Origin of the sequence: Achromobacter ruhlandii (genome assembly GCF_002082135.1) — a bacterium.
GTDB lineage: Bacteria > Pseudomonadota > Gammaproteobacteria > Burkholderiales > Burkholderiaceae_B > Achromobacter > Achromobacter ruhlandii.
This window is the reverse complement of the sequence record NZ_CP017433.1, coordinates 57,672-152,069: the sequence shown is the minus strand read 5'-3', so window position 1 is coordinate 152,069 and position 94,398 is coordinate 57,672. Positions and strand designations below refer to the sequence as shown.

Genomic DNA, 94,398 nt, shown 5'->3' with positions numbered 1-94,398 from the left:
CCGCGGCCGCCCCCGCGCCGGCCGCCAGCGCGCCGCCCACGCCCATCGCCAAGGTGGCGCCGACCCCGGCCCCCGCGGCCAAGGCGCCGGTCGCCAGCGCCGCCCCGACCGCGTCGGCCAATGGCTCGTACTACCTGCAGGCTGGCGCCTTCCGCGGCCAGGACGACGCCGAATCGCTCAAGGCCCGCATCATCCTGCTGGGCCTGCCGGTGGCGGTGCAGAAGGCCGAGGTCAACGGCAAGCCGATCAACCGCGTGCGCGTCGGTCCGTTCGCCCGCCTGGACGACATGAACCGCGCCCGAGGCCGCCTGGGCGAAAACAAGATCGAAACGGCGGTGGTGCGCCAGTAACACGGCGCCCGCATCATGGTTTTTGATTGAACTAATCCGGGCCTGGCCCTGTCTGTAACCTCTTTGTTCAGGAACCTCACCCCATCATGCTGTCCCCCAAGCTCATCCGCATCCTGGCAGCCGCCGCGCTGACCGCCACCGCGTTCTTCAGCCCGGTCAGCCACGCCCAGGGCACCCAGGCCTATGTGCCGATCAATCCGCCGCTGCCGTCGGATACCCCGGGCAAGATCGAGGTCCTGGAATTCTTCGCCTACACCTGCCCGCACTGCGCCGCCATGGAACCCATGGTCGAGGACTGGGCCAAGACCAAGCCCGACGACGTCGTGCTCAAGCAGGTGCCGATCGCCTTCAACGCCGGCATGAAGCCGCTGCAACAGCTGTACTACACCCTGGTGGCCCTGGATCGCCCCGACCTGCACGCCAAGGTCTTCACCGCCATCCACGGCGAGCACAAGCGCCTGATCGACAAGAAGGCCATGGGCGAGTGGGCCGCCGCGCAGGGCGTGGACCGCGCCAAGTTCGACTCGGTGTTCGATTCGTTCAGCGTGCAGACCCAGGTCCAGCGCGCCAACCAGCTGGCCGAAGCCTATCGCATCGAAGGCACGCCGTCGTTCGCCGTCGGCGGCAAGTTCATGACCTCGCCGGTCATGGCGGGCAACAGCTACGAAGGCGCCCTGCAGGAAGTGAACAAGCTGATCCCGATGGCCCGCGGCAAGTGACCCGCGCCTGAATCGCGTTCATGACGACGCCCCGCGCCGACCGGCCGGGGCGTTTTTCATGGGGTCATCCCCAAGGCGAGCGGACGCGGCAGAGCGCCCGCCGCGATATACACTTCCTCCCATAATTATTCGCCGCCACGCGCGGCCTACAAGGGGTGGAAGATGAGACAGCAATTCCTGCGCCGCGCGGCGCTGGGCGTGAGCCTGGCGCTGGCCGGCCTTTCAGCGCAAGCCAATGACGCCGACGGCGTGAAGATCGGCGTCCTGACCGACATGGCCGGCGTCACCGCCGATGCCACCGGGCGCGGCTCGGTCGAGGCCGCGCGCCTGGCGATCGAGGAACTGGGCGGCAGCGTGCTCGGCAAACCCGTGGCGCTAGTATCGGGCGACCACCAGCACCGGCCCGACATCGGCAGCGGCATGGTGCGCAAGTGGTACGACACCGACGGCGTCGACGTGGTGGTGGACGTGCCCAATGCCTCGGTGGCGCTGGCGGTGCAGGGCATCGCGCGCGAAAAGAAGAAGCTGGTGCTGTTCTCCAGCCCCGGCACCACCGCGCTGACGCAGGCGCAATGCTCGCCCTATGGCGTGCAATGGACCTACACCACCTACGCGCTGTCGCGCGGCACCGCCACCGCCGTGGTCAAGGAAGGCAACAAGCGCTGGTTCATCCTGGCGTCCGATTACGCCTTCGGCAAGCAGCTGGCCGCCGACACCGAGACCGTGGTCAAGGCCAACGGCGGCGAAGTGGTGGGCACGGTGTTCCACCCGCTCAACGCCTCGGACTTCGCCTCGTTCCTGCTGCAGGCGCAGGCCTCCAAGGCGCAGATCATCGCCGTCGCCAACGCTGGCGGCGACACCATCTCGGCGATCAAGCAGGCGGCCGAATTCGGCATCGCCAGCGGCGGCCAGAAGCTGGCGGCAATGCTGTTGCTGCTGACCGACGTGCACAGCCTGGGATTGCAGGCCGCGCAGCACACCTACCTGACGGTGCCGTCCTATTGGGACATGAACGACGGCACCCGCGCCTTCAGCAAGAAGTTCGAAGCCCGCCTGGGCCGCCCGCCCACCTTCCTGCAGGCCGGCGTGTACAGCTCGGTGCGCCACTACCTGCGCGCGGTGCAGGCGGCCGGCACCACCGATTCGGACGCGGTGATGGCGAAGATGAAGTCGATGCCGATCGACGACCCCTTCAGCCTGAACGCGCGCATTCGCGAAGACGGCCTGGTGGTGCGCGACATGATGCTGGCGCAGGTGAAATCGCCCGACCAGTCCAAGGCGCCCTGGGACTACTACAACATCGTGCGCACCATTCCCGGCGACTCGCTCGCCTGGCCCCTGTCGGAAAGCCAATGTCCGCTGGTCAAGAAGTAGGCCCCCTGGCGCTGGCCGATTTCGGCAGCTTCTACGCGGGCGGGCGGCAGGCGCATATCAGCGGCCGCCCGGTGCGCGAGATCGCCTTCACCAAGACCGCCTCGCTGACGTACGACCCCAACGGGCTGTACCACGTCGAACAGGCCTACGTGCAGTACTTCATCCCGGCCGAACGCCGCCATCCGCTGCCGCTGGTGCTGCTGCACGGCGGCGGCATGACCGGCGCGATGTGGGAACAGACGCCGGACGGCCGGCATGGCTGGTTGCAGCATTTCGTGCGTCAGGGCCACGCGGTCTACGTGGTCGACAACGTCGAGCGCGGCCGCGCCGGCTGGACGCCGTTCGAGGAGGTCTGGCCCGATGCGCCGATCGTGCGCAACGCCGAGGAAAGCTGGTCGCTGTTCCGCTTCGGCCGCGCCGAGGACTACGCGCAGCGCCGCGCCTTCGACGGCCAGCGCTTTCCGCTGGCGGCCTTCGACGATTTCATCCGCCACGCCGTGCCGCGCTGGCTGGGCAACAACGATGCGGCGCTGGCGGGCTTGTGCGCCGCGCTGGAACGCATCGGCCCGTGCCTGGTGCTGGCGCACAGCCATGGCGGCGAAGTGGCCTACCGCGCGCTGCAGGCGCGGCCGGAACTGGTGCGCGGGGTCATCGGCATCGAGCCCTCGGGGTTCTCGGCGGAAGTGGACGCGGCGGCGGTGGCGGGCAAGCCCTTTCTGTTCGTCTATGGCGACTATCTCGACGCCACGCCGCTATGGGCCAGGCTGGATGCGGCGGGGCAGGTCTACGCCGACCAGTTGGCGGCACGGGGCGGCCGCGTTACCCGCTGGCGCCTGGCCGACATGGGTATTCGCGGCAATTCGCACATGCCGATGATGGACGACAACAGCGACGACATCGCCGCGCGCATCGGCGCGTGGGTCCGCGCCAACGCCTGACATACAGCGGCGCCTTGCCGCACGGGCCTTGCGCCGGCCTTCATCCCGGGCGGGGCGGGCGGGGCTGGCGCGCCGGCCGGGCCCGGCCGGCGGTCACGCCCGGGTCAGCCCTTGACCGCCGCGGCCTTTTCCAGCGCCTGGGTCAGGTCGGCGATGATGTCCTGCGGCGACTCCAGGCCGATGTGCAGGCGCACCAGTGCGTTGTCGCCCTCGCCCCAATAGCGATGGTGCGACAGGTCCTTGGGCGACACCAGTTGCACCAGGCTTTCGTAGCCGCCCCACGAGAAACCGATACCGAACAGTTCCAGTTCGTCGACGAACACGCGCGCGGCCGCCGGCGGCAGGCGCAGCTCGACCGACAGCATGCCGTTCGAACCGGTGCAGTCGCGCTGCCACAGCGCATGGCCCGGATCCTGCGGCCAGGCCGGGTGGAACAGGCGCACGGTCTCGGGGCGCTGCTTGAAGAACTCGCAGACCTGCAGCGCGTGGCGCGCGTGCTGCGCCATGCGGATCGGCATGGTGCGCACGCCGCGCAGCGCCAGCCAGGCGTCGTCGGCGCTGATGGAATAACCCATGGCGTACTGGGTGCGGTTCAGCTTCCTGGCAATCGCCTCGTCATTGGTGACCACCGCGCCCAGCATCAGGTCGGAATGGCCGCCCACGTACTTGGTGCCGGCGATGACCGACACCTGCGCGCCCAGCGTCAGCGGCCGGTAGATGTAGCCCGAGCCCCAGGTGTTGTCGGTGGCCAGCACCAGGCCGTGGCGCTGCGCGATGGCGGCCATGGCGCCCATGTCGAGCATCTCGAACAGCAGCGAGCCGGGCGATTCCACGTACAGCAGCTTGGTATTGGGCTGCACCAGCGCGTCCAGGTCCTCGCCGGCGGCGAAGTAGGTGACGGCGATGTTCATGCGCTTGAGCACGGCATCGTCCAGCTCGCGCATCGGGCCGTAGACGCAATCGGAGATCAGCGCGTGGTCGCCGGCCGAGCACAGCGCCAGCATCACCATCGTCATGGCCGACAGGCCCGACGGCGCCAGATACGCGTGGGTGCCGCCTTCGAGCTGCGCGAAGACCTGCTCCAGCGCCGCGTGCGTGTCCATGCCCATGCGGCCGTAGGTGGTGGCGCGGCCGCCGGCGGCCTTGCTGCGCTGGGCCTTTTCCAGTGCGGCCAGGTTCTCGAAGCGCACCGTGCTGGCCCGCATCGGCGGCAGCGGCACCGGGGCCGTGCCGGTCTCGGGGTTGAACGGGGCGGTGCCCGCGTGCTGCAAAACCGTATCGATGTGTTTGGTGATAGCCATCTTCTGGAGCCAATGCTTGCGTATTGTCGGGAATCCGAACCCTAGCAGGAACGCACGGGAATGTCGCGCCCCCGCGGCCGGCGGTCAGTCGATCCAGCGCACCGCCGCGTCAAGCTCGGCGCGGCTGGTGCGATAGCTGTTGGCCGGATGGGCCGTATCGGCGTAGCCGAACGAGATGGCGCAGACCACGCGGCGGTCGGAACCGATGCCGAGCTGTTCGCGCAGCACCTCGGGATACATCGCCAGCGAGGCCTGGGCCACCGTGGCCACGCCGTTGGCCTGCGCCGCCAGCAGGAAATTGGCGACATAGCCGCCGCAGTCGATGGCGCCGTACTCGCCCAGCGCCTCGTCGGTGGTGATGATGGCCACGTGCGGTGCGTCGAACAACTGGAAGTTGCGCAGCTCCTGGCGGCGATAGGCCTCGCGGTCGCCACGCGCCACGCCGACCGCGCCGTATAGCTGGAAGCCCGACTCGCGGCGCCGCGCCAGGTAGTCGCCCCGGTACTCGCGCGGGAACGGGAAGTCGGGCGTGAAGCCGGGCTGCCCGGCGCGTTCCACCAGGGCCCGGCTCAGGCGCCGCGCGGCGTCGCCCGAGGCCACCGTCACCTGCCAGGGCTGGCAGTTGCACCAGGACGCGGTGCGCTGCGCCAGCGTCAGGATGCGCTCGATGGTGGCGCGCGGCACCGGCTCGGGCAGGAAGGCGCGGCAACTGTGGCGCGCGCGCAGCCAGTCTTCGAGCGCGGCGTCGGGGCGCGCGGCAGCGGATTCGGGTACGGCGGACATGGTGTCTCCTTGGTTTCCTCGTATGATGGCCACTTGATTGCCGGCGCGCAAGGCGCCGCCCGACCCTGGCGAGACCCCATGCTGCCCCTCGATTCCCTGATCGCGTTCTTCGGCATTGCCGTATTGCTGGCCCTCACGCCCGGGCCCGACAACCTGTTCGTGCTGATGCAATCGGCCATCTGGGGCCGCAAGGCCGGGCTGTTCGTGGTGCTGGGGCTGTGCACCGGGTTGCTGGGCCACACCGCCGCCGTGGCGCTGGGGCTGGCCGCCGTGTTCGCGGCTTCCCCCGTGGCCTTTACGGCGCTGAAACTGGCGGGCGCGGCGTATCTGGCCTACCTGGCGTGGCAGATCCTGCGGGCGCCGGTGCATGCCGAGGACGGCCAGCGGCCCGAGCCGATGAAGACCTCCGCGCTGTACCGGCGCGGCATCGTCATGAACCTGACCAATCCCAAAGTGCTGCTGTTCTTCTTCGCCTTCCTGCCGCAGTTCACCTCGCCCAAACTGGGTTCGGTGGGCTGGCAGACGGTGCAACTGGGCGCGGTGTTCATGCTGGCCACGCTGCTGGTGTTCGGCGCCATCGCCTTCTTCTCGGGCGCGTTCGGCGAACTGCTGCAACGCTCGGTCACGGCCAAGCGCTGGCTCAACCGCGTCGCGGCACTGGTGTTCGTGGGACTGGCCGTGCGGCTGGCGACGGCCACGCGCTGAGGCCGCCGGCCGGCGCGAGCCTGGCGAGGGCCGACCCGGCGCAGCCGCGCGCGCCGGTTCGCCCGCGGGAGGCCGCCGCGCAACGTGGCTGGAGCGGCGTCAGGCCGCCTTGAAGCGCACGATGCCGTCCGCGCCTGTGCCGCGCGTCAGCTTGCCTTCGAAATACAGCGCATGCAGGTGCGCCAGCGCCTCGCCCATGGCGAAGGTCAGCTGGTGCAGGTCGAGCTTGCGCTTGAACAGCACCGGCACGATGTCGGAGGTCGATTGCGGTCCGGCCTTACAGGCCTCCAATACTTCGGCCAGACGGTCGCGGTGATGCTCGTGCTGCTGCGCGATGCGCTCGTGCAGGCCCTTGAAAGGCCGGCCATGCGACGGCAGCACCAGCGTGTCGCGCGGCACGTCGGCGTAGCCGTCGAGCGAGCGCAGGTACAGCGGCAGCGGATTGGCGTCGGGCTCGTAGTCGAACACACTGACGTTGGTTGAGATGCGCGGCAGCACCATGTCACCGGAGATCAGCACGCCCAGGTCGGGCGAATGCAGCGAGGCGTGCTCGGGCGCGTGGCCGTAGCCGACGATGACGCGCCAGTCGTGCGCGCCGATGCGCACCGCGTCGCCATGCATGATGCGGGTGTAGCGCGACGGCACGGCCGGCACCAGGTTGGGGAAGTAGTTGGCGCGCTGGCGGATCTGTTCCTGCGCGTCCGGATCGGTCAGGCCGTGGCGGGCGAAATGGTCTACCGCCGACTGGCCGCCAGGCCCGGCGCCGGCGTCATTGCGGCGCGACGACCACAGCGACGCGACCATGAAGTCGGTCATGGTCATCCACAGCCGCGCGTCCCAGCGTTCACAGAGCCAGTAGGCCAGGCCGATGTGGTCCGGATGCATGTGGGTGACGATGACGCGCAGCACCGGCAGGCCGTCCAGTTCGTTCTCGAACACCTGTTCCCACAGCGTCTTGACCTCGTCGCGCGAGATGCCGCAGTCGACGATGGTCCAGCCGTCGCGGCCGTCGATGCGATCGCGCAGCAGCCAGAGATTGATATGATCCAGCGCGAACGGCAGCGGCATGCGGATCCACTTGACGCCCTCGGCCACCGGGTGGGCGCGGCCGGCTTCGGGCTGGAAATCGGCCCAGGGATACTGCAGCTTCTGTTCGTTGGGGTTCATTGCCTCGCTCTCCACGCTTGACGATCGCGTCAAGTCATCATAATTTACGTTTACGTAAACTGCCACACGTCGCATGTCCCCGTCAACCTGGACCATCTCCGAGCTCGCCCGCGAGTTCGACGTCACGCCCCGCACGATCCGCTTCTATGAAGACCAGGGGATCGTCAGCCCGGCGCGCGAGGGCCGCAACCGCATCTTCGGGCCGCGCGACCGCACGCGCCTGAAGCTGGCCCTGCGCGGCAAGCGCCTGGGCCTGCAGTTGTCGGAGATCCTGACGCTGATCGACATGTACGACGGCCCCGGCGACACCGAGGTGCAGTTGCGCCAGTACCTGGCGGTGCTGGCCCAGCACCGCGCCACGCTGGAGCAGCAGCGCCGCGACATCGAGGATACGCTGCAGGAGATCGCGGTGCAGGAACGCCAGTGCCGCGAGCTGCTGGCGCAGCAACGAGCCTGAAGCGCCTGCCATGGCGATGCTGCAAACCTTCGCGCTGTTCGTCCTGACCGCGCTGGCCGAGATCATCGGCTGCTACCTGCCGTACCTGTGGTTGCGCCGCGGTCATTCCATCTGGCTGCTGGCGCCGGCCGCCGTCAGCCTGGCCCTGTTCGCCTGGCTGCTGACGCTGCACCCGACCGCGTCGGGGCGCGTGTATGCGGCCTATGGCGGGGTGTACATCGGCATGGCGCTGCTGTGGCTGTGGGCGGTCGATGGCGTGCGGCCCAGCGTCAGCGATTATGTCGGCGTGGGGCTGTGCCTGGCGGGGATGCTGGTGATCATGTTCGGGCCCAAGACGGCCTGACCGATTGCCGCGAAGGCGCGTGGGCGCACGACGGGCCAGCGCGCGTTGGCGGGTCCGACTCACGCGGCGCGACGCCGGCCCGCCTCTCCGAAAATGAAAAAGCGCGCTCCCCGTGGAGCGCGCTTTGCATTGCCTGCGCGGCATCCCGAGCGGGATGCGCGGCGCCGGCGTCATTCCGCCTTGATGTTGCCTTCCTTGATGATGCGCGCGTTGTTGGCGAACTCGGCCTGCACCTGCTTGGCGAAGGCGTCGCCGGACGCGGTGCCCGGCTGCAGGTAGGACTTGGTCAGCAGGTCCTTGAACTCGGCGCTGGCCACGGCCTTGGCCAGCGCGGCCTGCAGCGGACCCGACACCGCCGGCGGCAGGTTGGCCGGGGCGAAGATGCCGAAGTTCGAGTAGTACTGCGCCTGCGGCAGCTTCAGTTCGGCCATGGTGGGCACGTCGGGCCAGGCGGCCAGGCGCTCGGGCGCCATCACCGCCAGCGGCTTGAGCGCGCCGCTGGCCACGTGCGGCAGCACAACGTCGGTGTTGACCACCAGCAGTTCGACCACGCCGCCGAGGCCGTCGGTCAGCGCCTGGCTGTTGCCGCGGTAGGGCACGTGCAGCATCCTGGTGCCGGTCTGCGTGGTCAGCGCCGCCATGCCGATGTGGGCCACGGTGCCCTGGCCCGGCGTGCCGTAGCGCACGCCGTCCGGGTGCGACTTGGCGTAGTCGATCAGGCCGGCGAAGTCCTTCACCGGCAGGGCCTTGGTGGCGACGATGGCCACGGGCGCCACGGCCACGCTGGCCACCGGCGTCAGGTCCTTCATCGGGTCGTAGTTGGTCTTGGCCAGGTGCGGGAAGATGGTCAGCGGACTGGTGGAAGCCAGCAGCAGGGTGGCGCCGTCCGGCTGGGCGCGCGCCACGAAGTCGGTGCCGACCGAGGCGCCCGCGCCGGGCTTGTTTTCGACGATGACGGTGGCGTTGGTCTCCTTGCGCAGCACGTCGCCCAGGCGGCGCCCGATCGCGTCGGCGCTGCCGCCGGCGGTGTAGGGCACGACCAGGGTGATGGGCTTGGCGGGCCAGCCCTGCGCCAGCGCGGCGCCGCCCGTCATGATCGCCAGGGCCGCCCCCGCGGCCGTGAACAACATCTTCTTTTTCATAGCTTCCTTGTGGTGTTGCGTAGCACTGCGTGAGGTAATGCTTGAATCAGCCAGCCAGGTAGCGCTGCGTCAGCCGCACCCAGTAGTTAGTGCCCGGCGCGATCAGGGCGTCGTTGAAGTCGTAGCTGGTGTTGTGCAGCATGCACGGGCCCAGGCCGTGGCCGGCCATGCGGTGGTCGCCGTCGCCGTTGCCCAGGAACACGTAGCAGCCGGGCTTGGCCTGCAACAGAAAGGCGAAGTCCTCCGAGGCCATCACCGGCTCGATCACGCGGGCGTGGTCGGCGCCGGCCACCTCGCGCATGACCTCCATGCAGAACTCGGTCTCGGCGGGCGTGTTGATCAGCGCCGGATAGCGACGCTCAAAATAGACCTCGGCCTCGCAGCCATGGGCGGCGGCAATGCTGCCGGCGATCTCGTGCATGCGGCGCTCGATCAGGTCGACCACGTCGGTGCTGTAGGCGCGCACCGAGCCGCCCAGCCAGGCGCTGCCCGGGATCACGTTGATGACGCTGCCGCCGGCCTGCACCTGGGTGATGGACAGCACGGCGGCGTCCAGCGGGCGCTTGCTGCGGGTCAGGATGGTCTGCAGCGACTGGCCGATGGCGAACAGCGCCGGCACCGGGTCGGCGCAATCGTGCGGCGCGGCGGCGTGGCCGCCCTTGCCGCGCACGGTGATCTTGAAGCCGTTGGCGGACGCCATCATCGGCCCGGCGCAGACGCCGAACGAGCCGGCCTCCAGGCCGGGCCAGTTGTGCATGCCGAACACGGCTTCGCAGGGGAAGCGGTCGAACAGGCCGTCCTGGATCATGGCGCGGCCACCGGCGCCGCCTTCCTCGGCCGGCTGGAAGCAGAAATAGACCGTGCCGTCGAAATCGCCTTGCTGTTGCAAGTGGCGCGCGGCGGCCAGCAGCATGGCGGTGTGGCCGTCGTGGCCGCAGCCATGCATCTTGCCGTCGTGGCGCGAACGGTGTTCGAACTGGTTCTCTTCCTGCATCGGCAGGGCGTCCATGTCGGCGCGCAACATGATGGCGCGGCCGGAAGCGCCGCGCTTGATGACGCCGACCACGCCGGTCCTGGCGATGCCGGTGTGGGTCTCGATGCCCCAGCCGCGCAGGGCGTCGGCCACCACCTTGGCGGTGCGGTGCTCTTCGTAGCAGAGCTCGGGATGGGCGTGCAGGTCGCGCCGCAGCGCCACGATATCGTCAAGATTGGCCAGGTCGGACACCGCTGACTCCGTAACAAAATTTGAAGTTTCAAGGACCCGGGGAATAGTACCCAGGGCGCTTCCCGGGAACGCAAACATTTGCCTAGGGAAAACCCGACTCATATTTACGTTTACGTAAACGTAATATTTGCGCTGCATCATTGCGTAGCCAGCGTCGATCAGCGCATTATGGGGCCACGCGGCGAGATCCGGCGCGATCGCAGGCGCCCATAAGAATGTAAGTACCTACTATCACGGAGACAGCGATGAACCTTCCTGGCCTGAACTTCGACCTGGGCGAAGACCTGGACATGCTGCGCGACGCCGTGCGCACTTTCGCGCAGGCCGAGATCGCGCCGCGCGCCGCCGAAGTCGACCGCAGCGACCAGTTCCCCATGGACCTCTGGCGCAAGTTCGGCGACCTGGGCGTGCTGGGCATGACGGCCAGCGAGGAATACGGCGGCGCCAACATGGGCTACCTGGCCCACATGGTGGCGATGGAGGAAATCTCCCGCGCCAGCGCCTCGATCGGCCTGTCGTATGGCGCGCACTCCAACCTGTGCGTCAACCAGATCAACCGCAACGGCACCCCCGCCCAGAAGGCCAAGTACCTGCCCAAGCTGATTTCCGGCGAACACATCGGCGCGCTGGCCATGAGCGAACCGGGCGCCGGCTCGGACGTGGTCAGCATGAAGCTGCGCGCCGATAAGAAGGGCGACCGCTACGTGCTCAACGGCTCCAAGATGTGGATCACCAACGGCCCCGACGCCGACACCCTGGTGGTCTACGCCAAGACCGACCCCGAGGCGCACCAGCGCGGCATCACCGCGTTCCTGGTGGAAAAGGGCTTCAAGGGTTTCTCGGTGGCGCAGAAACTGGACAAGCTCGGCATGCGCGGCAGCCACACCGGCGAACTGGTGTTCCAGGACTGCGAGATCCCCGAGGAAAACGTGCTGGGCCAGGTCAACGGCGGCGTCAAGGTGCTGATGAGCGGCCTGGACTACGAGCGCGCCGTGCTGTCCGGCGGCCCGGTCGGCATCATGCAGGCCGTGATGGACGTGGTGGTGCCCTACATCCATGACCGCAAGCAGTTCGGCCAGGCCATCGGCGAATTCCAGCTGATCCAGGGCAAGGTGGCGGACCTGTACACCACGCTGCAGGCCAGCCGCGCCTTCTGCTACCAGGTCGGCAAGAACCTCGACCGCCTGGGCGCCGAGCACGTGCGCCAGGTGCGCAAGGACTGCGCCGCGCTGATCCTGTACACCGCCGAGAAGGCCACCTGGATGGCTGGCGAGGGCGTGCAGATCCTGGGCGGCAACGGCTACATCAACGAATACCCGGTGGGCCGCCTGTGGCGCGACGCCAAGCTGTACGAAATCGGCGCCGGCACCAGCGAAATCCGCCGCATGCTGATCGGCCGCGAGCTGTTCGCCGAGACGGCCTGAGTCCCCCCGGAAGTCGTTTGCCATGATCCGCACGTCCGACGTCCAGCACATCGAGCAGGCGCCCGCCCGGGGCCCTTCGCCGCTGGACGTCGCGCGCCGCATCCTGGCCGGCTTCGACCGCCACTACGCGCTGTTCCGCTACAGCGCGCAGCGCGCCAAGGCGCTGTTCGAATCGGGCGACTGGCACGGCATCCAGCACCTGTCGCGCGAGCGCATCGAGTATTACGACATGCGCGTGCGCGAATGCGCCAGCCAGCTCGAAGGCGTGCTGCGCGGCCGGCCCGAGGGCGCGGTCGGCGCCCATGCCCCCAACGGCGCGAACGGCGCCGCGGGCGCCGCGCTGACGGATGCGCAGACCGCCTACTGGCAGCAGATCAAGCAGGAATTCGTCGGCCTGCTGGGCGAGCACCGCCAGCCCGAATGCGCCGAGACGTTCTTCAATTCGGTGTCGTGCCGGCTGCTGCACCGCGACTATTTCCACAACGATTTCCTGTTCGTGCGCCCGGCCGTGGCCACCGACTATCTGGACAGCCGCATGCCGTCGTACCGGGTCTACTACCCGGTGACCGAGGGCCTGCACAAAAGCCTCATCCGCATGGTGGCCGACTTCGGCCTGGCGCTGCCGTTCGAGGACCTGCCGCGCGACACCCGCCTGCTGGCGCGCGCCGCCATCGGCCAGCTGCGCCGGCAGTTGCCGCGCCACGTCGGCCGTCGCATCGCCAGCGACTGCCAGGTGCATGCGCTGGGTTCGCTGTTCTTTCGCAACAAGGGCGCCTACATCGTCGGCCGCCTGATCAACCAGGGCACCGTCTATCCCTTCGCCGTGGCGTTGACGCGCAACCCGGCCGGACAGGTGAACCTGGACGCGCTGCTGCTGGGCGCGGACGACCTGAGCACGCTGTTCAGCTTCACGCGCGCGTATTTCCTGGTGGACATGGAGACGCCCGCCGCGGTGGTCAACTTCCTGGCCAGCCTCTTGCCGCGCAAGCCCAAGGCCGAGCTGTACACCATGATCGGCCTGCAGAAGCAGGGCAAGACGCTGTTCTATCGCGATTTCCTGCACCACCTGGCGCATTCGCGCGACGCCTTCGACATCGCGCCCGGCATCAAGGGCATGGTGATGTGCGTGTTCACGCTGCCGTCCTATCCCTACGTGTTCAAGCTGATCAAGGACCATATCGACAAAGACGGCATGGACCACGCCACCGTGCGGCGCAAGTACCAGATGGTCAAGCTGCACGATCGCGTCGGCCGCATGGCCGACACCTGGGAATACTCGCAGGTGGCGCTGCCGCGCGCCCGCTTCGCGCCGCGGCTGCTGGACGAACTGCGGCGCCTGGTGCCCAGCCTGATCGAAGAAACCGGGGACACGGTGGTCATCCGCCACGTCTACATCGAACGGCGCATGACGCCGCTGAACCTGTACCTGAGCCAGGCGCCCGATGCGCTGCTGGAGCCGGCCGTGCGCGAATACGGCGACGCCATCCGCCAGCTGGCCGCCGCCAACATCTTCCCCGGCGACATGCTCTACAAGAACTTCGGCGTGACGCGGCTGGGCCGGGTCGTGTTCTACGACTACGACGAAATCCAGCGCATGACCGAAATGAATTTCCGACGGATTCCTCCCGCCCCCAACGAGGAAGCGGAAATGGCCTCCGAACCCTGGTATGCCGTCGGACCGAACGACGTCTTTCCGGAGGAATTCGGCCGCTTCCTGCTGGGCGACGCGCGTGTGCGCGGCGCCTTCCTGCGCCACCATGCCAACCTGCTGGAACCGGAATGGTGGCAGGCCTGTCGCGCCCACGTGGCGCAAGGCCGGATCGAAGAATTTTTCCCTTACGATACGGACAGACGGCTGCGTCCGGCACCCGCTGGCGCCACCGCATAAAACACGCTGTCCCGACCCTCACAGGAGCTAGTCATGTCAGATCCCATCGTTATCGTTTCCGTCGCCCGCACGCCCATGGGCGGCATGCTCGGCAGCCTGTCCGGCCTGGCCGCGCACGAGCTGGGCTCGGTCGCCATCAAGGCGGCCGTCGAACGCGCCGGCCTCAAGCCGGAGCAGATCGAAGAAGTCATCATGGGCAACGTGCTGCAGGCCGGCCAGGGCCAGGCTCCGGCGCGCCAGGCCGCCCTGGGCGCGGGCCTGCCGCTGGGCGTGGCGTGCACCACCATCCACAAGGTGTGCGGCTCGGGCCTGAAGGCCGCCATGTTCGGCCACGACCTGCTGGCCGCGGGTTCGGCCAACATCGTCGTCGCCGGCGGCCAGGAAAGCATGAGCAACGCCCCCTACCTGATGCTCAAGGGCCGCCAGGGCTATCGCTACGGCCACAGCACCATCTATGACCACATGGCCCTGGACGGCCTGGAAGACGCCTACGACAAGGGCAAGGCCATGGGCGTGTTCGCCGAGGATTGCGCCGCCAAGTATTCGTTCACGCGCGAGCAGCAGGATGCGTTCTCGCTGGAATCGCTGCGCCGCGCCCGCGCCGCCACCGAAGACGGCAGCTTCAAGTGGGAAATCACCCCGGTCACGGTCGCCGGCCGCAAGGGCGATACCGTGATCGACACCGACGAGGCCCCCACCAAGGCCATGCCGGAAAAGATTCCGACGCTCAAGCCGGCGTTCAAGAAGGACGGCACCGTCACCGCCGCCAACTCGTCGTCGATCTCCGACGGCGCCGCCGCCATGGTGCTGATGCGCGCTTCCACCGCCGAGAAGCTCGGCGTCAAGCCGCTGGCCCGCATCGTGGCGCACAGCCAGCACTCGCAGGAACCGAACTGGTTCACCACCGCCCCGGTCGGCGCCTTGAAGAACCTGTTCGCCAAGACCGGCTGGAAGGCCGAGGACGTGGACCTGTACGAGATCAACGAAGCGTTCGCCGTGGTCACCATGGCCGCCATGACCGACTTCAAGCTGCCGCATGAAAAGGTCAACATCCACGGCGGCGCCACCGCCCTGGGCCACCCCATCGGCGCCTCCGGCGCGCGCCTGATGACCACGCTGATCGGCGCGCTGCGCAAGACCGGCGGCAAGCGCGGCGTGGCCACGCTGTGCATCGGTGGCGGCGAAGCCGTGGCGATGGCAATCGAGATGGTCTAAGGCGGTATTTCTCCCGAGGCGCGCTTTTTCCCTGGATGTCCCTGGGGAAAAGCGCCGCCTCGGGAGGCCGCAAGCCCGCGTGGCGGGTACACCGAGGGGCATCATTTCGCTGCGCCTTTTCCGCAAGGCGAAGTCCGCGACGGGTCGGTCGCGGGCCGTGCGGGAGAGGCGCAACGAAATGCAGCTGAGTTAATCCATGACAAGAATGCCCGGTTCAGCGGGCAGCGAGACAAACCGCTAGGAAGCGCCTGCCGGCCCTCCGAGCGCCTTCAACATCCCAATCAGCAGGACGGGTGGTACCCCATGCCCATCATCGAATCCCGCATCAATCCGCGGTCGCAGGACTACACCGACAACGCGCGCGCCATGCAGGCGCAGCTGGACGACCTGAGCCGGCAACTGGCGCGAACCGCGCTGGGCGGCAGCGAATCGTCGCGCGCCAAGCACGTGGCGCGCGGCAAGCTGCTGCCGCGCGACCGCGTCGAGCAACTGATTGATCCGGGGTCGCCGTTCCTGGAACTGTCGCCGATGGCGGCGCACGGCATGTACGACGGCGACGCGCCGGGCGCGGGCGTCATCACCGGCATCGGCCGCATCGCCGGCACCGAATGCGTGATCGTCTGCAACGACGCCACCGTCAAGGGCGGCACCTACTACCCGATGACGGTCAAGAAGCACCTGCGCGCGCAGGAGATCGCCGCGCAGAACCGGCTGCCGTGCGTCTACCTGGTCGATTCCGGCGGCGCCAACCTGCCGCAGCAGGACGAGGTCTTTCCCGACCGCGAACACTTCGGCCGCATCTTCTACAACCAGGCGCAGATGTCGGCGCAGGGCATCGCGCAGATCGCGGTGGTGATGGGCTCGTGCACCGCCGGCGGCGCCTACGTGCCCGCCATGAGCGACGAGTCCATCATCGTCAAGAACCAGGGCACCATCTTCCTGGGCGGCCCGCCGCTGGTGAAGGCCGCCACCGGCGAGGAAGTCAGCGCCGAGGACCTGGGCGGCGGCGACGTGCACACGCGCCTGTCGGGCGTGGCCGACCACCTGGCCGCCAACGACATGCACGCGCTGCAGCTGGCGCGCGGCGCCGTGGCGCGCCTGAACCGCAAGAAGCCGGCGCCGCTGGCCACCGTGCCGGTGCGCGAGCCGCGCTACGACCCGGCCGAGCTGAACGGCATCATCCCCGCCGACACGCGCAAGCCGTATGACGTGCGCGAGGTCATCGCGCGCATCGTCGACGGTTCCGAGTTCGACGAATTCAAGGCGCGCTTCGGCCCCACGCTGGTGACGGGCTTTGCCCACATCCACGGCATGCCGGTGGGCATCGTCGCCAACAACGGCATCCTGTTCTCGGAATCGGCGCAGAAGGGCGCGCACTTCATCGAGCTGTGCGCGCAGCGCAAGATCCCGCTGGTGTTCCTGCAGAACATCACCGGCTTCATGGTCGGCCGCAAGTACGAAAACGAAGGCATCGCGCGCCACGGCGCCAAGATGGTGACGGCGGTGGCCACCGCCAACGTGCCCAAGTTCACCGTGCTGATCGGCGGCTCGTTCGGCGCCGGCAACTACGGCATGTGCGGCCGCGCCTACTCGCCGCGCCTCTTGTTCATGTGGCCCAACGCGCGCATCTCGGTGATGGGCGGCGAGCAGGCCGCCAGCGTGCTGGCCACGGTCAAGCGCGACGGCATCGAGGCGCGCGGCGGCCAGTGGTCGGCGGCCGAGGAAGACGCCTTCAAGGCGCCGATCCGCGAGCAGTACGAACGCGAGGGCCATCCGTACTACGCCACCGCGCGGCTGTGGGACGACGGCATCATCGCGCCGGCCGACACGCGCCGCGTGCTGGGGCTGGCGCTGTCGGCGGCGCTGAACGCGCCGATCGAAGACACGCGCTTCGGCGTCTTCCGGATGTAGAAGAAAGCCCACCCCCTACGCGCTGCGCGCGCCCCCTCAAGGGGGCGACACCGGCGGACCGGCGAAGCCGGATCCGCGGTGTCCCCGATAAGGTCGGCGTGATGCGACGTGTGAGGGTTTTGGATGCAACGCGCTCGCCGCTGCACGTAGTCAACGAATGATTCCAGTCTGGATAACGCCATGTTCGATACCCTGCTGATTGCCAACCGCGGCGAAATCGCCTGCCGCGTCGCCGCCACCGCCCGCCGCCTGGGCATCCGCACCGTCGCCGTCTATTCCGACGCCGACGCCAACGCCCGCCACGTCGCCGCCTGCGACGTCGCGGTGCACATCGGCGGCCCCGAACCGCGCGCCAGCTACCTGCGCGCCGACGCCATCCTGCAAGCCGCGCGCGATACCGGCGCCCAAGCCATCCACCCCGGCTACGGCTTCCTGTCGGAAAACGAAGCCTTCGCCGAAGCCGCCGAACAGGCCGGCATCGCCTTCGTCGGCCCGCCGGCCTCGGCCATCGCCGCCATGGGTAGCAAGTCCGCCGCCAAGTCGCTGATGGAAAAAGCCGGCGTGCCGCTGGTGCCCGGCTACCACGGCGACAACCAGGACCCGCAATTCCTCAAGGAGCAGGCCGACGCCATCGGCTACCCGGTGCTGATCAAGGCCAGCGCCGGCGGCGGCGGCAAGGGCATGCGCGTGGTCGAATCGTCCGGCGCGTTCCTCGATGCGCTGGCCTCGTGCCAGCGCGAGGCCGCCTCCAGCTTCGGCGACGACCGCGTGCTGATCGAACGCTACCTGCAGAAGCCGCGCCACATCGAGATCCAGGTGTTCGCCGACACCCACGGCAACTGCGTCTACCTGTTCGAGCGCGACTGCTCGGTGCAGCGCCGCCACCAGAAGGTGATCGAGGAAGCGCCCGCGCCCGGCATGACCGAGGAACGCCGCCGCGCCATGGGCGAGGCCGCCGTGGCCGCCGCGCGCGCGGTGGGCTACGTGGGCGCCGGCACGGTGGAATTCATCGCCGAGCCCGACGGCCGCTTCTACTTCATGGAAATGAACACGCGCCTGCAGGTCGAGCACCCCGTCACCGAGATGATCACCGGCCACGACCTGGTCGAATGGCAGCTGCGCGTGGCCGCCGGCCAGCCGCTGCCGGCGCGCCAGGAAGACCTGCGCATCCACGGCCACGCCATCGAGGCCCGCATCTACGCCGAGAACCCCGAGAAAGGCTTCCTGCCGTCGATTGGCACGCTGGCCTACCTGGGCCTGCCGGCCCACGTCGCCTTCGCCAACGGCGACATCCGCGTCGATGGCGGGGTGCGCACCGGCGACACCATCACGCCGTTCTACGACCCCATGATCGCCAAGCTGATCGTGCACGGCGCGGACCGCGACCAGGCCCGCGCCCGCATGCTGCAGGCGCTGGCGCAGACCCAGGCGGTGGGGGTGCAGACCAATGTCGCCTTCCTGTCGCGCCTGATGCGCGACAGCGCCTTCGCCGCCGCCGACCTCGACACCGGCCTGATCGAGCGCCAGCGCGCCACGCTGCTGCCCGAGCCGACGCCGGCCGACGCCGCCACGCTGGCGCTGGCCACGGCCGCCGTGCTGGCCCGCCAGGGCCAGGCGCAATCGGCGCCGCATGCCGCCGCCCCGGCCGATCCGTGGGACACGCGCGACGGCTGGCGCCTGGGCGGGCGCTACCAGCGCACCCTGCAATGGATCGACAATGGGGAGACCCGTCACGTCACCGTCGCGCGCCAGGGCGCCGACTGGACGCTGGACAGCGGCGACGGCGCCCGGCCCTTCGCCTGGCGCGCCGAGGACCACAACGGCCCGGCCCGCGTGCTGCGCATCACCCTGGACGGCCGCGAACGCGCCGGCACGGTGGTGCTGCACGCCGACAAGGCCCACGTCTTCGGCGACGGCGGCGCGCGCGTGCTGGACCTGTACGACCCGCTGGCGCACGCCCAGGACACCCAGGGCGACCACGGCGGCGGCCTGACCGCCCCCATGCCGGGCAAGATCATCTCCATCGCCGTCAAGGCCGGCGACAGCGTCGCCAAGGGCCAGCCGCTGCTGGTGATGGAAGCCATGAAGATGGAGCACACCATCTCCGCGCCGGCCGACGGCAAGGTCGAGGAACTGTTCTACGCGGTGGGCGACCAGGTCACGGAAGGCGCGGAACTGGTGTCGATCGGCGCCTGAAGCGGCCCCGCCCCCGCGACGCGCAAGACCCCACGGCCGGCTGGCGCTTTAGTTTGGCGTCAGCCGGCTGTTTATAGAATGCGCATTCCGGCGCCGTCCGCGCGCCTGCCGCGCGTTCCGCCCCGATGCCCGCCCCCGACTCCCCCAGTCCGCTTTACCGACCCGCCTTCCTGCACTTCCTGTTCGCGCGCATCGGCGCGTCGCTGGCCTTCCAGATCGTCTCGGTGGCGGTGGGCTGGCAGATCTACGCGCTGTCGGGCAGCGCGCTCGACCTGGGCCTGATCGGGCTGGCGCAGTTCCTGCCGATGGCGGCGCTGACGCTGGTGGTGGGCCACGTGGCCGACCGCTACGACCGCCGCAAGATCGTCGCCATCTGCATGGCGGTCGAGACCCTGGCCACGCTGCTGCTGGCGATGGCGGCGCTGCACGGCGTCGGCGGCAAGACGCTGATCTACGCCACCCTCATCATCATGAGCTCGGCGCGCGCCTTCGAGGCGCCCACGCTGACCACGCTGATTCCGGCCATCGTGCCGCGCGAGTGGCTGCCGCGCGCCACCGCGCTGTCGTCCTCCGGCGGCCAGATCGCGCAGATCGCCGGCCCGGCGCTGGGCGGCATCGGCTATGGCCTGGGAGCAGGGTGGATCTACTGCGTGGCGGCCGCGCTGTACCTGTGCGGCTTCGCGTGCATCGCCAGCATGTCGATCGACCGCGCCCCGCCGCGCAGGGAGCCCACCACCTGGCGCACGCTGTTCGCGGGCATCACCTTCATCTTCCAGCGCCGCATCCTGCTGGGCACGCTGTCGCTGGACCTGTTCGCGGTGCTGCTGGGCGGCGCCACGGCGCTATTGCCGATCTTCGCCAAGGACATTCTCAACGCCGGTCCGTGGGCGCTGGGCGCACTGCGCGCCGCGCCGGCCTGTGGCGCCATGCTGATGTCGCTGACGCTGGCGCGGCTGAGCCTGGGCGAGCACGTCGGCCGCCTGCTGTTCGGCGCGCTGATCCTGTTCGGCCTGGCCACCACCGTGTTCGGCCTGTCGACCTCGATCCCGATCTCGGTGGGCGCGCTGGTGGTGCTGGGCGCGGCCGACGCCATCAGCGTGGTGGTGCGCTCGTCGCTGGTGCAGCTGAACACGCCCGACCACATGCTGGGCCGCGTCAGCGCGGTCAACACGCTGTTCATCGGCGCCTCGAACCAGTTGGGCGAATTCGAGTCCGGCGTGATGGCGGCGCTGTTGGGCGCGGTGCCGGCGGTGGTGGTCGGCGGCCTGGGCACCATCGCGGTGGCGGGGCTGTGGATGCACTGGTTCCCGGAACTGCGCAGGCTACGTTCGCTGCATCCGGAAACCGAACCGGCCTGACCCGGCAAGGGCCACGACGCGCGCGTCCGGGCGGCTAGTCGCATTGATACGTGACACGCGCCAGGTCGAACCGGCGCGCCGCGATATCCTGCTCGCGCATCAGCACGTAATAGGCGCCCGGCTGCGGAATGCCGGCGTGCGGGTCGGCGCCGATCTGCAACACCAGGCGCCAGTCCCGCGCCCCCGGCAACAGGGCCTGCGCGGCCTCGCTGCGCCAGACCGCGCTGCCGCCGCAATCCAGGCCGTGCGACACCAGCTGGCAAGTGGCCTGCATGCCATTCTGCAACGACTGTGGATAGCCGCCGAGCTGATGGTTGTCGCGGCCATCCATGTCCGGCGTGCCGAACCGCGACCGCCAATCCTGGTAGCTTTCGTAGGCCTCATCGTCCTCCAGGGCAAACGCATCCCAGCCCGCGTCATCGACACCGATCGGCGTCAGCACCGTGCGGGCCGAGACCGGCGCCGCGCGGAACACGCAGGTCCATTCGTCGTCCGACAGCGAGGCCAGCGCATGCGGCACCGGCGCCCGTTCCAGCGCCGCCGCGGGCGTGGTGTCCCACAGCACGCGCCAACCCACCGAAGCCGCCGGCGTGAAGCTCTCGGCCTGTTCCAGAAAATCGTAGAACACCAGCAGGCGGCCCTCGCGCGGCAGCGCGGCGTCGAATCCCGCTTCCCGCGACAACGCGGCCAGATCGAACTGCCCAAGGAACGTCAGCGGAAACGCCGTTTCCACCGCATCCGCCCGGGCGCGGGCATCCGCGCTGAAACGCTCGCCCTGCGCCGGCGTCATCCACGATCCTTTTTTCTTCGAGTCCGCCAGCAGGCGCTCGGCCTCCTTGCGATGGCCGGCGGCGCGCTCGTTCGCGTCCGGATAGGCCGGCCGCGTCGGCCAGGCCATGCCACGCGGCAGGTCCGGGCGCCCGCCGATCTTGCTGGCGCCCAGGGGGATCGCGTCCTCCTCGCGGGCGGTGGTCGCCAGCACCAGCGCGGGACGCGCCTGTTCCAGCAGTCGGGAGATCACGCTGGCTGGCAGATCGGTGGCGTCGAGCGAACGGCGCAGGGCGTCCTGGTCCGAAGGCAACGGGGTGAAGTCCATGACGGCAAATCCTCCTGGGGCGCGGCGCGCTGGCGAAAGTGCGGCGGGCGTCGCCGCATAAAGCGCCATTCTAGGACGGCGACATGAGATACCCCGCGATGCCGCGCAGCGCCAACGCATCGCCGCGCAGATCCTGGGGCCGCTGCATCCGGTCGCCCATCCCTCGTCATACTTCGTCTGGCTGCCGCTGGCGCCGGAAGTGCGCGCCGATGCCATCGCCATGGCGCTGATGCGCGAACGCATCGCTGTCTCCACGGCTCATCCCTTCGCCGTCGCGCACGTGCCGCACGCGATCCGGCTGGCGCTGGGCTCGGTGGACCTGGACGCCTTGCGGCGCGCATTGGAAGCGGTGGCGCGGGTGGTGGCGGACCAGACGGACAGGTAGGGCGGGCAGGCCTGCGCAACGCGCAAGGGCGATTCGCCATCCTCGGCGGGAATGCCGGACGGCCGTCTTGCCGGATGCGCCCACTGTTGCTTTTCCGCCCGCGCCATCGACGCGCCTGCGCGCAGGCCTTGCAGTCGGACACAATTGGCAAATTGCTGTCCGACGCCAGCCCCGGCCCGCCACTAAGATGGCGCCGCATCATGCGCCACGTGCGCTTACCGAAGACCGATGAGAACAAGTCCGACATGAAAACGCGTCTGAACGTCCGCCCGTCCCCCCGCCCGCTGCTGCGCGCCACGCTCGCCGGCCTGTTTGCCGCCACGCTGGCCGCGTTCGCCAGCCTGGGCGCCCAGGCGGCCAGCGCCGCCGAGCCGGCCGCCCCCAAGCCCGCCGCCGCCCAGGCCACCGCCGTCACCCCGCCCGATGCCCCCACGGTGATGTACGCCATCTACCAGATCGACGGCAAGGGCGCCGACTCGTACGAAGTGGCCAACGGCAGCGTCGCCACCTACTGGTTCGGCCACGCCTTCGAACTGAACGGCACGCAATACTTCACCGGCTTCACCTGGGACACCCGCGAAAAATACGGCAAGCCCGGCGAAGACGAAGCCGGCCCCGAAACCCAGGTCAACCTGGCCGAAGCCACCTTCACCCTGACCGGCTCCAGCGCCGAACGCCCCTGGAAGTTCCGCGGCATGGAGCACACCATCGGCATGTTCGGCGCCTACGAACGGGCCGAAGCCGTGGACCCCGGCCGCAAGCCGCTCGACTACCGCACCCCGGAAGGCAAGCTGCTGCTGGCCGTGCCGACCCAGGGCTTTGACAACGGCACCAGCTTCGAAGGCTACGCCCTGTTCGTCTTCAACCCCGGCCCGCGCGACGAGCTCAAGGACAAGGTCTGGACCTACCTGGGCAGCATTCTCACCGGCGACGACAACAGCGCCGCCTGCGCCGACGGCGACGTCATGCCCTGCGTCGCCAAGACCGGCAAGCTGACCTTCACCGCGCAGAACGGCAGCGACATGCCGCGCCTGACCGTCACCCCCAGCGGCACCGAAATCTCCGGCCCGGGCAAGACCCGCAAACTGGGCCCCGCCGACGCGGTCAGCTACGTCTACGACGAAGCCGGCAAGAAGTACACCGAGAAGTAAACGATGACGCGGCAGGCGCGCCGGCCCCCCGGCCCGCGCCGCCGCCAGCCCAACCCCTCCCGCGACTGCCGCTACACTGACAGGTCATGCAGACCCTCTTCGCGGAGCGAACCATGACCTCCCAGCCCCTGGCCATCATCCCGGCGCGCAGCGCCCTGCTGGTCATGCACTACCAGACCGACATCATGGACCTGTTCCCGTCGGTCGCCCCCACGCTGCTGGCCAACACGCGGCAGCTATGCGATGCCGCCCGCCGCGCCGGTGTGAGCGTCTACTTCGCCAAGATCCATTTCAGTCCCGGCTACCCGGAAGTCAGCCCGCTCAACAAGAACGGGCAGGGCATCCGCCAGTTGGGCCGCTTCGTGCATGACCGCGTCTCGCCCGAACTCGGCCGGCGCGACGACGAACCCATCATCCTGGCCCACCGCGCCAGCGTGTTCTTCGGCACCGACCTGCAACCCCGGCTGTCTGCCCAGGGCATCGACACCCTGATCATGGTGGGCGTCGCGTCCACCGGCGTCATGCTGTCGTCCATCGCCCACGCCAGCGACGCCGACTACCGCCTGCTGACCGTCAAGGACTGTTGCTACGACCCCGACCCGGTCGTGCACGACCACCTGTTCGCGACCGCCTTCGAATCGCGCACCACGGTGCTTTCCCTGGACGATGCCCTGTCCTTGCTGGCCACCGCCGCCGGGCCCGGGCTGCACCACAAAGAATGAGTTGACCCATGCGTACCCTGATCACTGCCTCCTTCCTCGTCGCCCTGAATTTCTCGCACGCCGCCCTGGCGCAAGCCGAACAAGGCTGCCCCGACGGCTACGCGCCCAGCGTCGGCACGCCCGGCCAGCAATGCGTGCCGATCCCCGTGGAGATCGCGCCCGCCGCGGGCGCCGCGTCCACCCCCGCCTCGCGCGACGCCCAGCGCTGGGGCGCCGTGGCCTATGACGCGCTCTCCGGCGCGATCGGCATCTCGGCCGACCGGGCCAGCAAGGCCAAGGCCGAAAAAGACGCGCTGGGTCAATGCGCCACCAAGGGCGGCGCCCGCTGCGTCATCAACACCAGCTATCACGACCAGTGCGTGGCCGTGGCCTACGGCCCGTCGCCCCAAGGCAGCGGCGTGCTGGTCAATTCCGCCACCGCCGCCAGCGAGGAACTGGCCCGCATGCGCGCCCTGGAAAGTTGCGAGAAAGGCGCTGGCGCCAGCTGCCAAACGTTCTACACCGGTTGCAGCCTGCCCCCGCCGGCTCAATAATCGGCGTCTCGCCGGCCCGCATCCCTCGAAGGACCTTCCATGCTCGACCCCGCCACCCTCGTCCTCTTTGGCGGCGCCTGCGTCGCGCTGGCCATGACGCCCGGCCCCGACATGCTGCTGATCGCCTCGCGCAGCGCCGCGCAGGGCAGGGCCGCCGGCTTCGCCTCGCTGGCCGGCATCCAGGCCGGCACCTACTGCCACGCGCTGCTGGCGGCCTTCGGCCTGTCGCAGCTATTCGTGGCGGTGCCCATGGCCTACGACGCGGTGCGCTTCGCCGGCGCGCTCTACCTGCTGTACCTGGCCGTGCGCGCGTTCCGCTCGCGCCCCGTGTCGCACATGCCCGATGCCGCCCGGGCCCGCTCGCCCGTGCGCGAAGTCTTCCTGCAAGGCCTGCTGACCAACCTGCTCAACCCCAAGATGGCCCTGTTCGTGCTGGCGCTGTTCCCGCAGTTCGTGCGCCCGCAGGACGGCTCGGTGGCCCTGCAGATCCTGGTGCTGGCCACCATCCTCAACGTCATCGGCCTGTTCATCAACGGCGCCGTCATCCTGGCCGCGCACCAGCTCAGCCGGCGCTGGGCCGGCCGCCAACGCCTGTCGCGCTGGCCGCAGTACGTGCTGGGATCGGTGTTCCTGGCGCTGGCGCTGCGCCTGGCCACCGCCAGCCGCAACTGACACGCACGCTCCATGCAAAAGATCGAAGGCCAGGAATTCCGCATGGCCCTGGACAAGGGCAACGCGCATTTCCACGACCTGCACCTGCACAACTGCGCCTTCGACAATTGCGGCCTGTCGATGGTCAAGTATCCGCAACGCATGTCGCGCGTGCGGAACGTAACGCTGTCGCAATGCCGCGTCGTGAATTCAGAGATCAAGCCGTGCGTGTTCGAGGACGTGGTGGTCGAAGACCTGTCCACCAACCCCATCCTGCTGGTGTGGGCCGCGTTCCTTCGCCGGGTCACGTTGAAGGGCAAGATCGGCAAGATCAACTTGAACCTGACGCCCGAAGCCTTCTGCACGGACGCGGATCGCCTGCGGCAGTTCGAGACCGCCCGCGCCGCGTTCTATGCCGAAACCGACTGGGCGCTGGACATCAGCGAAGCCAGGCTGCTAGGGCTGCGCTGCGAAGGCGTGCCGCTGCACCTGATCCGGCGCGATCCGCAAACGCAGGTGATCCTGGACAAGCGCGGGCGCTATCGTGGGCAGCAGGTGTTGGATGCGAGCTTCGCCAAGGCCTTTCCCGTTGCCGACAGCGTGCTGCGCGGCTTCGACGGATCCGACAGGCCGGCCATGCTGCTGGCCGCATCAATGGGTGCGCCGAAGAAGCGGCGTGACGAGGAACTGGGCGCGATCGCGGAGTTGCGCACGCTGGGATTTCTGGAAGATTGAAGCGCGTGCCGCGTCAGCGCCATAGCCAGTAGCCGACTGCCAGCACCACCGCCATCCACAGCACCACGATCACAACCGCGCCCACCCGGCTGCGCGGCTTTTCGCGCTTGGCCTGGATCCACGCGTCCGCCTGGTTGCGGCACTCCCGCAGCACATCTGGCGGCAACAGCTTGATGGCCAGCCAGATCAGGCCCGGCAGCAACAGCACGTCATCCAGATAACCCAGCACCGGGATGAAATCGGGAATCAGGTCGATCGGACTCAGCGCGTAGGCCACCACGAACACGCCCAGCGCCTTGGCGTGCCAGGGCGTGCGGGGGTGCTTGCCGGCGAACCAGAGGGTCAGGCCATCGCGCTTGATGCGCCGGGCCCAGGTTTTGAGGTGGTCGCGGGTTGACATGGGATGGGCCCTGCGGCTCGGGGGAAGGGCGATGAATTCCAGGTTGATAACCCGAAGGATAAAACCACAGTCGGGCGATCCATATAGGCTGGCGTTTGTGCAGGGGGGTCTGATCTACAGCCGCGGCAAATCAGACCGGTGGCTATGTGGGATGAGCAACCCTGGTGCTACCTTCAATCGACTGCAAAAGTCGGTTGCAGCGTTTGTGGCCGACGATAGACGACCACCATGCCAGACCAATCCCTCTTTATTGAACTGGTAATCGGGCCACGCGACATCGCGGAATTATCGGCCAAATGGCGACAGGACGAACCGCTTGGCGCGGAAGACCAATTTCCAGACGTCGCCGACGCGCCGCTCAAGTCGGAAGACGTCCTGTGAACAGTTATCGGCTGGACACCGACAATCAGTGCGCTGCTGCGTGATCCCAACGGCCCGGCGGCCCGCCACATCGAGTAGGCCCAAAGGTGATCTTCACCAGTGCCGTCGTCGCGGCGGAACTGCGCTACGGGTGCGCCAAGAAGGGGGCCGCGAAGCTGCAAGGGCAAGTCGAAAACCTGCTGGGGCGCGCTCCCTGTACTGCCCCTGGATGTGCCCGTCGACATTAAGTACGGCAACCTGCGCGCCGAACTGGAAGCCGCTGGCGAGCGGATTGGCGCAAACGATCTGTGGATAGTAGGGCACACCTGCACGCTCGGGCTGATGCTTGCGACGGGTAATACCCGGGAATTCGAACGTATCCCCGGACTCGCCGAGGAATACCAGCTCAGCACAACCTGATAATTATTATTTTTCCTAGCATCCAATCTTGACCGAACTTTATTTCACCCACTTAAGCCAAGCTCCAATTTCTCAATCACAGCATTAATTTTTTCCGAGCAATCCGGATGCAACTCTACGTATCTCATACATGCCAACTTCGCGATTTCCAGGCATGCACTTTCGCTAACAACCACCACCTCATCGCTTGGGTAAGCGCCAAAAGAAAACTCCACCCCATCAAAGTGGCTTTCTTTGAATAAACTATTTTTATCGGGAAAGCTGCAGCTCACTGTATCAGTGCTAAAACCCCATTTTTTGGAAATATTTTTCATTGCATCAAAAAAATACCCATCTTTATACATAAATTCAAAATAAGCTTTGACTACCCAAAGCTCATCCGATGTGCCGTAGGGCTGGCCAAATATCTCTTTCATACAGTTAGACCAAGGGACAATATTGAAATATAACAAGCCCCCAAATCAGTCAAATCCACGCCAAAAAAATCCATTACCACCACCCTCCTAAAGTTCTTTCTTTAGGACTTTCTATAAAAATATGCCCCCAACCACGCGCTCAAGACAGGATCAAAAATTGGATCGATGGAAGTTGCCAACCCAACTAGGTTCCGTATGGCGCAATCGCACTCCCTGGTTTCATTCATTCAGTAGGAATCTTCCCTCCATTGCAACTACCGTCGAGCGCGACGAATATGGGCCGATTACCGACAAGAGAGAAATCCATAACACCCGTATCCAAATATCTCTTCGATTGATATGGAAAATACCAACCATCTTTCGCAGAGACCATTGCGTCCTTTATAACAACATAGCGATCACCGTCACATGGCCCCATATTATTTTCTATATATTTTTCAGCAATAACCAGAGCATCACAGATTTGCATCTCACTTTCCTTTATCTGTTATCCCAAATCTTAGCGTAAGCACCCAAAGGCAGTTAAGTTCGTTTTCATTAAATGCATCAAAACCACTCTCCAGGAGGTCTTTTCTTAATATTATGTGCCCCCGCCGCAAAAGTGCTTCCTGCCCGCATCCCTACGCCTGCACCGGAAAAAGTTTCTTACCCCAAGGAATATTGTTTTCAGCAAAAGTTTTCTCGATTTCATCGATAAATGGTTTGCAAACAGAATATTCTTTCCCTGCCTCATAGCTTTCTAACGTAGCCAAATCATATTTTTTAACCAATTGCTCGCCCAAATCGGAGGAGTAAATTAGAGGTGATAGCCAATATATCGCCCCTTCGTTCGAAAGCTTATGTGGATTGAATTGGGCCAGTTTGCTGCAAAAATCTTCGTAATTCCGCAATTGGCGTGCTTTCATCCACCCCTCACTCCAAAGATTCCAATAACCAACTTTCAAGCATCTATATATAACGTCAACGGCGTACTGCCATGCACCAGGAGAAGTGCCAACGAGTCCGCTAGGCGAATAATCATCTAACGTCAATCGATAGAAATCAGATTGGATAATTGCTGCGTACTTGGGAGAAATATTACTCATGGTGCCACCTCACTTTTCCCGGGACGGCTTAGCATGGGTCATGGCCGCCTTCGCTGCGTACATTCCAACCGACTCGACAACCATTCCGATCAACGTAAAAACAAAAATATCAAATTCCAACCCAAGCCAGACCAATATCGCGCCAACGCACAATAACGACCCTCGTAGCCAGCGTTTGAGATCCCCCTTGCGAATGAAAGATCGAAAAATCATACCCCCATCCCCCACTTAAAATTGACAGCGACTGCGCCCGCTACCAAAAAAATAATAGAAGAATCGCATTCGATCTACATAAGGTAATAAATCCTGCAAGCCCAAGAGACAATAATGCCAACGGCCATTTGCTCACCCCTGGCCAACGTATGCACATCCACATGAACACGAGCAACCCACTTACCAGGGAAGACTTGAACCAATACATGAATCCCCCAAGCCATCCTTTTATTTCTTTTCGTCCAAATAAAAACCACGTGAGGCCCAGCGATAGCACAGAAATTACCAGCACCCCAAAGGCAGTGAAGTCCGTTTTTATTAAATGCATCAAAACTACTCTCCAGGAGGTCTTTCCTTAATATTATTTGCCCCCGCCGCAAAAGTGCTTCCAGCCCGCATCCCTACGCCTGCACCGGAAAAAGTTTCTTACCCCAAGGAATATTGTTTTCAGCAAAAGTTTTCTCGATTTCATCGATAAATGGTTTGCAGATAGAATATTCTTTCCCTGCCTCATAGCTTTCTAACGTAGCCAAATCATATTTTTTAACCAATTGCTCGCCCAAATCGGAGGAGTAAATTAGAGGTGCTAGCCAATACATCATCCCTTCGTTCGAAAGCTTATGTGGATTGAATTGGGCCAGTTTGCTGCAAAAATCTTCGTAATTCCGCAATTGGCGTGCTTTCATCCACCCCTCATTCCAGAGATTCCAATAACCAACTTTCAAGCATCTATATATAATGTCAACGGCGTACTGCCATGCACCAGGAGAAGTGCCAAAGAGTCCGCTGGGCGAATAGTCATCTAACGTCAATCGATAGAAATCAGACTGGATAGTTGCTGCATGCTTGGGAGAAATATTGCTCATGGTGCTACCTCACTTTTCACGGGAAATTTAAGTTTTAGAATATTACCTACGCCTTTTTTATCTGCATTCAGTGCCTTAATGGCATCGTTATTGACCTCTACCGTCGCAGTGGTTGAGGCTGTTCTTGCGCTAGCCTGACCCGCAGGACGATAAGTAACCGATGTGCCATCTGCGGTCTTGGCCACCCAGCAACCAGGGCAGTTGTCCAATAACAACTTGTCGATCCTGGCCCCGTCAAATATCTGCTCCGCAAAATTCTCTGCGGTAGCGTTGGGGTTGGCACTGGCTGGCATACTTCTTGGCGAACCGAGGTCCTTTCCGGGTGTACCAGGGAGCTTTCCTGCTTTCAAATCAATAAGCGCTTGTGCATTGACAACGCTATTGGGAGCCTTGTTTTCAAGATCAGGCCCTTTGGGGTTCCGTGCAATGCGATCGAGTGCGGCCGTTTCTGCATCGGCCAGCGGATTTCCCGTCGCTTTGAGGCCGATCGTTGACGCTATCGACGCCTTGCCCTTCGCCACGATGCCGCGCAGTTGGCCAATCGAGAGCGTCCCATCCAGGCCGGCACTCAATGCCAAGCCGACCCCTATGCGATCCTCTATCGGCAGTGACAGTAAGTCATATTCACCGCCACGCTGGATGAGATCGATCGTCGCCAGCGTGCTATCGAACACCCCGACCAACGGGTACTTTTCCGCGCGTTGCGCGATCTCACGCTCGTCCTGCAAAGTCCGGATCAGCTTGGCAACGTCATCGGGATGAGTCGAAAAGCTGTCGGCGTCTTGCGCCGCTTCAATCAACGCGAGGTTCGAGCCCGTCAGTACATTGCGCGGCGAGCGCTTCCCTGCTTGCCGCCAGGCCCCTGCGCGATCGTAGAGTTCGGCCAGATCAGCGTTTTCCTTGATACCTTCGGCAAATACCAGCGCATGCCCGTACGAGGCGTCCGCGTTGCCATCGAAATAGACAAAACCCGGTCCCTGGGTTCCCGATGCGATTTCCGCCAGGAACGCACGGGCCTTCTGGTTCTCGTCATAGTGTTCAGCGGCCCAGGAATCGGTCTGCCGCAACGCCTGCGCGGTGAGCTCTGCCTCGGCCTGGGAAACGGATATCCCGTTCTTTTCCGCGTAGCGCTTTGCGCTTTTTCGAATCAACGAACCTTCGTCAGGGTGCAGTTGCCGGTTGTACATATCGGCCAACGACGCACCCGAGGCGCCGCTCATACCGCCGGTCGCTCCCCCCGCCGCGCTCGCCACGACGTTCAGAATGACCTTGGACACCTGATCGCGCGCATCCGCCGGCAAACCAGCAACCGCCTGATTGACCTGATCGCGCAAAAGGTTAGAGGCCGCGTCACCGCCCAGCGTGCCCGAGATGGCGCCGGCCACATCGCCACCGCCCAGCGCCGCGCCAATCCCGGCGATGGCCGCATGCAGCGCCATGCGCCCAGGCTTGCCCTCGCCCCAGAGTTGTTGATCGTCCGCCGTGAGCCTATCGGCAACATCCCCCGCAATCTGCATCCCCAACTGCCCAAACGCCTGCTGGAACTCCAGTTGCTCGCGGACCTTGTCCTTGTCGAAGATCTTCCCGATACTGCCGTTCGCCCCGGCCGTATCCTTGCTCAACCCGGCCGTGCTATCGCGCCCCGTCCTCGCGTCCGAACGCACCGCCAGCTTGCCCGCCGACACCGCCGCGCGGGTCGTGCCCGTTTCGCTGCCGCTGGTGCTGGCGAAGCTCAACCCCGATGGCCCGGCGCCCAGCGCGGCGCCTTTGTTCGGCTTGTCGAACGCACCCGACATGCCCAGGTTGATGCCGACCGTGGTCGACTTGTATTGCGCCGTGTTGTGGATATCGCGGAATCCCAGCGTCTCGGTGGACAGCCGGTTTGTCGCCGCCTCGGCGTCGCTGGCGATGACCGCGCCATCCAATTGGGTGTGCTTGCCCACGTAGATGTCGTAACCGCCCGCGCCCGCATACAGCCCCGTCTGTTCGACGACGCTGTCGTAGTTGGACTTGGTCTTGCCGACACTCGCGCCCAGATAGGCACTGCCTGTCATCGAACCAAAGCTGAAGCTCCCTCCGGCATTGACCTGCTTCTGCCTGGCGTCGTAGCGGTCTGAATCCTGCTGGCTCGCCAGCGTCAGGTTGCGGCCGATATCGGCGCGGATGCGGTCGGCGCGCGCCTGGGCGCCCTCCAGCAGGGTGTCGCGCCCGGAAAGCAGCGCGAGGTTGTCTCGCGCGCTGACCTGCGTCTCGCGATGGGTCGTGCCGTTGCCGTGGGCCTTGCCACTGCCCGCGTAGCCGCTGGCAAAGATGTTGATGCCGCCGCCACTGCCGCTATCGGACACGCCGATGCCGACGCCGACCTTCCAGCCGCTGTTCTTGCTGGTGGAGACTTCGGTGGCGGTCTCGGCCTGGCTTTGCAGCATCAAGTCATTGGTGGCCGCCAGCAGGACGTTCCTGCCGGCCAGATCGCTGCCGATGAGGGACACGTTGCCCGTGCCGGCGGCGTCTTTTTCGCCCGCGGCCATGAGGGAAAGATCGCCCCCGGCCATGACGGACGAGGCGAAGGCGGTGTCCTGGGTGCGCCGGGTTTCGCTGACGGATTTGCTGGCGCCCAGGCTGATCTGGATCTGGGCGCTGGCGGCTTCCTTCCGCGCCGCCGTTGCGTTGTCGGCCTTTGCCGCCTCCATCATCCGATTGGCCTGCACGACCTGATAGGCCGCCTGCCCGACCTTGACGGCGGCTAGGCGGCCATCCTTGGCCTCGCCGGCTTGCTGCAAGGTTCCCTGGACCTGCTGGGCCGCGCCCAGCATGCCGCCAGCCACGCCGATGGTCAGCCCGGACTGCTTGAGCTCGTGGTATTCGTGTTGCCGCGCGCCGCCAACACCGGCGAGGATCGCGACGTTGCTGCCGGCCACGGAAATGTTGCCATCCTGGGCCAGCAGGTTGCTGGCCATGACATTGACATTGCGTGCCGCATCGATACCGAGGTTGCCGCCCGCGCTGCCCACCGTGCTGGCCGAATAGCCTCCGCTGGCGCCGTGCATCCAATCGGTGCGCTGTTGCGTGCTGTAGCCGATGCTGAATCCGCCCCCGCCACCGAAGCCCGACTTCTTGACCTTTTCGTACTGGTAATCCTTGTAGGTTTCGTCCTTGGCCAGAACCTGCAAGTCCCTGCCGACGGCGATCCCGACGTCGTGGTCGCCCAGGACGTTCGAGCCAAGGACAGTGATGTCACGCCCGGCCAGCATCGCGACCGTGTCGCCGCCGAAGGTCGAGCTCACGCCTTGCGTCCATTCCGTCTCGCTCTTGCGATGGGTTTTCTTGCTGGACAGGAATCCCTTTTCCTTGAAGTAGGTCTCGTTGTACGTGTAGCCGGCCGAGTCTCCCGACAGCACGTTGATATCGCGCTGCGCGTTCACGCCCAGGCCGCCCGACGCCGAGACATCGGCGGCGCGGGCGTTGACATCGTTGCCGGCGAGCAGCGTCAGGTCGCCGCGCGCGGCGATGCGCGTGCCGACATCGGTCGCGGCGCGCAGCTCGGCGCGGTTGCGCCTGTCGTAGCGGAAGGATTCGGCGTAGCGGGTCTCGGCGCTGGTCAGGTTGATGTCGTTGCCGGCCTGGATGCGTGCATCGCCCGCGGCGTCGATGACGGCAGCCTGGGCCGAGAGGTCGCGCCCGGCCTGGATGTCGAGCGTGCCGGCGTCGATGCGCGACACGCCATCGATGCGCGTGCTGGAGACGCCGCCGCTGGCGCTGGATCGGGTCGAGGCGGACAGGGTGATGTCGCGGCCCGCCTTGAGCGCGATGGCGCCGCCCTTGATTAGCCCCGCCAGGTCGTGGATGTCGTTGCGGGCGCTCAGGTCGATGCTGCCGGCCTGCATGGCGCCGACGGCATTGCGCACGTCGCCGGCGTTGACGACCAGGGCGCGGCGCGCGCCCAGCGTGCCGCTGTTGTTCAGGTCGCCGGCCACGTCGATGCGGGTATCGCGGCCGGCGATCAAGGTGCCGTCGCCGCGCAGGTCGCCTGGCTTGACGGCCAGGTAGACCTGGGGCGCAAGCACTGTCTGGCGCGAGCCGTCGGGCAGCGTGACGGTGGTCTCGACCAACCAGACGATGTCGCCGGTCAGGCGGCGCATCTGGTCTTCGGTAAGCGCGGTGCCCAGCGTCAGGTCGAATCGGCCGGCAAAGTCGGCGCCGGCCGCGAGCAGCGCCTTGTACTGCGATTCATTGTCGGCATAGTCGCCGACAAAGCGGCTGCCGGTGGCCAGCATGATCTGCTCGGCCACCTGGCGCTGTTCGTAGAAGCCATCGCCCAGGCGCTTGAGTGTCAGGCCTGGGTCCTGGTTGAGACGACGCAGCAGTTCGTCGCTGGAGACAACGCCGCGCGAGCCGGTGAACTGGCGATCGGTGACGATCAGGGCCGGCGCGTCCGGCGCGGTGATCACCTGATAGAGCTTGTTGGCCGGCAATACGGGCGGCAGGGTGACCACGCGTACCGTCTGGCTGCCCGGAGCGCCGATGTCGATGATGCGTGCGACGGGCCGCCGGGACGGCGGGGCAAAGCTTGGCGGGTTGAGGACGGGCCTCGTCGGCGGGGCGGTGAGCGCGGTGTCACCAGGAACGGCGTGCTCCGTGACGGCCCCTACCGGCGCGTCCAGGCGCTCGGAGCCGGCGGTGTCCTGGTACGGCGCCTGGGACTCGTTGCGATGGCGCCTGCGGGTGACGGTGTGGACCTCGACACCGACGCGCTCGACCCGCCGCTCGCCCTGCGCGCCCCGGTTGTCGATGGCCGGACCGTTCACGCCCAGCATGCCGCCGGCGATGATGCGGCTCTTGTCGTTGAAGACGGCGCCCGTGAAAATGGCATCGCCGCCCGCCACGATGCTGGCCGGGTCCGAGGAAGTGACGCGGGTCTCGCTGACGTCCTCGCGCACGATGTAGTAGAAGAAATTGCGGACCAGACGGTTGTTGAAGTCGGCGTTGAAGGCGCGGATCCTTGCGTCCAGTTCCTGATAGAGCGATTCGTTGGCCGCCAGCGCCGCGAGTCCTTCCGGGCCGTACTTCAACGGGCAGGGCGCGGTGCCGCAGGAACGTACTTCCTGCGGCGGCACCGGCACGGGCAGCGGCTCCGCCACGCCGAACACGCGCCAGACGGGGTCACCAGCCTGGTAGCGCGGCGCGGCGGGCTCGTAGTTGCACGGGCCATCATTGGGCAGGCAAACATAGGGCCGGGGAAAATACGCCGGCGGGATCGGCGCGTCGCGACCCTCCTTGCCCTTGACCCGAGGCACGTAGTCAAACGGCGGACCGTAGCGCGACTCCGGATACTTGGCCGACGGCAGCAACAGGCTGCGGTCGGGGTCGTCGTTCAGGAACGCCGGGTCCTTGCCGCACGAGGTGGTGACCGAATCGCACAGCCACGTGGTGGCGCCGTCCAGCAGTTCGGTGCCGTTCTCCAGCCGGTAGTAGATCTTGCGGTCGGCATGGCTGACCTGAACCTGTTCGCTGGTGAAGTGCGGATTGAGGTTTTCGATGCGGTCGGCGGCGATGCGGGCGTCACCGCCGGCCTCGATGGTGGCGGAGATGTTCGATACCGTGTCCGCCTGGCCCGTCGCCAGACCCGCGATATCCAGATTGCGCCCGATCCGCAGGTCGTCCGCCGCGTACAGCAGGGCATGCTCGCGGTTGGTCAGCGTGCCCGCGCCCAGGTCCATATCGCCACGCGAGGCGATGACGGCGTCGGCATCGTTCAACAAAGCCGGCGCCTGGATGGCGATGCGGTCGCCGAAGAGGCGCCCGCTGTTGCGCAGGCTGCCCGCCCGGATGTGGCTGTCGCCTCCGTCGATCAGGCCGGCATTGGCCAGCTCTCCGCTGATGGCGAGGTCGATGCCGCGCAGGCCGATGAGTTCCCCCGTCGCGCCATTGGTGAGCGCGTCGGCGGTGATCCGCAAGTCTTGCCCCGCGTGCAGCTTGCCGTCGTTACGCAGCGTGCCGGTGGCCAGGGCCAGCGACCCGGCCGTGGCCAGCTCGCCCTCGGCATTGCGCAGGTCGCCGACCTGAAGCCGCGCATCGCCTTGGGAGGCGAGTCTGCCGCCGCTGTTGTCGAGCGCGCCGGCAGTCAGGTCCAGTTCGCGGCCGGCGCCGATGCGGCCGGACTGGTTGTCGAGGGCATCCGTCACCAGCGCGATGCGCGCCCCCGCCAGCCCAAGGCGACCGGGGAGGGAATCGGTATCGGCCGCGTCAGTGTCCGTGGCGTCGGCAACAACGCGCGCGATACCGCCGGCCAGCGTGTCGCGATTGTCCACGCGGCCCGCGCGCAGGACCAGCGTGTCGTCTCCCTGGATCCGGCCGGCACGGTTGTCGAGCACGCCTTGCGTCCGCAGGGTGAGGTCGCTGGCTGCCATCAGGCCGTTTGCGTTCGCCACCTCCTGCGCACGCAGCAAGGCCACGCCCTCGGCGGCGAAGGTGCCGCCAGCGTTGTCGATCTTGCCACCGGCATTCAGCGTAAGTTCGCCAGCGCCAAGAATCCTGCCTCGCGCGTTGTCCACGCCCGAGGCGCGGATGTCGGCCATGCCGCCGTAGACGCTGCCGTCCTGGTTGCGCAGGTCGCCAGCGGTTGCCAACGCCAACCTGTCGGCCGCGACGTGACCACGTTCGTTGAAGATGTCCGCCGCGCCCAGCGTGGCGCGCCCCTGGGCGAGCAAGCTGCCGTCCGTGTTGTCGAGGCGGTCTGAGATGGCAAGGTCCAAGGCGCCAGCGCTGGCGAGCTTGCCTGCGGCATTGACCAGGCTGCCGGCATCGATGCCAACCACGCCGCCATAGACGCGGCCGCCCTGGTTGCGCAGCGCGCCCACGCTGGCGACCGCCAGCGTGCCTTGGGCTTGCAAGACGCCTTCGCGGTTATCGACATCGGCGGCTTGCAGCGCGATATCGCCGCCAAGCAGCTTGCCGCCCCGGTTGTGGAACGCGCCGCCGCCATCGATACGGGCGGTGTCGCGGGCCTGGATCACGCCGTCCTGGTTGTCGATTCGGCGGGTGCCGCTGATCGCCACGGCACGGCCCGACACCACGCCGCCAGTCCCGTTGACAAACACGTCGCCGTCCAGCGCCACCGTATCCCCGCCGGCGATCGTGCCGCCACCGTTATCGATGGCGCCTGCCACGTGGCCGTTGAGCGCGCCACCGCTGGTGAGCTTGCCAAGCGTGTTGTCCAGGCTGCCGGCATGCAGCGAGACCGATGCGCCATATAGCGCGCCGCCTCGGTTGAAGAGGGCGCCCGTGGCGTCCAACGCCAATACGCCGCCGGCCGCCAACTGGCCTTCCGACAGATCGAGGGCGTCTCCGCGCAACAGGACATCGCCGCCCGCCAGCAGGGTGCCCGTGTTGCCGATGCGCGCGGCTTGCACATCCAGCGTGGCCGGCCGCAGCGAGCCATCCGCTTGCAGGCCAGCGGTCACCGCCCCCCCGTTGTCGAAACGGCCAGCCACAAGGCGGCTGCCGGCGCCCGAGGACATGGCCCCGTCGTTGCCGATCCTGCCTGCGGCATCCAAGGCCAATGCGCCGACCGCGGCAACCGCGCCCGCATTGACGACATCGCCCGCGCTACGTACCGCCAAGTCAGTGGCGGCCTGCATATGCCCCGACGGCTGGATACGAACATCACCGTTCACGTCGACCGACAGCGCGCCCGTCAACGCGGCGAGATTGCCGCCGATGTTCACGCCAACGCCGGCCTCGGTGCCGATCAGGCGGATGCTGTTGGCGTACATGCCGCCCAGCGCGGCGGTATCGAGCGCCACGCTGGGCGCGGGGCCATCACCCGCCTGCGCCGACTCGGCACCCGAGCCATAGTCAACGCGCGATGCGCCAGCCGTCACGTTCAGCCGGTTCGCCCATATGCCGGCGTTGATCTCCAGCGTGCGCGCGATCAGGTCCACCTGGCTCAGGTTCATGCCGTTCAGGCCTTGTCCCTCGATGCCAAGCCGGCCTGTCGCCACGTCAAAGCCAATGCCGCCGTCCGGCCCGACGCGGGGCTTGCCGGTGGTCAACGTGGCGCGGTCCGCGTTCAGGAATCCGCAGCCATTGCACGTAATGCCCGCCGGGTTGGCGACGATGACGTTGGCCCGATTGCCAGCCACTTCCAACATGCCGAGCAGTTGCGACGGATTGGGCGCGGTGACCTGGTTGAGAATGGTGCCCGCATGCCGATTGCCGAGCATGGGGTTGCCGCCCACGTGCCCGGCCAGTTGCGACGGGCTGGCGCCGCCGCTGTTGTTGAGCACCACTCCGGATGGGCCGACGTTGAATTGCGTATAGCGGTTGTTCGACACGCCGCCGGCCGAAGGCGGCGCGATGTTGACCACCGGCACGCCATGGCTGACGCTCACGAAGGGCTTGGCGCCCGGCACGCTTCTGTCCACCGAGATCGGCAGCGTCTGCGCCAGCACGGGCGACCAGACCTGCGTGAAGACCACGGACCACGCCATCAGGGAACGGAGCTTGGACATCATTCGTACTCGATTGAAGGCGGCTTGGAGGGAGGGCGTCGCAATCGTCTTGATGACTGCGGGAACCCCCACATCCCGTCACCCGCCACGGATCGCCGGCGATATCTGGAATCGGCAATTGCGCGCTTCGCAAAGCGCCATGCAGGACTTCATTTTTAGTCGCGCTCCGTTCGTGCACGACGTAGGAACGATCCGAGATTCGGCGCGATGCGCACGAAAATCGGATGAATGGCATGTTGTGTGGGTAGTGCGCGCATCGGCGGCAATCGCGCTGCGCGGGATCGAAAGCCCCGCGCCGGTCTCGCGCAATGCCCTTCGTCCGTTCAGTCCAGGCCCACCTTCGCCGAATGCTTCGGCGCCCGATAATGCGACGAACGCTTGCGTGATCGCCGCGTCGCGGCCTCAAGGGGTAGTCCCGCCTTGCCCAGCGCCCGCGCCAGTTGCTTGCCTGACACGATTCGGCGGCCGACGGTGTCTTCGTCCACGTCCACCTTGACGTACAACCGGAACAGCCAGAATTGCCGTTCGGCATCGCACCAGTAATAGATCACCCGCAGGCCGCTGCGCTTGCCCCGGCTGCGGTGGGGATCGGCGTAGCGCAGCTTGCGCAGTCCGCCCGTGCCTTCGAGCACCACGCCCGCCTCCGGCATTTTCAGCATCATGCATTGCAGCGCGCGAAATGCGTCATCGTCCAGGAACTTCTCGCGGTCGCGCGAGAACTCGGGCCGTTCGACAAACAGGGCATTCATGGCAATGCACGCGTATCACTATCGTGGATAGACTGAAACCCATTTTGAAGGGCTTCAGCTCGTCCATGCGCGTGCAAGCCGTGGGTTTCGGACGAAGCGAATGACTGCGCTTCGATACGCCACCGCGTTCCCGCTCGTTACACCGCCGCCAATCGCTCCACGGTGTCGGGAAACTTCTCGACCAGCCGAATCAGCAAGGCGGCCTGCGCATTTGGCTTGGCGCGGCCCTGTTCCCAGTTTTCGAGAGTGCGGGGGTTGGTGCGCAGATAGTGCGCGAACACCTGCCGTGACAGATGCAAACGCTCGCGTATGGCCAGGAGTTCCTCGGCGGTCAGATCAGGCGCAGGATTCATTTCCACTTTGTGCGTACGCAGCGTTCGTTTGCCCTCACGCTCAGCCGCAAGCGCATCAAAGCCTTCGGCGATTTCCGCATACAGGTTTCGCTTTTTTTTCATCGCCGTGCCTCACGTTCCGCGTCCAACATGCCCTTGAGCATCCTCTTTTCCCGGGCGCTCAAATCGCTGACTTCATCCTTGTCATACAACGAGAACAACCAAAACTGTTCCCGACCGTCCCACCAGTAGTAGATGACACGCAAACCGCCGCGCTTACCCTTGCCGCGGCGGGGATCGCCAAAACGCATTTTTCGTAGCCCTCCTGTCCCTTCGATGACGGCGCCGGCGTCAGGACGCCACATCATGGCTTGCTGCAGGAGACGAAAGTCGTCGTCATCAAGATAGTCTCCTCGGTGACGAGCAAACGCGGGTAGTTCGACGAATACAGCTTTCATTAAAATGTACGCAAGTTGCGTATGAAAATCAAATCACGAAGCGAGGCGTTGCACGCTTGGCGCAATCCGATGTCAATTGGCCAAACTACGAAGAACGACCGACCGCCAGAAAGGCCATTCTGACGAGACCGCCTCCGCCACAACGTTTGCAACAGCTGATATCCGACCAACAGAACGGCGCGCCCGCGTCCTTGTGTAATGTCCCCCACACCGTCACAAAAGGAACGACATGGAACTGACCCTTCCCGACAAGCTGCAAAAGGCCCTGGAACGCGAAGCCGAAGACGCCAAACGGACACTGCACGCGCATCTGATCAGAAAGCTCGAGAACATCACGCCGCCGGCCGAGTCCATCGACCCCAAGCCTTTGCACGCCAACCTGCCGCGCCTGGTCGCCTACTTGGAACGCATGCCGGGTGTATCCGTGCTGTCGTCGGAAGTGACACGCGATGCGTACTGGTGGGTCAAGCTGACCATCGATCAGGCGCATCCGCTGGCGTGGCGCGTGGTGCAGGAACTGGGCTTCGTCCTGAACGACTTGTCGTTGCAGGAAAAGCTGCCCACCGTGTTCAAGCCGGTATCACCGCCGCCGTACCTGAACGGCGGCCCCGAAGAATGCCTGGCGTGGGTTATCGAATCGACGTGGAACTACATCGATCCGGGTTGGATCGCCGAGACCTTGGAAGGGTATCTGCCCAAGCCCGTGGACGACGCGGCGGCCTGGGATGGGCAATAGAAGCGGAGCAGGCATGAAGATGCAAGCCGCCATCGACGCCATCGAGCGACATGCCGCCCTCAGAACGGCTTCATCACCGCCAGCAGAATGATCAGCACCGGCGCGGCCAGCACCACCGGCATCAACCGCGCACGGCCCGCCTCGGTGACCTCACCCGCCACCTCCGCCAGCCGCCGCAGCCGTCCCGCCTGCATCCCGTGCACCGCCGCCAGCAACAGCACCAACGCCAGCTTCACCGACAGCCACCCGCTGCCAAACCAGCCCGCGCTCGTCGCCAGATACACCCCGCTGGCCAACGCGCCCACCATCGCCGGCGTGGTCAGCAGCCGTTCCCACTTGCGCAGCAGCCGCAGGCGCGCCAGCTCCTGCGGCAAGGCCGGCCCCGGCAGCTTGTCGGCCGCCGCCAGCACGAACGCCTGCACCACCATCCCCGCCACCCAGAACAGCACCAGCGCCAGGTGCAGCGACTTGATCAGCAGATACGCCATTGCTCACGCCTCCCGCGCGCGGCGCAGCGAACGCGCGATCACGAAGCCGCCAAACGGCACCAGCGTCGCCACCAACGTCCACACCAGCCGCTGGCGCGGCCAGCCCTGCGCCGACGCCACATTGCACGCCAGCGCGATATAGACCATGAACGCCACCCCATGCACCGGCCCCACCCACGACACCCCTTGCGGCATCCCGGCCAGATGCTTCAACGGCACCGCGACGCCCAGCAGCGCCAACAGCGTCACGCCTTCCAGCATGGCCGCCCACTTGAAGAGAGCAGGGGTCGAAGCATCGGCGTCTTTCAGGGGCATGGCAGCGTCTCGCAACAGGATGAGCGGCATTGTCCGGGCTGGCGCAATCGCCAACCATTGGCCAAAATGCCAATCTTCGAAAGAAATCCGCCAACCGTGCGCCGCCGTCCGCCCGACCCGTCCCGAGGCCCCAGCCCCATGCCCCCGCCCACCCCGCACCGCGTCGCCGTGCTCGCCTTCGACGGCCTCGTCGCGGGCGACCTGTCCATCCCCTGCGAGATCTTCCAGCTCGCCGAAACCCAAGACGGCCGCCACCCCTACGCCGTGCAGGTCCACGCCGGCAAACCCCGCGTCCGCACCCACGCCTACGACCTGCACATCCGCCACCGCCTGGACGCCGCGCGCGGCGCCGACACCCTCGTCATCCCCGGCCTGGCCGACCCGGCCGACAGCGTCCCGGACGACATCCTCGACCTGATCCGCCACGCCCACGCCCAGGGCGCCCGCATCGCCTCCATCTGCACCGGCGCCTTCGTCCTGGCCGCCAGCGGCATCCTCGACGGCCTCAAGGCCACCACCCACTGGAAAGCCGCCGGCCTGCTCGCGCGCCGCTACCCCGCCATCGACGTCAACCCCAACGTCCTGTTCGTCGACAACGGCCAGGTCCTGACCTCCGCCGGCGCCGCCGCCGGCATGGACCTGTGCCTGCACATGATCAAGCGCGACCACGGCGCCGCCGTCGCCGCCAACAGCGCCCGCCTGGCCGTCGTGCCGCTGGAACGCGCCGGCGGCCAGGCGCAATTCATCATCCGGCCCACGCCGGCCTCGCACACCGACCTGACGCCTCTGCTGCACTGGATCGAACACCGGCTGGCCGAGAACCTGACCGTCGCCGCGCTGGCCGCCCAGGCCGCGGTCAGCGTGCGCACCTTGAACCGGCGGTTTCAGGAACTGCTGGGGGTGAGTCCGCTGCAATGGGTGATCCAGGCCCGCGTGAATCGTGCTCGCGGGATGCTGGAGACGACGGACCTGCCGGTGGAGCGGGTGGCGATGGAGGTGGGGTTCGGGTCAGCGGTGTCGCTGCGGGAGCATTTCACGGGGATCGTGGGGACGAGCCCGATGGGGTATCGAAGGGCGTTCCGGCGGGCGGCATGAGGGTGGCCTGATGCTTGGGGATGGGGCGGCCTGACGCTTGGTGGCCTGGAACTGGCCTGACGCGTTGCGCGACAGGCCGTTGGTCTTTTTCGGGTTACTGGATCGAGCGGGGCGCGTTGTGCGTGGCGGCGTCGAACGCGGCGTCATCGGCGTAGGCGCGGGCCGATTCCAGCATGGCGTCGGTCAGGGTGCCGAGGTGATCGCACAGGCCCTCCACGCCGCCCATCAACGCGGCCACCGTCCATGCGTCCAGCGGCTGGCTGCCGGTGGCGGCGGGTTCCGAGGCGCTGTTGCCGACCAGGCGAGCGATGGTCTGGATGGCGTAGCGGGCGCGTTCGATGTTGTAGAGGTGGGAGAGGGCGACTGGGCCGTGCTCGGGGTCGGTGTCGACCAGCCAGGGGTTTCGGGTGAGGGGGTGGGATTGCATGACAGGCTCCAAAGACTGATGAAGCCCGCTCCCCACTTCCAAATGGGGTGGGCGGGCGCAAGGCAAGGTTGGAAGACCGGCGTCTTTGGAAACCGGCGTGCGCGAACGCACCCTCGCCAGGGCCCGCCCATAGGGACGTGCAGAGGCGTACGGACGTGAAAACGCCGCCAGGCGGCGGCGGTCCGCCAAAGACATTGCCGGCTTCCAAACCGGGGCTACCGTGGGAGTAGCCGAACAATTATACAGACTGCATCGACCTAGCTGAGCACCAGGGAGCAATTCTGCGCCCAGCAGAAGTAGAGGGCACTTTTCTCTCCAAACCTCAGGTTGGTTAGCACGACGATGCTACCAACAGTCTTATTTCGCCAAACCATGTCTACAAACCAAATTGATTTCGAGGCACATGGCTCATTTAAGTAAACATAACGGCCTGGTAAGCACCTACTTCGCGAAGTAGGTATTCAATCTGCTATGTAAAAAATGCCGGCGCAATTCCCGACTTTAGTTAGAGGGTTCTTCGGCCTATCTCGCACACCCTTCAATGCACACGACTAAAGTGATACTATCCGTAAGATAAATAGTATAAATCCTACGAACTCTAGTCTACAAATCTTGCGGACTAGGCCAACGCAGGGATTTCCCCAATATCCCACGCTTGCCCGCCGCAGTTTTTACACTGAGAAGAGCAATGATCGAGTTCATTAAGAAAGCAGGAAAGAGCGACCTTATCTTGTTTATCCACGGGTTTACCGGGGGAAAGACAACATGGCGCCATCCTCGCGATGGATATTTTTACGAGCAATTGTTGGAATATTCTTCAATTATCGATAATTACGATATAGCAGTATTTGAATACTATTCTCGACTACTCAACTTACTACCAGCAGCAAACTCAATCAGGCAGAAATTTACATCCCTATTCAAATCTATTCAGCCGAAATCAAAAAAGAACATCTCTATCGAAGAGATCTCTAATCTTTTATCGACATGCATAAGATTTGATCTCGACCAATACAAGAACATCATTGTCATTGCCCACAGCATGGGCGGACTAGTAGTCAAATCATACGTGCTGGGGGAGCTTCTCAGGGGGAGGAGTTGCAAGATAAAAATGATCCTGTCTCTCGCAGTTCCTCATCTAGGCGTCAACTTCGCCGCGCTCGGAGCATTAATTTCCAACAATAGGCAAATTGAAGATTTAGCCCCTTTAAGTGAGCTTTGTCCTAAATTAAATGACTCTTGGGTTAAACAAGCTGAAAAACCTATCGTCAAGTATTTCTATGGCGCACACGATAGGCTAGTAGTAAAGCAGAGCGCTATTGGCACCGACGATCAGGAACAGGATGTAATTTGCTGCGACGACGATCACCTCAGCATTTGCAAGCCAGAGCAAGGAGGGATTTTGATCACAGCGACCGTCTCGCTAATCTCCGAATTTAATGCGCAAACCGCTACACTCCCCGTCCAAACTATCGCTTATCCAGAGCAGTTTGACGATGAAATTTTTGTTCTCAAATTACTCCTGGCTGATGTGCACGATGCAAGCATCAGAAATTCAAAGGAGTTTTTCTTAAATGCCGAATATGCACGGAAATATCTAAGCAGTCGCTCCGATCAGGAAAAACTACAGAATCTATATGGAAGAATCAGGACCATATATCAAAATAGTTACGAATCCCATGTCGCTGCAAATGGAAATGGAAAATCTACTACCTTGGTCGCTGCAGTACACCGGCGCATAATGGATGAGGATGCGACATTTCTCAAGGCTGCCCATCCGATGCTGCAAGCTCTCCACAAGATGGGCATGCTGCATCAGCTAGCTAATGACTTAGGTAAGGATATTTGGTGGAGCGAAGATCGTTCCAGAGAAGCACTCATTAATGCCCGTGAGCACCCGTCCGGCAAGGCTTCGGAGGAGCAACTATGAAGCTTCCTTACAGGGTCCCCGACAATGAATTAACCTTAAACGTTGCTATCCTGCTAATAATTATATTTGCACTAGGAAGGTCAACGCGTGGAAAGCTGCTGCTTAACAATGAACGATTAAGATTATTTCTATACTTATTAAAAAACCCAATTAAATTAAATGAGTTATTAATTTGCAATGAAAAATCACACGCCACGCTACAAAGCCACGAAGAATATTCTGTAGCTAGCATCTCCAACAACGCTGACATTCTTTACGATGACAGCGTGACGAAAGAATTATTGCAGTATGCAGCAGCATCCCATCTTTTAGAAGTTGAGTATCGCAAGACCGATGGGTTTATGTACTGCCTATCTCCAGCCGGGATAAATGTCGTTAATCAACTCGTCGGCGATTACTACGACCATCTTCATCTATACGCGAACGCGTTAGCTCAGCTAAACGCAATACCTACGTCCACCTTGAATGAACAAGCTGACCGCATTCGCCGGGGGCAGCCCCAACTTAATAGCGTGCCTGCTCTCAGCTTAAACGGTCATTTTGATTAAGTTCTCCCGAGGAAAACATGAGCGCTCTAAATAGAGGAATATTGATCGAACAATTGATCTTCGTGGGACACAGAAAGGATTACGTAATACCACTGAAAGCTGGCATGAACATCATCTATGGGGATTCAGCAACCGGGAAAAGTAGCGTACTGGAATGCATCAACTATTTATTCGGCTCCTCAAAATTTATCTTTGATGAAGAGATCGAAACCGCCGTAGCGCATGTCATGATGCAAGTGGTGCTGGGTGAAACGACGTTTGTTGTTAAACGCAGTATTTTTGATGTCAATGCGGACGTCGAAGTTTATACGGGCGACATTAACTCATACCAGCAGGTTTTTCCCAAAAAGCTATCACCAAACTACGGGAAGCCCGGACTCGATGGTTTCCTTTCAGATTTCTATCTGTCGTCGCTCAAATTGCCTTTTGTCACCATACGCCAGGCACCGTCCAAAGACTCGTCTAACATCGTCCGCCTCAGCTTTAGGGATATTTTTAAATTCTGCTATTTAAAACAGGATGATGTAGGGGCGAAATCACTATTAGGCGAAGGGTCGTTCAGCGGAGTTAAAAGCAAAGAGACCTTCAAATATATATTCAACCTCCTGGATACTGCAATTGCCGATTTACAGGCGGCGCTGTCTGACGCTACACAACAGAAACGAATAAAAGAGGAAGCGTACAGAGTTATATCGGAATTCCTAAGAGCCGTTGAATTCCAGACCGAACATGATTTGGACGATGCAAAATATGAGGCAGAAAATCGCCGAAAGCTAGCAGAAAACGAACTCTTCAATATAAACGATTCAATCAAATCTAATAATGAGGGCTACGCCGCATTGAAGGAGATTCTCGCTGACATATCACTACGGATTAGGAAATCAGAAGGCGAACTACAACTCAGCGATAGCCTTATAGAACAATACGTTAGGCTCAAAAACGATTATCAAGCTGACATTCACAAACTCAAAGCTATAAAATCGTCAAAAAAACTGATTGGAACAGACACAACCATCTTTACGTGCCCGCTCTGCAGCAGCCAAGTTGATCTTGGACGAATCAAAGCGACATATGAAATAGCCGAATTGGATCATGTTTCTCAAGAAATTAATTCCATAACGAGAAGAATGAAAGACGCCGAGCAATTAGCTCAAATAGAAAGAAGCAAAAGAGCGAGCCTTCTGGACGACTTAAAATTACTAGAAAAAGAGAGGATGCGGGCGCGTAATATGCTGGACGAAGAAATGTCTTCCGCAATCACACCATATTTGGCTGATCGAGACGCCTGGTCGTTAGAATTAGCTCGCGCTACAGAGGATTTGGCTAGTATCGAGCGAAATTTAAAAATTCGCAATCAACAGAAGACCGTATTTAGGGAGTTGCATTCCGTCGACGAATCAATCCAAAAACTTCGTGAGCAGCTCGAGCAACTGAGGCAAAGCGCGCCCGCCATTGATGAAGTTCTTGGAAACATTGGCGACTTTCTTACATCCTACTTGCGGCAAGTGCAAATTTCGGACATCCGCGATGTGAGGATAAGCAACACCACATTCCTACCTGTGCTACGTAATCGAGACTATCGCGAAATTACTTCTGGTGGTTTGAGAACGATTTTATCGATAGGCCACTTTCTTTCCGTTCTGGCGAACGGGCTCCGTGAACCCAATAATCACCCTGGCTTACTTATGATTGACACGGTTGGGAAATATCTGGGAAAAACTGACACCAGGTACCAGGAAACCGATATTAATGAAGATAGGAAAGAGGGCACATCCGATCCAATAAAGTATAAAAATATATACAAGGGGCTTTTTTCGTTGTGCGAGAGAATATCCAGGGAATCCGGCAGGGTACAAATCATCGTGGTGGACAATGACCTTCCGCCTGGATTAAATACAACAGCACCAGGTTCGATCGCAGCATATTTCCGAACTGATGGTCGAGATGGTACCCAACGTGGCCTAATTGATGACGCTCCGCGAAATTAGATCAACAAAAACAAGCCACCGATTACTTAGCCTCTAGCCGATTTTTATCATCACTCTACAAATAACCACTGAGGAGAACTTAGTGCAAAAAGAAAACTATGGATCCCAGCAGGGAAACGGCAGCATAAACGTTGGAGTGGGAGACTTCAGGGGTGCGAACGTCAATATCGGCGGAGCCCGAAAGCCGACCTTCACTTCGGAGCAGATACAAATCAAGCGTCACCCAGCTCTAGGAGGACGAAAGATAAAAGCCAATAGCCTCAGCACTTTTGGTATCGTCACAGGGCTGGCCAGCCTGTTGGGCCTCTACTTTTCGCTTTTTTCTCCGTTTTCAAAGCCAATTTCCGCGTCGTGGTCAAGTCTTTTTCTATTCTCGCTGGCAATCGCGAGCATTTGCTTTGCCACATCAGGATTATTGAAGCGGAAGAAATTTGAGTTTTTCTTCAGGAAATACTATTTAGAATGCGGCAGCAGAGAGGGTATTTATTTAACCAGTCTCACCGCCACATGCCCTTGGTGCGGTTCAAAAATGAAGCTTCGGAACATAAAATCCGCGAACAAACAAAGTCAAGACATATTCTTTTGCGAGAGAAATTCGACTCACCATACAATTTTGCTGGACCCGACCTTTCTCTGCGAGATCGCAGAAGAATAAATAATGCTCTGCCCGTAGATATGGGATTGAGTGCCTACATTTTGCATAACAATTCAACCGGTCTTGAGATTTTCATAACCATCTTTGCGTATTAGAAAAATCACGGTTAAAAAAAACTGCAGCTTGCGCTGCAGCGTTTTTCATGTTTTGAAAACAACGAATTATTAGCTCTTACGAACTTTTCCAATCAACCCATCCAACTGCCCTAGCATCGTATCGATTTCCTCAGCCGTCACATTCAACGCCGGCATAAACCGCAGCAAATTCCCCCGCGGCGCATTCAGCAGCAGCCCATTCGGCGCCAGATTCCGCGCGGCTTCGACGATGGCGGGGCCGTCATCACGATCCATGATCAGTGCACGCAGCAACCCCATCCCGCGCTCGCCCTTCATCCCATACTTGGCCGACAAAGCCAGCAGGCCTTCGGACAGTTGCTTGGCACGCGCATTAACCGATTCCATGAAGCCCGGCGCAGCCAGCGCATCAAACACCGCCACACCAACCGCAGCCATCAACGGATTCCCGTTATACGTGCCACCCTGGTCCCCATGCGAGAACACGCAAACTTCCTGACGGGCCAACAAAGCAGCCAGCGGCACCCCACCACCAATCCCCTTCGCCAGCGTCATGATGTCCGGCACCACATCGGATTGTTGGTAGGCGAACAACGTCCCCGTACGCCCCATCCCCGTCTGCACTTCATCAACGATGAACAGCAGCTTGTGCTCATCCGCCAGCTTGCGCAGGCCCTGCATGAATTCTTTCGTCGCCGGGATAACGCCGGCTTCGCCCTGCACCGGTTCGAGCATGATCGCCACGGTCTGATCATCGATCAGCTTGCGCACCGATTCCAGATCATTGATCTCGGCCTTGGGGAAACCTTCCACCTGCGGCGCGAACATCTTGTCCCAGCCCGGCTTGCCGGATGCGGACATCGTGGCCAGGGTGCGGCCGTGGAAGCCGTGGTTCATGGTGATGATCTTGTAGGCGCCCTTCTTGTTGACCTGGCCCCATTTGCGCGCCAGCTTGATGGCGCCTTCGTTGGCTTCGCCGCCGCTGTTGGCGAAGAAGACGCGGTCGAAGACCGAGGCGCCGGTCAGGCGGGTGGCCAGTTCGATGGAGGGCAGGTTGTAGAACGCCGGCGACGGGTTCATCAGCAGCTTGGACTGGTCCAGCAGGGCCTTCTGCATTTCCGGGGCGCTGTGGCCCAGGGTGTTGACGGCCCAGCCCTGGACGAAGTCCAGGTATCGCTTGCCCGCGTGATCCTCCAGCCAGGACCCCTGGCCGCGCACGAACACGAGGTCCGGGCGGGAGGTGATCTCCATGAGGGCGTTGACGTTGTACTGGCTGAATTCCATGGCGGTTCCTGCTGAAAGGAGAGAACAGGGGTTGAAAAAGAGGGGGAAACGCTAAATGCCGAATTTAGCACCGGCGGGGGGAATGCTATCGTGTCGCACCCCCAGCCGATCCGCCCCACGGCCGCCCCAAAAGGGCCGCTTGCGCGGGGCTTCCTATTTTATGCAACTGGCGCGGCCGTCGCGCGGCGCCGTTTGTCGCTTTTTACTGACCGATCATGACACGAATTCTTTCCAGTATTGCCGCCGGCCTGATGCTGGCGGCGGCCGCGACGGCCGCGCATGCCGAGTATCCCGAACGTCCCATCCGCCTGGTCGTGCCGTTCCCGCCGGGGCAGGCCACCGATATCTTCGCCCGCGCGCTGGCCGAGAAGCTGGGCACGGCGCTCAAGCAGCCGATCGTGGTGGAGAACCGCGCCGGCGCTGGCAGCAATATCGGCATGGAGCAGGCCGCGCGCGCGACGCCGGACGGTTACACGCTGGTGATCGCGGGCTCGGCCGCGGCGGTGAACCAGACGCTGTACAAGACCATCAACTACAGCCTGACCAAGGATTTCGCGCCGGTGTCGGGGGTGTTCTCGGTGCCGCTGATGTTCCTGGCGACGCCGGCTTCGGGCATTACGTCGCTGCAGCAACTGGTTAAGCAGGCGCGCGCCAATCCGGGCGAGCTGGCGTATGCCAGCGCCGGCATCGGCGGCACGCAGCATCTGTCGGCCGAGATGTTCAAGGCGGCGGCCAATATCGACATCCGCCATATTCCGTACAAGGGCAGCGGCCCGGCGCAGGCGGATTTCCTGGGGCACCAGGTGCCGCTGATGGTGGATTCGGTGACGGCGGGGCTGCCGCACGTGCAGAGCAAGAAGGCGGTGGCGCTGGCGGTGACGACGGCCAAGCGCCTGCCGCAGTTGCCGGACGTGCCGACGGTGGCCGAGAGCGGTTATCCGGGTTTTGAGGCGATCGGCTGGGCGGCGGTGCTGGCGCCGCGTGATACGCCGCCGGCCATTACCAACTACCTGAGCCAGCAGATCGGCCACGTGCTGGGCACGCCGGAGATGCAGAAGTTCTTCCGTGATCGCGGCGCCGAGCCGATGCCGATGAAGCCCGAGGCCACCGGCGCGTTCATCGCCGGCGAGGTCGACAAGTGGGGCAAGGCGGTCAAGCAGTCGGGCGCGCAGGTGGACTGACGACTGTCCCGCAGGAGCCGGTGGCGGGGCGGTTCCCGCCCCGGCGCTCGCCGTGGTGCCGATCCGGTGCCGCGCATGCGCCGCAACGGCGCATGATGCACCACCCTGGTGCGATGGGCGAGGAGCAATAGGCGCGCGCCACGGCGCGCCCAAAATGGCACGGAACTTGCTTTTCCAGTTTTGTATACCGAATTGGTGTGCAACGCTCGACCCCGCTCCCGGGGCGGCGCGCCCTGGAGAGTTCCTCATGAACCGTAGAACCCTGTTGCTGTCCCTCTGCACCGCCGCCGCCCTGCTGGCCGCGCCGCTCACGCATGCCGACACCCTGGACGACATCGTCAAGCGCGGCACCCTCAAGGTCGCGGTGCCGCAGGACTTCCCGCCGTTCGGCTCGGTCGGCGCCGACATGAAGCCGCTGGGCTACGACATCGACACCGCCGCGCTGATCGCCAAGCAGATGGGCGTGAAGCTGGAGCTGGTGCCGGTGACCAGCGCCAACCGCGTGCCGTACCTGCAGACCCGCAAGGTGGATCTGGTGATCTCCAGCCTGGGCAAGAATCCGGAGCGCGAGAAGGCGATCGATTTCTCCGACGCGTATGCGCCGTTCTTCAATGGCGTGTTCGGCCCGGCCGATGTGAAGGTGGCGTCGGCCGCCGACCTGGCGGGCAAGACCATCGGTGTGACGCGCGGCGCGGTCGAGGACATCGAGCTGACCAAGATCGCCCCGCCCACGGCCACGCTCAAGCGCTATGAAGACAACAACGGCACCATCACCGCCTTCCTGTCGGGCCAGGTGCCGCTGATCGCCACGGGCAACGTGGTGGCCGCCGCGATCCTGGCGCGCAACCCGCCCAAGAAGCCGGAGACCAAGTTCCTGATCAAGGATTCGCCCTGCTACATCGGCCTGAACAAGGACGAGCCGAAGCTGCGCGCCAAGGTCAACGAGATCCTGGCCAACGCCAAGCGCGACGGCTCGCTGACGGCGATCTCCAAGAAGTGGCTGGGCGCCGATCTGCCCAAGGATCTGTAAGGCAGGCGCGCGCGCCGGAGCGCTGTTCATGGCTTATCAATTCAACTTCGCTTCCGTGTTCGACTACACGCCGGTGCTCATCAAGGGCATTGGCGTGACGGTCGAGCTGATCGCGTTTGGCGCGGTGGCGGGCGTGGCGCTGGGCATCGCCTGCGCCTGGGCCCGCACGCAGGGGCCGCGCTGGCTGCGCGCGCCGGTCACCGCCTATGTGGAGGTGGTGCGCAACACGCCGTTCCTGATCCAGTTGTTTTTCGTGTTTTTCGGGCTGCCGTCGCTGGGCGTGCAGTTCAGCGAGATGCAGGCGGCCTGCCTGGCGATGGCGCTGAACCTGGGCGCCTACAGCGCCGAGATCATCCGCGCCGGCATCGACGCCACGCCCAAGGGCCAGTACGAGGCCGGCGCCAGCCTGGCGATGACGCGCTTGCAGGTGTTCCGCCATGTGGTGCTGAAACCCGCATTGGCGCGCATCTGGCCGGCGCTGTCGTCGCAGATCGTGATCGTGATGCTGGGGTCGGCGGTGTGTTCGCAGATCGCGGCCGAGGACCTGACGTTCGCGGCCAATTTCATCCAGTCGCGCAACTTCCGCGCGTTCGAGGTGTATTTCGTGACCACCGGCATCTATCTGGTGCTGGCGGTGTTGTTGCGCCAGTTGCTGCGCATGACGGGCAGGCGGTTGTTCCGCAAGGCGGCGCGATGATCGAGTTCACAACCTGGGACATTGTCCGCAACCTGCTGCTGGCGGCGCGCTGGACCGTCGTGCTGTCGCTGGTGGCGTTTGCCGGCGGCGCGCTGATGGGCATGCTGGCGCTGATGATGCGGACCTCGCGCGTGGCGCTGCTGCGGCGCGTGAGCTGGGCGTATATCGAACTGTTCCAGGGCACGCCGCTGCTGATGCAGTTGTTCCTGGCGTTCTTCGGCTTGTCGCTGGCCGGGGTCGAGGTGCCGCCGTGGCTGGCCGCGGGCGCGGCGCTGACGTTGTGGTCGGGCGCGTTCCTGGCCGAGATCTGGCGCGGCTGCGTGGAAGCGATTCCGAAAGGCCAGTGGGAAGCCTCGGCCAGCCTGGCGTTGGGCTACGTGCAGCAGATGCGCTACGTGGTGCTGCCGCAGGCGCTGCGCATCGCGGTGGCGCCGACCGTCGGTTTCGCGGTGCAGATCGTCAAGAGCACGGCGCTCACCTCCATCATCGGTTTCACCGAGCTGTCCAAGGCCAGCACGGTGATCACCAACGCCACCTTCAGCCCCTTCACTGTCTATGCCTGCGCCGCGCTGATCTATTTCGCGCTGTGCTGGCCCCTGTCGCGCCTCAGCCTGCTGCTGGAAAGGAAGTTGCATGCCCCTCATCGCCCTTGAAGACGTCCGCAAGAAGTTCGGCGACAACGAAGTCCTGAAAGGGGTGACGTTGCGCGTCGAGCCCGGCGAGGTCATCGCCATCATCGGCAAAAGCGGTTCCGGCAAGAGCACGCTGCTGCGCTGCGTGAACGGGCTGGAGCAGATCGACAGCGGCGCCATCATGGTGGCGGACGCGCAACTGGGCGACGACGAGTTGCGGTTGCGCGCGCTGCGGCTGAAGGTGGGCATGATCTTCCAGCAGTTCAACCTGTTCCCGCACCTGACGGTGGGGCGCAACGTAATGCTGTCGCCGATGGTGGCCAAGCGCATGCCGCAGGACCAGGCCGCCGACCTGGCGCGGGCGATGCTGACGCGGGTGGGGCTGGCACACAAGTTCGATGCGTGGCCCGAGGAATTGTCGGGCGGGCAGCAGCAGCGCGTGGCGATCGCGCGCGCCCTGGCGATGCAGCCGCTGGCGCTGTTGTGCGACGAGATCACGTCGGCGCTGGACCCGGAGCTGGTCAACGAGGTGCTGGCGGTGGTGCGCGAGCTGGCCGCCGACGGCATGACGCTGCTGATGGTGACGCACGAGATGCGCTTTGCGCGCGAGGTGTGCGACCGCGTGGTGTTCATGCACCAGGGGCGCGTGCACGAGATCGGGCCGCCGGAGGAATTGTTCACCGCGCCGGCCACGCCGGAGCTGCGGCAGTTCCTGGGGATGACGGACCTGGCCGGATAGGGCGCGTGGATCCTGGCGGCGGCCATGGCCCGGCCGCCGAGGGTCAAGCGGCTGGCAATCGGCCCAACAATGCGTCGAAGCGACCCAGGCGCACGTGACGCAGTTGTCCCCCAACGACCACCCCGCCATCCGGCAAAATCCACGCGCGCTGGATGCCGCTATCCAGATCGAGCGCGCCGTGGCGGATGCGCAGGACCTGGCCGGAATCGGGATGCCACAACTGGCCCAGATCCAGGCTGCGGTGCGGCGCATGCCAGTGGCCCAGCAGCAGCCAGCCTTGCGGCAGGGACTGCAGGATCATGCCGCCGGCGGGCATCTGTTGCGGCGCATGGCGGCTGACGGCAAGGGCGTCCAGGTCCGCGTGGCAAAGCGCGTCGTCTTCCAGCCAGGCGATGGCGCCGCTGCCGCAGGCGACGGGATGCGAGAGATCCCCCGATGCCGCCTCGGGATAGCGCAATGCCAGGGGATGCAACTGGCCGCCGCGCCACCGCAGAAGCTGGCCACGGCACAGCACGCAGGCGCGGCCGTCGGGCGTCTGGATCACCGCCGAGCGGTCGCTGACGGGGCGGCGCTGCGGCGGCGCGGTGTACAGCAGTGCCGGCTCGATGGCGGCCGCTTCGTCCTGCGCGGCAAAGCCCCGGTACACGAACACCATGCCGCGATCCACCAGCAGCAGGTCGTCGCCCGCGAAGCCCAGGCTGAATTCGGGCGTGCGGCGCTGCGCCTGCGCCGCGCGCGGCGGCAGCGCAAGGCCGGGACGGTTGAGCGGCGCGGCCTCGACCCGGGGCGCGCGCAGCAGGTGGGCATAGGGCGTGCTGGCGATGCCGTCTGGGCCTTGCTCGATCCAGGCATGGACGCCGTTGGCGGCAACGGCCGACGCCAGCAGGCCGCGATGCGGCTGGAACTTGCCGCCAACCTCGCGCAAGGCCGGCCAATCATGCAGGTCCACCAGTTGCGGCGCCGCCGTGTCACGGTTGGCCATGCATGCCCAGCCCGGCGCCAGCGGGACGCACTGCGCCATGTCCAGATAATCGCCAGGCTGCGCCAGCGGACCGGAAGCGGGGCGCGGCAATGCCGCCGGCGCGCCTTGCGGGGCGCCGTCCTGCCGATGCCGCGTACCTTGTCGGCCCTGTGCCGCGATCCGCGCCAGCGCGTCACTAACATCGGCCAGAGGCACGATCAGCAGATGGATGGCGTCGTCGTCTTCGTCCTGCTCGATCAACGCCAGCCCCTGCGCTTCCAGTTCCTGGCCCAGCGGCGGCAGGAAGTCGTCGGCGCGGTCATCGCGCAACGCCGCGCGCAGCGCATCGAGCCGCGCGGCGGCCAGGGCCGGGTAGCGCGCCGCATACGCCTGCCGCAACGCGTCCAGCAGTTCCGGCAGCGGCGTCTTCCAATCGAAGGACAACGGCTCCATCACGATCGGCGCGGCCGCCATCAGCGCGAGAACCCGCGCGCCGAGATCTCCCAGATGTCCTGCACGATGCCGTCTCGATACACCACCAGCCCGTCGTGCAGGTTGAAGGTGGGATCGACGTGCGACGGCACCAGCAGCAGCGTGTCGCCCAGCGCCGGCGGCTGCGCGTCGGGCGCCACGCGCACCACGCCGTGTTCGTCGTTGATGGCGGCGTATTGCAAGCCCTGGGCGCCGTGGATCGCGGGCGGGCCGCATTCGGCGGTGGTGGACTTCAGGCCGGCGTCGAGGATGACGCGGTCCGGCGCTGGGGTGCTCATCACGGTGGACAGCACGAACAGGCTGTTCTGGAAGGCGAGCGCGCCGTCCCATTCGTTGGCGCCGTAGTCGCCGTCCATGAAGGCGTAGGAACCGGCCTGCAGTTCGGTGTAGACGCCGCTGGCGGCATCGAATTCGGCGCTGCCGGTGCCGCCGCCGGTGATGATGTCGCAGGCGATGCCGCTCTCGCGCAGCAGCAGTTGATACGACGCGGCGATGCGCGCGGCCTGGCGGCAGACGGCGGCGCGTTCTTCGCGGGTGCGCAAGTGCTGCACCGAGCCGTGATAGGCCTGCAGGCCGACGAAGGTCACGCCCGGCAGGTCGCGCGCCTGCTGCGCCAGCGCCAGCACGGTGGCGTCGTCGGACACGCCGCAGCGGCCCTGGCCCACGTCCACTTCCACCAGCACGTCAATCTCGGCGCCGGCCGCGGCCATGGCCTGCGAGATCCGCGCCAGGTTGGCGGCATTGTCGACGCAGACGCTGAGCTTGGCGGCGCGCGCCAGTTGGGCCAAGAGGCGCAGCTTGGCCGGGCCGACCACTTCGTTGCTGATGTGGATGTCGGTGATGCCGGCGGCCACGAAGGGCACGGCCTCGCTGACCTTCTGGCAACAGATGCCGCGCGCGCCCAGCGCCAGCTGGCGGCGCGCGATCTCGGGGCATTTGTGGGCCTTGGCGTGGGGCCGCAGCGCGACCTCGTGGCGGTCGGCCCAGGCCTGCATGGCGCGCAGGTTGGCCTCGAACGCGGCCAGGTCCAGCACCAGGCTGGGCGTGTCGACGCTGGCCAGGGGATCGCCGGCCTGGGCGGGCGGGGGCAGCGCAATGCCGCGTATGACTTCTTGGGACATCGAATAGCTCCGTGATCAAACCTGCGGCGTAACCGTGAACCGCCGCCGCGCGCGATGGCCCACGCCGGACCGTTGACGTTTCCGCACTGCGGCAACCCCTGGTAAACGATAGCTTCCAGGCCATTGGCGCAGGGCGGGTGGCGTGCCAGAATTTCAACACAACAATAGGTTACTTCCACTCATAACGGAGAAGCTCGCATGAAACTCAGGAATTGGATCGCCACCCTGGCCATGGCCGCCGCCGCTGTCGGCGCGACCGGGGCCGCGCAAGCCCAGCAGTTCTTCCGTATCGGCACCGGCGGCACCGCCGGCACCTACTACCCCATCGGCGGCATCATCGCCAACGCCGTGTCCCAACCCGGCAAGCTGATCGCCACCGCGGTCGCCTCCAACGGTTCGGTGGCCAACATCAACGGCATCATGGGCGGTTCGTTCGAAGCCGGCTTCACGCAGTCGGACGTGGCGTTCTGGGCCTACAGCGGCACCGGCACCTTCGAAGGCAAGCCCAAGGCGCAGGACCTGCGCCTGATCGCCACGCTGTATCCGGAGAGCATCCACCTGGTGACGCGCAAGGGCGCGGGCATCAAGAGCGTGGCCGACCTGAAGGGCAAGCGCGTCTCGATGGACGAGCCGGGTTCCGGCACGCTGGTGGACGTGCGCCTGATCCTGGGCGCCTATGGCATGACCGACAAGGACGTCAAGGCCGAGTACCTCAAGCCCAACCAGGCCGGCGACAAGCTCAAGGACGGCGGCCTGGATGCGTTCTTCTTCGTGGGCGGCGCGCCGGCTGGCGCCATCGCCGAACTGGCGTCCTCCGGCAACATCGAACTGGTGTCGCTGGTCGGCCCGGAAATCGACGCATTGCGCGCCAAGCAGGAATTCTTCACGCCCGACACCATCGCGGCCAACACCTACCAGAATCTGCCCGAGGTCAAGACCATCTCGGTCAACGCGCAGATGGTCACGTCGGCCAAGCTGTCCGAGCAGGTGGTGTATGACGTCACCAAGGCGCTGTACAGCGACGCCACCCGCAAGACCCTGGACAACGGCCACGCCAAGGGCAAGCTCATCACCCGCGACAACGCGGTCAAGGGCGCGGGCATCCCGTTCCATCCGGGCGCCGAGAAGTTCTACAAGGAAATCGGCCTGCTGAAGTAAGCGCCGATCCATTCCCATCGGGAAGCGCGCGGCCGCCGGCGCCGCGCTTGCACAGGGCCGCCTCGGGCGGCCCTGTTCGCGATTCACCTGAGAAACACGGCTATGGAAATAGACCACGAGAAAACACAGCAGCTGGCGGAAAAGTACGATTCCGAGATCCGCTTCCGGCCGCTGCACAAGAGCGCCACCTGGATCGTCTCGGGCCTGCTGGTGGCGCTGTCGCTGTTCCACTACTACACCGCCGGCTTCGGCCTGCTGCGCGAAGCCACGCATCGCGGCGTGCACCTGGCGTTCGTGCTGAGCCTGATCTTCCTGGTGTTCGGCTTTTCCAAGGCGCACTACCAGCGCGAGCCGAAGTCCACCTGGTACGCGCCGGGCGGCGTGCCGCTGTATGACTGGATCATCGCCATCGCGCTGGCGTTGTCGGTGCTGTACATCCCCTACATTTTCGAGGACCTGGCGTTCCGCGTCGGCAACCCGCTGCCGATCGACGTGCTGATGGGCTCGATTCTGTTGATCGGGTTGCTGGAGGCCACGCGCCGCGCCATGGGCTGGCCGCTGCCGATCATCGCGCTGGTGTTCATGGCCTATGCCGCCTTCGGGCCGTATTTCCCCGGGCTGCTGCAGCACGCGGGCAATACGTGGTCGCAGATCGTCAACCACATGTACCTGACCAGCCAGGGCGTGTACGGCGTGGCGGTGGGCGTGGTGGCGACCTACGTGTTCCACTTCGTGCTGTTCGGCGTGCTGGCCACGCGCATCGGCCTGGGCCAGTTGTTCCTGGACGTGGCGTCCACCATCGCCGGACGCTATGCCGGCGGCCCGGCCAAGGTGTCGGTGTTCGGGTCGGCCATGTTCGGCATGCTGTCGGGGTCGTCGGTGGCGAACGCCGTGACGGTGGGCTCGCTGACCATCCCGGCGATGATCCGCATCGGCTATCCGCGCCACTTCGCGGCGGGGGTGGAGGCGGCCAGCAGCACCGGCGGCCAGATCACGCCGCCGATCATGGGCGCGGCGGCGTTCCTGATGATCGAGTTCCTGGGCATTCCGTACCAGCAGATCGCGATTGCGGGCATCTTCCCGGCCTTTCTGTATTTCTTCGGCATGTTCATGCAGGTGCACTTCGAGGCCAAGCGCGAGGGCCTGCGCGGCCTGACGGCCGAGGAAATGCCCAAGCTGAAGCAGTCGTTCAAGATGCGCTGGCCGACGCTGATTCCGCTCATCCTGCTGATCGGCGTGCTGGCCAGCGGCCGCACGCCGTACCTGGCGGCGTTTGCCGGCATCACGGGCTGCATCATCGTGGGCCTGCTCAATCCGTTCCAGCGGCTGCACTGGCGCGATCTGTACGAAGCCTTCGAGACCGGCGCCAAGTACGCGCTGGCGGTGGGCGCGGCGGCCGGCACCGTGGGCATCGTGATCGGCGTGGTGACGCTGACGGGCGTGGGCTTCAAGATCTCGTACATCGTGATCTCGGCGGCGCAATCGATCGCCGGCGTGGCGGGCGCGATCATTCCCGAGACCATCGCCAACGCCCAGTCGCTGACGCTGGTCGCGGCGCTGATCATGACGGGCATCGTCTGCATCCTGATGGGCTGCGGCATTCCCACCACCGCCAACTACCTGATCATGGTGGCGGTGGCCGCGCCGACGCTGGTGCAGCTGGGGGTGCAGCCGATCGCGGCGCACTTCTTCGTGTTCTATTTCGGCATCCTGGCCGACATCACGCCGCCGGTGGCGCTGGCGGCCTACGCGGCGGCGGGCATGGCGGGCAGCGATCCCTTCAAGACCGGCAATACCGCGTTCCGGCTGGGCATCACCAAGCTGATCGTGCCGTTCGTGTTCGTGTTCTCGCCGTCGCTGCTGATCTCGGTGCAGGGCTTCACGTGGTACGACTTCTTCGTGACGCTGTTCGGCTGCATGGTGGGGCTGGTGCTGCTGTCGGCGGCGTTCTCGCGCTACATGCTGGTGGGCATGAAGAGCTGGGAGCGCTGGCTGTGCACGCTGGGCGCGCTGCTGACCATCCTGCCGGGGCTGACCAGCGGGCTGATCGGACTGGCCATCTGCATTCCGGTGTTCATCCGCCAGCTGGCGCAGCTGAAACTGGAAACGGCGCCGAAAACCGTCTGAAGCGTAGGGGTATTAAAGAGGGGCGGACCCCGGCAGTCCGCCCCGGCCACATCGCGCAACCCCTTATTCTGTCAGCCTTTCCGCGCGGTTTTCATGACTGTCGCAAGGCCACTACGCCCCCCGTTCCCAGTCTTTCCGGCGGTTGCCCGGGCAAATAAATCAGCGTAAAGTAAAATTCATGTTTGCTGGTCTGCCGATATGCGGGCCGACTGTGCAAACAGGCACAAGACTGCGCCATATGTTCGATATCCTGGTTTACCTGTACGAGAATTACTACACGCCGCAAGCCTGTCCCGCCGCTGACGTGCTGGCCAAACGGCTGGCCGCCGCCGGGTTCGAGCACGAGGACATCGATGACGCGCTCGGCTGGCTCTACGGCCTGGCCGAAACCACCGAACGCTGCGTCGATCTCGCCCAAGCCCCCGCCACCGGTACCCGGATCTACACCGATAACGAATACCAGCAGCTCGGCTCCGAATCCATTGGCTTCATCGCCTTCCTGGAATCGGCCGGCGTGCTGCCCGCGCCCTTGCGCGAGATCGTCATCGACCGGGGTCTGGCGGCGCCGGAATCGCCCGTGCCGCTCTCCAAGATCAAGATCATCGCCCTCATGGTTCTCTGGAGCCAGGAAGCCGAGATCGACAACCTGGTCCTGGAAGAGCTGCTGGACGAAGACGGCACGCGCTTGCTGCACTGACGGCGCCGGCTCCGGCCGGCGTTCGTATCCCCGCGACGCGCGCGCTTCCTGCGCGCGGCGTCGCCACGCCGCAACCCCCTTGCTCCGCTTCGCCATCCCGTGACCTACACCGGCCGCTTCGCCCCCAGCCCCAGCGGCCCGTTGCACGCGGGCTCGCTGGTGGCCGCGCTGGCCAGCTGGCTGGATGCGCGCGCCCACCACGGCCGCTGGCTGCTGCGCATCGAGGACGTGGACACGCCGCGCACGGTGCCCGGCGCGGCCGAGACCATCATGGGCCAATTGGAGGCCCTGGGCCTGCGCTGGGATGGCGACATCGTCTGGCAATCGCAACGCGGCGACGCCTATCAGGCGGCCTTCGACGCGCTGGCCGCGCGCGGGCTGGTCTATGGCTGCGGCTGCACCCGCCGCGAGATCGCCGATTCGGCGCTGCGCGGCCAGGCGGCGCCGGGCGCGGACGGTGAACGCCCATACCCCGGCACCTGCCGCCACGGCCTGGCGCCCGGACGCGAGGCGCGCGCCTGGCGCGTGATCATGCCGGAAGGGGTGGAGCGTTTCGAGGACCGCTGGCTGGGGCCGCAGGAGCAGGACGTGGCGCGGGCAGTGGGCGACATCGCCGTGAAGCGCGCGGATGGCCTGTGGGCCTATCAACTGGCGGTGGTGGTGGACGATGGCGCGCAGGGCGTGACCGACGTGGTGCGCGGCGCCGACCTGCTCAGTTCGACCGCGCGCCAACGCGTGCTGGGCCGGCTGCTGGGCCTGCCGCCAGTGCGCTATCTGCACGTGCCGCTGATCCTGGACCCCGCCAGCGGCCTGAAGCTGTCCAAGCAGAACGGCGCCCCGGCCATCGACACGAGCGCGCCGCTGGCGTCGCTGCAAGGCGCCTGGCGCGCGCTGGGATTCGCGCCGCTGGACGCGCCGGACACGGCGGCCTTCCTGCGCGAGGCGACGGCGCGCTGGGCCGCGCGCTTTCCGCTGCCCTGATCCGGCATGGCCGGCAGGAGCCGGCAGCCGTCACGGGCAGTGCAATCGCGCGTGCCGAGACGTCCGTTCCGATGCATGGCCGACGGCCACCCGGCAACATCACGCCGGGTGGAGCGCCGCCGACCTGTGATCCCTACAACGGCTGCAGATCCTCGCCCAGCATGCGCACCAGCAGGGCCTCGCCGTTCTCGGCCACGCGCAGTTCGCCGAACTTGGCGACCTCATAGCGCTTGGCCTGGCCTTCAGGGAAGAAATAGGCATTGGTGACGATACGCACCTGGTTGTCGCGCACGCGATAGCGCAGCGGCACTTCGCCGTCGCCATGCGGCTTGGCGTCGGTCTGGATGCGCACGGGCTGGTACACGCCGCGCGAATCGCCGGTCAGCATGACGTAGCCGTCGGACGCTTCGCCCATGACGGCGTCCTCCGTGTCCCGGCGCTCGCCGCTCAACCGCAGCCGGGTGACTTCGCGCCCGGCGGCGAAGTTGAGCGCCATGTAGTCGCCCTGCATCAGCGAGCGCGGGTCGACCGGCGCCAATTCCAGGATCACCAGCCTGCCGTTGGCCAGCAGCTTTTCGCGCTGCCAGATACTGCCGTTGGCCACCACCAGCACCAGCGCCAGGCCGCCCAGGATCGCCAGGGTGCGCCAGCGCAGGGCCGGCGAGACCGGCGGCAGCGGCGCGCGGCGCGACGGCTCCTGGGTGCGCATCAAGCGCGGCACCAGCCACACCAGCCCCCGCAGCACGAACAGCAGCACGGCGCCGCCGCCCAGCCACAAGGACTTCTGCAGCAGCGGCACGTCCAGCTGGTAGTAATAGACGCCCAGGTAAGCCAGCAGGCTGAAGACGCCGAACAGCGCCACCCGCGGCTGGTTCAGGCCGAAGCCCAGCAGCAGCCAGGCCAGCGCGAAGCCCACGCCGGGGCTGGGCAGCCAGAACAGCGCCAGCAGCAGCAGGGCGATGGGCACACCCCAGGTGACGCCGCCCGTCAGCACCTGGCGGCGCGGCCACAGCACCGCCATTGCCGCCGCCGCTGGCAGCAGCGCGCCCGCGCATACCAGCACGGCGGTCTGCGCGTGCAGTTGCCACATGGCCGGCAGTTGCAGCACCGACAGGCCGCTGGCCAGCCACACCATGCCTTGCACCGACAGCAGGAAGGCCCAGGCCAGCGGTTGCAGCGCATGGCCGCGCTTGCCGCCCAGCCGGTGCGCCAGGGTCAGGATCACCGCCGTGGCCCAGGCGCCGGTCACGGCAATCGGCAGCCAGACGAAGGCGGCGCGGGCCATGTCGAGATACAGCAGGGAGTCGAGCATGTCCTCGCGCAGCAGCTCGGGCGCCAGGATGCGCCAGATCAGGCCGGCGCCGGCCAGGGCGATCAGCCCGCCGCTCAGGAAGCGCAGGATCACGTCCGGCCCCAGCGCGTACACCGCCGTGGCCATCAGCAGCACGAACAGGCAGGCGCTGGCGAACGAGGTCGAGCTGGACATGCCGTAGATGATGAGGATCTGCCCGGCGAAGGCCATGGCGGTGCCGCACTGGCGCCAGAACGGGCCGGCGTCGCTGCGCAGCACGGCCACGCCGGCGGCGCACAGCACCAGGCCGGCCACCAGCGCGCCTTCCTCTGAATTGATCATGCCCGAGAAGGCCACAAACGCCAGCAATAGCACCGTCGACAGCCAGGCGCTCAGCGCCAGGATGCATTGCACGTACCAGGGCGGCTCGGTGTGCGGCACGGCGGGCGGCGCCAGTTGCGCCACGGGTTCGCCGGCCTCGCCGGGATCGACCGCGTTGCCGGCCGAGGCGGCGGCGGGCTCGGCATCGGCCGGGGCCGCGACGGCCGCCCGCGGCCCGGCGGCCAGTCCGCGCAGCCAGCGCGCCGCCCAGACGGCCTCGGCCATCAGCAGTGCCGCCAGCGGCAGGGCCGCCCAGATACCGGGTTCCAGGCGCAGCAGCCATTCGCCTACCACCCGCAGCGAGACGCAGATGACGCCGGCCACCAGCATGGCCAGGATGACCAGGTCGCGGCGGCCGCGCTGGTAATAGAAACCCAGGCCCAGCGTCACCGCGATCCAGGCCAGGCTGTTGACGGAGCCCAGGCCGCGCGACAGGCCGTTGCCGATCACCAGCACCGTCACCATGGGGCCGAACACCAGCGCCGTCACCAGCGCGCTGATCACCAGCGCCGCCAGGACCCGCGGTCCGACCAAGGTGCTGGCGCGCCAGCGGCGCGCCGCCAGTTCCCAGCCCAGCAGCAACAGCAGGTTCCAGGCGGCCACGATCAGGCTGGCGATCTGGGGACCGCCCAGGATCAGCCACCAGGTGAAGGCGCGCTCGCCCAGCCACAGGACCAGGGCGACGTTGGTCACCAGCGCCCACAGCAGCCAGACGGCCTGGCTGGCCGCCACCAATGCCCACGGCAGCAGCAGGACCGCCCACCAGGCGAACAATTCCCAGGTATCGGCGCCAGTCTGGTAAGTTTGGCCTAATAACGCGAGCAGGGCGCCGAGCAGGATGCCGGCCAGGGCCAGCAGCGCGCCGGGAATGCTGCGGCGCACGCCAGGGGTGGCGCGCAGGCGCAAACCGGTCCACGCGGCCGCCAGCGCGGTCAGGGCCAGCAGGCCCTGCGTGCCGGCGAAGCGCTGGATTTTTGTCATGTCCTGCCAGTTCGCCGCGACCCAGCAGATGGCGGCGCTACCGAGCAGCAGGACCCCCAGCCAGAGGGTGCTGCGCGCCAGGAATTGGCGCCATGCGTGAAGTTCCGATCCCACTTGCCGTTCAATGCCGACTTGCATCTCGCGAAACTCCGATCTTATTATCCGCGCTACTACGGCGGGACTGCCGCCACTGGATACACATGAATAAAACGCTGATTATTGCCGAGAAGCCCTCGGTGGCCCTTGATATATCACGCGCCTTGGGAGGCTTTGCGCGCGAGGGCGACTATTTTGAAAGCGAACGTTACGTACTGGCGTCCAGCATCGGGCATTTGCTTAGCTTGGTCGCGCCCAACGATCCGGTCAAGGGGAAATGGAGCTTCACGCACCTGCCGGTAATTCCGCCTGAATTCGAGCTGGGGCCGACCGACAAGAAATCCGCCGAGCGCCTCAAGCTGCTGGTGCGCCTGGCCAAGCGCAAGGACGTTGATGCCATCATCAACGCCTGTGACGCGGGGCGCGAGGGCGAACTGATCTTCCGCTACATCATTCAGTATGCGGGCGTGAAAAAGCCGATCCAGCGCCTGTGGCTGCAATCCATGACGCAGGCCGCCATCCGCGAGGCCTTCGCCAACCTGCGCGACGACAGCCAGCTCAAGCCGCTGGAGGCCGCCGCCCGCTCGCGCGCCGAGGCCGACTGGCTGGTGGGCATCAACGGCACCCGCGCCATGACCGCCTTCAACAGCAAGGACGGCGGCTTCTTCAAGACGCCGGTGGGCCGGGTGCAGACCCCCACGCTGGCCATCGTGGCCGAGCGCGAGGAACGCATCCGCCGCTTCGTGCCGCGCGACTACTGGGAAGTGCGCGCCACCTTCGTGGCCGCCGCCGGCCTGTACGAAGGCCGCTGGATCGATCCGGACTTCAAGAAGGACGAGCGCGACCCCGAGAAGCGCGAGTCGCGCCTGTGGTCGCAGGCCGCCGCCCAGAGCGTGGTGGCCGCCTGCCGCGACCAGCCGGGCAGCGTCACCGAGGAATCCAAGCCGTCGACCCAGATGTCGCCGGCCCTGTACGACCTGACCTCGCTGCAGCGCGAGGCCAACGGCCGCTTCGGCTTCTCGGCCAAGACCACCCTGGCGCTGGCCCAGACCCTGTACGAACGCCACAAGGCGCTGACCTACCCGCGTACCGATTCGCGCTATCTGCCCGAGGACTACATCGGCACGGTGCAGGAAACCATGCGCGCGCTGGCCAAGGGCGGCTCGAACGCCGTCGGCGGGCTGTCGCGCCATGCCGAGACCGTGGTCAGCCAGCACTGGGTCAAGCCGAACCGCCGCATCTTCGACAACAAGAAGGTGTCGGATCACTTTGCCATCATCCCGACGCTGCAGATCCCGCACGACCTGAGCGAGGCCGAGGCCAAGCTCTACGACCTGGTGCTCAAGCGCTTCCTGGCCGTGTTCTTCCCGGCCGCCGAATACCGCGTCACCACCCGCATGACCGAAGTGCAGGGGCATCGCTTCCGCACCGACGGCAAGGTGCTGGTCAATCCGGGCTGGCTGGCCGTGTACGGCAAGGAAGCCCAGGGCGAGGACGCCAACCTGGTGCCGGTGGGCGACGGCGAGACCGTGCGCACCGAGGACGTCGAAGCCGTGGGCCTGACCACCAAACCGCCGGCGCGCTTTAACGAAGGCACGCTGCTGTCGGCCATGGAAGGCGCCGGCAAGCTGGTGGACGACGAGGAACTGCGCGAGGCCATGTCCGAGCGCGGCCTGGGCACGCCGGCCACCCGCGCGGCCATCATCGAAGGCCTGCTCAACGAGGTCTACCTGCGCCGCGAGGGCCGCGACCTGGTGCCGACCGCCAAGGCGCGCCAGTTGATGACGCTGCTGTCGGGCCTGGACGTGTCGGAACTGACTTCGCCCGAGCTGACCGGCGAATGGGAACACAAGCTCAAGCAGATCGAGCAGGGCGCGCTGGACCGCCAGGCCTTCATGCGCGAGATCGCCCAGATGACGCAGGTGATCGTCAAGCGCGCCAAGGAATACGAGCGCGACACGGTGCCCGGCGACTACGCCACGCTGCAGACGCCGTGCCCCAAGTGCGGCGGGGTGGTCAAGGAAAACTACCGCCGCTTTGCCTGCACCAACTGCGACTTCTCGATCGGCAAGCACCCGGGCGGCCGCACCTTCGAGCTGCCGGAAGTCGAGGAACTGCTGGCCAAGCGCGAGATCGGTCCGCTGCAGGGCTTCATCAGCAAGATGGGCCGGCCGTTCGCCGCCATCCTGCGCATCAGCGACGAGTACAAGCTGGAATTCGACTTCGGCCAGAACGACGAGGACGACAACGAGGCAGTGGACTTCTCCGGCCACACGCCGGTGGGCACCTGCCCCAAGTGCCAGTCGCGCGTGTTCGAGCACGGCATGAGCTACGTCTGCGAAAAGTCTGTCGGCCCTGAAAAGAGCTGCGACTTCCGCTCGGGCAAGGTCATCCTGCAGCAGGAAATCTCGCGCGAGCAGATGGAAAAGCTGCTGACCGACGGCCGCACCGACCTGCTCGACGGCTTCGTGTCCAGCCGCACCAACCGCAAGTTCAAGGCTTTCCTGGTGCGCCAGCCCGACGGCAAGATCGGCTTCGAGTTCGAACCGCGTCCGGAGAAACCCGGCCGCGGCCGCGCCCCGGCCAAGACCGCCGGCGCCGCCACCAAGACGGCGGCGAAGAAGGCGCCGGCCAAGAAGGCCGCGGTGAAGAAGTCCGCCACCAAGACCGCCACGAAAACGGCCACCAAGACGGCGACCAAGACCACCGCCAAGAAAGCCGTGAAGAAGGCCGCGCCCAAGAAGACCGCGGCATAAGCCGCCACGGTCTACACTTGCGTGGCACGACGAGAACGCCCGGGCAACCGGGCGTTTTCCATTGTTGGACGGCAGGCGCCGCTGCGGTATTGTTGACGCCAAACAACCACACCCGATCGAGACCGAGGAAGACATGAGCACGAGCCCCCACTTCACCACCCGCCGCCGCGTGCTGGCCGCAACCGGGGCGCTGGCCGGCGTCACCCTGATCGGCGGCCGCGTCGCCTTCGCCCAGCCCAAGCTGGGCCGCGTGGTCTACGGGCAGGGCAGCATCGACCCGTTCTTCGCGGCCGGCTACGTGGCGCTCAAGAAGGGTTACTTCGGCGAAGCGGGGCTGGAAGTCGAGTACCTGAATTCGCAGAGCGGCCCGCGCACCAACCAGTTGCTGGCGGCCGGCCAGATCGCCTTCGGCGCCACGGCCGCCACCGCCGCGCCGGCGCTGACGCTGGCCGGCAAGCCGGCCGCGCTGGTGTTCGGCTTCGATCGCAAGCTGACCTACGCCAACGTCATCGTGCGGCGCGAGGATTTCGACAGCGGCAAGATCAAGTCGCTCAAGGACCTGGCCGGCAAGCGCGTGGGCGCGACCCAGCCGCAGTCCAGCACCTGGCTGATGGCGCTGTACCTGATGCAGAAGGCCGGCGTGGCCGACAAGGTCGATATCCGCCCCCTGGGCGACCTGGCCACCATGCTGGGCGCGCTCAAGACCGGCTCGGTGGCCGCCAGCATGGCCACCATGTCGATGATGGAGCAGGCCCGGCAGGAAGGCTGGGGCGTGCCGATCTTCGACGCCACCACCGAGGCCTCGTGGAACGAATTCATGGGCGGCGACGTGCCGGGCATCGCCGCGCTGACGCTGCAGGACACCATCCAGAAGCGGCCGGAAACCGTGCAGGCCTTCGTCACCGGCCTGGTGAAGGCACAGAACTTCATCACCGCCCACAGCGCCGCCGAGATCGCCGACGTGATCTACGACGATTACCTGAACGCCTTCCCGCGCGCCGCCATCGAGAAGACGCTGGGCGTGTACAAGGACACGGTGTTCCTGGGGGACAACGTCATCACCGAGGACGCCTACAACCGCATGACCGCCATCATGGGCGACGGCCGCCAGTTCTCGAACGACGAGATCAAGACGGTGCCGTACGACAAGTGTGTCGACATGCGCTTCGTGCGCCGCGCGCGGAGCTAGCGATGATCACGCTGGACCGGGTGGGCAAGGCCTACCAGACGCGCCAGGGCACCACCCACGCGGTGGGCGAGGTCAGCCTGGAGATCGCGGCGGGCGAGTTCGTGTCGATCGTCGGCCCCTCGGGCTGCGGCAAGAGCACGCTGCTGAACATGATCGCCGGCTTCCTGCCGCCCACCACCGGCCGCATCGTGGTGGACGGACGGGTGGTCGACGGCCAGGTGCCGCCGGCGCTGGGCTACATCTTCCAGAAGGACACGCTGCTGCCGTGGTTCAGCGTCAGGAAGAACGTGGCGCTGGGCCTGAAGTTCCAGGGCGTGCCGGCCGCGCGCATCGCCAGCCGGGTGGCCGAGCTGCTGGAGCTGGGCCACCTGACGGCCTTCGCCGACGCCTTTCCGCACCAACTGTCGGGCGGCATGCGGCGGCGCGTGGCGCTGCTGATGAGCCTGGCGGTGGAGCCGCGCATCCTGCTGCTGGACGAGCCATTCGGCGCGCTCGATACGCACACCAAGACCCACCTGCACCGCGAGCTGATGGAGATCTGGCGCAAGCTGGGCCAGACCGTGGTGCTGGTCACGCACGACCTGGACGAGGCCATCCTGCTGTCGGATCGCGTGGTGGTGCTGTCCGGCCCGCCCAGCCGCGTGCTGCTGGACGAGCGCATCGCCATCCCGCATCCGCGCGACGTCTTCACCCTGCGCGAGACGCCGCAGTTCGTCACCCACGTGCAAAGCCTCTGGAGCGTGCTGGGCCAGCAGTTCCGCGCCGCCGCCTGATTCCGCCATGACCGCTCCCGAATTCACCGATACCCTGCAGGACCAGTTGCGGCTGGACCGCCGCGCCAGCGCGCGGCGGCGCCTGCGCATCACCTTGTGGCAGGTGCTGATCCTGGCCCTCATCCTCGGCTCCTGGGAAACGCTGACGCGCATCCCGTGGTTCACCCAGAACACGCTGTTCGATCCGTTCTTCATCAGCCAGCCGTCGCGCGTGGCGGTGCGGCTGTGGGAATGGCTGCAGCCCGGGCCGCGCTCGGTCTGGCCGCACCTGTGGCTGACGCTGCAGGCCACGCTGGTCGGGCTGGTGGTGGGCGTGGGCAGCGGCTTCATCGTCGGCATGACGCTGAGCCGCAGCCGCTTCCTGGCGGACGTGTTCAACCCGTTCATCGTGGCCTTCAACTCAATGCCGCGCATCGCCTTCGTGCCGCTCATCACCATGTTCTTCGGGCTGGGGCTGGCGTCCAAGGTGGTGACCTCGTGGTTCGTGGTGTTCTTCCTGGTGTTCTTCAACACCTACAAGGGCGGGCGCAGCGTCGAGCGCGAGCTGGTGGACTTCTGCCGCACGCTGGGGGGATCGCCGCGCCAGATCCTGTGGCGCGTGCGCATCCCGACCGCCGCCGCCTGGACCTTCGCCGCGCTGCCCAACGCCATCAGCTTCGCGCTGATCGGCGTGGTGCTAGCCGAGTTCGTCGGCTCCACCACCGGCATGGGCTACCTGATGATCACCGCGCTGGCTACACTGAACGCCACCGACATGTTCGCGGCGGTCACGCTGTTGTCCATCGTCGGCATCGCGCTGGTGTACTGCGTGACCTGGCTGGAACGGCGGCTGCTGCACTGGGCGCCCGAATTCCGCGAATGAACCGAGCCGCGACCATGACGACATCCTTACCCTATCTGCGCAACTTCGACCTAAGCGGCCAGGTCGCGCTGGTGACCGGCTCGGCCCGCGGGCTGGGCTTCTGTATCGCCCGCGCGCTGGCAGGCTGCGGCGCGCGCGTGCTGATCAACGGCCGCAACGAGCAGGCCGCGGAAAGCACCGCCGCCGCGCTGCGCGCCGACGGCCTGGACGCGCACGCGCTGGCCTTCGACGTCAGCGACGACGCCGCCATGGTGCGGGCGTTCGCGCGCATCGACGCCGAACATGGCCGCCTGGACATCCTGGTGAACAACGTCGGCGCGCGCAACCGCAAGACGCTGGCCGACACTAGCGCCGCCGAGATCCGCGAGCTGATCGACACCGACCTGGTGGCCGGCATCCTGCTGGCCAAGCACGCCGCCGAACGCATGGCGCGCCAGGGCGGCGGCCGCCTGATCGCCATCACCTCGGTGGTGGGCGAGCTGGCGCGCGCCGGCGACGCCGTCTATCCGGCCGCCAAGCAGGGCCTGACCGGCATGGTGCGGGCGCTGGCGGCGGAGTTCGGCGGGCGCGGCATCACCAGCAACGCGATCGCGCCGGGCACCTTTGCCACCGAGACCAATGCGCAGATGGTGGCCGACCCGGCGGTCGGCCCGCGCATCGCGGCCCGCAACCCGACCGGGCGCTGGGGCGAGCCGGAGGAGATCGCCGGCGCCGCGGTGTTCCTGGCGTCGAAGGCGGCCTCGTACGTGAACGGGCACGTGCTGGTGGTGGACGGCGGCCTGTCGATCCAGTTCTGACAGCGCGCTGGCCGTGCGGCAAAAACGAAGGGGCCCGCAAAGGGCCCCTTCATCATTCCGGCGGTCCCGGCAGGGATGTCCGTCTGCCCGGCAATCGCCGCCGGCTCAGGTCGTCTCGTCCTGGTACCAGACGCCTTCGGCCAGCATCATCTTGTGATGGCCATGGCCGGCCGGCATCATGGGGAAGCAGTTCTCCTGCGCCGTCACCGCCACGTCGAGGAAGTAGGGGCCGTCGTGCGCCAGGCATTCGGCCAGCGCCGCGTCCAGTTGCGCCGGGTCCTCGACCCGCGCCGCGCCCCAGCCGAAGGCCCGCGCCAGCGCCACGAAGTCGGGCAGCGAGGCGTTGTAGCTGTGGCTGTAGCGGCCGCCGTGGATCAGTTCCTGCCACTGGCGCACCATGCCCATGTAGCCGTTGTTGCACAGCACGACCTTGACGGGCGCCTGGTGCTGCATGGCGGTGGACAGCTCCTGGATGTTCATCAGCACCGAGGCGTCGCCGCTGACGCACACCACGGTCTTGTCCGGATGCGCGACCTGCGCGCCGATGGCGGCCGGCACGCCGTAGCCCATGGTGCCGGCGCCGCCGGAGGTGAGCCAACGGTACGGCTGGTCGAAGCGCAGATACTGCGCGGCCCACATCTGGTGCTGGCCGACGTCGGTCGAGACGATGGCGTCGCGACCCGCCAGCGCCGCGTTCAGGCGCGACATCAGGTGCTGCGGCAGGATGGCGTCGGCCGCCGGGGTATAGCCCAGGCAGTCCTGCGCGCGCCAGGCCTGCACCCGCGCCCACCACGGCGCCAGCCGCGCCGGGTCCAGCGGTCCGCCCAGCTCGGCCTGCAGGGCGCGCACCAGCGGCAGGCAGTCGCCCACCAGGGCCACGTCCACCCGCACCACCTTGTTGATGGAGGCGGGGTCGATGTCGATGTGGATCTTGCGCGCATGCGGGCAGAACTCGGACAGCTTGCCGGTGATGCGGTCGTCGAAGCGCGCGCCGATGCAGACCACCAGGTCGGCGTTGTGCATGGCCAGGTTGGCCTCGACGGTGCCGTGCATGCCCAGCATGCCGACGAACTGCGGATCGGAAGCCGGGAACGCCCCCAGGCCCATCAGCGTCAGGGTGCAGGGCGCGCCGCTGGCGCGCACCAGCTCGGTGAAGGCGGCGCAGGCCTCGGGGCCGGCGTTCACCAGCCCGCCGCCGCCGTAGAAGATGGGGCGCTTGGCCTGCGCGATCAGCGCGGCGGCGCGGCGCACCGCCGATTGCGGCAGCTTGGGCGCCAGCTTGCCCGACTGGCGCCGCGCGCGCAGCGCCGCCAGCTTCTGCTGCGACGGGGTGTAGTCGTCGCCGTCCGCGTCGCGCGGCACGGCCAACTGCACGTCCTTGGGGAAGTCCAGCAGCACCGGGCCGGGCCGGCCCTGGCGCGTCAGTTCGAAGGCGCGGGCGGTGACGGCGGCGACGTCGTCCACCGAGCGCACCTGGGTGTTCCACTTGGTCACGGAACGCGAGATGCCAATGGCGTCGCACTCCTGGAAGGCGTCGGTGCCGATGGCGCTGGTGGCGACCTGGCCGCTGATGCACAGCACCGGGATCGAGTCGCACATGGCGTCCAGCAGGCCCGAGGTGGTGTTGGCCATACCGGGGCCGGAGGTCACGAACACCACGCCGGTGCGGCCGGTGGTGCGGGCGTAGCCCTCGGCGGCATGCACGGCGGCCTGCTCGTGGCGCACCAGCACGTGGCGCAGGCGCGGCTCGGCGTAGAGCGCGTCGTACAGCGGCAGCACGGCGCCGCCGGGATAGCCGAACACGGTGTCCACGCCGTGCGCAATCAGCGTTTCCAGCAGAATCCTGGCCCCATTGGCGGGGGGAGTTTCAGGGGCGGCAAGCGCGGCGGCGACGGAGGGGTGCAGGCGATCGTTCATGCTATCCATCTTATTGGGAATCCGGGAGAATATTTATCTTCTTTTCCACGCATTGCCGGCAAACGCAGTAAATTTATCTTTGGATCGGAGGAATCAAAGAAAATGAACCTGGACAAGTTTGATTTGGCGATTTTGCGCGTGCTGCAAGAGAACGCCCGCGCCAGCCTCAACGACATCGGCGCGGCGGTCGGCCTGTCGTCCACGCCCTGTTGGAACCGCATCAAGCGCATGGAGGCCGCCGGCGTGATCCGCGGCTATACGGTCGACATCGACCCGGCCAGCCTGGGCTTCATGGACACCGTCATCGTCCACGTCACGCTGGAGAGCCACAGCGAGGAAACGCTGTATGAGTTCGGGCGGGCGCTGGCGCAGATTCCGGAGGTGCTGGAAGCCTTCCTGGTGTCGGGCGACTACGACTATTACATCCGCATCGCCGTGCGCGACACCCGCGACTACGAGCGGCTGCTGCGCGAGCAGCTGTACCGCATCCCCGGCATCCGCCACAGCAAATCCTGCTTCGTATTGCGCCGCCTGAAGGAAACCATGCTGCCGCTGAACGGGCCGACGACCTGAACGAGCGCGGCCGGGCAGCGGAGCTGGCGCGCAGGAACCGTGGGCGCGCTGGCGCGCCGGGGCCGGTCAAGACAACGCATCCCGCGCCCAGACACGCGCAAGGCGCTTCGCGCCGCCTGCGCGGCGCCCCGGCGAGGTCAGCGCAGCACGCAGTCCACCGGCTGCGCCGGCTCGGGCAGCGGCCGCACGCCCAGCCCGTCCAGCAGGTCGATCTCGATCACCCGCGCCAGCGCCGACAGCGGCAGATCGTTTTCCTCCAGGCCGAACGGATCTTCCAGCTCGTCGCCCAGCGCATCCAGCCCGAAGAAGGTATAGGCGATGATGGTGACCGCCACCGGCATCAGGTATTCCAGCGTGCCCACCAGCCCGAACGGCAGCAGCAGGCAGAACAGCCAGGCCGTGCGATGCAGCAGCAGCGAATAGGCGAACGGCGTCGGCGTGTACTTGATGCGCTCACAGGCCGCCTGGATTGCCGCGCACTGCGCCACGCGCTGGGTCAGCGCCTGATAGAGGATGTCGGTCAATTCCCCGCGCCGCAGGCAGGCCGCCAGGTCGCGGTTGATCGCCAGCAGCAGCGCGTCGGGCACATTGCGGTTGCCGGCCAGCGTGTCCAGCTCATCCGGCTGCACCCAGGGCCGCACCGCTTCCAGCACGTCCTGGTCGCGCAGCCGCGCCGCCAGCGCATAACCGAAGCCGATGCAGCGCCGCACCAGCCTTTCCTGCACCGGATTGGCGGTGCTGGCCGCCAGCAGCACCGCGCTCTCGCGCGCCAGGCTGCGGGCCTGCACGATCAGGTCGCCCCATTGCTTGCGCGCTTCCCACCAGCGGTCGTAGCAGACGTTGTTGCGAAACCCCATGAACACCGACAGCGCCAGCCCGAACAGCGAGAACGGCACCGCCGACAGGTGCGTGGGCGAGAACCATTGGCGGTGGTACATCCACACCACCACGCACGACAGCAGCGTAATGACCAGGATGCGGCTGAAGATGCGGGGAATGATCGAACCGCGCAAAACAAAGAACAAACCCAGCGCGGAAGGACGCGGACGGACAATCATGGTGCGGGTAAACAAAGAAACAAGGCGGCGCTCACTATACGCCTGTCATCCTGTCATGAGCGCGCCGATATAATTCTGTTTCGTCTCACCGCCACACTGCCGCCACTCAATGACCTCCGAAGACACCCCCATCAAGCCCTGGTACGTCGTGCGCCGCTCCAAGCTGCACGGCAACGGCGTCTTCGCCGCCCGCAAGATTCCCGCGGGCACCCGCATCATCGAGTACGGCGGCGCCCGCATCAGCGCCAAGGAAGCCGACCGTCGCCACCCCACCAACCCCGACGATCCCTTCCACACCTTCTTCTTCGCCCTCAGCTCCGGCCGCGTCATCGACGGCGGCGACCAGGGCAACGACGCCCGCTGGATCAACCACTCCTGCGAGCCCAACTGCGAGGCCCAGGAAGGCAAGCACGGCAAGCGCGTCTACATCGTCGCGCTGCAGGACATCCCGCGCGGCACGGAACTCTCCTACGACTACGGCCTGGTCCTGGACGGCCGCATCACCAAGGCCCTGAAGGAAGGCTACAAGTGCCTCTGCGGCACCCCGCCGTGCCGCGGCACCATGCTGGCGCTGCCCGAAAAGAAGAAGAAAAAGAAAAAGGCCGAAGCGCCCGCGCAAACGGAAACCACGAAGTAAGCAAGCGGCGCGGGCGCCAACAGCACAGCCACAACGCCTGCGCTCGCCCAACACCCGGTATCCAGCCCGCCCCAAACCACGTTCGCGCCACCGCCATGCGACCCGCGACCGTGGCGATACCCGCCAACCGCCGTCCCGCCCACCCATCACCAAGACCACGCGACGCCCATCCCAAACGCCAGCCGCTGCGCCGCCACGCCGGCCCGGCAGCCAACCCGGCACCGCCCCGACGCAACACACCCAAATGCCAAAGAAGGCCGCCCGCGCGGCCGCCTTTGGCGACCCCGCACCCCCCTCCGACCCAGCCCGGCTCTTGGCCAAAACGCCAAGCAAGCCACCCGCCCCCACGCCCGTGAAGTGACCACCGACCGAGCCGGGGGTGGCGGGGCTTTGGGGGGAGCGGGGCGTGTAGATGCGCCCAACGGAAACCGAAGGGAGCCGAAGGCGGACGAGGTTGAGGCAGGGGCAGTCCGGAGCGAACGCTCCGGACCGCAATCGTAGCCCCGCTCCCCCCAAGCCCCGCCACCCCCGGCGCCTTAAGAACCCAATCCCACCCCCACCCAAAACCCCACCCGCAATAAGCATATTCAGCACCACCCCCAAGACCAGCGTAAAATCCCCGATGTCGTTAACACGACAAACAAGCAGTACGTCTTCAGGGCGGGGCGAAATTCCCCACCGGCGGTATGCCAAGCAATTTGGCGAGCCCGCGAGCGCCCGGCGTCCTTCACGGAGGACACCGGGGTCAGCAGATCTGGTGAGATGCCAGGGCCGACGGTCACAGTCCGGATGAGAGAAGATGTGCCGTCACACGCCCCCTGTCCGCGCCCCACACGCGCGGGCAATCGGTTTGCGTTCGGCTGTCGATTAGCCCTGAAACGTTTTTCGCCCACTTTTTCGCGAGAGCGTTTCAATGTCCAACGTTACCCTTACCCCGCAGTCCCCCATCCCCAGCCTGGCCGCCCAGCCCTTCGCCGTGCGCCTGCAACGCGCCCTGCATCACCTGCGCCTGGGCCGTCCCGTCATCCTCATGGATGACTTCGATCGTGAAAACGAAGCCGACCTCATCGTCGCCGCCGACAAGCTGACCGTGCCCGTCATGGCCCAGCTGATCCGCGACGGCAGCGGCATCGTCTGCCTGTGCCTGCCCGGCGAAACCCTCGACCGCCTCGATCTGGCCCCCATGGTCCAGCGCAACCAGAGCCGCTTCGCCACCGCCTTCACCGTCTCGATCGAAGCGCGCGAAGGCGTCAGCACCGGTGTGTCGGCCGTGGACCGCGTCACCACCATCCGCGCCGCCATCTCGCCCACCGCGCAGGCCGACGACATCGTCAGCCCCGGCCACGTCTTCCCGCTGCGCGCCCAGCCCGGCGGCGTGCTGACCCGCCGTGGCCACACCGAAGGTTCGGTCGACCTGGCCACGCTGGCCGGCCTGCGTCCCGCCGGCGTGCTGTGCGAACTGATGAACGCCGACGGCACCATGATGCGCGGCGCCGCGCTGGAGCGCTATGCGGCCCAGCATGGCCTGGTCGCCCTGACCATCGCCGAACTGGCCGACCACCTGCGGGAACTGCGCGACGGCCAGGCCCAGCCGGTCGATGACGAAGTGCTGGAAATGGCCGCCACTGTCTGAACGCCAACGGCGCCCGCATCGGCGGGCGCCGTCACCCTCAATCAATACGCGCGGCCTGGCAGCCTCGCCAACCGTCGGCGTCGGCGCGCTGCCGTTGCCTGGCGGCAATCACCCTATGGCACGGCAACTCGGCCGCGCAGCGCCAGCGCCACCATCACCGCGCCCAGCGCGCACGCGCCCCCCAACGCATACACCGCGCCGTAGCCCTGCACGCCGGCCAGCCAGCCGGCAACGGGACTGGCAATGCCCAGCGCCACGTCCAGGAACGCCACATACGCCCCCATGGCCGCGCCACGGCTGGCCGGCGGCACCTGGCGCACCGCCTCCACGCCGAACGCCGGGAACGCCAGCGAATAACCCGCGCCGCTCAACAGCGCGCCGGCAAACGCCCACGCCGGCGTCGGGCCCATCCAGATCAGCCACTGGCCGGCCGCCTCGATCAGCACGCACACCAACGCCACGCGCGCGCCGCCCAGCTTGTCGGGCAACCCGGCGAAGAACAGCCGCGCCACGATGAAGCCGACGCCGAACAGGCTGAACATCCACGCCGCGCCGTCCCAGCCGCGCTGCGCGAACAGCAGGCTGATGAAGGCGGTGATGACGCCGAAACCCACGCTGGTCAGCGCCAGCCCCAGGCCCGGCAGCATCACCATGCCCAGCACGCGGTAGAACGGCGTGCGCGCGCCCCCGGCCACCGGCACGCCGCGCTGTGGCAGCACCAGCGCCAACGCCAGCACGGGGATGAACACCGTGGCCCAGGCGATGCCTTCGAAACCGGCCGCGCCGTACAAGCGCATGCCGGCGGGCGCGCCCAACCCGAATGCGGCGTAGATCGCCACGCCGATCCAGGCCATCACGCGGCCCGCGTTCCGCGGCCCGACGCGGCCCACGCCCCAGCTCAGCGCGCCGGTGACGATCAGGCTTTCGGCGCAGCCCATAAGGGCGCGGCCGGCCATCAACGCGGCCAGCGCCGCGTGTGGTTGCGCAGCCTGCGCGTTGGCCAGCAGGTCACGCGGCCCGCGTTCCGCGGCCCGACGCGGCCCACGCCCCAGCTCAGCGCGCCGGTGACGATCAGGCTTTCGGCGCAGCCCATAAGGGCGCGGCCGGCCATCAACGCGGCCAGCGCCGCGTGTGGTTGCGCAGCCTGCGCGTTGGCCAGCAGGTACAGCAGACCCGCCACCGACCCCAGCAGGAAGCCGGTGACCACCGCGCGCCTGGCGCCGCGCCGATCGGCCAGCGAACCGGACCAGGCGCGCGACAGCAGCGCCGCCGCGAACTGCAGGCCGGCCACGATGCCGACCACCAACGCCCCCTGCGCCAGCACGCCGTCGACGTACAGCGGCAGCACCGGCATGGGCAGGCCGACCATGAAAAAGCCGACGAAGACCGCCAGCGTCAGGGGCAATATCTGCATGAAAACGGGACGCGCGGTCCCGCCGGCCGCGGGCAGCGCCGTGGCCGTCGATGAAGTCGACATGAGGATTCCTTGGAAGTGGGAAACGCACCCGGTGGCCCGCTCGTCGCAATCGACGATGGCATAATCGGCCGGAGTTCGGCGCGATGCCCGTTGCGTACCGAAATTTTATGAACCGATGCTCAGGTTTGAAACTCGCTTTCCCCGAACCCAATGACATCCATCCCGCAGCCCCGTAAATCGCCGCGCCAGCAACGTTCGCAGCAAACCGTCGACATCATTTTGCAAGCGACAGCTCGCGTTCTGGCCGAGCACGGCTACGCCGGCACCAACACCAACCGCATCGCCGAGACCGCCGGCGTCAGCGTCGGTTCGCTGTACCAGTACTTCCCCAACAAGAACGCGCTGATCGCGGCCCTGCACGACCGCCACGACCAGCAGATGCTGGCGCTGATCGACGAGGTGCTGGACGGCAACCCCGCGGCCACGCTGCGCGAACGGGTCGCGGCCATCGTCGCCGCGTCGCTGCGCGCGCACCTGCTGGAGCCGGCGCTGCACCGCGTGCTGGAGCGCGAATTCCCGCTCTTTGACCAGCCGCGCGACCACAGCCGCGCCGACCAGGACATCCACCGCCGCATGCGCCACCTGCTGGAGCTGCATCGCGAAGAAATCGCGCAGCAGGATCGCGAGCTGGCGACCTACGTGGTGTTGCGCATCATGGAGTCGCTGGTGCACGCGGTGGCGCTGGAGCCGCCGGCCGGGTTCGATCCGCGGCAACTGGAACGGGCGGTGGTGGACGCGGTGATGGGATACCTGGGCACGCCGACCGCCAGCGTCAAGGCCCGGGCCAACCGCGCCACGGCCCGCAAGCCAGGCCGCGCCGGCGCGGCCTGAAGCCGGGGATGACGGCGGGCGCCAACGGCCCGCCGCTGGCGCGCTAACCGCGCGCCATGTGCGCCATGTGCGCCAGGCAGTCGGCCGCGTCGCCCACCACGATGCGGGCGCTGCACGCCAGCATCAGGTTCAGGTTCAAGCCGAAGTCCTCGACCGTGTAGCCCTGCGCGTCCACCGCGCGCGCCGCATCGTCGGCGGCCACGCCCACGGCGACCTGCTCACGCACGCTGCCGGCCTGCGACGTATAGCCCCACACCGGCTTGCCCAACGCGATGGCGTAGCCGACCTCGAAGGCCGTGCCCGAATCGGGTTCGGCGCCACGGAACGGGTTGAGGTTGGCCATCACCAGGTCGGCGCGCTGGATCATCGCCGCGTTGGCCTGGTAGATCCATTGCGCCAGCGCGGCGCCGGACAGACCGGCCGGCGGCGTGTTGTCGAGCGGGTAGAGCCCCTCGAAGCCATGCGCGGCCGCCAGCGCCTTGAGCCGCTCGCCGTGCGCCACCGCGTCGGGCAGGAACACGTCGAAGCCGGCAAGGTAGACGCGGCGCATGGGCTTACTCCGGATCGGCAACCGAGAACGCTTCGCCGGTGGCGAAGAACGAACCGCCCGCGACGTAATGCACCGAGCGGCGCGCGTCGTCATTGAAGTGCCAGCGGTTGCCGGAGAACACGTCGGGCGCGGCCCAGGCGGCCACCACCTCGCCGATGAACAGGTCGTAGGCCTGCTGGTTATGCGGCTCGGGCACCACCTTGCATTCGAGCCAGCCGAGGCAGCCTTCGATCAGCGGCGCGCCGATCTTGCTGGCGGCGAAGGTGGCCAGGCCGCTGGCCTTGAACTTGTCTTCGTCGCGCCCCGAATGCGAGCCAACCTGCAGGGTTGCCTGGGCCTGCGCGCGCGAGGGGATGCACAGCGCGAATTCGCCGGAAGCCTCGATCAGCGTGCGCGTGTGGGTATTCTTGTCCACCACCACCAGCATCTTGGGCGGGCTGAAATCCAGCGGCATGGCCCAGGCCGCGGCCATGACGTTGCGCTCGGCGCCGTGGGCGCTGGTGACCAGCACGGTGGGGCCGTGGTTCAGCAGCAGGTAGGCGCGTGGCAGGTCGACGGGTTCGATGGCGGACATGGTTTACCGGTCTCAGAACATGCCGTTCTTGTTGGCGGGATTTTCCGGGATTTCCTGGCTGACGTCCCAGTGCTCGACGATCTTGCCGTTCTCGACCCGGAAGATGTCGACCACGGCCTGGCCGCGGTCTTCGGGCGATTCGCGCCACAGGTTGTGGATCATCACCAGGTCGCCCTCGGCGATGACGCGCTTGATGTCGACCGTGGCCTGCGGATGCTGCTCGAAGTAGTGCGGGAAGAAATCCACCATCGGCTCGACGCCGTCGCGCATGTAGGGGTTGTGCTGGATGTAGTTCTTGCCGACATACAGGCGCACCGCCTCGTCGATCTCGCGGTCCTGGAACATCATGCGGAAAAACGCCAACACGATGTCCTTGTTGGACTGCGGCGCGGCGGCCTGTACCGGCGCCACACAGCTGGCGGCCAGCAACAGGCAAAGGGCCAACGATTTGAACTTCATGCTCATACTGACTACTCGGGGATCGTGACGCCGGCTGGCGGTTTGCCAGTTTACAAACAAAACCGGCCGATTCGACCCTGCCGCCATTGCGGCTTTCGCCTGAAAAACGACGCGGCCCCTTGGGTCCAAGGAGCCGCGTCAGGCGATCCGGGGGGAAGCGGACGGAATCAGTAGCCCACGGTGAAGCGGCGGCGCGAGTGCTTGGGCGTCTCGATCTCGTCGGCCAGGGCGATGGCGTAGTCTTCCATCGAGATCCAGCTCTTGCCGCCGGCATCGACCAGCAGGCTGTCATCGCCAAGGCGGAAGGCGCCGGTGCGCTCGCCCGGCTCGAACAGCGCCGACGGCGACAGGAAGGTCCAGTTCAGCACCTTTTCCTGGCGCAAGGCGTCCAGGAACACGACGCCGGCGCGCGCCTCGGGCTTGTAGGCGTCAGGGAATTCCGGGGTGTCGATCAGCATCTTGCCGGGCGCCACTTCCAGGCTGCCGGCGCCGCCGACCACCAGCAGGCGCGGCACGCCGGCGTCCTTCACGGCCGCCAGCAGCGGCTTGGCGTCGGCGGACACGAAGCGCGAGGCGCTGACCACGGCGTCATGGCCCTTGAGCAGGGGCGTCAGCGCCTGCGGGTCGGTGGCGTCGCCCTGCTGGACGGTCAGGCCGGGCTGGGCGTTGACGTCGCCCAGGTTGCGGGCGATGCCCGTGACCTGATGGCCGCGCTTGAGCAGCTCGTCCGCCACGCGCGAGCCGACGCGGCCCGTGATTCCGATCAATGCGATTTTCATGGTGTTGCTCCTGGTAGGTGGGCCCCGGACGATGGCCGCGACAGGCGGCGCTGGACGGTCCGGAGCACGGGCAAACCCATACTATTCGGCCGGATCGGATCCCGGAACCCACGGGCACGGAAGAGTTTTTTGCAATCCATGCACCAATGAGTCCGGGTCACGCCGTCAGGCCGCGGCGCGCTGCGCCTGGTAGACCTGCAAATGCGCGTAGGCCGTGCGCAGCGTGGAGGCATCCACCCCCAGCGTACGCGCGCGCCGCACCATGTCGCCGACGATGTGGTCGGCCTCGACCGGCAGGCCCTGGCGCAGGTCTCGGAACATCGAGGCGGTCATGGCCTGGGACGGATCGGTCAGGATCTTGAGCGCGTTGGCGTCGGCCTCGGGCCGCACCGCGTGGCCGCTGGCGGCGGCAACCGCCTGCGATTCGCGCAGCAGGCCGCGCACGATGTCGGCGCCGTCGTCGGTGGCGGCGATCTGGCCGACCGTGCCGCGCATCAGGCAGGTGGCGGCGGCCAGCGTCGTCAGGAACACGTATTTTTCCCAGATGTCCTGATAGATGTCTTCGCTCAGGCGGCTGACGTATTCGCCGCCGGCCAGGGCCTCTGCCAGTGCCTCGCAGCGGGCGCTGCGGGCCGGGCCGGCGCGTTCGCCGAAGACGATGCTGGCGTGCTTGCCCAGGTGGATCACCTGCCCTTCGGGGCCGAGCGTGGCGTTGATCTGGCACAGGCCGCCCAGCACGCGGTGCGGTTCGAATTCGCGGTCCAGCACGTCGTACTGCAGCACGCCGTTCATGATGGGCAGCACCGCGGTGTCGGGGCCCACGGCGGGGCGGATGGCGTCGATGGCGCTTTGCAGGTCATAGGCCTTGCAGCTGAGCACCACCACGTCGTAGAAGCCCTTCAGCGTGTCGGCGGTGGCCAATTGCGGCTGCAGCGTGGCGTCGCCGAACGGGCTTTCGATGCGCAGGCCCTGCTCACGCAGGCGCGCGGCGCGGGCCTCGCGCACCAGGAAGGTCACGTCCGCGCCCGCCTGGGCGGCGCGGCCGCCGAAATAGCCGCCGGTTCCACCGGCGCCCAAGAACAACAACTTCATGCCTGTCTCCCTGGCCCGTCAAAGGCGCGGGCCGATGGAGCCATTATGCGCCCGTGGCGGCGCCGGGCGCGGACCGAAACCGCGCGGGCGCCCATGGCCCGGACAGACGCCAGCGCGGCCCGCCAAAGGCCCGCATCCAGGTGGGTGGAGGTAGAGGGGAACGATCGCGGGCGGAGCGCCCGCGTGACCTGCGACCGGCTGCCGCCGTCACGCCCCCGGCACGATGTCAGGCCGGGTGCGCGTGGCGCGCCCAGGCTTCGTAGCCGCCGCGCAGCGCCCAGGTCTTGGGGTAGCCGGCGGCGCGCAGGCGCGCGGCCAGCATCGCGGCCGAAACCTCGTTGGGGCAGGCGCAATAGACCACGATATCGGCCTCCTCGCTGCCGGCTTCAAGCGCCGGCAGCGGGGCGCGCAGGTCAACGGCGATGGCGCCGGGGATGCGGTCTTCCTCGCGCACCGCCTCGGGGCGCACGTCGAACACCAGCGCCTGGCGGCCGTCCTGGCGCCACTGCATCAGCTCGTCCACCGACAGCCGCGGAATCACGCGCAGGTGGCGCTTGAGGATCCAGCGCCGCAGGGCGCGGGCGATGATGTACAGCGCCAGCACCGCCGCCAGCAGGGCCAGCCCCATGGGGCCGTAAGTGCCCAGCACGTCCAGCACGTCGTTGACCACGCCGTGGAACAGCCCGCCCAGCAGCAGGGCCGAACCGGCCCAGATCATGGCGCCCACCAGGTCATAGGCCAGGAAACGGCGGTACGGCGTGCCGGTCAGGCCGGCCATCACGGTGGACAGGGCGCCGGCGCCGGGCAGGAACTTGCAGACCAGCAGGGCGCGCACGCCGATGCGCAGATACAGGCGCTGGGTCTGGCGGATGCAGGAGTCCTGCGACAGCGACATCCTGCAGATCACGCCCAGCAGGCGCGAGCCGTAGCGCTGGCCGGCCGCGTACCAGAGCGAGTCGGCCAGCAGACAGGCGACGGTGGCCGCCAGCCACGGCACCAGCCAGCCGGCCGCGCCGGCCAGGGCGCCGGCGGCGATCAGCATGGGATAGGCGGGCACGGGCAGGCCCGCCTGCTCGACCAGCACGTTGGCGAAGACGAGCCAGCCGCCGTACTGCTCGAGCAGCAATTGAATGTCTTGCATGATGGATTCCGGCTTGCCGCGCACGGGCGCGGCGCTATGCGGGAATTTTAGGCCCGCGGCCGCGCCGATGGCCGCATGGCGATAGGCCTCCAGGGCCTTTCGGGCCCATTTCAGCCGCAACAGGCTGTTCCACGCCGAAAAGTGTCCACGCACCGCAACGGTGCGCACCATGCTGGTGCCACGCTTGGCCGCCAGGGTGCCTATAATCGCGCCCGGCCATCAGAATTCCCCCGACTTGTCGCGGGAATGCCGCATGGCATACAACTTGCTTCGCCAGGACTGGCCGCGAACCTGCCCATTCGGATGGGGCGCGCCGCCCCGGCGCTCCCCCATCCGATGACCGATCCCACGCCCTCGACCCCGCCCGCCCACGCGTGCCGCACCGCGACGCCCGGACATCGCCGCCATTCCTCCCATTCCCTTTCCATCCCCGCGAAGGAGACTTGCGCATGAAATCCCTTTCCCTCCCGGCCGCCGGCGGCATCGCCCGCCGTGGCCTGCTGAAGCTGGCCGCGGCCGCCGCCGGCGCGCTGCTGCTGTCGGCTGGCGCCCAGGCCCAGGTGCCCGCCAAGACCAAGGTTGCCGCCATCTACACGGTGCCGGTGGAACAGCAATGGGTGTCGCGTATCCACAAGGCGCTGACCGCCGCGCGCGACCGGGGTGAAATCGAATACACGTTCTCGGAAAACGTCACCAACGCCGACTACGAGCGCGTCATGCGCCAATACGCCGAGCAGGGCAACAAGCTGGTGGTGGGCGAGGCCTTCGCGGTCGAGGCCGCCGCCCGCAAGGTGGCCAAGGACTACCCGCAGACCGCCTTCCTGATGGGTTCGTCGGGCAAGCCGCAGCAGCCCAACTTCTCGGTGTTCGACAACTACATCCAGGAACCGGCCTACCTGACCGGCATGATCGCCGCCGGCATGAGCAAGACCGGCAAGATCGGCCTGGTGGGCGGCTACCCCATCCCCGAAGTGAACCGGCTGATGCAGGCCTTCATCGAGGGCGCCAAGGAAATCAACCCCAAGACCGAATTCACCGTGACCTTCATTGGTTCGTGGTTCGATCCCCCGAAGGCCAAGGAAGCCGCCTTCGCCATGATCGACAAGGGCGCGGACGTGCTGTACGCCGAGCGCTTCGGCGTGTCGGACGCCGCCAAGGAACGCGGCAAGCTGGCCATCGGCAACGTCATCGACACCCAGCCTCAGTACCCCGAGACCGTGGTGGCCTCGGCGCTGTGGAGCATGGAACCGACCATCGACGAGGCGCTCAAGCAGGTCAAGGCCGGCACCTTCAAGGCCGCCGACTTCGGCCAATACTCGCTGATGAAATACAAGGGTTCGTCGCTGGCGCCGCTGGGCACCTTCGAGAGCAAGATCCCCGCTGACCTGATCGCCAAGGTGCAGGCCAAGCAGAAGGCCATCCTGGACGGCAGCTTCAGCGTGCAGGTCAACGACAAAGAACCCAAGTCGTCGGCACGATGAATCAAGCGCCTCTCGCCCTGCGGCTGGCAGGGATCACCAAACGCTTCGGCAGCCTGACGGCCAATGACGATGTCTCGCTGACGCTGGCGCAAGGCGAAGTGCTGGCCCTGCTGGGCGAGAACGGCGCCGGCAAATCGACCCTGGTGTCGATCCTGTTCGGCCACTACGTGGCCAACGCCGGCAGTATCGAAGTCTTCGGCCAACCCTTGCCGCCGGGCCGGCCCGACGCCGCGCTGGCGGCGGGGGTCGGCATGGTGCACCAGCACTTCACGCTGGCCGACAACCTGACCGTGCTGGACAACATCATGGTCGGCACCGAGTCGCTGTGGAAGCTGGCCTCGGGCCGCGGCCCGGCGCGCCGCCGCCTGGTGGAACTGGGCCAGCGCTTCGGCCTGGGGGTGGATCCGGACGCGCGCGTCGGCAGCCTGTCGGTGGGCGAGAAGCAGCGCGTCGAGATCCTCAAGGCGCTGTACCGCGGCGCCAAGGTGCTGATCCTGGACGAGCCCACCGCCGTCCTCACGCCGCAGGAAGTGCAGGACCTGTTCGCCACGCTGCGCGGCTTCGTCGACGAGGGCCTGGCCGTCATCTTCATTTCGCACAAGCTGGACGAGGTCATGGCCGTATCGCGCCGCGTCGCGGTGCTGCGCCAGGGCAAGCTGGTGGCCGAGCGCGACACCGCCGCCACCACGCCGGCCGAGCTGGCCGAGCTGATGGTGGGGCGCAAGGTCGCCATGCCGCACGCCGAAGCCATGGCGGCGGCCGGCCAGGCCGCGCCGGTGGTGACGCTGTCGCAGGTCACCGTGCGCGACCCGCGCGGCGGCGCGCCGCGCCTGGACAGCCTGGACCTGGTGGTGCACAAGCATGAGATCGTGGCCATCGCCGGCGTCGCCGGCAACGGCCAGCAGGCGCTCGTGTCGATGCTGACCGGCCTGGGCCAGCCGGCCGACGGCACCATCCGCCTGGGCCCCGAACACGCGGCCGCCCCCACCACGCCGGCCGGCTGGACCGCCGCCCACGTGGGCCGCATTCCCGAGGATCGCCACGGCGAAGGCATGATCGGCGACAGCCCGCTGTGGGAAAACGCCATCGTCGAAGACCTGAAGGACCCGCGCTTCTCGCGCTTCGGGCTGATCCGCGCCAAGGCCGGCCGCGCCTACGCGGCGGCGCTGGCCAAGCAGTTCGACGTGCGCGCCGCCTCGCTGGATGTGCGCACCCGCAGCCTGTCGGGCGGCAACATGCAGAAGCTGATCCTGGGCCGCACCCTGGCGCGCGAACCGCGCTTCATCGTCGCCGACCAGCCCACCTGGGGCCTGGACATCGGCGCGGTGGCCTACGTGCGCGAACAGCTGCTGGCCGCGCGCCGGCGCGGCGCCGGCATCCTGCTGGTGTCGGAAGACCTGGAAGAGATCTTCGCGCTGGCCGACCGCATCGCGGTGCTGTGCGGCGGCAAGCTGGTCGCCGACAAGCCGGTCGCGCAATGGACGCCCGCCACCGTCGGGCTGGCCATGACGGGCACGCGCGCCTGACGCCGTGCCCCCTCTACTGAGCATTTCTCGAATGAAACTGATCCTGGAACGCCGCCCCGAGCCCAGCCGCGCCGCGCTGGCCCTGGCCCCGATCGCGGCCATCCTCTTTACGCTGGCGGTCTGCACGCTGCTGGTGGCCTGGGCCGGCGCGCCGGTGGGCCGCACCTACGCGCTGCTGTTCGAAGGCGCGTTCGGCTCCAAGTTCGCGCTGTCCGAAACCCTGACGCGCGCCACGCCGCTGATGCTGACCGGCCTGGCCTGCGCCGTGGCGTTTCGCGCGCGCTTCTACAACATCGGCGCCGAAGGCCAGTTGTACCTGGGCGCGCTGGCCGCGGTGGCGGTGGGCGGCCTGCATGACGGCACCGGCTTCGACCTGCCCCTGCCGGCGCTGTTCGGCGGCATGATGCTGGCGGCGGCGCTGGCCGGCGCCTTGCTGCTGCTGATCCCGGCGCTGCTCAAGACGCGCCTGGGCGTGGACGAAGTGGTGACCACGCTGCTGGGCAACTTCATCGTGCTGCTGTTCGTCTCGATGATGCTGGACGGCCCCATGAAAGACCCGATGGCGATGGGCTGGCCGCAATCGGTGGCGCTCAATCCCGACCTGGAGCTGGGCAAGCTGATCGAGCGCACCCGCGCCCACACTGGCCTGCTGTGGGCCGCCGGCCTGGCGCTGGGCCTGTGGCTGCTAAACCGCTACACGGTGTTCGGCTTCCAGATGCGCGCGGTCGGCGCCAACGCCCACGCCTCGCGCTTCCTGGGCCTGCCGGTCAACCGCGTGATGCTGGGCACGGCCATGCTGTCGGGCGCGCTGGCCGGACTGGCCGGCGCCATCGAGGTGGCCGGCCGCACCGGCTACGTCACGCTCGACATGTCGCCGGGCTACGGCTACACCGGCGTGGTGGTGGCCATGCTGGCCGGCCTGCACCCGCTGGGCGTGATCCTGGCCAGCGTCTTCGTGGCCGGCATGCTGGTGGGCGCGGACAGCATGAGCCGCGCCATCGCGGTGCCGAACTACATCGCCGACGTCATCGTCGCCACGTCGTTGCTCGCCATGCTGGTCGCGACGCTGTTCGCGCAGTACCGCCTGCGCCGCAACCGGGCTTGAGGAGCACGCCATGGAATGGATGGACCTGTTGAGTTCCGCGGCCTTCTGGGTCGCGGTGTTGCGGCTGGCGACGCCGCTGATCCTGGGCACGCTGGGCGTGCTGCTGTGCGAGCGCGCCGGCGTGCTGAACCTGGGCATCGAAGGCATCATGGCCGCCGGCGCCTTCACCGGCTGGCTGGTGGTGTACCTGGGCGCGCCGCTGTACGTGGGCGTGCTGGCCGCCGCGCTGGCGGGCGCCGTGTTCGGCCTGCTGCACGCGGTGCTGACGGTGCCGCTGGGCCTGTCGCAGCACGTCTCTGGGCTGGGCGTGACGCTGCTGGCCACCAGCCTGAGCTACTTCGCGTACCGCGTCACGTTTCCCAGCGTGAACACGCCGCCCACCATCACGCCGTTCGCCGAAATGAATTTCCTGGACGGCATTCCGCTGATCGGCCCGGTGCTGGCCGGGCAGACGCCGATGACGCTGCTGGCGCTGGCCGCGGTGCCGATCCTGGCCTGGGTGCTGAACCGCACCCCGGTGGGCCTGGCGATTCGCATGGTGGGCGAGAACCCCGCCGCCGCCGAGGGCCAGGGCCTGTCGGTAACGAAACTGCGGATGGGCGCCATCGTCGCCGGCTCGGCGCTGATGGGCGTGGCCGGCAGCTTCCTCACGCTGGCGGCCTTCAACGCCTTCTTCTTCAACATGGTCAACGGCCGTGGCTGGGTCTGCGTGGCGCTGGTGGTGTTCGCCTCGTGGCGGCCTGGCAAGGCGCTGCTGGGCGCGTTGATCTTCGCCTTCTTCGACGCGCTGCAACTGCGGCTGCAGCAGGGCGGGGCGGCGCTGCCGGGGCTGCCCGAGCTGCCCTATCAGGTCTACCTGATGCTGCCCTATATTCTGTCCATCCTGGCCCTGGTGGTGATGGCGCGCCGCGCCGCCTACCCGCAGGCCCTGATGAAGCCCTACCGCAAGGGCGAACGGTGATCCACAAGGTTTGACTATGCTCGATCTGATCCTCAAGAACTGCACGCTGCCGGACGGCCGCCAGCACATCGACATCGGCGTGGCCCAGGGCCGCATCGCGGCGCTCGAACCGGCGCTGAAGGCCGAGGCCGCGCAGACCATCGACGCCGCCGGCCAACTGGTGACCTCGCCGTTCGTCGACGCCCACTTCCACATGGACTCGACCCTGTCGTTCGGCCTGCCGCGCGTGAACCAATCGGGCACGCTGCTCGAAGGCATCGCGCTGTGGGGTGAACTCAAGCCGCTGCTGACGCAGGAAGCGCTGGTCGAGCGCGCCCTGGCCTATTGCGACTGGGCGGTGGCGCGCGGCCTGCTGGCGATCCGCTCGCACGTCGACGTTTGCGATCCGCGCCTGCTGGCGGTGGAAGCGCTGCTGCACGTGCGCGAACAGGTCAAGCCGTACCTGGACCTGCAACTGGTCGCCTTCCCGCAGGACGGCGTGCTGCGCGCGCCAGGCGCGCTCGATAACCTGAAGCGCGCGCTGGACATGGGCGTGGACGTGGTCGGCGGCATTCCGCACTTCGAGCGCACCATGCAGGACGGCGCCGAATCGGTGCGCATCCTGTGCGAACTTGCGGCCGAGCGCGGCCTGCGCGTGGACATGCACTGCGACGAAAGCGACGACCCGCTGTCGCGCCACATCGAGACGCTGGCCTATCACACGCAACGCCTGGGTCTGCAGGGCCGCGTCACGGGCTCGCACCTGACCTCGATGCACTCGATGGACAACTACTACGTGTCCAAGCTGATCCCGCTGATGCGCGAGGCCGGCGTGTCGGCCATCGCCAACCCGCTCATCAACATCACGCTGCAGGGCCGTCACGACACCTATCCGAAGCGCCGCGGCATGACCCGCGTGCCCGAGCTGCTGGCCGCCGGCGTGCCGGTGGCCTTCGGCCACGACTGCGTGATGGACCCCTGGTACAGCCTGGGTTCGGGCGACATGCTGGAAGTGGCGCACATGGGCCTGCACGTGGCGCAGATGACCGGGCAGGACGCCATGCTCGCCTGTTTCCAGGCCGTCACGGCCACGCCGGCGAAGATCCTGGGCCTGGACGAGACCGGGCTGGAAGTGGGCAAGCGCGCCGATATGGTGCTGCTGCAGGCCCGCGACCCGGTCGAGGCGCTGCGCCTGCGCGCCACGCGCCTGATGGTGCTGCGCGCCGGCGAGGTCGTGGCGACGACGCCGCCGGCCACGGCGACCTTGAACCTGCCGGGGCGGCCGGGGCAGGTGAGTTTTCAGGTGCGCTGAGGATGTAGGGGGACTGGCCCATGGCGGCTTCGGCTTTGTGCTGTCCCCCTCCGAATGGAACAGCGACCAACCGACGGAAGCCTTTGCGTCAGAACAGGCCCGCGGCGTTGACGTGGGGGCACCGGTCTTCTCTGCCATGGTGCGCAAACCCGACACGCTCAAGACGATGTCTTGGCTCACTGCAATCAATCGCGACATGGTGACGCGGCGCGGTTTATCCGGCCCCATATAAGAAAGGGTCGGCATGAGCGGTCCAAGAGGGCAATTAGTGATAAAAGGCCAAAAAGGGTAAAATTGACCAAGAGGCCATCAAGGCCGATTCGAAAGCCCTCGTTGGGAGAACGATCATGGCTGCTTCCGCATTGCTCGCTGAACCTATCGCCCGCCTGCCGGCGAAGCCTGCTTCGGCAGTCAAGAAGGACGGCTGGCGGGGGGTCGTCCGCAGTCTTGCCGCCGCCGAAGGAAAGCTCGTCGTCACGAACCACGATGAGCCGGAGGCCGTGATCATGACGGTGGCCGAGTACACGCGCATCATAGACGCGCTGAACGCTGCCCAGGCCGCCGTGCCGGACCCGGTCGAAGAACTGCGCCGCAGCTTCGATCAACGACTTGCCGCGCTGTCCGCCCCCGACGCGGCTGAGCGCCTGCGAAGCGTTATGCGCAACCCAGGCCCGTTGGCTGGCCGAGTTAAGGCCGGCTCCACGTTTTGATGGAACGCCCAATTCTGTATGTGCTGGCGGGAGTGAATGGCGCCGGCAAAAGCTCAGTGGGCGGCCATATCCTGACTCAGGCCGGCATGGCCTGGTTCAACCCTGACACCTTCGCTCGTGAGCTTGTACAGCGCTTGGGCCGGTCCCAAGATCAGGCCAATGCGGAAGCGTGGGCGGAAGGGGTGCGGCGGCTGGACGCGGCAGTCGCGGCGGGCGGGTCGTTCGCCTTCGAAACCACCCTGGGCGGCCAGACCATCGTGGAAAAGCTCATCGCCGCGGCGTCGACCCACGATGTGCTGGTCTGGTACTGCGGCCTGCGCGACGCCGAGCACCATATTGCGCGTGTGCGGGCCCGGGTGGCGCGCGGTGGCCACGACATCCCCGAAGAACGCATCCGCGAGCGCTGCAAGACGTCCTACCGCAATCTGCTGAAATTGATGCCGCACCTGGTCAGTCTGCGGGTCTACGACAACAGCGTGGACGTGGAGCCTGGCGAGGCCGTACCTGAGCCGGCTCTGGTCCTCTACGTGGACGATGGCCAGGTGCTCTATCCCACTTCGCTAGCGGAGATGCGGGACACGCCCGATTGGGCGAAGCCGCTCGTTGAGGCCTCGTTGTCGGCCAGCGAGTAGTGCGGCCTGAACGCAGCGCAGACATAAGGGGAACAGGGGCGTAAACGGACACGGGACCGGCCCGGACCCAGGCGTGGATCAGGTCGAGGCGGCCGCGTGCAGGGGCGCCGATTGCTCAACGTGTAATTGCGCGCTCAACTTATCCAACGTCCCCCGCTACTAGCGATGGGAACGGGTCCGATAGGCCGGGCGGCACGCCGTGCCATTCCGTCAGCAGGCGCAATAGCGGACGAATCACTTCGCCCGGGGCGCGGTATTAGATCGGCAGCATCCACGAGTGGGCATGACAACCAGACACGGCGACGAGACTAGAAGACTGTCCTACGCCAATGCCATATCTTCCATCCACAATTTTCATTGCGGACTTTCACTCTATCCAGAAAAGTGCTTTAGGCATAACGATACGATGCGCCACAAATGACTCAGGTCATTCAGCAGCCCGACATTTCACTTTTCAAGCGCGCGCATAAACTTTTCGACTTCAGCGGCGTCAAGATCTCGATATTCTGAGATCAGGCTTGAACCACAAATGAATCCGACCATATCGCAATAAGCCGCGTATACCCGTGGCAATGATCGCCAGATCATGTCCGGCGGCCGCCGTCGAACCGAAGGCCGAGGACGCATTGCGATCAGTCGTGATGCGGCTCTTGCTGGCGCCCAGGCTGAGCTTGATGCTGACACCACCAGCTTTGTCGATTGAATTGCTGATCTGGCGGACGAGTTCGTAGCGGTTGCGCGTGTCCTGCTCGATGCGTTCGCCCCTGCACTCGGCTTGGGCTATATGAGATCACACAGGCGGCCTACAAAGAATAGGACGAAAACCCTTAATTCTTAAAAAATCAGGCCGATTCCGCCCCGCCTGGGATCGTTGACGAAATCAATTTCAAATTTTTTTTTCGCATTGCCAAATCATATTCCCTGACTTTCCTCACAATCTCCTTAACGGCATCGACGCTCATAAATACCTCAACCACCTCGGGATTTGGAATCCTTTCCCAGAAATTTCGGTCATCAGGGCCGGGTAACAGCCTCGCCATTTTCGCGCCGATTATTCGAACAGTATCGTTGCATGCCACACAAAAAACATGACTCCTGAAATCTTCAATATTTACCGTTGACGCTTTATACAGAAATATATTACCAATGCCATCCAGATTTTCGACATCGTCGTGATAGTCCGGATATGCCAACTCAAACATTAAATTGAAGGCTTCTTCTTTACTCATTTTGAAGATTTCGCAATTTTCCGGTGGCGAAACTAATGCGCTATACCCCAAAAAATCACGAAGATCGACGTCTAGCGTTGAAGTAACCAGCTCATCCGGAAACATTTTTCCATCCAGCATGAAATGGAATAAACCGTACCTAAAGGTTTCGGTGCTCCATTCCGGAACATATTCAATCAACACAGCAAATTCGTAAGGATTGCCAAAAATCAATTTATTTCCCCTTTCCAGGAAAATTGAAGAACCTTCTTATTTCGATTGGAATGTAATCTTTTTCTAGACCATTCCTTTTATCTCCCGTACTGCCTGACCAGTGCCAAGTTCCATCATTTGAATCAGAGAACCGATGAATATTCCCTTCCGCATCCTTTGCAAATCGCTGCCCCTCCTTTCCCTGCACCGAATTGGCAAACAAGTCCAGAGAATTCCTTGGCTCTAATCCCGCGTTGGGCCTGCTTGCAGTTTGACCTGGCGTGTGCTTTGGACTCGATTCATAAACCAACCCATTGGAAGCAGTTACGGGCTCAGGGGCAGGCAATGCACTGCCTTTCCCCTTCTGTCCAATTGGCGCTTTCGTATTGCCGGATATCTTATTGGGCCGGACAGCCCCCACTGCCGCAGCAGCCCCAAGCGCTCCTTCCGTGGCAATGCTATTCCACGCGTCCTTCTTTGCCTCTTCCGAGCCCGCCAAGATCGCCCGCTGCAGAACCTCATTACGGTCGCTCAGGATGAGCAGGCTCATGCCCTTGACGGCCTTCAATTCCTCACGGTCCGCCTCGCTCAGACCACCTTCCCGCCGGCTTTTCTCCAGCAGCTCGCTTGCGCGCGCGTCGTAGCTGGCGGCCAACGCTGTCAACTTCCGCGCGTTCTTCGCGCACTCCGCGCCTTCACAATCCACTAGCTCGGCACGCTGCTTTTTGCTGAGATCAGCGTATCGAGCCCTCACCTCATCCCGGCAAGCAGTGTCCTTGCACTGCACCCACTCGCGGATACGCCCCTCCTGCTGCAAGACGGTCAGATGATTGCTCTCAGTCTCCAACGCCGCCGAATAGGTGGCGACCACCGCATCGGCGCCCACAGCCGTCGATATCCCCGCCACCAACGACCGCACCAGATTGCTGCGTTGTTCCTTCTCTGTCGGATTGAGCTTCTTGCCATCCTGATCGAGCAAGGCGTTGAGCACGGCCCCCACTCCGGCTCCCAGCGCACCCGCCGAGCAATTGGCACCCGTGCTCGCGGCACCCGCGCATCCCACAATCGCATGCAGCGCGGCACGCGCGGCCTCGCCCTTCGGGCCAGGCTCCATCTGTGCAACGAGCTTTTTGACCTCCGTTGCACCTAGCCCTTGCAGATAATTGACTGCGGTCGCCTGGATCGCGTCACCCGCCGCGCCGGTCACATTGCCGCTCACAGCCCCCAAGATCGCAGTCAGCCAGCGACGGCTCTCGCCGCCCGGCCCCCACGTCTTCGCATCCTCAAAAGCTTGCTTTAATTGATCTCGACGGGGTCCTTCAGGCTCGTTCTTCAGCGCATCTTCCAGTGCCTTGGCTTCCCTGGCCCGCGTTTCCAGGAACTGCCCGACTTGCCGATTGACCTCCGACGCGATCTCGAACCCCGCCTCGATCTTCTCCTTGTCGAAGATCGGCTTGAGCGCATTCAACGTGTCCGACGACGTGTCGCGATTCAGCGCGGCGATCGTTTGAGTCGCCGTCAGTCCGGTTAAGTCCTGCTGCGCGACTTCATCGCGAATGACGACATTGCCGCCGCTGATCGCGCTGCGCGTGGTCGAGCTGGCTTTGCCGGAAGCGCCCGCGACAACAGGCAGGCCTGCCGACGCCCCGCCCTTATCGCCCGATTCCCGCGCCGTGTCGGCGCCGCCCGCCGCCTGGCCGTTGGCGTTCGCGGCTACGTCCGCTTTGCCCGCATCGCCTTTCTTGGGTGCGCCCCCGCCGTCGCCGCCCCAGCTATAGCCCCCGCTCAGGGCAATCTGGTCGGCCTTGTACCGGGCCGTGTTCTTTACATCCTGAACATCCAGCGTGTCCGTGCCGAGCGCGTTTCGGCCTTCCAGCGCCGCGCGCTCGCTGCTGGATATCGCCGCGCCGACCAAGGTCGTGTTTCGCGCGATATCCAGTTGGAAGCCGCCGTCGCCCGCCTTCAGGCCGGCCTGTTCGCTGGCGGATCGGAAGTCGCTGTTCATCCGGCCTTGGGCGACGTGGCCCGACACCGAACTCTTGCAGTAGCCGTACACGCAGATGTTGGCCTTGACCCCGATGCTTTGCTGCTTGGCGTCGTAGGTGCTGGCGTCCTGCAGGGTCTCCAGGCGCAAGTCCTTGCCCACCGACGCGATGATCCGGTCGGCTCGACCGGTCGCACCGATCAAAGAGGTGTCAGCGCCGGATCGCAACGCCAGCACGTTGCCGGCGCTCACGTCGGCATAGGTCCAACGGGTGTCCTTGCCATCGGCGCGGCCACGAGCGCCGCTGACGCCGATGGTGACCATGACGCCAGCCCCGTTCTCACTGTCGGCCGACACGCCGATGCCCACGCTTGCGCTGGAACTCTTGTTCTTCGTGTTCTGCTCGAAGGTGTTTTGCGCGGCCCGCAGCTGGATGTTCCCGTCGGCCTCAAGCAGGACATTGCCGCCCGCCGACAAGCGCGATCCCGTGAGCGTGATGTCCGAAG

General features: G+C 65.8%; 84 protein-coding genes, 2 pseudogenes and 1 riboswitch (1 of these 87 cut by a window edge). Of the genes and pseudogenes, 53 read left to right on the top strand and 33 right to left on the bottom strand.

Features of this window, described 5'->3' with window-relative positions; all coding sequences use genetic code 11:
* The 4 genes from AruCF_RS00630 to AruCF_RS00615 form a co-directional block, all read left to right on the top strand.
* Positions 1-350: SPOR domain-containing protein (locus AruCF_RS00630; RefSeq protein WP_174655151.1), on the top strand; the 350-nt coding region annotated here is incomplete at its 5' end.
* 86 nt (positions 351-436) lie between these two features.
* Positions 437-1,069, top strand: coding sequence for a thiol:disulfide interchange protein DsbA/DsbL (locus AruCF_RS00625; RefSeq protein WP_026383974.1), 633 nt, complete (start codon positions 437-439; stop codon positions 1,067-1,069).
* Positions 1,070-1,231: 162 nt separating this feature from the next.
* Positions 1,232-2,443, top strand: a complete 1,212-nt coding sequence (locus AruCF_RS00620; RefSeq protein ID WP_083036489.1) for an ABC transporter substrate-binding protein — start codon at positions 1,232-1,234, stop codon at positions 2,441-2,443.
* Positions 2,422-3,381, top strand: coding sequence for an alpha/beta hydrolase (locus AruCF_RS00615; RefSeq protein ID WP_049070475.1), 960 nt, complete (start codon positions 2,422-2,424; stop codon positions 3,379-3,381). Before AruCF_RS00620 ends, AruCF_RS00615 begins: the two co-directional genes overlap by 22 nt.
* A gap of 104 nt (positions 3,382-3,485) precedes the next feature.
* Here the strand turns inward: AruCF_RS00615 and metC are convergent, their stop codons facing one another.
* Together metC and AruCF_RS00605 are read right to left on the bottom strand one after the other, a co-directional pair.
* On the bottom strand, positions 3,486-4,682 hold the full coding sequence (gene metC / locus AruCF_RS00610) for a cystathionine beta-lyase (RefSeq protein ID WP_083036486.1): 1,197 nt from the start codon (positions 4,680-4,682) through the stop codon (positions 3,486-3,488).
* A gap of 84 nt (positions 4,683-4,766) precedes the next feature.
* On the bottom strand, positions 4,767-5,465 hold the full coding sequence (locus tag AruCF_RS00605; RefSeq protein WP_049070472.1) for a nitroreductase: 699 nt from the start codon (positions 5,463-5,465) through the stop codon (positions 4,767-4,769).
* A gap of 78 nt (positions 5,466-5,543) precedes the next feature.
* Here AruCF_RS00605 and AruCF_RS00600 point away from each other — a divergent pair, with 78 nt between their 5' ends.
* Positions 5,544-6,170, top strand: coding sequence for a LysE family translocator (locus AruCF_RS00600; protein WP_049070470.1), 627 nt, complete (start codon positions 5,544-5,546; stop codon positions 6,168-6,170).
* A 99-nt stretch (positions 6,171-6,269) separates the two neighbouring features.
* On the opposite strand, the gene AruCF_RS00595 is transcribed toward AruCF_RS00600, so the two are convergent.
* On the bottom strand, positions 6,270-7,337 hold the full coding sequence (locus AruCF_RS00595) for an MBL fold metallo-hydrolase (RefSeq protein WP_049070468.1): 1,068 nt from the start codon (positions 7,335-7,337) through the stop codon (positions 6,270-6,272).
* Between the two features lie 73 nt (positions 7,338-7,410).
* On the opposite strand from AruCF_RS00595, the gene AruCF_RS00590 reads away from it, so the two are divergent.
* On the top strand, positions 7,411-7,794 hold the full coding sequence (locus AruCF_RS00590; protein ID WP_049070466.1) for a MerR family transcriptional regulator: 384 nt from the start codon (positions 7,411-7,413) through the stop codon (positions 7,792-7,794).
* Positions 7,795-7,804: 10 nt separating this feature from the next.
* Positions 7,805-8,137, top strand: a complete 333-nt coding sequence (locus tag AruCF_RS00585) for a YnfA family protein (RefSeq protein WP_006386964.1) — start codon at positions 7,805-7,807, stop codon at positions 8,135-8,137.
* Positions 8,138-8,307: 170 nt separating this feature from the next.
* Here the strand turns inward: AruCF_RS00585 and AruCF_RS00580 are convergent, their stop codons facing one another.
* Positions 8,308-9,279: a Bug family tripartite tricarboxylate transporter substrate binding protein gene (locus tag AruCF_RS00580; RefSeq protein WP_049070464.1), complete on the bottom strand. Its 972-nt coding sequence runs from the start codon at positions 9,277-9,279 to the stop codon at positions 8,308-8,310.
* A gap of 46 nt (positions 9,280-9,325) precedes the next feature.
* Complete coding sequence (locus AruCF_RS00575) at positions 9,326-10,504, bottom strand: M20 aminoacylase family protein (RefSeq protein ID WP_049070462.1); 1,179 nt, start codon at positions 10,502-10,504, stop codon at positions 9,326-9,328.
* Between the two features lie 245 nt (positions 10,505-10,749).
* On the opposite strand from AruCF_RS00575, the gene AruCF_RS00570 reads away from it, so the two are divergent.
* From AruCF_RS00570 to AruCF_RS00545, 6 genes are all read left to right on the top strand, one after another.
* Positions 10,750-11,928 (top strand): isovaleryl-CoA dehydrogenase, encoded by a 1,179-nt coding sequence (locus tag AruCF_RS00570; protein WP_049070460.1) that lies wholly within the window; start codon positions 10,750-10,752, stop codon positions 11,926-11,928.
* A 22-nt stretch (positions 11,929-11,950) separates the two neighbouring features.
* Positions 11,951-13,816, top strand: a complete 1,866-nt coding sequence (aceK, locus tag AruCF_RS00565) for a bifunctional isocitrate dehydrogenase kinase/phosphatase (protein WP_049070458.1) — start codon at positions 11,951-11,953, stop codon at positions 13,814-13,816.
* A gap of 33 nt (positions 13,817-13,849) precedes the next feature.
* Entirely contained in the window at positions 13,850-15,031 is a 1,182-nt protein-coding gene (locus tag AruCF_RS00560) for an acetyl-CoA C-acetyltransferase (RefSeq protein WP_049070457.1), read from the top strand.
* A gap of 303 nt (positions 15,032-15,334) precedes the next feature.
* Complete coding sequence (locus tag AruCF_RS00555) at positions 15,335-16,942, top strand: carboxyl transferase domain-containing protein (protein WP_049070455.1); 1,608 nt, start codon at positions 15,335-15,337, stop codon at positions 16,940-16,942.
* Between the two features lie 180 nt (positions 16,943-17,122).
* Entirely contained in the window at positions 17,123-19,138 is a 2,016-nt protein-coding gene (locus AruCF_RS00550; protein ID WP_049070454.1) for an acetyl/propionyl/methylcrotonyl-CoA carboxylase subunit alpha, read from the top strand.
* Positions 19,139-19,263: 125 nt separating this feature from the next.
* A complete protein-coding gene (locus AruCF_RS00545; protein WP_049070453.1) occupies positions 19,264-20,496 on the top strand; it encodes an MFS transporter in 1,233 nt (410 codons plus the stop codon).
* A 34-nt stretch (positions 20,497-20,530) separates the two neighbouring features.
* Here the strand turns inward: AruCF_RS00545 and AruCF_RS00540 are convergent, their stop codons facing one another.
* Entirely contained in the window at positions 20,531-21,592 is a 1,062-nt protein-coding gene (locus tag AruCF_RS00540; RefSeq protein WP_049070451.1) for a YwqG family protein, read from the bottom strand.
* Between the two features lie 94 nt (positions 21,593-21,686).
* On the opposite strand from AruCF_RS00540, the pseudogene AruCF_RS29620 reads away from it, so the two are divergent.
* The 6 genes and pseudogenes from AruCF_RS29620 to AruCF_RS00510 all read left to right on the top strand — a co-directional run.
* Positions 21,687-21,977: pseudogene (locus AruCF_RS29620) on the top strand (PLP-dependent aminotransferase family protein); the annotation flags it as partial.
* 245 nt (positions 21,978-22,222) lie between these two features.
* On the top strand, positions 22,223-23,128 hold the full coding sequence (locus AruCF_RS00530; RefSeq protein ID WP_080977538.1) for a hypothetical protein: 906 nt from the start codon (positions 22,223-22,225) through the stop codon (positions 23,126-23,128).
* Positions 23,129-23,241: 113 nt separating this feature from the next.
* Positions 23,242-23,850, top strand: a complete 609-nt coding sequence (locus tag AruCF_RS00525) for a cysteine hydrolase family protein (RefSeq protein ID WP_049070447.1) — start codon at positions 23,242-23,244, stop codon at positions 23,848-23,850.
* An 8-nt stretch (positions 23,851-23,858) separates the two neighbouring features.
* Positions 23,859-24,383: a DUF4189 domain-containing protein gene (locus AruCF_RS00520; protein ID WP_049070445.1), complete on the top strand. Its 525-nt coding sequence runs from the start codon at positions 23,859-23,861 to the stop codon at positions 24,381-24,383.
* 39 nt (positions 24,384-24,422) lie between these two features.
* Positions 24,423-25,055 (top strand): LysE family translocator, encoded by a 633-nt coding sequence (locus tag AruCF_RS00515; protein ID WP_049070443.1) that lies wholly within the window; start codon positions 24,423-24,425, stop codon positions 25,053-25,055.
* A 12-nt stretch (positions 25,056-25,067) separates the two neighbouring features.
* Positions 25,068-25,769: a hypothetical protein gene (locus AruCF_RS00510; protein ID WP_049070441.1), complete on the top strand. Its 702-nt coding sequence runs from the start codon at positions 25,068-25,070 to the stop codon at positions 25,767-25,769.
* A gap of 13 nt (positions 25,770-25,782) precedes the next feature.
* Here AruCF_RS00510 and AruCF_RS00505 read toward each other — a convergent pair whose 3' ends face one another.
* The gene (locus AruCF_RS00505; protein ID WP_049070439.1) at positions 25,783-26,169 is read right to left on the bottom strand and encodes a YkvA family protein; all 387 of its coding nucleotides are present in this window, start codon (positions 26,167-26,169) and stop codon (positions 25,783-25,785) included.
* Positions 26,170-26,397: 228 nt separating this feature from the next.
* Between AruCF_RS00505 and AruCF_RS28955 the strand changes: the two genes are divergently transcribed.
* Together AruCF_RS28955 and AruCF_RS29720 are read left to right on the top strand one after the other, a co-directional pair.
* Positions 26,398-26,550 (top strand): hypothetical protein, encoded by a 153-nt coding sequence (locus AruCF_RS28955; RefSeq protein ID WP_157130025.1) that lies wholly within the window; start codon positions 26,398-26,400, stop codon positions 26,548-26,550.
* 210 nt (positions 26,551-26,760) lie between these two features.
* A complete protein-coding gene (locus AruCF_RS29720) occupies positions 26,761-26,949 on the top strand; it encodes a PIN domain-containing protein (protein ID WP_235432723.1) in 189 nt (62 codons plus the stop codon).
* A 44-nt stretch (positions 26,950-26,993) separates the two neighbouring features.
* On the opposite strand, the gene cdiI is transcribed toward AruCF_RS29720, so the two are convergent.
* From cdiI to AruCF_RS00470, 8 genes are all read right to left on the bottom strand, one after another.
* A complete protein-coding gene (gene cdiI, locus AruCF_RS00495; protein WP_080977287.1) occupies positions 26,994-27,365 on the bottom strand; it encodes a ribonuclease toxin immunity protein CdiI in 372 nt (123 codons plus the stop codon).
* 223 nt (positions 27,366-27,588) lie between these two features.
* Positions 27,589-27,834, bottom strand: a complete 246-nt coding sequence (locus tag AruCF_RS00490) for a YrhB domain-containing protein (RefSeq protein WP_080977286.1) — start codon at positions 27,832-27,834, stop codon at positions 27,589-27,591.
* A 151-nt stretch (positions 27,835-27,985) separates the two neighbouring features.
* Complete coding sequence (locus AruCF_RS28950) at positions 27,986-28,450, bottom strand: hypothetical protein (RefSeq protein ID WP_144419063.1); 465 nt, start codon at positions 28,448-28,450, stop codon at positions 27,986-27,988.
* 614 nt (positions 28,451-29,064) lie between these two features.
* A complete protein-coding gene (locus tag AruCF_RS28945) occupies positions 29,065-29,529 on the bottom strand; it encodes a hypothetical protein (RefSeq protein ID WP_144419062.1) in 465 nt (154 codons plus the stop codon).
* Complete coding sequence (locus AruCF_RS00485; RefSeq protein ID WP_083036484.1) at positions 29,526-38,042, bottom strand: two-partner secretion domain-containing protein; 8,517 nt, start codon at positions 38,040-38,042, stop codon at positions 29,526-29,528. Before AruCF_RS00485 ends, AruCF_RS28945 begins: the two co-directional genes overlap by 4 nt.
* Before the next feature lie 320 nt (positions 38,043-38,362).
* Positions 38,363-38,788 (bottom strand): hypothetical protein, encoded by a 426-nt coding sequence (locus AruCF_RS00480; protein ID WP_049070437.1) that lies wholly within the window; start codon positions 38,786-38,788, stop codon positions 38,363-38,365.
* Positions 38,789-38,925: 137 nt separating this feature from the next.
* On the bottom strand, positions 38,926-39,243 hold the full coding sequence (locus AruCF_RS00475; RefSeq protein ID WP_020925696.1) for a helix-turn-helix domain-containing protein: 318 nt from the start codon (positions 39,241-39,243) through the stop codon (positions 38,926-38,928).
* Entirely contained in the window at positions 39,240-39,578 is a 339-nt protein-coding gene (locus AruCF_RS00470) for a type II toxin-antitoxin system RelE/ParE family toxin (RefSeq protein WP_049070435.1), read from the bottom strand. The genes AruCF_RS00475 and AruCF_RS00470 overlap by 4 nt, the downstream gene beginning before the upstream one ends.
* Before the next feature lie 229 nt (positions 39,579-39,807).
* Between AruCF_RS00470 and AruCF_RS00465 the strand changes: the two genes are divergently transcribed.
* Complete coding sequence (locus AruCF_RS00465; protein ID WP_020925698.1) at positions 39,808-40,314, top strand: hypothetical protein; 507 nt, start codon at positions 39,808-39,810, stop codon at positions 40,312-40,314.
* Positions 40,315-40,373: 59 nt separating this feature from the next.
* Here the strand turns inward: AruCF_RS00465 and AruCF_RS00460 are convergent, their stop codons facing one another.
* Entirely contained in the window at positions 40,374-40,802 is a 429-nt protein-coding gene (locus AruCF_RS00460; protein ID WP_049070433.1) for a CopD family protein, read from the bottom strand.
* A gap of 3 nt (positions 40,803-40,805) precedes the next feature.
* Positions 40,806-41,117 carry a DUF3817 domain-containing protein gene (locus AruCF_RS00455; protein ID WP_049070432.1) on the bottom strand — a complete coding sequence of 104 codons (312 nt, stop codon included), beginning with the start codon at positions 41,115-41,117 and terminating at the stop codon, positions 40,806-40,808.
* A 138-nt stretch (positions 41,118-41,255) separates the two neighbouring features.
* Between AruCF_RS00455 and AruCF_RS00450 the strand changes: the two genes are divergently transcribed.
* A complete protein-coding gene (locus tag AruCF_RS00450) occupies positions 41,256-42,212 on the top strand; it encodes a GlxA family transcriptional regulator (RefSeq protein ID WP_049070431.1) in 957 nt (318 codons plus the stop codon).
* A 94-nt stretch (positions 42,213-42,306) separates the two neighbouring features.
* Here AruCF_RS00450 and AruCF_RS00445 read toward each other — a convergent pair whose 3' ends face one another.
* Complete coding sequence (locus AruCF_RS00445) at positions 42,307-42,639, bottom strand: hypothetical protein (RefSeq protein ID WP_049070429.1); 333 nt, start codon at positions 42,637-42,639, stop codon at positions 42,307-42,309.
* 688 nt (positions 42,640-43,327) lie between these two features.
* On the opposite strand from AruCF_RS00445, the gene AruCF_RS00440 reads away from it, so the two are divergent.
* The 4 genes from AruCF_RS00440 to AruCF_RS28930 all read left to right on the top strand — a co-directional run bounded on the left by AruCF_RS00440 (position 43,328) and on the right by AruCF_RS28930 (position 47,760).
* Entirely contained in the window at positions 43,328-44,569 is a 1,242-nt protein-coding gene (locus AruCF_RS00440) for an ABC-three component system protein (RefSeq protein ID WP_080977285.1), read from the top strand.
* A complete protein-coding gene (locus tag AruCF_RS28940) occupies positions 44,566-45,117 on the top strand; it encodes an ABC-three component system middle component 4 (RefSeq protein WP_144419061.1) in 552 nt (183 codons plus the stop codon). Before AruCF_RS00440 ends, AruCF_RS28940 begins: the two co-directional genes overlap by 4 nt.
* A 104-nt stretch (positions 45,118-45,221) precedes the next feature.
* The gene (locus AruCF_RS28935; protein WP_144419060.1) at positions 45,222-47,105 is read left to right on the top strand and encodes a coiled-coil domain-containing protein; all 1,884 of its coding nucleotides are present in this window, start codon (positions 45,222-45,224) and stop codon (positions 47,103-47,105) included.
* A gap of 82 nt (positions 47,106-47,187) precedes the next feature.
* Positions 47,188-47,760, top strand: coding sequence for a hypothetical protein (locus AruCF_RS28930; protein ID WP_144419059.1), 573 nt, complete (start codon positions 47,188-47,190; stop codon positions 47,758-47,760).
* A 164-nt stretch (positions 47,761-47,924) separates the two neighbouring features.
* Here the strand turns inward: AruCF_RS28930 and AruCF_RS00435 are convergent, their stop codons facing one another.
* Positions 47,925-49,118, bottom strand: a complete 1,194-nt coding sequence (locus AruCF_RS00435) for an acetylornithine transaminase (RefSeq protein ID WP_049070428.1) — start codon at positions 49,116-49,118, stop codon at positions 47,925-47,927.
* Positions 49,119-49,333: 215 nt separating this feature from the next.
* On the opposite strand from AruCF_RS00435, the gene AruCF_RS00430 reads away from it, so the two are divergent.
* From AruCF_RS00430 to AruCF_RS00410, 5 genes are all read left to right on the top strand, one after another.
* Positions 49,334-50,299: a Bug family tripartite tricarboxylate transporter substrate binding protein gene (locus AruCF_RS00430; protein WP_049070426.1), complete on the top strand. Its 966-nt coding sequence runs from the start codon at positions 49,334-49,336 to the stop codon at positions 50,297-50,299.
* Positions 50,300-50,546: 247 nt separating this feature from the next.
* A complete protein-coding gene (locus tag AruCF_RS00425; RefSeq protein ID WP_049070424.1) occupies positions 50,547-51,329 on the top strand; it encodes a transporter substrate-binding domain-containing protein in 783 nt (260 codons plus the stop codon).
* A gap of 28 nt (positions 51,330-51,357) precedes the next feature.
* Entirely contained in the window at positions 51,358-52,026 is a 669-nt protein-coding gene (locus AruCF_RS00420) for an amino acid ABC transporter permease (RefSeq protein ID WP_049070422.1), read from the top strand.
* Positions 52,023-52,679: an amino acid ABC transporter permease gene (locus tag AruCF_RS00415; RefSeq protein ID WP_024067353.1), complete on the top strand. Its 657-nt coding sequence runs from the start codon at positions 52,023-52,025 to the stop codon at positions 52,677-52,679. The genes AruCF_RS00420 and AruCF_RS00415 overlap by 4 nt, the downstream gene beginning before the upstream one ends.
* A complete protein-coding gene (locus tag AruCF_RS00410) occupies positions 52,660-53,397 on the top strand; it encodes an amino acid ABC transporter ATP-binding protein (RefSeq protein ID WP_006389458.1) in 738 nt (245 codons plus the stop codon). Before AruCF_RS00415 ends, AruCF_RS00410 begins: the two co-directional genes overlap by 20 nt.
* A gap of 43 nt (positions 53,398-53,440) precedes the next feature.
* On the opposite strand, the gene AruCF_RS00405 is transcribed toward AruCF_RS00410, so the two are convergent.
* Both AruCF_RS00405 and AruCF_RS00400 read right to left on the bottom strand, forming a co-directional pair.
* Positions 53,441-54,832, bottom strand: coding sequence for a DUF6630 family protein (locus AruCF_RS00405; RefSeq protein WP_049070419.1), 1,392 nt, complete (start codon positions 54,830-54,832; stop codon positions 53,441-53,443).
* Complete coding sequence (locus tag AruCF_RS00400) at positions 54,832-55,971, bottom strand: DSD1 family PLP-dependent enzyme (RefSeq protein ID WP_049070418.1); 1,140 nt, start codon at positions 55,969-55,971, stop codon at positions 54,832-54,834. The genes AruCF_RS00405 and AruCF_RS00400 overlap by 1 nt, the downstream gene beginning before the upstream one ends.
* A 198-nt stretch (positions 55,972-56,169) precedes the next feature.
* Between AruCF_RS00400 and AruCF_RS00395 the strand changes: the two genes are divergently transcribed.
* The 4 genes from AruCF_RS00395 (at position 56,170) to gluQRS (ending at position 60,934) form a co-directional block, all read left to right on the top strand.
* Complete coding sequence (locus tag AruCF_RS00395; protein ID WP_006389462.1) at positions 56,170-57,129, top strand: TAXI family TRAP transporter solute-binding subunit; 960 nt, start codon at positions 56,170-56,172, stop codon at positions 57,127-57,129.
* Positions 57,130-57,231: 102 nt separating this feature from the next.
* The gene (locus AruCF_RS00390) at positions 57,232-59,256 is read left to right on the top strand and encodes a TRAP transporter permease (protein WP_049070417.1); all 2,025 of its coding nucleotides are present in this window, start codon (positions 57,232-57,234) and stop codon (positions 59,254-59,256) included.
* Positions 59,257-59,494: 238 nt separating this feature from the next.
* Complete coding sequence (locus tag AruCF_RS00385; RefSeq protein WP_049070415.1) at positions 59,495-59,953, top strand: Smg family protein; 459 nt, start codon at positions 59,495-59,497, stop codon at positions 59,951-59,953.
* A 99-nt stretch (positions 59,954-60,052) separates the two neighbouring features.
* Positions 60,053-60,934: a tRNA glutamyl-Q(34) synthetase GluQRS gene (gluQRS, locus tag AruCF_RS00380; RefSeq protein WP_049070414.1), complete on the top strand. Its 882-nt coding sequence runs from the start codon at positions 60,053-60,055 to the stop codon at positions 60,932-60,934.
* Between the two features lie 133 nt (positions 60,935-61,067).
* Here the strand turns inward: gluQRS and AruCF_RS00375 are convergent, their stop codons facing one another.
* Positions 61,068-63,725: a GDYXXLXY domain-containing protein gene (locus AruCF_RS00375; protein WP_049070412.1), complete on the bottom strand. Its 2,658-nt coding sequence runs from the start codon at positions 63,723-63,725 to the stop codon at positions 61,068-61,070.
* Between the two features lie 62 nt (positions 63,726-63,787).
* Here AruCF_RS00375 and AruCF_RS00370 point away from each other — a divergent pair, with 62 nt between their 5' ends.
* The 5 genes from AruCF_RS00370 (at position 63,788) to AruCF_RS00350 (ending at position 70,060) form a co-directional block, all read left to right on the top strand.
* Complete coding sequence (locus AruCF_RS00370) at positions 63,788-66,439, top strand: DNA topoisomerase III (RefSeq protein ID WP_049070411.1); 2,652 nt, start codon at positions 63,788-63,790, stop codon at positions 66,437-66,439.
* 133 nt (positions 66,440-66,572) lie between these two features.
* Positions 66,573-67,628: an ABC transporter substrate-binding protein gene (locus tag AruCF_RS00365; RefSeq protein ID WP_049070409.1), complete on the top strand. Its 1,056-nt coding sequence runs from the start codon at positions 66,573-66,575 to the stop codon at positions 67,626-67,628.
* A gap of 2 nt (positions 67,629-67,630) precedes the next feature.
* The gene (locus AruCF_RS00360; RefSeq protein WP_020925717.1) at positions 67,631-68,401 is read left to right on the top strand and encodes an ABC transporter ATP-binding protein; all 771 of its coding nucleotides are present in this window, start codon (positions 67,631-67,633) and stop codon (positions 68,399-68,401) included.
* 7 nt (positions 68,402-68,408) lie between these two features.
* Complete coding sequence (locus tag AruCF_RS00355; RefSeq protein ID WP_049070406.1) at positions 68,409-69,263, top strand: ABC transporter permease; 855 nt, start codon at positions 68,409-68,411, stop codon at positions 69,261-69,263.
* A gap of 14 nt (positions 69,264-69,277) precedes the next feature.
* Positions 69,278-70,060 (top strand): SDR family oxidoreductase, encoded by a 783-nt coding sequence (locus AruCF_RS00350; RefSeq protein WP_080977284.1) that lies wholly within the window; start codon positions 69,278-69,280, stop codon positions 70,058-70,060.
* Between the two features lie 105 nt (positions 70,061-70,165).
* On the opposite strand, the gene ilvB is transcribed toward AruCF_RS00350, so the two are convergent.
* On the bottom strand, positions 70,166-71,986 hold the full coding sequence (ilvB, locus tag AruCF_RS00345) for a biosynthetic-type acetolactate synthase large subunit (protein WP_144419057.1): 1,821 nt from the start codon (positions 71,984-71,986) through the stop codon (positions 70,166-70,168).
* A 93-nt stretch (positions 71,987-72,079) separates the two neighbouring features.
* On the opposite strand from ilvB, the gene AruCF_RS00340 reads away from it, so the two are divergent.
* Positions 72,080-72,550, top strand: coding sequence for an Lrp/AsnC family transcriptional regulator (locus tag AruCF_RS00340; protein ID WP_006389474.1), 471 nt, complete (start codon positions 72,080-72,082; stop codon positions 72,548-72,550).
* 137 nt (positions 72,551-72,687) lie between these two features.
* On the opposite strand, the gene AruCF_RS00335 is transcribed toward AruCF_RS00340, so the two are convergent.
* Positions 72,688-73,608 carry a bestrophin family protein gene (locus AruCF_RS00335; RefSeq protein WP_049077357.1) on the bottom strand — a complete coding sequence of 307 codons (921 nt, stop codon included), beginning with the start codon at positions 73,606-73,608 and terminating at the stop codon, positions 72,688-72,690.
* 109 nt (positions 73,609-73,717) lie between these two features.
* On the opposite strand from AruCF_RS00335, the gene AruCF_RS00330 reads away from it, so the two are divergent.
* On the top strand, positions 73,718-74,245 hold the full coding sequence (locus AruCF_RS00330; RefSeq protein ID WP_047992388.1) for an SET domain-containing protein: 528 nt from the start codon (positions 73,718-73,720) through the stop codon (positions 74,243-74,245).
* A gap of 647 nt (positions 74,246-74,892) precedes the next feature.
* Positions 74,893-75,050: riboswitch (FMN riboswitch) on the top strand.
* 108 nt (positions 75,051-75,158) lie between these two features.
* Positions 75,159-75,878, top strand: coding sequence for a 3,4-dihydroxy-2-butanone-4-phosphate synthase (gene ribB / locus AruCF_RS00325; protein WP_049070402.1), 720 nt, complete (start codon positions 75,159-75,161; stop codon positions 75,876-75,878).
* A 113-nt stretch (positions 75,879-75,991) separates the two neighbouring features.
* On the opposite strand, the pseudogene AruCF_RS00320 reads toward ribB, so the two are convergent.
* Positions 75,992-77,292: pseudogene (locus AruCF_RS00320) on the bottom strand (MFS transporter).
* A 213-nt stretch (positions 77,293-77,505) separates the two neighbouring features.
* On the opposite strand from AruCF_RS00320, the gene AruCF_RS00310 reads away from it, so the two are divergent.
* Positions 77,506-78,186 carry a TetR/AcrR family transcriptional regulator gene (locus tag AruCF_RS00310; protein ID WP_049070401.1) on the top strand — a complete coding sequence of 227 codons (681 nt, stop codon included), beginning with the start codon at positions 77,506-77,508 and terminating at the stop codon, positions 78,184-78,186.
* A gap of 43 nt (positions 78,187-78,229) precedes the next feature.
* Here the strand turns inward: AruCF_RS00310 and AruCF_RS00305 are convergent, their stop codons facing one another.
* The 6 genes from AruCF_RS00305 to AruCF_RS00280 all read right to left on the bottom strand — a co-directional run bounded on the left by AruCF_RS00305 (position 78,230) and on the right by AruCF_RS00280 (position 82,781).
* Positions 78,230-78,736, bottom strand: coding sequence for a nucleoside 2-deoxyribosyltransferase (locus AruCF_RS00305; protein WP_063569807.1), 507 nt, complete (start codon positions 78,734-78,736; stop codon positions 78,230-78,232).
* 4 nt (positions 78,737-78,740) lie between these two features.
* Positions 78,741-79,310, bottom strand: coding sequence for a flavin reductase family protein (locus tag AruCF_RS00300; RefSeq protein ID WP_049070398.1), 570 nt, complete (start codon positions 79,308-79,310; stop codon positions 78,741-78,743).
* Positions 79,311-79,322: 12 nt separating this feature from the next.
* Positions 79,323-79,775, bottom strand: coding sequence for a nuclear transport factor 2 family protein (locus AruCF_RS00295; RefSeq protein WP_049070397.1), 453 nt, complete (start codon positions 79,773-79,775; stop codon positions 79,323-79,325).
* A 161-nt stretch (positions 79,776-79,936) separates the two neighbouring features.
* Entirely contained in the window at positions 79,937-80,548 is a 612-nt protein-coding gene (locus tag AruCF_RS00290; protein ID WP_049070395.1) for an NAD(P)-dependent oxidoreductase, read from the bottom strand.
* A 165-nt stretch (positions 80,549-80,713) separates the two neighbouring features.
* Positions 80,714-81,640 carry a 2-dehydropantoate 2-reductase gene (gene panE / locus AruCF_RS00285; RefSeq protein ID WP_049070394.1) on the bottom strand — a complete coding sequence of 309 codons (927 nt, stop codon included), beginning with the start codon at positions 81,638-81,640 and terminating at the stop codon, positions 80,714-80,716.
* A gap of 226 nt (positions 81,641-81,866) precedes the next feature.
* Positions 81,867-82,781, bottom strand: coding sequence for a VTT domain-containing protein (locus tag AruCF_RS00280; protein WP_049077355.1), 915 nt, complete (start codon positions 82,779-82,781; stop codon positions 81,867-81,869).
* 449 nt (positions 82,782-83,230) lie between these two features.
* Between AruCF_RS00280 and AruCF_RS00275 the strand changes: the two genes are divergently transcribed.
* The 8 genes from AruCF_RS00275 to AruCF_RS00240 all read left to right on the top strand — a co-directional run bounded on the left by AruCF_RS00275 (position 83,231) and on the right by AruCF_RS00240 (position 90,487).
* Entirely contained in the window at positions 83,231-84,262 is a 1,032-nt protein-coding gene (locus AruCF_RS00275) for a BMP family protein (RefSeq protein ID WP_049070393.1), read from the top strand.
* On the top strand, positions 84,259-85,788 hold the full coding sequence (locus AruCF_RS00270) for an ABC transporter ATP-binding protein (protein WP_083036483.1): 1,530 nt from the start codon (positions 84,259-84,261) through the stop codon (positions 85,786-85,788). The genes AruCF_RS00275 and AruCF_RS00270 overlap by 4 nt, the downstream gene beginning before the upstream one ends.
* A gap of 31 nt (positions 85,789-85,819) precedes the next feature.
* Positions 85,820-86,893, top strand: a complete 1,074-nt coding sequence (locus AruCF_RS00265; protein WP_049070390.1) for an ABC transporter permease — start codon at positions 85,820-85,822, stop codon at positions 86,891-86,893.
* Between the two features lie 10 nt (positions 86,894-86,903).
* The gene (locus tag AruCF_RS00260) at positions 86,904-87,854 is read left to right on the top strand and encodes an ABC transporter permease (protein ID WP_049070387.1); all 951 of its coding nucleotides are present in this window, start codon (positions 86,904-86,906) and stop codon (positions 87,852-87,854) included.
* Positions 87,855-87,870: 16 nt separating this feature from the next.
* On the top strand, positions 87,871-89,145 hold the full coding sequence (locus AruCF_RS00255) for an amidohydrolase family protein (RefSeq protein WP_049070385.1): 1,275 nt from the start codon (positions 87,871-87,873) through the stop codon (positions 89,143-89,145).
* 37 nt (positions 89,146-89,182) lie between these two features.
* On the top strand, positions 89,183-89,377 hold the full coding sequence (locus AruCF_RS30170) for a type VI immunity family protein (protein WP_158324569.1): 195 nt from the start codon (positions 89,183-89,185) through the stop codon (positions 89,375-89,377).
* Positions 89,378-89,492: 115 nt separating this feature from the next.
* Complete coding sequence (locus AruCF_RS00245; RefSeq protein WP_049070384.1) at positions 89,493-89,855, top strand: hypothetical protein; 363 nt, start codon at positions 89,493-89,495, stop codon at positions 89,853-89,855.
* Positions 89,855-90,487 (top strand): ATPase, encoded by a 633-nt coding sequence (locus AruCF_RS00240; protein ID WP_049070382.1) that lies wholly within the window; start codon positions 89,855-89,857, stop codon positions 90,485-90,487. Before AruCF_RS00245 ends, AruCF_RS00240 begins: the two co-directional genes overlap by 1 nt.
* A gap of 842 nt (positions 90,488-91,329) precedes the next feature.
* Here AruCF_RS00240 and AruCF_RS00235 read toward each other — a convergent pair.
* Together AruCF_RS00235 and AruCF_RS00230 are read right to left on the bottom strand one after the other, a co-directional pair.
* The gene (locus AruCF_RS00235; RefSeq protein WP_158324568.1) at positions 91,330-91,929 is read right to left on the bottom strand and encodes an immunity 42 family protein; all 600 of its coding nucleotides are present in this window, start codon (positions 91,927-91,929) and stop codon (positions 91,330-91,332) included.
* A gap of 1 nt (position 91,930) precedes the next feature.
* Positions 91,931-94,398, bottom strand: the 3' end of a protein-coding gene (locus tag AruCF_RS00230; RefSeq protein WP_083036481.1) for a two-partner secretion domain-containing protein. Its footprint extends 8,215 nt past the window's final position; 2,468 of the gene's 10,683 nt are visible here — the last part of the coding sequence; the start codon falls outside the window, past its right edge; it ends in the stop codon at positions 91,931-91,933.

What these genes read in the sequence shown, in the direction of transcription:
- AruCF_RS28950 (WP_144419063.1), bottom strand. Translation starts at nt 28,450, where the DNA reads ATGAGTAATATTTCTCCCAAGTACGCAGCAATTATCCAATCTGATTTC.
- AruCF_RS00275 (WP_049070393.1), top strand. Translation starts at nt 83,231, where the DNA reads ATGAAATCCCTTTCCCTCCCGGCCGCCGGCGGCATCGCCCGCCGTGGC.
- AruCF_RS00265 (WP_049070390.1), top strand. Translation starts at nt 85,820, where the DNA reads ATGAAACTGATCCTGGAACGCCGCCCCGAGCCCAGCCGCGCCGCGCTG.
- AruCF_RS28955 (WP_157130025.1), top strand. Translation starts at nt 26,398, where the DNA reads ATGCCAGACCAATCCCTCTTTATTGAACTGGTAATCGGGCCACGCGAC.
- panE (WP_049070394.1), bottom strand. Translation starts at nt 81,640, where the DNA reads ATGAAGTTGTTGTTCTTGGGCGCCGGTGGAACCGGCGGCTATTTCGGC.
- AruCF_RS00385 (WP_049070415.1), top strand. Translation starts at nt 59,495, where the DNA reads ATGTTCGATATCCTGGTTTACCTGTACGAGAATTACTACACGCCGCAA.
- AruCF_RS00355 (WP_049070406.1), top strand. Translation starts at nt 68,409, where the DNA reads ATGACCGCTCCCGAATTCACCGATACCCTGCAGGACCAGTTGCGGCTG.
- AruCF_RS00435 (WP_049070428.1), bottom strand. Translation starts at nt 49,118, where the DNA reads ATGGAATTCAGCCAGTACAACGTCAACGCCCTCATGGAGATCACCTCC.
- AruCF_RS28935 (WP_144419060.1), top strand. Translation starts at nt 45,222, where the DNA reads ATGAACATCATCTATGGGGATTCAGCAACCGGGAAAAGTAGCGTACTG.
- AruCF_RS00425 (WP_049070424.1), top strand. Translation starts at nt 50,547, where the DNA reads ATGAACCGTAGAACCCTGTTGCTGTCCCTCTGCACCGCCGCCGCCCTG.
- AruCF_RS00510 (WP_049070441.1), top strand. Translation starts at nt 25,068, where the DNA reads ATGCAAAAGATCGAAGGCCAGGAATTCCGCATGGCCCTGGACAAGGGC.
- AruCF_RS00480 (WP_049070437.1), bottom strand. Translation starts at nt 38,788, where the DNA reads ATGAATGCCCTGTTTGTCGAACGGCCCGAGTTCTCGCGCGACCGCGAG.
- cdiI (WP_080977287.1), bottom strand. Translation starts at nt 27,365, where the DNA reads ATGAAAGAGATATTTGGCCAGCCCTACGGCACATCGGATGAGCTTTGG.
- AruCF_RS00555 (WP_049070455.1), top strand. Translation starts at nt 15,335, where the DNA reads ATGCCCATCATCGAATCCCGCATCAATCCGCGGTCGCAGGACTACACC.
- AruCF_RS00305 (WP_063569807.1), bottom strand. Translation starts at nt 78,736, where the DNA reads ATGCGCCGCGTCTACCTTGCCGGCTTCGACGTGTTCCTGCCCGACGCG.
- AruCF_RS00505 (WP_049070439.1), bottom strand. Translation starts at nt 26,169, where the DNA reads ATGTCAACCCGCGACCACCTCAAAACCTGGGCCCGGCGCATCAAGCGC.
- AruCF_RS00430 (WP_049070426.1), top strand. Translation starts at nt 49,334, where the DNA reads ATGACACGAATTCTTTCCAGTATTGCCGCCGGCCTGATGCTGGCGGCG.
- AruCF_RS00420 (WP_049070422.1), top strand. Translation starts at nt 51,358, where the DNA reads ATGGCTTATCAATTCAACTTCGCTTCCGTGTTCGACTACACGCCGGTG.
- metC (WP_083036486.1), bottom strand. Translation starts at nt 4,682, where the DNA reads ATGGCTATCACCAAACACATCGATACGGTTTTGCAGCACGCGGGCACC.
- AruCF_RS00290 (WP_049070395.1), bottom strand. Translation starts at nt 80,548, where the DNA reads ATGAAAATCGCATTGATCGGAATCACGGGCCGCGTCGGCTCGCGCGTG.
- AruCF_RS00415 (WP_024067353.1), top strand. Translation starts at nt 52,023, where the DNA reads ATGATCGAGTTCACAACCTGGGACATTGTCCGCAACCTGCTGCTGGCG.
- AruCF_RS00310 (WP_049070401.1), top strand. Translation starts at nt 77,506, where the DNA reads ATGACATCCATCCCGCAGCCCCGTAAATCGCCGCGCCAGCAACGTTCG.
- AruCF_RS00595 (WP_049070468.1), bottom strand. Translation starts at nt 7,337, where the DNA reads ATGAACCCCAACGAACAGAAGCTGCAGTATCCCTGGGCCGATTTCCAG.
- ribB (WP_049070402.1), top strand. Translation starts at nt 75,159, where the DNA reads ATGTCCAACGTTACCCTTACCCCGCAGTCCCCCATCCCCAGCCTGGCC.
- aceK (WP_049070458.1), top strand. Translation starts at nt 11,951, where the DNA reads ATGATCCGCACGTCCGACGTCCAGCACATCGAGCAGGCGCCCGCCCGG.
- AruCF_RS00460 (WP_049070433.1), bottom strand. Translation starts at nt 40,802, where the DNA reads ATGGCGTATCTGCTGATCAAGTCGCTGCACCTGGCGCTGGTGCTGTTC.
- AruCF_RS00605 (WP_049070472.1), bottom strand. Translation starts at nt 5,465, where the DNA reads ATGTCCGCCGTACCCGAATCCGCTGCCGCGCGCCCCGACGCCGCGCTC.
- AruCF_RS00260 (WP_049070387.1), top strand. Translation starts at nt 86,904, where the DNA reads ATGGAATGGATGGACCTGTTGAGTTCCGCGGCCTTCTGGGTCGCGGTG.
- AruCF_RS00365 (WP_049070409.1), top strand. Translation starts at nt 66,573, where the DNA reads ATGAGCACGAGCCCCCACTTCACCACCCGCCGCCGCGTGCTGGCCGCA.
- AruCF_RS00530 (WP_080977538.1), top strand. Translation starts at nt 22,223, where the DNA reads ATGAAAACGCGTCTGAACGTCCGCCCGTCCCCCCGCCCGCTGCTGCGC.
- AruCF_RS00560 (WP_049070457.1), top strand. Translation starts at nt 13,850, where the DNA reads ATGTCAGATCCCATCGTTATCGTTTCCGTCGCCCGCACGCCCATGGGC.
- AruCF_RS00350 (WP_080977284.1), top strand. Translation starts at nt 69,278, where the DNA reads ATGACGACATCCTTACCCTATCTGCGCAACTTCGACCTAAGCGGCCAG.
- ilvB (WP_144419057.1), bottom strand. Translation starts at nt 71,986, where the DNA reads ATGGATAGCATGAACGATCGCCTGCACCCCTCCGTCGCCGCCGCGCTT.
- AruCF_RS00370 (WP_049070411.1), top strand. Translation starts at nt 63,788, where the DNA reads ATGAATAAAACGCTGATTATTGCCGAGAAGCCCTCGGTGGCCCTTGAT.
- AruCF_RS00400 (WP_049070418.1), bottom strand. Translation starts at nt 55,971, where the DNA reads ATGTCCCAAGAAGTCATACGCGGCATTGCGCTGCCCCCGCCCGCCCAG.
- AruCF_RS00625 (WP_026383974.1), top strand. Translation starts at nt 437, where the DNA reads ATGCTGTCCCCCAAGCTCATCCGCATCCTGGCAGCCGCCGCGCTGACC.
- AruCF_RS28945 (WP_144419062.1), bottom strand. Translation starts at nt 29,529, where the DNA reads ATGAGCAATATTTCTCCCAAGCATGCAGCAACTATCCAGTCTGATTTC.
- AruCF_RS00455 (WP_049070432.1), bottom strand. Translation starts at nt 41,117, where the DNA reads ATGCCCCTGAAAGACGCCGATGCTTCGACCCCTGCTCTCTTCAAGTGG.
- AruCF_RS00295 (WP_049070397.1), bottom strand. Translation starts at nt 79,775, where the DNA reads ATGAGCATGAAGTTCAAATCGTTGGCCCTTTGCCTGTTGCTGGCCGCC.
- AruCF_RS00600 (WP_049070470.1), top strand. Translation starts at nt 5,544, where the DNA reads ATGCTGCCCCTCGATTCCCTGATCGCGTTCTTCGGCATTGCCGTATTG.
- AruCF_RS00330 (WP_047992388.1), top strand. Translation starts at nt 73,718, where the DNA reads ATGACCTCCGAAGACACCCCCATCAAGCCCTGGTACGTCGTGCGCCGC.
- AruCF_RS00485 (WP_083036484.1), bottom strand. Translation starts at nt 38,042, where the DNA reads ATGATGTCCAAGCTCCGTTCCCTGATGGCGTGGTCCGTGGTCTTCACG.
- AruCF_RS00245 (WP_049070384.1), top strand. Translation starts at nt 89,493, where the DNA reads ATGGCTGCTTCCGCATTGCTCGCTGAACCTATCGCCCGCCTGCCGGCG.
- AruCF_RS00340 (WP_006389474.1), top strand. Translation starts at nt 72,080, where the DNA reads ATGAACCTGGACAAGTTTGATTTGGCGATTTTGCGCGTGCTGCAAGAG.
- AruCF_RS00580 (WP_049070464.1), bottom strand. Translation starts at nt 9,279, where the DNA reads ATGAAAAAGAAGATGTTGTTCACGGCCGCGGGGGCGGCCCTGGCGATC.
- AruCF_RS00490 (WP_080977286.1), bottom strand. Translation starts at nt 27,834, where the DNA reads ATGCAAATCTGTGATGCTCTGGTTATTGCTGAAAAATATATAGAAAAT.
- AruCF_RS00450 (WP_049070431.1), top strand. Translation starts at nt 41,256, where the DNA reads ATGCCCCCGCCCACCCCGCACCGCGTCGCCGTGCTCGCCTTCGACGGC.
- AruCF_RS00540 (WP_049070451.1), bottom strand. Translation starts at nt 21,592, where the DNA reads ATGGACTTCACCCCGTTGCCTTCGGACCAGGACGCCCTGCGCCGTTCG.
- AruCF_RS00335 (WP_049077357.1), bottom strand. Translation starts at nt 73,608, where the DNA reads ATGATTGTCCGTCCGCGTCCTTCCGCGCTGGGTTTGTTCTTTGTTTTG.
- AruCF_RS00375 (WP_049070412.1), bottom strand. Translation starts at nt 63,725, where the DNA reads ATGCAAGTCGGCATTGAACGGCAAGTGGGATCGGAACTTCACGCATGG.
- AruCF_RS00270 (WP_083036483.1), top strand. Translation starts at nt 84,259, where the DNA reads ATGAATCAAGCGCCTCTCGCCCTGCGGCTGGCAGGGATCACCAAACGC.
- AruCF_RS00550 (WP_049070454.1), top strand. Translation starts at nt 17,123, where the DNA reads ATGTTCGATACCCTGCTGATTGCCAACCGCGGCGAAATCGCCTGCCGC.
- AruCF_RS28940 (WP_144419061.1), top strand. Translation starts at nt 44,566, where the DNA reads ATGAAGCTTCCTTACAGGGTCCCCGACAATGAATTAACCTTAAACGTT.
- AruCF_RS00300 (WP_049070398.1), bottom strand. Translation starts at nt 79,310, where the DNA reads ATGTCCGCCATCGAACCCGTCGACCTGCCACGCGCCTACCTGCTGCTG.
- AruCF_RS00475 (WP_020925696.1), bottom strand. Translation starts at nt 39,243, where the DNA reads ATGAAAAAAAAGCGAAACCTGTATGCGGAAATCGCCGAAGGCTTTGAT.
- AruCF_RS00440 (WP_080977285.1), top strand. Translation starts at nt 43,328, where the DNA reads ATGATCGAGTTCATTAAGAAAGCAGGAAAGAGCGACCTTATCTTGTTT.
- AruCF_RS00395 (WP_006389462.1), top strand. Translation starts at nt 56,170, where the DNA reads ATGAAACTCAGGAATTGGATCGCCACCCTGGCCATGGCCGCCGCCGCT.
- AruCF_RS00280 (WP_049077355.1), bottom strand. Translation starts at nt 82,781, where the DNA reads ATGCAAGACATTCAATTGCTGCTCGAGCAGTACGGCGGCTGGCTCGTC.
- AruCF_RS00445 (WP_049070429.1), bottom strand. Translation starts at nt 42,639, where the DNA reads ATGCAATCCCACCCCCTCACCCGAAACCCCTGGCTGGTCGACACCGAC.
- AruCF_RS00620 (WP_083036489.1), top strand. Translation starts at nt 1,232, where the DNA reads ATGAGACAGCAATTCCTGCGCCGCGCGGCGCTGGGCGTGAGCCTGGCG.
- AruCF_RS00515 (WP_049070443.1), top strand. Translation starts at nt 24,423, where the DNA reads ATGCTCGACCCCGCCACCCTCGTCCTCTTTGGCGGCGCCTGCGTCGCG.
- AruCF_RS00360 (WP_020925717.1), top strand. Translation starts at nt 67,631, where the DNA reads ATGATCACGCTGGACCGGGTGGGCAAGGCCTACCAGACGCGCCAGGGC.
- AruCF_RS00470 (WP_049070435.1), bottom strand. Translation starts at nt 39,578, where the DNA reads ATGAAAGCTGTATTCGTCGAACTACCCGCGTTTGCTCGTCACCGAGGA.
- AruCF_RS00570 (WP_049070460.1), top strand. Translation starts at nt 10,750, where the DNA reads ATGAACCTTCCTGGCCTGAACTTCGACCTGGGCGAAGACCTGGACATG.
- AruCF_RS00615 (WP_049070475.1), top strand. Translation starts at nt 2,422, where the DNA reads ATGTCCGCTGGTCAAGAAGTAGGCCCCCTGGCGCTGGCCGATTTCGGC.
- AruCF_RS00525 (WP_049070447.1), top strand. Translation starts at nt 23,242, where the DNA reads ATGACCTCCCAGCCCCTGGCCATCATCCCGGCGCGCAGCGCCCTGCTG.
- AruCF_RS00520 (WP_049070445.1), top strand. Translation starts at nt 23,859, where the DNA reads ATGCGTACCCTGATCACTGCCTCCTTCCTCGTCGCCCTGAATTTCTCG.
- AruCF_RS00410 (WP_006389458.1), top strand. Translation starts at nt 52,660, where the DNA reads ATGCCCCTCATCGCCCTTGAAGACGTCCGCAAGAAGTTCGGCGACAAC.
- AruCF_RS00405 (WP_049070419.1), bottom strand. Translation starts at nt 54,832, where the DNA reads ATGGCGGCCGCGCCGATCGTGATGGAGCCGTTGTCCTTCGATTGGAAG.
- AruCF_RS00545 (WP_049070453.1), top strand. Translation starts at nt 19,264, where the DNA reads ATGCCCGCCCCCGACTCCCCCAGTCCGCTTTACCGACCCGCCTTCCTG.
- AruCF_RS00590 (WP_049070466.1), top strand. Translation starts at nt 7,411, where the DNA reads ATGTCCCCGTCAACCTGGACCATCTCCGAGCTCGCCCGCGAGTTCGAC.
- AruCF_RS00465 (WP_020925698.1), top strand. Translation starts at nt 39,808, where the DNA reads ATGGAACTGACCCTTCCCGACAAGCTGCAAAAGGCCCTGGAACGCGAA.
- AruCF_RS00255 (WP_049070385.1), top strand. Translation starts at nt 87,871, where the DNA reads ATGCTCGATCTGATCCTCAAGAACTGCACGCTGCCGGACGGCCGCCAG.
- AruCF_RS00390 (WP_049070417.1), top strand. Translation starts at nt 57,232, where the DNA reads ATGGAAATAGACCACGAGAAAACACAGCAGCTGGCGGAAAAGTACGAT.
- AruCF_RS00585 (WP_006386964.1), top strand. Translation starts at nt 7,805, where the DNA reads ATGGCGATGCTGCAAACCTTCGCGCTGTTCGTCCTGACCGCGCTGGCC.
- AruCF_RS00240 (WP_049070382.1), top strand. Translation starts at nt 89,855, where the DNA reads ATGGAACGCCCAATTCTGTATGTGCTGGCGGGAGTGAATGGCGCCGGC.